Consider the following 115,343-nt stretch of genomic DNA (forward strand, 5'->3'; position numbering starts at 1 on the left):
ATGTTGGAATATAAGGCAAAATGGTACGGTAAACAAGTAATTGTCGTATCGAAAACATTTGCTTCAAGCCAATTATGTTCTTGTTGTGGATATCAAAACAAAGACGTTAAAAATCTGAACCTACGTAAATGGGATTGCCCTTCTTGCCGTACACACCATGATAGGGATATTAACGCAAGTATCAATTTAAAGAATGAAGCGATAAGGCTTCTAACCGCAAGGACTGCGGGGTTAGCCTAATAAATTAGAGTTCGTTAGAACTCTTTACTTAGGAATTCCTCACTTTTAAACGAAGTGAAAGTCGGGGTAGTTCAAACGAGTTGGTTAGTAGTCTACGTCATTATAATGATTTACCTTATCTTCGCTTCAATTCAATTCGTCTAGGCATAAGTAACATAAAATATATTAAAGAAAAAATAAAAAAGCGTAGAGCCATAAAAAAATAACGAAAAGAGAAACCGTTCTTACAGGCGGTTTTATTTTTATACTGAAATGCAATGTACATTATTTAACTTTTGAGGAGGGTTAATTATAGAGTACTCAAAGATCTACACATTAAGAAATAGTCAAGAAAAGTCAAGAAAAGTCAAGAAAAGTCAAGAAAAGTAGAGTCCTGGCGTTCATTTATAGAAGAAGCGAATGTTTTAGGAATTAAGGATTCAGATGTGTTTCAAATTCAATTAGTGGAATATAGGAAAGAGAGAAAGAAAAAGGGTTCCCCTAAAAATACTAGAAGAAACTAGGTTACTCATGCATAAATATCATAATTAGGCACAAGTTATATACAAATATAATGGAGGTGCAATTATGAATATTCAAAGACACGAAAGTAATACAAATGAAATTCTTGTTTCAGCTGCTGCAAGTGCTATTGAGCAAATGAAGTATGAAATTGCTCGTGAATTAGGAGTCACATTAGGACCTGATACATCATCACGTGCAAATGGCTCTGTCGGTGGAGAAATTACAAAACGTTTAGTTCGAATGGCTGAAGAACAATTAACAGGTCAATACAGATTACACTAAGTTAAAGCAGTAAATAAGAAGAATTCATGTGCAAATGGATTCTTCTTCCTTTTATTTGCAAAAACTTCAAAAAATAAATTTTGAAGTTGAAAAACAGACCCTCAGATTACTTTGTAACAACCCTTTGTGGATGCGTTAATATCATAGGTATCAGTATGAAATAAATTCAATATGATTAGTGTAAGGTTGTTTAAAACCGTTTTGTTATTATTCGTAATTTTAATTCCATAATATTTAAGCCAATATAATACAATTTCATTCATAAATAATTTGATTCTTAATTAAAAATAAAGTGAGAAATTAAGAGGGATATCTATATCAATTTATAAAAAGTAGTGCACAAAGTATACTTAATATTTAAATGGATTTAAAGATATGTCACTTAAGAATTTTTTTGAGGTCAATTTACTGTGCACCTTAATTATGGATGTTGTTTTTGTTAATTAACAGCTATTGTTTTAATTATAATGGGTGTATTAAAAGTTAAGGGGGATGAATTTGATAATTTTCACCATGTTATTTCTTATATTAGCTGGTGTATTTCTTATAATTGCAGGTTCAATCTTCTAATAAGTACGGATCTCAAATGGGTCAACCGATGATGGGGTGTGGGATATTACTAATTGCTTTTGTTATATTTATTATACTTATATGGCCTTAATTATAACGTGCTAAAAACCAAGCCCTATATATCAGGGCTATTTTCTTTGCAGGAATTCCTTAACCATCATGGAATACTGTTAATACAGTATGCAAATATGCATATTGTTTTTATTTGGATTTTTTGTATGTTAAAATTAAATATAGGAATTTTTGTATGTAATGAGCAGGAATTTTCAATGAATTTTGCGAGGTGTTATATGTTTACAAATAAGAAATTAATTCGAATGGGCCTAACGTTATTTGTATTTTTAAGTATAATTAGTTTTACAATCGGTTATTTTCAAGCTTATCTTGAATCGGCAGCAGATATTAAATGGGTAATGCCAGAAATTTGGAAAAATATTTTAATAGATGTTCCTCAAGGTATACTTGTTCTTTTAGGTGCAATCGCTTTGTATGATTTCACAAAGGAGACATCCAAAAAAGACGCATCAATCTAATTACATCCTTCTTCAATTAACAATTACATGACAGTCGTCTTGCAAAAAGCCCTGATCGGGGCTTTTTTTATATGCAGGAATTTTCTAAACATCATGGAATACTGTCACTAGGAGGTGTCGTGATGCTATGACGGACGAGATTGTTTATTCTGCTAGTGAAGTATACAAACGACTAGGAATAAGTGATATCTTGTAAAATAATGATAAAATATAAGCCTAATATGTTAATGGGGTGTATAAAATGAGTGATGAACATGAATCAATTATGGTCATAGATGTAAGCAACATTTGTTATGTTAAAACCACTGAAAAAAGTATATTTTAAGTAAAACATTAGGAGGGACGTACTTATGTCTAATGAAATTTTGCCTTTTACTGTAAGAATAGCTACTTCAGAAGATTTTTGGGATATATCAAATATAAACAAGCAAGTTCAACAGTTACATATAGAGGGAAGACCAGATATTTATTCTGATACTTCAGCTTCTTTGGATCACAATGCATACGAAGAATGGCTTATTGATACAACCATAGAGATATTTGTAGTAGAGGACAATAATAAAGAGATTCTTGCTTACATAATCTTAGATATTAAAGAACCATCCGAAAATCCAAAGTTAGTTGAGCGAAAAGTACTCTTTATCCGCAATATTGGTGTAAGCGAAATATGTCAAGGAACTGGAATCGGAAAAATATTAGTACAAAAAGCATTTGAGTATGCTAAAGAAATACAAGCAACAAGCGTAGAATTAAATGTTTTAGAATTTAACAAGAAGGCTATACGATTCTACGAAAAACTTGGGTTTAAAACACAGAGTAAGCAAATGGAATTTGTATTACCTGATGCTTAAAACTACTTCTCCTTATACTACTTGTAGCTTTGATATGGTGGTTTATTTGCAAGGGCAAAGAAAAAATCGATACATAGAATTTTTACCAGCTTTGATTGATATCGCGACCCTAAGCAAATTGTGTTTAAATCATTAGAAATGGAGCATCCTGATGGGTGCTTTTTTCTTTTGGAATAGAAATCCGCGTGTTAACTATATTTTATATATAATTAATAATTACGGTGCATGAAATTTTATAGAGCGGATAGCTATGAGTTTACATGTAATAAAAATAGGGACGAATAGCATGTTAGAGTATTAATTAAAAGTATTTACTATTATACAAAAGGATGAGTGTTATGAACGCATTTTTTAAAGAGTGTAAACGGTCGTTAAACGTGATAGGAGCTGCCAATACATATTGAGATAGCTTATTGCAAACTAAAACGTATCTGCAGCTCCTAATACTAATCTTATTTTGTATCGCTATTATTCTTTTGGCACAAGATTACACGAACCTTCATAATAAGTCCCATTACTTCAATTACAACCTCTTTAATATTGTCTGGAAGCTCATTTGGACTACTCCACCTTTCTATATATAATTATAACCGGATGCAATGTTTAACCATCATCGGTATACCAGTTATCGCTCAAAAGATTTTCTTTCTAGTATTTAAAAATATCCATATGGGATATTTACTTCACTTCAATTACAATTTAATTAGTATACTTTTTAACTACATAGCTTCTATTTAAAATATTTTATAAATAAAAACAAAAGAAAAGGTACCCCTGCTGCAAGGTACCTTTTCCAAGGGGTATAACTCATTACCTAAGCGGTCGTTGGTTAAGTTTACCGCTTAATCTATTACATGAGTTATAATTTTATTATACATTGATCATAACAAAAATATTATCAATGGTGAAATTAACTTTAATTATTTATCATTTTAGGGGTAGCACCACATGCTCATCAAGCTAACATTTTGAAGTGCACCCAAAGTGAAAATTTCATCTTTTCATAGGTGTCCATAAGAATTGAGCCCATTTTTTACATTTTGGGGGTATTTGTATTTCTTAGCTTGATAGCGATGGAGCGTGTCCCCTTTTAGAACAAAAAAATAGGATTCCCCTGGCCAGGAGAATCCTATTATATACCTTAAAATTATAATAAATAATGGCATAAATAAATTATTTTATCAAGTGAAAATCCGTGATCACAGCTTTTTTCGTACCAATATTGACACCTAGCAAGCGTTAAATGGATAAAAAGGCCTTTCTTTAAGTAGCTCAAAAAAGAAGGAATTCTTGCCGTACCCCTTTTTGAATTCCGTTTCTATAACTTGGGAATCCCATGATTATGGAAAAATTCTATAATCCTACTTATTTGAATGCTTTTCCGGTGGGATATTCCGCTGCAACTCATTAATAAATTTATAAGTTAATGGAGCTTTTTCTTCTAACTCAGCCTTCGTGTCTGGGCCAGCATAAAAATAGGCAAAGGCTTCGGCGAAATATTCTTCCTTGTAATCGAAATATGGATTGTCATTAAAATCATCATGCTCCAAAGCGTGAATTTCAGTAAACTTATTTGAATAACTAATATTGTCAAATACATAACAATCAATGGAATGGGCTGTTTCATGCAGCTCAAGGCTTACAGAACTATGCATCTTTTTATAGCTGTAACCGATTCGAGCAACAACCGTCTGCCCACCTGCACCTGGCACATCATCCCACGTATATGGAGTATGTTCCCATCCCCTAGGAACGGTTCCCCTTAAATATTCATACTCCGGCAAATCAGTAAGAGGGAAATTAATCAGTTTAACTTGAACTCCCTGTTTATGCATGGTGATCAATATATTAGTTGGGATGCTCCAGAGACGATCAACCATATTTCGGGTCTCTTTACGATCAAATTCACCCTTTGTTTCAACCGACACAACCCTTTCAAGAACATTGTTCATTTTAATTGATTGGGTAGTTACGGATTCTCCAAATGCAGCAGTAGAAAATGAGAATGTTAAAACTGTGGTCAATAATAACGCGGAAAATGCTTTTTTCAATAAGTTCCTTTTCATAAGCTCCTCCTAAATTTAGTATTTTATAGTTAAATATTTGACAATTAATTCTTTTTCCCTTTATAGGGTACGACACATGCCCATCAACTTAAGAAAACAAATCCACCCCAAAACGAAAAAAGAGCTTTTTTATTACAAGTTAGGACAAAATCTCGTTCTGGGAGAGTTGTATTTTCTTAGCTTGATAGCGATGGGGTAGCACCACATGCCTATCAAGCTAAGGGGGACAAGAGGGTATATGTGAATGTGTTTTTTCAAATTTTTACGACTACACTAAAGGTGTGCATAACAAATAAACCTATTAAATAGGTGTTTTTAAAAATATTATGCAACTTGGAAACCTTGTGACAACGTACAATCATACACAACACCTAAGATATCTAAGACTGTTTTCTTTTCATACCGGTGAGATTTTCGTCCGTTTTTTTCTAACTGGTAAAACAAACGCAATAAAATTTTTATTAATTCATGGATGCCCTTCTTTAGTCCCTCATAAAACAATAGATAATAATTCTTTATCATATAGATGGATTTGTATTTTGCCGTTAAGTGCTTTTGGACAAGGATCGGGTTCGATGGGACTACCTGGGGATTTCACCCCACCATCAAGGTTTGTGCGGGCAGCATTTGGGAAACAAAATATTCAAGGTATAGATAACGAAGAAGAGGGGGTATCGGCCATATTTCATATCTTATCAACTTGCGAGGTTCCAAAAGGTGGAGTGATAACGGACGAAGGTACATTAGACAATACCATCTATACAAGTGCAATGTGTATGGAATCCGGTACATATTATTACCATACCTATGATTGTAGACAAATTATAGCTATTCATTTATTTCATGAAATTTAGATACAGAAGAAATAAAAACATATCCCTTCCACAGGAAGCAGAAGATATTTTATGAAAACTAATTAGATTTAGAAGAGTATTTAAAAAAGCAAACTTAATTAAGTTTGCTTTTTTATAATAGACGATACCCCGTTACCATCAACCTAAGAAAATAAGTCACCCCCAAAACGATTAAAATAAATTTCAGATCTATAAAAATATAAAATTTCCATTTAGAGGGTACTTTAAAATCTTATCTTGATAGCAAAACATCTCCATATATATATAATGTTTTTAACTAAAATAGGTCGCCAGTCATTACAGTCATAAACTCCTTAAAAAACTGTTCATAATTCATCTGTACTGCAATCCTATGTTTTGGACGATTACCGAATGTTTCTGGTTCAAAGGTAGATCTAAAATCTCCTATACTTTGTCCTCTTACAGTATCAAGTACATTAACTGTCACTGCTGATTGATGGTACGTAAAAATATCATCACGATTAATCGCAATTAAAGTAAGTGCATCATGAACCGGGCTACCTTGTATTCCAGGGACTTTTTTTTGATAAAATTGATAATAGTAATAGTCTAAAAGAGGCTTTAAAAATTTAGTTTTCCCTTTAGAGTGGATATAATTGACCATTTCCGGTGTTACAATAGCCGATTGTGTAACATTCAAAGGATAAATTGATAGATTCTTTGCGTATCTCATTACAATATTGGCTGATCCAGGATCGCCATAAAAGTTAGCTTCAGCAATGGGAGTAACATTTCCTGGATATAGAAAAGCTCCTCCCATAATATAATAAGAATGTACATATTCCATCACATCACCATAAAGGAGAAATAAAGTTGCAAGTGAAGTTAGCCGTCCGGTATTCACGATAATAAGTTCATTTTTATGCTGCTTAATAAGTGTGAGAACCTCAAAAAAATTCTCAAATGTCTGAATCTCTAGTCCTGGATAAATGGGCCCTATCCCAAATTTACCGTGAACTTCTGGATAAAAAGTTTCAGCTTCTGAAGACATGGAATGCTCCGCCCCCCCAAAAACTTTTATATATTCTTTTCCTACACTTTTAAGTAAAAAGCGAACATTTCTAACAACTTCAGCTTTAGGTACGTTCCCATAGTCTGCAACAATTCCTATAACATCAATTTTATCTGTCAAATGCGCGTATATGATAGCTATCGTATCGTCAATTCCGAAATCCCCAAAAAACAGTACTTTTTTCCCCATACAATGCTGCTCCTTAATTTTAATAATTTTTAAAACGGATCATAATTATGTATCGTAGGATAAGATTGTTCTCATGTTTTTTTGTAATACGGTATATGAATGAATTCATCAAGTTAACATACACTTTCGTTAATAATGAGCAAATTCCCTTTGTATGAAATGAAATAGTATGGAATTACTAACCTTAACAAGTTTTTTCTGATATCCTATACTCATTATGTGGTCCTCAAAATGAATAAATTACATTATTCTTTCTGTAGAATTATAGGTAGGGAAAACGTATTTTTGCTATATGGGGTAGCACCACATCGCTATCAAGCTAAGAAATAAAAATACCTCCAAAACGAGAAAAATGAGCTGAAGGCCCTTAAATAGCTATTTAGAGATAAGGCGATGTTTTAGGAATCTTTAAAATATTAACTTGAATAGCATATGTACTACTGACAAAACGTTGATATTGTGTATTATCAAGATCTAAAGTATAAATATCCTTACGAAGTATAGAAAAGTACATATTAGACACGAGCGATATGTACTCTCCTTTTATCAAATTAAAGAACTTGATAGATTAATGATAAGAAGCATAATCAATCTACTCTCTAATAATAATTGTATAGTTTATATATATTAAGGTGATTTTTTACTTTTATTAGATAACTTATACTTAATATTTTTAAAAAGGTTACACATCACTTGTATACTAAAGCCATTTATCTTATTCGATATTTGATGTCCACAATTGTACTCTATTTTTAGCTTTGTATATTTAAACTCTGTTTAGACAAGAGAATCTTCTAATCTTCTTGACGAGGAGACAGGAGCAGATTTTGTAATGCTTTTCCAAATAAATTTAAGGGCATATGTTCTTCGCTAATATAATAACATAGGGCCATACCATTTTCTAATGAAAGAATAGTCCATGCCATTTCGTTAGCAGATAGAGCAGATTCATTCTCATTCTCTTTTGACATTAATTTCTCAATCGCTTTGGAAATTTGTTCTACCGATTCTGTTATCATATTCGACCATTTATGGCGCACCGATTCTTCACGCATCGCATAAAGGAGAAACTCCATGTTAAGCATGCTCCATGTTCGATTTTTTTGTCTACTTGAATGGGAATGTTGATCCAAAATTCCGATGAATTGTGATAATGAATGCTGTTGGTCTATTATTTGATGGATGTTATGCACGTGTAAATGCATTTGTTTTTCCAAGATGGCTAGAAAGAGTTCTTCTTTGGAATTAAAATGAGCATAAACAGCTCCCTTACTAAACCCGGCATACTCTGCAATTTTATCAACAGAAGCTCCGTGAAAGCCTAATTGAGCAAAAACCTCAACAGCTGATTCTAGAAGTAATTGCCGTGTTTCCTTTTTTCTTTCCTCTTGAGTTAATCTTCGTCTGATCATTTCTCCTCCTCCGTATCTTGACAATTATACTTTATAGAACTAATATACCATATAGTATATAAAATCTATATGGTATTTAAATTACGGAAGGGATCTATGTATTAATTAATCAGTAATAATGTCATTTTAGATTAGAGTATGAGAATTGTAGATAATCTAGTAAAAGGAGAGACGAGAAATAATGCAAAAAATAGAGACCCCTAAAATACCAAAACAGACTCCGGCAAAAATTTTAGCGCAAACAGTTAAAACCGGGATTATTAAATCAAACCTGATTCCAATGTTTGCTGGATTGACATTGGCATTATATACATATCAGATTAGCTTGCTTGGGAAACTTCCTGAAATTATATTTACTTTGATTGGCTCTATTTTAGTAATGGGTGCAGCAGGAGCTTTTAATAACTTGTATGATCGTGATATTGATTCTATTATGGAGAGAACAAAAAATAGACCCACTGTGACAGGAGAAATAAAACCGAAAACTGTATTATGGCTAGGAACTTTAATGGCCATCTTGGGATTGTTTTCTCTTGCACTAACAACTCTTCTAGCAGCATTCTTAGGATTTTTAGGCTTATTTTTTTATGTAGTCCCATATACAATGTGGAGTAAAAGAAGAACAATTTATAATACAGAGGTTGGAAGTATTTCTGGAGCAATGCCTCCTCTCATTGGATGGGCTGCTATTTATCCAGATATTACACATCCGGCTATTCTTGGTCTTTTTTTGATTACAGTCATTTGGCAAATGCCTCATTTCTATGCAATAGCTATTCGCAGGCACGATGAGTATAAGGCTGCTAAAGTTCCTATGCTTCCAGTAGTCAAGGGGGTTAAAAGAACATATATGCAAACTAATATTTATTTAATCATTTTGATTGCAATGAGTTTCCTTTTTAAATCTTTAAGCCTCGGCCTTATGTTAGTAGCACTTCTTTTAAGTATTTTATGGCTCGTTTTAAGTATCTTCGGCTATAAAAAAATGGATTCAGAGAAATGGGCAAAATCAATGTTTGTTTATTCGCTTCTTCATATGACTATCTTGTTTTCGACCGTAATTATATATTCTCTTATGGGCATTTATTTTGGTTTATAAAAATTATAGTTTTGTAGTCATAACACGAAAAAACACTATTCTTTCGATAGAGTATAGGAGAGGATGGTGTTTTTGAAAAGAAGACATCTATTAAGATGTCTTCTTTTACTTGTACACTTAGTGTTAAGAAAGTATGAAATTGCTTAAAAACCATAAAAAAATATAACAATCATCGAGTAAACTTATTATAGAGGTACCGTCACATTGCCATCAACCTAAGAAAACAGGTTCCCCCAAAAACGATAAATAAGCTTTTTCGTTACAAGAAAGCCTAAAAATTTCGTTTTGGGGGTGTAATAAAACTTTAGCTTGATGGGCATGGGGTAGCACCACATTGCTATCAAGCTAAGCTCATACAACATCAATTATAATAGAGGTTGTTTTCTTTTTTCTAAGCTAAAGAATCATCAGCCAGTATTTTTTATATCGGATTAATTTAAGTTTCTGGAATAATTGTAATAGCGATGGTCCGAACTGGAGCCTCTATTTCGTTGCCCCTACTTTGGGTATGGTAGTATTTAGTCATTAATTCGTTAAGTTCGTTTTGAAATTTTATAAAGTGTTCCTCATCTAGCTTTAATTCCACTACAGAAAAAGTAGCATTATCTTCTTGACTGTTGTGTTCACCTAATTTCTTAAGGTAACTTTGATATTGTGTCATAAGTGATAACTGGTAATAGGAAATATAGTTTAACTTTTCATCATCAGATAATCCTTTCCATTCACTTCCTTCAATTTTTGCATCTTCTTCATTTATTGCGTAATATTTTTCAGAAACAGATTTTACCTTTTTTTCTTTAATTACATGGACGATACCAGAATCAACCATAGTTTGTAGCTGTCTATATAAAGTTGCTTGTGGTACATTTTTAATGATTTTTACCATTTCTAATGGTGTTAGCCCATCTTCCTTATTTCTCATTAACACTTGGCAAATTTTCATTCTTACAGGATGCATTAAAATTTCAACTTTATTACTCATTAACTCACCTTATTTATCATTTATTTTTATTCTCATTATAAATAATGAGAATAATATTTGCAATTCATCCGTTCTTGTTTTATCATTATTATTATCAATAATGATAATGAATTTAGAAAGGATTGATAATAATGCAATTACATTACGGATTAAATGACCTTAAAAACATTGATCTTATGTCTATTCTATCCATCATATTGCCGGTTATTGCGGTGGGGGCACTTTTAGTATTAATTGCATTCATTGATTTATATCGGCATAGAAAAATAAGAAAAAATGTACTTGTATGGACGCTAATTATTCTTTTCATTAATATATTGGGACCTATTCTGTACTTTGTTATAGGGAGAAAGGACAGTGAGAAATTATGAAATTAGAAATTAGAAATGTGACAAAAGTATTTAAAGGAAAAATTGCTGTCAATAATTTCTCGATGGAACTGCAATCGGGGGAATGCGTCGGATTAATTGGACCAAACGGAGCAGGGAAATCCACATTAATAAAAGTAATTTCAGATATTATTAATTCAGATGCTGGTGAAGTCTTATTGAATGGGATAAAAATATCAAAAATGAAAAGAGAAATTGGTTATTTACCACAATACCCTAATTTTTTCCATTGGATGACAGCGAGAGAAACGCTTACGTTTATGGGCCAACTTTCGGGATTGAAAAAAGAAGAATTATCAAAGTCAATTCCAAAAATTTTGGAGAAAGTTGGACTAAGGGGCGAAGAAAACTCAAAGGTTGGTACGTTTTCTGGTGGAATGAAACAACGACTTGGTATTGCACAAGCATTACTGCATAAACCTTCGCTTATTGTCATGGATGAACCGGTATCCGCATTAGATCCAATCGGTCGACGAGAGGTATTGAATCTAATTGAAGAAATAAAAAAAGATACAACCATTTTATTATCAACCCATATATTAAGTGATGCAGAAGAAATCTGTGAACGATTTGTCATTATAAAAGATGGAACAAAAATAGAAGATACAACGATTACTGAGCTTTTACACCGTAATAATGAAAATAAATTAATTATTGAAATAACAGCTAAAGATAAAAAGTGGATTGAAGTTGTGCAAAAATTATCTTATGTGAAAGACGTAGAAGTGATTGGGCTTAAAATCAAAGTGAAGGTTGAAAGTATCGAAATAAACAAGAATTTATTGCTACAAAATGCACTTGAACATAAAGTGGACATCGTTAAGTTTGAAATAAGCAACGATACTTTAGAAGAAATTTTCTTAAAGTTGGTGGTGCAAAAATGAATAACTTACTTGTATTGATAAAAAAAGAATGTGTTCAAATGTTACGTGATTTTAAGATCCTTTGGCTACCAATTGTTTTTATATTTTTAGGCGCAACACAGCCAGTAGTAACTCATTATTTACCATCAATTCTGGAAGCATTAGGTGGAGGACAGGGAATTACCATTGATCCGAGTATGGCAACACAAAAAGGAGGCGCAGTATTAGCGAGTACTTTGGGATCCCAGTTTGATCAGCTTGGACTTATGATTCTAGTGATTTCTATGATGGGTACTATTCAAACAGATAAAGCCAATGGTATGTTGGCCTTTATTTTAACAAGGCCCGTTACTGTTACTTCATATTTAGGTGGGAAAATAGTGTCGAATTATTTAATGGTAGCTTGTAGTGTAACAATTGGATACGTTACTTCTTATCTATATGTAAATTATCTTTTTACTGCTGTTCCATTTTCACATATGATTACTGGATTACTATTTTATCTAATATGGATTCTTTTTATCGTATCTTTCACAACAATGATAAGTGCTATTTTTCACAGTCAAGGTATTATTGCGTTAATTTCAATTGTCTTCCTTTTAGCCTGTAGAATAATCGTCGGTTTGAATCCAATAATGGATCAGCTTAATCCAGCCAGTATGAGTAAGCATGCAATGGAAACGTTAGTTACGGGATTAGTAAATTCAAATGTAATAGATAGTGTGTTACTAACAATTGTATGGATTTTATTGACACTCTTCGTAACGAATTATTGGATTGTTAATAAAAAGTTTAATCATGAATAAACAGGGAACAACTTTGATGAGGATATGGGATTTTTGCTTTGGTTTAGTGGCAAGGATCTTACTTCTGTATTTATTACCTTACTATCAATCTTAATAATTGATAACCATTTACTTACTCCCGAATATACAGAAACTTATAATTTTAAATAAATTAAAACCGATAGTTTTTTAACATGGGAATAATCGGCTTTTTTATGTCGAAATTTACTTAACTTATATTTCGTATGCAAATCTTTCAATCGCCTACACTAGCCCTTTAGAAAAAAGAAACAATATCTCCTAAAATTTACTTTGCGTAAGCTTAGCTTGATAGCAATGGGGTAGCACCACATGCCCATCAAGCTAACAGAACAGGTTGCCCCCAAAATGATAAAAATGAACTTCATTGCTATAAAAGACTCTAATTTTTCATTTTGGGGCAAATATTATATTAAATGATGTTGAAAATAATAGATATGTCTGAATCACTAGTTTCAAAAAAGCCTTCACGCAATGATGATTCCATGAAGACTTTTGATGTTTTCTTATTTTTTTGTCTCATTAACCCATGTAATAATGTCCTGGATGACGTACTCGGGAACATTTGCAGGGATTTCGTACTCACTTGGAAGACTCAATTCCCCGTCACCCTCCGTGAAGAAATGATTCAATTTCGGATATTCTTTGAACTGAACATTCCCGCGGTTTGAAAGTCCTTCCTGCCATTTTGTATAATCTTCTTTTACTGTTACTTGATAATCGCGTGCCCCTTGCAGAATCAGCAAAGGCTCTTTTCGTGATTTTGTCTCCTCAACTGGACGCCACCTAGTAACATCATACATAAAATGAGGAGACGGAAACGGAAAATTGTAGCCAGCTGGCGGATGGTCAGGATGGAAAGTAGGATCCAGGATAAAAGCGAACTGTCTTTTTAGTTCATCGATTACTTCCTTTGGCGCCCCAAGGTATTGACTCACATCAATGGCAGTGTCAGTCAAAGGGCGTGCAGGTGGTGCGAGTAAGATACTTCCTCGAACAAGTGAGGAAGGCGCTTTGCTCAGTATTCGCGGCATTGTGCCAGCTCCTTGGCTATGTCCGAGAATGAAAATATTATTTGGATCAATGCCTTCCTGCTGCGCTGCTGACTTTGCTGCATATATGGCATCATCTGTAGTATCACGGTCCAACGTAACAGGTTCTGCACTCATCTTTAATGCATGTTCTAAGGTACGTTTTTCATAGCGTAACACTGCAATTCCGTTGGATGAAAGGCCCACCGCAAGGTCTCGTAAGATTTTTGTTCCCAAATAGGTAGCATCGCGATCATGGATGCCAGCACCATGAACAAGAACAACAACGGGTACCTTTTCACCAGGCTTATGTTTCGGAACTGTTAATGTGGCTGGTAATGGATAAGTAGAATTTCCAATGACGATTTCACGTTCTTGATAGGAAGCAGGTTGGTCATATCTAGGATGCGGAATGTAAGATTCCTGGGGCGGCCTTTCTCCAACTTCATCTACTTTCCCGCCAGGTGTGAATTTAATGAGTAGCGGTATGGTAGTTCCTTCAATAGCTCCTGGAATTTCCACCGTCTGATGGACCAAGTTTCGTTCTTTTATTACAGGTGTTCCCATGATTTTTATCCCACTTTGTGTCCACCAGTTTTGTAATGTGTTTGCTGTAAACTTGGATTGAAAAGCAGCAGACGTCAACTGAAGTGCCTCTGCATACTTACCTTGCTGGAGATATTCAAAAAATAATGATGTACGCTCCGTTAAAGAGATTTGTTTCTTTTCTGCAGATTGCTCCTCACGTGTATCTGCGTGAATAGCTGTTGTAAGCGGGAAAGATGAAACACCTAAAGAAAAGAGTAGGGTAAAGGTAAGTACTGATTTTTGTATTTTCTTTTTTTTATTCATGTTTTAACCTCCAATATGTGATGGTAAAAAACAGGTATGGTAATTAGGGTTCTGGTGCAAAAACTTCAAAATATTTGCAAGTAATCTCCAAAACTTTGACATACTGATATTATTACTCTAAAAAACCGTAGATTTCTACTTTTTCCACATGCATATAAACTTCAGAAATGATCTTTCTTCCTTCATTTTATATTTTGATTATAGGAAACAAAGCTCTCGTTTTTCTTACTTGATACTTACAAATTCCTTAATTAGAGGATATTTTAAAATCTTAGGTTGATAGATATGTGGTGCTACCCCATTAATAAACCGAAATCTCTTGATTAAATAAAAGTGAATTCGGTTTTATTACTGTATAGTACAAAATTGTTTTAAATTGACAGTAAAACAAAAAAAGATACGTGAAGTTACTGCTAACAGCACCCTTCAAAAGAATTGTTATAACAACACACACATTATTGATACAATATAATTATTCATTGAAATAAAAAAAATATAAATTTAGGGGGAGAAAAACTTTGGAAATAGATCAAATAAAAAATGTCCTAAGAAAAAGAGCAACTATCTTTCATACAGGAGGAAAAAGACCCGATTTATCTATAAATGAAAGTTGGATTGGAAAGATTACCTATTCATTACCGGATGAAACTTACCCAATCGACCGCTATCAAGACAAAATGTATGCAACCATGATGATTAATTTAACTCAAATACCCTTTGTTCCAGAAGCAGTAAAAGATATGAAAGCCATCGCAGTATTTCTTTCTCCAAACTTTGCTAAAGACTTGTCCAACTTATCAGGAAATTTTTGTATTAGAGAATATGATTCTTTAGAGGAACTAGTACCAAATGAGATGTCACTTACGTTTCCAAATCTAAAACCTTTTCCCTTAATACCTAGATTAGTAACTGATGAGTTTCCACAATGGGATACGGAAGATTTTCCAAACAACATGCAAGATAGAATTTTAGAACTTGAAAACACAATTGATATTGACTACTACGAGGATATTTTTGAAGAAAATCATTACATACATAAATTAGGTGGCTATGCTTGTTTTGCCCAATCAGGCATCCAATGGCCCGAGGATTATGAATTTGTTTTTCAAATAACAGACGATCCAAAAGCACATTTAAAGATTATTCATGGCGGCGGAATTTATTTTGCTAAAAATAGTAAAACAAATGATTGGATCGCACATTGTGATTTCTTATAGGGGTCCCGCCACATGCCCAATAACTTAAGAAAACAAATCAACCCCAAAATGAAAAAAGAGCTTTTTATTACATATTAGGACAAAATCTAGTTCTGGGATTAGTTACATTTTCTTAGCTTGATAGGTATGTGGTGGACCCAAAGAAAGAGATTTAGTTGTTGAAGCTCGGATGAATTGATTAGCTAGAAGTTTAAAACTTGGAAAAGCGAAATGTTCATATATTTAGTCTGGATTATGAATGGGAACGAGAGTTATTGAAAGAAAAGCAAAGAGTCGGATTAGATATTGTTAAAAAAGAGGGACAGCTGGGTAGTCCTCGTAAGTGTGGAAAGAAACATAAAGGGATGGAACATGCTATTCATTTATATAAAGAAGGTAAACGTACAATAAATCAAATTTGCAATATTACCAAGTGAGTCGTTCAGCGTTTTATCGTGAAATTAATAAGAGAAATTTGAAAATGAATAAATAATGTTCTATGAATTTATTAGCAAATAAAATTCATAGAACATTGGAAAATGTCATAATTTCAAAAATTACTTTGCTAAATATTGATGCTAATTTTTATAGATATTATTGAAAGTGGGGTAATGTTGTATGAAATCGATAAATGTAAATGGGAATATATATCATATTGAATGTATTCCTTTTGAAGATAAGAGTGAGCAGGACGAAGAGGGATACTACGAATATTTTTACAAAGGAGTCAATTTATCGTTTCACTCCGACAAAGAAACAATAAAAGCTCGAATTTATGATGGGGAAGAAGTAATATATTTCTTAAAAAATCCAATTCTTACTTTGGATAAAGATTTTGAAGCGATAAAGGTATATATAATTAAAGAATATGATGTAAAAAAATTTAAGATTCCGGGTGGGGAAAAGGCCTATATAGAATTATAGCAATAATCGATCTCAGTCTTTACCATGGATATATTAAATACAAAAGGTAGGTAGTTATATGATTCGTGAAGCTCAACCAAAGGACAGCAATGTAATTGAAAATCTATATAAAAAATTAGCACCACATAGCAAAAATATTAAGGTTTTACCAGAAAGAATTGAGCAGATAAGGAATGATTCTAATAATTTTTTATTTGTCTATGAGGAAAGTGGTAACGTCAAAGGAAGTATATTTATGACGTTTTGCCTTGATCCTGGATATCAATTTAGACCGTATACTGTTTTAGAGTATGTGATTGTAAATGAAGATTTTCGAGGTAATGGGATAGGGGAAAAGTTATTGAAACATGTAGAAGAGATATCAATTGCAAGGGGATCCACAAGAATTATCTTATTAAGTAGTGCAACTAGAATAAAAGCACATAAATTCTTCACTAAAAATGGATACAATGGAACCATAAGTAAGGGTTTCAAGAAGTATATACCAATTATTTGAATTTTATTTATAAGTGTTTTTCTTTAGAATGTTCCTTCATGATTCTAGACCAAAAACGAATTTCATTTAATGATCGTTCAACAAACTTTACAGACGTAACACCCGTATCAGGGTGTAATGAGGTTTCATCCCTATTTATTCTTAATCCCCCACTAAATACTAAGCTAGTTCTATTCTTATGAGTAAATATATATATAAATACCATCAATAAAAATTCATGCTGATATTGATAAATCTCATATACATGTAAAATTAACCTACCTTATTATTATCAGTAACCAAAGTAAGTCTACTCCTTATACAAAAATAGGTAAGGAGCGGGCTTACTTTTCTTCTGAAGTTTTATTGGGCTACAGTCAATTTGATCATAAAGTAAGAATTCATTACTTTCCTGTCCGAGGAGATAGGAAAGAGGCCTGGGATACCATTGACTTTGAAGGTTGGTTAGGAGAACGAATGACAATGAAAATTAATTGGTTAGGTATTGATTCGATTTTAGCTGCTCCTCTAATAATTGATCTGTCCCGTTTTATGGATCATGCACTTAGAGAAGGAAAGGTAGGAATAATGGAACATCTTTCACTCTTTTTTAAATCACCAATTGGAACAGGGGAGTATGCCCTTGATCAACAATACCAAACATTATTGGAATATGTGAAGAATTCCAATAATGTTTAGTATCCGCGGTGACCTTAGAGTTGAAAAAATATGAATATAGTATTTGTGATAAATAGCTTTATTATTATCTGAAATAGGTAATTAATTAGGAGAGCTTTATTAGAACGTGATTTAGAGCACTTTATTTCATATAAAATGACCCCCGCTGATAGTTGTGGGGGCCATATAAAATCCTAATGTTTTAATGTTTATACTAAAAATTTTCTTGATTCATGCTATAAATAGTTTAGTATAAAACCATCTATGCTAATAAATAGGATTTTTTAAAAATTATCTAATTTTATTTCTAAATCTTTACAGTAATCTCTTTTGTCATACTCAATGTAAGCTATGTGACCATCGGGGCGAATTAAAATGACATCCATATTTTTTAACTGAGAATCCTGTGTTTCTCCTACAACCACCTTTATGTGCGAATTAATGTTCATTTTATCTATTTCTTCTTTATAAGACGGATGTATTAATAAAATATATTTACCATCTTGCATCAATTCAAAGAGTTTATAAGTTTTCTTATTTTGAGAAGAAATAGTAAGATTTATACATCTTTCCCCTGTAAATGGGTGCCTTTCTTTCGTATGCATAGAGGAATATATAACCCCTAAGCCACTTACTCTTTCAGCTAAATCTTGATTCACCTCTGGGTATGTGAGTAAATGCGAGAATAACTCTCTTAACTCTATACCTGCATTTGAGAAGTTTATCATTAATTGTTCTTGCGCTTGTACTTCCTTGAAAAATTGTCTTCCCACAGCATGTCGTTCAATATGATAACTTTCTAATAGGCTTTCATATTTTTTTTGTTTTATAGCGAGTCCCAATTTCCATCCTAAATTAAAAGCGTCTTGTAAACCTACATTTAAGCCTTGTCCTCCTGCAGGGAAATGAATATGCGCCGCATCACCTGCCAAGAATACACGCTTATATTGATAAGTATTCGCTAGTTTTGTTGCATTTCCAAAACGAGAAAGCCATATTGAGCTCTTAATTCGAATATGTTCACCTGTAATGTTATAAATACTATCTATAAGCTCTTTTTCTGTGACAGCAACATGAACAGGTTTTGTCTGATTCTTAGGATCTACAATTGCAAAACGAAATACATCACGTGCAATAGGTACCATCATTATTATCCCATTTATATTAGATGTAGATAAAAATGGATTATCTGGTACATTTTCTAAAATGACATCACCCAATATAGCAGTTGTTGTTGTATCTGTTCCATTAAACGATATATGTGATAACTCACGAACTACGCTTCTTGCGCCATCAGCGCCTACTACATAAGGAACTTCTATTTTATATATTGTTTCTCTTTGCTCTATTTCTAGTTGTACGAATGTATCATACTGTTTTAAATTTTTTAAAGTATGACCACGTTTAATGTCTACACCTAATTCCAATGCACGCTCTTCTAATATTTCTTCTGTAATAGATTGGGGAATAAAAAGCGTATATGGAAAATCAGTATCTAAATTTTTAAAGTTTAATCTTGTATCTAGGGCAGCAAAATGGCTTGTATCTGATTTCTTCCCTCTAGATAAAAATCGATTTTCAATACCTCTCATAGCCATTAATTCTAAGGAGCGGGGGTGAAGTGTGAGTGCTCTAGAATTTCGTATCCGATTTAACCTTCTCTCTAAAACGACAACTTTTACGCCTTGAATAGCTAATTCACATGCTGTCATAAGTCCAACTGGACCACCACCAATTACCGCTACATCATAATAATTTTCCATTTCATGCCCTCCATTTATTTTCGTAATTAAGAGCTAATGCAAAAATGTGTACAATAATAAATTTGTAAACGATATTTATTGTACATATATAATTATACTCCATTTTAGTTTCCTCGGAAACTAAAATGGAGTGCCCTTGGAATATCCCTTATATCCAGCATCCAATTTAACAGTTAGTTTATTCTTTTTATTTCCATAAAGTTTAGATAAGCATATAAAATGGAAGGATAATGCTGGTGCTTTCTTTTTCCCAGAACTAGGACTTGGAACAATTGTTGTACGTGCAAGCGTTATGATAGATGGAATGTTCGCAGCAGCTACTGAAGCAGTTGCAGGAGGTATTGCTAGAGAGAACTTAAGTGATAACGATATCAAGATTGCAGTAAAAGAAGCAATGTGGAAGCCTTAGTATCGTCAAATAAAAGTGGTAGAAAAGGTTAGCATATAGAAAGCCTGTTTATAATAATTAGGCGTACGGTCCCATTATAATCTAGCCAATTAGGTAGATATCGGTATTATTATCCAATACATTAAATTAATTAGGAGCATGTAGTTGAATCTAAAATACGAATCCGCTTGAAAACAGAAGTGTATGGAGAAGAAATCGGCATAGACGAGGTCATTTTTTGCTTAGTAGTTCGGCTAGTAGGTGTTGTAAAAGTTGGACGGCCGTTTTATTAAACCATTGATTCAGTCCCTCAGGGCAGATGGGTACTTCTGTTGATGCTTCTAAATAGCTAGATAACTGAGTTAAAGAAGTCATAGCTACATTTTGGCTCACTCATACACATAAAGCTGTTAAATCTTTTGCTTGGTACTTACTGGTTCGTCGTATAAACCCAATATCTCTAGCAAGATTCCGTAAGGTATTTGGAGGTGAAAAACTTTGAATCTCTTGAGCAAATAGTTGTAATTCGTCAGACACAGACATAAAAACGCCATCCCTTCTTATGATTCTACAGAAAGATTAGTGGATTTTTTCATTTTAGGGGGCATTTTATTTTGTTAGATTGATAGCAATGGGGTAGCATCACATCACTATCAATCCAAGGTTTTACACTATCCATAAAGCAAAAAAGACGTTAACCTTTCCTATGATTCTACAGAAAGATTAGCATGTTTTTTCATTTTAGAAGGACACTTTGTTTTGTTATGTTGATAGGGATAGGGCTTTAAATTTTGAGTTCGATAGATCTATTATCCTTGGATTAAAGTTAAATCCGAAAATCTATTCTGTGTAACCGGCTGTGTCTATGTACTCAGATAGGACTTTACTTGAAGTGGTAGGTATGATAGGCTCGTTATTTGGAAAAGATTCCGATTGAGAAAAGCAAATTTATAAAGGAGGATTGATATTTATGAGCGATAAAATACTTGTCGTAGAAGATGAACGCGAAATCGCCGATTTGGTTGAGCTATACTTGAAAAACGAGAATTATACGGTTTTCAAATACTATACCGCCAAAGAAGCGTTGGAATGTATAGATAAGACTGAGCTTGACATTGCTATATTGGACATCATGCTCCCCGATGCAAGCGGTCTCACTATCTGTCAAAAAATAAGGGACAAGCACACCTATCCAATTATCATGTTGACGGCGAAAAATACGGAGATAGATAAAATCACAGGGCTAACAATCGGCGCGGACGATTATATTACGAAGCCCTTTCGACCACTAGAGTTAATTGCGCGAGTCAAGGCGCAGTTACGCCGATACAAAAAATACAATGGAGTAACGACACAGAACAAAAATGTTATCGTCCACTCTGGCCTTGTCATTAATATAAGCACGCATGAGTGTTCTCTGAACGAGAAGCCGTTATCCCTCACTCCCACCGAGTTTTCAATCCTACGCATCCTCTGTGAAAACAAGGGGAATGTGGTAAGCTCTGAGCAGCTATTTCATGAGATATGGGGTGACGAATATTTCAGCAAGAGCAATAACACCATCACCGTGCATATCCGACATCTGCGTGAAAAAATGAACGACACCATTGATAATCCAAAGTATATAAAAACGGTATGGGGGATTGGCTATAAAATTGAAACATAAAAATAAGAATATAAAAATCGATTATTCCAAACTAAAACGAAAACTCTATCTGTATATCTTTGGGATTGTTATGGCAGCAGTTGTGTTCGTGTTGTTTTTGCGTCTATTTATCCAGGGGACACTTGGGGAGTGGATCGTAAGTTTTTTGGAAAACAGTTATCACTTAGAGCGCTGGGACGCGATGATAATTTATCAGTATACTATACGGAACAATATAGAAATCTTTATTTATGTGGCAGTTGCCATTAGTATTCTTATTCTATGTCGCGTCATGCTTTTAAAATTTGCAAAATACTTTGACGAGATAAATACCGGTATCGATATACTTATTCAGAACGAAGATAAACAAATTGAGCTTTCTGCGGAAATGGAGTTCATGGAACAGAAGCTCAACACATTAAAGCGGACTCTTGAGAAACGAGAGCATGATGCAAAGATGGCCGAACAAAGAAAAAATGAAGTTGTTATGTACTTGGCGCACGATATTAAAACGCCCCTTACATCCGTTATCGGTTATCTAATCCTGCTTGATGAGGCACCAGACATGCCGAGAGAGCAAAAAGCAAAGTATGTACATATCACGTTAGACAAAGCGTATCGCCTCGAACAATTAATCGACGAGTTTTTTGAGATTACGCGATATAACCTCCAAACGATTACGCTCATGAAAAAACATATAGACCTATACTATATGCTGGTGCAGATGACTGATGAATTTTATCCACTGCTTGCCGCGAATGGAAAACAGGTGGTCATCCATGCTTCCGAGGATTTGACCGTATTCGGTGACCCTGATAAGTTGGCGAGGGTTTTTAACAACATTTTAAAAAACGCCGCTGCATACAGCAAGGACAACAGCGTCATTGAAATTACGGCGGGCCTTTCCAGGGATGTGGTATCCATCGTTTTCAAGAACGCCGGAAACATCCCCAAAGATAAGCTCGCTACCATATTTGAAAAATTTTACAGGTTGGATGATGCCCGTTCTTCTAATACGGGCGGCGCGGGACTTGGATTGGCGATTGCAAAAGAAATCATTGTTCAACATGGCGGACAGATTTACGCGGAAAGTAATGATAATTTCACGATGTTCACGGTAGAGCTTCCGGTCTTCCCAGACTTGGTTGATAAAGGGTGTTCCTAAGAAATAAACCTTGTTTCTTAAGAAAATCTTAAGGTCATCTCTACTTTTTCTTAAGAAATTAACAATTTAATATTAAAAAATGGCTCGTTCTTATGCGGTAGACTTAAAGCGTAAGAACGAGCTTTTTTTGTTTCGTCAAAGAAGGATATGATAAGTTATACGTGGATTAAAATAGCTCACATGTTTAGAAAAAGAGAGATACAAATATTCCTTTTGGCGACTTGTACACCGTGCGGACAAGCATATTCCCTAAAAAGAAGATGGGTCTTACGGTGACAAATGGCAAACTCACTACCGCGTCGGGCTGCGACTTGTGTCAAATGAGCAATCTGCTGTTTTGAATGTTCCTGCACACACACTGAGTGGGGCAGCAACGTTTAGCATCGCCCTTCAGAAAGCAATCGTTAAGAGCTACATACCCGAAATCTCCCGCGCTGACCCAGTGCGGGATTATCATCAAGCAGCTCACTTAAGGAGGAAACTGAAAATGAAGAAGTGGGGTTTCTTATTGTTAGGTTTATTGTGCTTAGGTTTTACCTTCATTAATAAAGAACTATTTTTTTCAGGATAAAATAGAGATTCAAAAATATGATCAAAATCACAAAGATAATATAGGGACCACCTTAAATATCCAAAAGAAAGAGATTGCAAAAGAACAGATCTATCAAGGAAATCTGCTCTTAATCAACAGTACATACCCTATTCGCCAAGAGAGTGTAAAATCAGATATTGTAAATTTATCTAACCATATTGAATTGATAAATGGATACGGGGTGCTTAATACGGATATTTATCTGTCAAAAGGAATAGCACAAAAATTTTCAGAGATGGTCAATGATGCTGTAAAGGAAGGGGTTAGTCAATTTTGTATTAATAGTGGATATCGTGACTTTGATGAGCAAAGTGGATAGAAAAAAATGCTTGGAGATACGGCTTTATCTTACGCGATCCCTCGGATAAAACGGATGTTACAGGAGTTCAATATGAACCTTGGCATATTCGCTATGTCGGTTTGCCTCACAGTGCGATTATGCAAGAAGGAAGAATACCTGGATTATTTAAAAGAAGAAGAGAGCATTTCAGCAAGTATTGATGGGGAAAAATATACGATTTCATAATATCCCTTTTTTCAAAACAAGACAATTGACGTTGAAATACCAGCAAATGAATTTTATGAAATATCTAGAAATAATATAGATGGGGTGATTGTGACCACCCGTTCTTGAATTATATTCTAAAATGACAAATTTATAGATTAAAATGTAAAGTTAGGAGTTTCTATATGCATTCAGGAGTTTTGATTAATTATTTATATACTTATTTTTTTACTATTATTTTTTGTATAGTGTTTCAAATTGGATTTTATTTTAAAACGAAAAAAAATATATCTATTCAGCATTTTCTATGGGTGTATGTTTTTCTATTCTACCTTTCACTAGTGTATAAGGTGACGCAGATAGGGACTATATGGGACATAGGGAGATACGAAACATTAATTCGCGCAAATCAAATTAACTTGATTCCATTTGCTTCTGAAGGTATGGCTACTTATGTCTTAAATATTTTACTGTTTATGCCATTAGGTTTTTTATTGCCGACTATTTGGCCGCAGTTTAGAACAATAAAAAATACTGCCTATGCTGGATTCGGTTTTTCATTGGCTATTGAGTTAGGTCAATTGCTAGATAATAGAATTACAGATATTGATGATTTATCTATGAACACCTTGGGAGCAATTATTGGGTATTTATTATATAGAGCTTTATTTAAAATACTATATATAAAAGATGAAAAAAAGCTTAATAATAACTCTTCTCTATTAATAAAATACGAGGCAATTTTTTATTTAGTTTGCTCATTTGTAGGTATGATGTTAATTTATTATCCAGTTTTATTTAGACGTCCTCTAATCCCCCAATAAGGTGATTAAGATACTGTCAGGTAATATAAATATAGTAAATTAATTTTTAAATAATAGGATATCACATATACCCATTTATATTAAATTCTCACAGAAATCTTTCAACACTATTCTTACTGAAGGTTGAGTAATTATTAAATTGATTTCTATCGCTCCCGTTTTATATCAAATTACCAGCCTTTAATTAACAATTATATCCATTTAAAAAAATAAGATAGGCTGTAATATTTACCAGTATTTAAATGCCGAAAATTATTTAAAGCATTTCAACCAATATTTAAGAGGAGAATACAATGAACAAACTAAAAAGCTTACTAAAACGCAAAACGACTTGGATAATTCTTATCCTTTTCGTATTTGTTTATGTAAATAACAGTTCTTTTTTTGCTAAGAGGGACGATGGAACTCCTCTTCTTCTTGCTCACCGAGGACTTTCGCAAACATTTAGCATGGAAGGGATCGAGGGTGATACATGTACAGCAGAAAGTATACATAAACCTGAACATCCTTATTTAGAAAATACAATTCCATCTATGGAAGCGGCATTTAAAGCTGGAGCAGATCTAGTAGAGTTTGATGTTCAACCAACTAAAGATGAAAATTTTGTTATTTTTCATGACTGGACTCTTGATTGCCGTACTAATGGAAAAGGTGTTACAAGAGATTTTACAACAAAAGAATTACAAGCACTTGATATTGGTTACGGTTATACAGCTGATGGGGGTAAAACGTTCCCATTTCGTGGTAAAGGGATTAATCTTATGCCAACACTTGATGAAGTACTTAACCATTTTCCAGATCGTTCTTTTCTTATTCATATTAAAAGTGATGATGAAAATGAGGGAATCCAATTGGTTTCTTACCTCAAGAAACTTCCAGCGAAACGCCTTGATCAACTAACTGTATATGGCGGCGATAAACCCATTGATGCGATAAAAGATCGTCTCCCTAGTTTACGAACAATGTCAAAAGCAACCATGAAAAAGGATCTTCTGACTTATCTTGCGATAGGATGGACTGGCTACATACCTTCAAGCATGGAGCATGGAGAGTTACATATACCAGATAAAGTAGCTCCTTGGCTTTGGGGATGGCCAAATCGTTTTCTTAATCGAATGGATAAAGCAGATACTCGAGTTATCGTTGTAGGAGGGAATGGGCTTGGGTTTTCAAGTGGATTTGATTCGTCTGAAGATATAAAACGCCTTCCTGACGATTATACAGGTGGAATTTGGACAAACCGCATTGACAAAATAGCACCGTTATTCAAAAAATAAGTGATGATATAACAATCGAAGTTTTATATACTGAAAAACACCTCTGATTTCCTATACATAATGGGAATTAGAGGTGTTTTTGTATGGAGCTTACTTTATTTATATACAAATGTAAGACAAGGACCAAAGAATAAACCGCTAGATGTACAAAATAAGCTGGATCTTCATAACTAATTGTAGATAAGTAAATTTTTCGTTTGGGGGTACTTTAGAATCTTAGCTTGATGGGTATGGGGTACTTTCAAACTCTTAAGTTGATGAGCAATTGGTACTATCCCCGTCGCTATCAACAGCTATTATGGAAATGCTAGAGCTAAAGAAAATTACGTTTTATAAAATAATGAAGGAATATGAGGAAATAAAGTAGCATCTCTACTATGAGAAATCCTACTTTTTCTCTGGTTGTAAGAATCTTGAAGTATTTGCATCAGAATAGTATTATGTATATCGAAAAAAATAAAAGACAACTCCAATTAAGAGTTGTCTATTTGTGTAATAAAATTCCCAAAATATGAAGGTATACAAACGAATATAATACGTTATGGTTGATATTATAACAAAAACGAATAGTATTGTGAATAAAAAGAATATTGCAATGATTTTTTATGGTTTTAGTTAAAAATCTTCGGAAATAAACCTTTTATAAAGGTTTATTTTAAATATGATTATTGTATTTCGAGGGGCTCCTTATAAATCTTAGCTATATATTTTACAAAATCAATGACGGGATAGTGTATGAGTGAACGGTGCTGCGTAAAACGAACCCCTGCTTTTTCCATTTTCGAAATGAGTTGTTCAACTTCCAACTCTTTTTGTTGTATTTTATTATAATTTTGATATACAATATTTTTCCATTGATAGGAAGAGCCGTGAAAATAACTCTCTCCTTTTACCATGTGACTAAATATAATTTCTATTTTTTCTCTACGTTGTTTTTCCTTCATATGCGCTTCCGTTGACTGCATGTTTATCGCCTCTTCCCTTTGTGTTGTTATACCGTTTCACAAAATTTGGTCTAACTCATCCATAGCCAATGTACATTGATCTTGTTAGGAATTGTCGTTTAAGGCTATCTCATCAACTGTATTTGTTTTTCAAGCGCTTAATCTAATATATTGGATCTTACATCTAAATAAGTTGATAGTGTGTATAAAATACTATCAATCATTATTATAAAACGATTCTTTATAGGCATGCACCTTTTTACACTCACCAAGATTTACAACATGACGAGTATCTTCAGCCATGAATGTTATTCTATATTTACTGGGGTTAGTTTTTTATTTAGGCTAACTAAAATATTGTATGCCTTAGTATCTATTTTATAAAAAAGAAAATATATGTAACGGTCCCCCTTTTGATATAAAAAAATCCTATAAAAATATAGCGCTCTTAAAGAATTTTGTTACAAATTTATTATGTTTGACTTTAAAAAAGGAACGTAATATTTATTTGTAGAAAATTTTAAGAGTAAAAATAGAATGACAATTTATATGATAAGAAAAGGGGGAACTTATAGATGCTAACAAATGATTTAGATTTCCGATTAGAACCACGTTTAAAAGAACTGTATGAACAACATAAAATAAGAGCTCAGAAGATAGACTGGGGTTATCATGAGTTTTTACCATGGGATAAGGGAATGGACTTTAAAAGAGTTCCTTGGGATGAAAGTCAAGTTACTCTTCCTTTTGGTGTAATTACAGCCATTGAAACAGCTTTATTAACAGAAGTGAATTTACCATGGTTTACCACATATTTATCTGCAACTTTTAAAGGATCCCTTTCTGTTATTACGGACTTTATTCACACATGGACTTCAGAAGAGGATCAACATTCGAATTTATTAGAGACATATTTATTACTCACTCGAAGTGTGAATCCTAAACGAATACATGAATTAAGAAAGTCAGTCGTTGAGAGTGGATTTGAGCCAGATTTTCATACACCAATCGAAGCCATGACGTATACAACGCTACAAGAACTTGCAACGATGGTATTTTACAATAATGTTGCTAAGGTTGCAAGTAAGCATGATCCAGATCTTGCTACATTATTACGCCGTCTTGCAAAAGATGAAACTCTTCATTATGCGTTTTATCGAGACGTGATTCGAACACATTTAGAATTGGAACCTAATTATTGCTATCATATTGCCAATGTGATTAAGAATTTTAAAATGCCAGGTGCCGTCATGCCCGATTTTGAAAATAGAATGGCTGTGATTGCAAAAGAAGCGAATTATGGACCACTACAATATTTTGATCAAGTACTTGATGTAGTGGTTGATTATTGGGGGTTAAAAGACTTACGACCAATTGCACCTTTAGCCGAAAAAGCAAGAATTGAGATTTTGGAATACCACACAAGATTGAAAAAAATACGGGATCGATTTGGTCGTTTTAAAGGGAAAGCTGATTTACGTTAATGAGTAGAGATTTCAGAATATAAGCGGGGTAATTCCCCTTCTAAGTATTTGAAACGATAGATTGTTTTCTTTTTAAGAGCGGGATTTATCTTATAGTGAAACGGATAATTTAAAGGAGGAATTTAGATGGATGCAAGGAAAGAACTCATAAAATACGAGAAGATGTCAAAAAATTATGATCGTATTTATTTAGTTTCGTTTATCCTATTAATTGCTCTTGTTTGTAGTAGTGTGATTATCATAGGAGCTACATGAGGAAAATATGGATTGTTTTTATTGTTAGCAATTTTACTTAACGCACGTATTACGAAAGAATCTCAAAAAAAGTATGAGCAGTATGCTAACAAAGGGCGTATTTAAAATGACACATATCTTGAAAAGAACAACCTAAATGTACATTCAAAATATCCCTATATCATCACCTATTAACTAACAAAAGTAACCGTATAAAAAAAATAGTAATCTAGGAATAGAAAACGACTTTATTAAAATGTTATTTTTGTTCCTATAATGAATTATCCTTCTAGCATATTTATAAGATTTATATCATATATTAAGAGAAAGAATGTAGGTTAGAAAGGAGTTTTATAGATTGAGTTATTTGGAGGGAAATGACTTGAGTGAACAAAATATGGTAAGTGTACCTAATCCCTACGTATATCAGACATTACAATCGGTAATTGGTAAACATGTGGTTATTGAAACTGTAAGAGGTAATGTAAGAGGAAAGTTAAAGGATGTGAAACCAGATCATTTGCTAATTGAAGATACGGTACCATATATTGTACGAATTCAACAAATTGTATGGATTATGCCAAAACAATGATTAAATTACATCTAATTTGATTTATAACAAATTGGTTTCATAGATGTCCAAATAAAAACACAGGGTTTTATCTCTGTGTTTCTTCAAATTTTCTTTTTTGGATATAGGCTTGAGCATGGATAATTTCTTTCTGAAGTTCTTTTAATTCTTCCGTAGATCCTGATTCAATCCTCATGTACGTAGTAACTAGACTAATCATCATATCCATCTTCTCTACTATATTTTGAATGACCTGTTCAGATTGCTCTTTTTTAGGATGTTGTATTGCTATTAAAGCATTTTCTATATAATTGTTCTTTCTTTGCTGGATATCATAAATAAACTGCTTTGTGTTTGAGTTCATTTGCTATTCCTCCATTTTGGATATACTTCTATTCTATCATATTCGAATGGAAAATATTAGATTATTCTAAATGTAAACCTGTCTCGCACATCTCCTCAAATATACAAACTAGTCCTTTAATGTAAAGGAAGCTAAGAAAAATTTTTATAAAGAAAAAGCCGATTTCCCTATAAATTAAGGGTATCGGCTTTTGTTCATATTAGGAGGAATTTTGTTTTCTTAGCTGGATAGAGATGTGGTGCTACTCCATTAGTAAAACAAAGAATTTAATTAGCTCACTAAAAAGGTGACTTTAAGTAGGAGGTATATATACGGAATACCACCAGCATTTCTCTCATTTTCCACTTTAATTTATGGAATGAAGTATTTGACGTAAATAACTTCTTCTAATAATAAGGTAGTAAATTATTTGTACACTAATAAAGCTCGTGAATATGAGAATAGAATTTCCTGCAATAGGTAAGTCTATGTGCCTGCTCTGCGCTAAAGCCCTTATTGCCAAGAAGGCCATGCTACTGTGAAGAACTGAAATCACGATAGGTATAAAAAATAATATGCTAATTTGTTGGGTTACAATTTTTTTTAACTCTCTTTTAGTTAACCCTAATTTAGAAAGCATTTGAAATTGGCTTTTATCTCGTTCTAAATCTGTGAATAAACGGAAGTATAAGAAACTAATTGCAAAAATAAAAAATACAACTCCTACTAGTACACTAAGAATAGATAGTATCGCATTCACTTGTTTGCCTTCTAACCATTTTAACACCGGGCTATCAAATATAAAAGGCGGACGTCCGCTCCTATAATCATTTGAAATTATCTTCGCAAGTTGTTTAGCCACATCTCCTGTTTCATACATATTTTTAATTAAAAAACGATAGTCTATATGCGAATCGGTCTTTACTTCTGCTAATTGCTGTGTATTTATTATTGTTTCGTACATTGAATCCGAAACGACGACAGAAAAGTGAGAAGATGGGCTGATAATATTATTTATTAATATTTTGTTCCTCGAAAGATTAAAATGTTTATTATCCTGTTCTAGTGTAAGTGATGAAGACATTTTCTTTAATTCCTCTTGAGAAGCCGCTCTCAGATACATTTTTGATGGAAGGATTAGACTGTCTGTTTCCTTTTTTAACGTTTCTACCGGGTATCCTAGTGTTTTGGCAGTTGTGTTGTAATCAGTCAGTTTCATTATTGATATTCCTCCGTCTGTATAAAAACCAGTAGAGGATACTAATTTATATGAGAATCCAGCATTATGTAATTGTTTCTCTATTTGAGAAATATGAGATGCCTCCTCGTTGTTGCCTTTAAATGATTTATATTCGAATGCATAAGAGCTGTTAACTGTCGCTAATGCGCCATTTCCAATAGAAAGACAAGCACCGATAGAGGTAAAGGCAACTGCGGAAAGTATACTTACTAGAAAGAGTGTTCTTGCGTTATCTGTCATTCGATATGTTAACTCTGAAATCATTAACATATTGGTTTTTTTAAAGAACGTGTATTGACGATTTTTCAATATTGTAATGACATAAAAGCTGAGCTGAGTAAATAAAAAGTATGTTCCTAATACGCTTAAGAAAACACATATTAACAGAACGTATATTTCATTTCCTTTTCTTAATGCTGTATCTAAATAAAATGCCGAGATATATCCAATGCTAATACAAAGAATTGAGAAGAAAGCTAGCCATTTAGATGACTTTGGTTCTGCTTTTGGTTTTTCTTCGGATTTCATAAGTTCAATTAGCTGTGATACTTTCATTACCCGTACAGTGAAAAAAGAGACAAGTATAAATAAAATAAAAAACATAAGAGATGTTATTAAAATTGCCTTAGCAGGAAAATAAAATGGAAGCCCACCTTTTAACAGGAAAAGGGAACCACTTATCAGTAAGATTAGTTTTCCAAAAACTAATCCAAGTCCAATCCCAACAATAATTGCAGAACATCCAATTAACATATTTTCCATGAAAATTAGCTTTTTTAATTGTGCGTTAGACATGCCATGGAGTAATAAAATCCCAAATTCCTTTTTCCTTGTTTTTAAAAACATAGTAATAGAATATAGAATGAAAAAGAAGGAGAAAAATATAATTAGATATTGAGCAATTTTAAATCCTTTTGTACTTAAAGAACTCATGGTCTCACTGGTCGATACAAGATTACCAGTGAAATTAGGATGAAATGCAAGCAATTCAAAAGTAAATAGTACCATCACGGCAAATGTACTACTCAAAAAATGTCCAAGGTATAATCGTTTATTGCGAGTGACATTATTATATACAAGCTGACGAAAATTCATGTTAATTACCTCCTAGTGAAGATAGTACATCTGTGATGTTTTTGTGAAATTTCGAACATTTGTCACCGCGATAAATTTCATTATAAAAAGATCCATCTGTAATGAAGATTACTCGATCACAGTAACTCGCTGCTACAGGATCATGTGTCACTAGCATCATAGTTACTTGTTGTTCTTGATTTAATTTCTTTAGGAGTTCCATCACATCATTTGCCGCTTTTGAATCTAAATTTCCTGTTGGTTCATCTGCTAATATTAATTGAGGAGAATGAATGAGGGCACGAGCAATGGCGGTTCGTTGAGCTTGTCCTCCAGAAATTTCATAGGTTCTTTTATCTAAAATCTGTTCAATTCCAAGTTTTTTAGAAATAACTTCTACTTTGTTGTTCATTTCATTCAAACTTACATTATCTAATGTAAGTGGTAAAACAATATTCTCTTTTACAGTTAGAGTATTCATGAGGTTAAAGGATTGAAAGACAAACCCTAGTTCACGGCGTCTAAATAATGCTAAATCATTAGAAGATAAACAATGGGGATTTTTTTCGTTAATAAATACTTCTCCTGATGTTGGTGCATCAATAGTAGAAATCATATTCAGTAAAGTTGATTTGCCACTTCCTGATGCTCCCATAATTCCTACAAATTCTCCTTTTTGTATTGTCAAATCAATATTGGAAAGAGCTGTATAAGCTATATTTCCTGTATTATAAATTTTACTTAAGTTACGGACTGTTAATATACTCATAGTTATTATCTCCTGTTCGTTTGTTGGCTATATATAATTTAATCTAAAGTATTATAGTCCTCATATTGAATTGTCTTACATTTACCTTACAAGCATGTAAGAATTCTATCTTTTAAGAAAATTGTTTTAGAGGAGGTTAGAGATTTAACTCAACATATTTACAGTGTATAACGCCTATTAAATTAAAGGAAGGAACCTATCAAATTTCCTAATAGGTTCCTTTTTTAAAAGCAAAAATTTCAAATATAGAGCCATGCTTCAAATCTTATAAAGTTAAAAATTTCTTGTTTTATTTTAGCTTGTTATTGATAAGATACTAGCATTCAATTTTTTTATGATTCAATCTAGAATAAAATATCTACTACCGTTTGATAGGCAGTGCATAATAGCCAAAAGCTATATCCAGCAAGGCACTTGCCTCTTGACGCAGTAACAGGTCTTTCGGACGGAACATAAAGGAACCATCAGCATTGATGGAAGTATCAGGGTCTAGAATTCCTTGGGAGGCAAGTGCTTGAATCGATTGGACTGCCCAGTCATCTGCGGCATCGAGTAATTTAACTTTAATAGCTTTATCAGGTTGAATCGGTTTCAAGTCTATAATTTGCTTAACGTTTTGAATCATGGTTGCTGCGACCTGTCGGGTAATCGGAGTAGCACGGTTATACTCTGGAATTCCATTCATAATTTTTGCCTTTGCCTCCTTGGATTCGTCTGGAAAACCGTTAAATCCATGAGCAAGTAACAACGTATCCGCAAACTCTCCTTGTGTCATAGTACCCATTGGATCGAATAAATTACCTTCTTTAGCATCCATGATGTTTAAAGCATAAAGATTATCGATATGACTTCTATAGTTACTCATTTGCGGGACATCTGCTAAGGACGGTTTGTTGTTAATTTTTTGTGCATCAGCCATGAAATCTAGGCTTTTAGGAGAGCTGTAGTGAAAATATGTGATTTCTCCAGCTGCATTTTTTTTGAAAGCAACCTTGTAGCCTTCCGAATCTTCAAATAACAACGGATGAATCATTTTGAGAACTTGTTTTCCGGATAATCCCCCTTCCATGACCAAATTCCCATTTTCATAGGTAAAGTGGGTGCGAATTGAAGCAAAACGTGTGTTTTGGTACAAGCCCAAATATTTCTGGGATTCTTTCTCCTCTAACGAAAGATATTTAGTTTTTTCCACCTTCTTAGCAGGGAAATAGTGATCCATGAGAGCTTCATACACGTCTATACTCATCGTTGAATCATTATTGTAAGACATGAAGAATGCTGTTTTTTGTTCAGGCACTAAAATCATCAGTGATTGATGTCCAGGCATACTTCCCCCTTTCATTACGACGTGTTGACCGTTAGCAAATTCATTGAAAGGCGTTTCAAATCCAATTGTCGCAACAGGAATCGTCTTATCATCAAAAACTTGATAGGCATGCATCATATCCATGCTTTTTTTACTTACAATTTCTTTGTCTTTAAACTTTCCTTTCTGTAGTTGCATAATCATGTATTTTGACATGTCTTCTGCAGTAGATAAAATGCCTCCTTCTGGTGCATCCGTTATGTTCCTACTTGTTGGAATCGGATCGCCAGTGGGACCATAATGTGTAGCCATTCTTTCGAGAAGATCAGGCGTTAAGCTCATACTTGTAGATTTCATGTCTAATGGTTTGAAAATATTCTTTTCCATATATTTCGAGAAGGGGGTACTAGTAACATTCTCTACTGCAAACCCTGCGAGCGCAAATGCGACGTTGTCATACGTATAAACTTCACCTGGTGGCCGTACTACAGTTGGCATATGTTTAGAGAAGAATTCTTTCATCGGTATACTATTATTAACGTATTCAGGTCCAGTTATCGTTGTGAGATTGGGAGAATCTACCCCGCTGGTATAAGTGAGCATATCAAACAAGGTAAGGGGTTTTCCTGTTTGATTAGGTATTTGTAATCCGCCAAGATATTTTTGTACGTCTTGATCTAGTTTAAGCTTTCCTTTATCGACTTGCTGCATCACAGCCAAAGCAGTAAAAGTTTTCGAGACTGAAGCTATTTGAAAGACCGTGTCCTTAGTAACGGGGATTTTCTTTTCTTTATCAGCATATCCATATCCTTTATTGACAACGACCTTTCCATCATGAACGACGACAAAACTAGAACCATTCACATTATATTTCTTCATTTTTTCCTCAAATAACGGATCAGCAAAAGATTCTATTTCTTTTTTATTAGTAGGTCCTTTCGGCATTTGGATATTAGTTCCGGATGCCAATGGCTTTGATTTTTCAGCCTCTAATGATTGTTGGGAACACGCAGAAATCATGGTTGAATAAGAAAGAAGAACTGCAACAATCCCCAGTTTGTTAATTGCTTGTTTCATTTTTGTACGCTCCTTTATTTAATTAGGATTTTTTGTTAGCACAACGAGTTAGCGGCTCGTTAGTGTATGAACAGAGTGTAGCAAGAGGCAAGTCATGGTAGGTAGTGAGTTTTTGTAATATTTATAAAGAAGAACAAAAATTGAGTGGGATACAGCGGTATTAATAGTTATGTCATACAAACAATGACATTTTGACACTACCGTATGTGACATAAAAAAACTTAGAATCAAAGAGCAGTTTTTAAAGCATTAACAATAAATGAGGAGGGGAGATTTTCATTGTGTATTACAAAAATATAAAGGGGCGTGTAAGGGGGAAACAAGTATGACTTATTTATGAAAAACAAACCATTAACAAGAGTATTTTAAGGAAAATAAATAATTTATAGGGTTAACATACATGTGGAAAAAGAGCAATTTACCGCTTGTTAGGACACAATAGCATTTGTGTAAATAATGCTGAGTAAGATAATTGCAAATCCATTTTTGTCCATTTGTCTTTGGTTAAGATGAAAGCTGTGTGACTTGTATAAAACAACAAATAACTACCGATAAAATATGAATAGAGGAGAGGAATATCTTTATGAAAAAACATTGTCAGATTACATCTACAGGTTTAGTCCTTTTAATGACTGGAAGTTCTTTGTTATACACAACACCAAGCTCAATTGTAAAAGCAGAGTCTGATCAAAATGTATCTAGTTCGTTACAAACAAATACTCAAAGGGATCGTACTTCCGTCAAGAAAGCAATGCGGGATACACTACAACTTGGATACCCAGGGATACTCGCCAAAATTTCAAAGGATAGAAAAACGTGGAGTTATGCTGCTGGGGTAGCGGATCTGAGAACCAAGAAACCAATGAAAGCAGATTATCGTTTTCGTATTGGCAGTGTTACGAAGACATTCATTGCAACAGTTCTACTTCAATTGGCTGGAGAGAACCGCTTGAATCTAGATGACTCCATCGAAAAATGGTTGCCTGGCGTCATTCAAGGAAACGGATATGATGGTAACCAGATTACAATTCGGCAGTTATTGAATCATACAAGTGGGATTGCTGAATACTTAAAGTCAAAAGACTATGATATTATGGATACAAAAAAATTGTATACGGCTGAAGAATTAGTAAAGATGGGAATTTCTCTTCCACCAGACTTTGCTCCAGGTAAGGGCTGGTCTTATTCAAACACAGGATACGTAATACTAGGTATGCTTATTGAAAAAGTAACTGGAAACAGCTATGCGGAAGAGGTTGAAAATCGGATTGTTGAACCGCTCGAATTGTCGAATACATTCCTACCTGGTAATTCAACTGTTATTCCAGGTACCAATCATGCCCGTGGATATTTCCAACTAGACGAAGCAAGTGAGCCAAAAGACGTTACTTATTCTTACCCAGGTAATTCGGATGGAGATATGATTTCTACTGCTGACGATTTGAACAAATTTTTCTCTTACTTACTTAGTGGCAAATTACTGAAGGAACAGCAACTAAAACAAATGCTTACTACAGTTCCTACAGGAACAGAAATAATCGATGGATATGGTCTTGGAATCTATGAAAAAAAACTTTCAAATGGTGTCTCGATTTGGGGACACGCAGGTGGCTCTCCAGGTTTTTCTACTTTTGCTGGAGGCACAATTGGAGGCAAGCATACATTAGCCGTCAATTTGAACAGCAATAAAGCTAATAGTCCTAATCCTTTTAAAAATATTTTACTTGCTGAATTTAGCAAGTAGGCAAAAGGAAAAATGAATAAACTTTGTCATAGTTTATTTTTGAACAGCTGACTATATCATTTTCAACAAAAACTAGCGATCTAGTATTTCGATATAATGATGAAAATAGGGACAAATATAAACTAAATACAATAAGTGTTCAAGAATCATTCACTGTAAATAAACAAGAAGTTAATCAAGGTTTTTTTATCCCTACAATTAGGTAACCATGATTATTTTATTGAAGTAGGGAGGCGACATCCAAAAGCATAATAATTTTATATGCAGCAAGCATCTAAGAAATGTTACTGGAATAACCAGTGTAGGTATATATTTATTTGAAAATACAAAAAATTAATCTCTTAGAATATAATACTATGTATTATTTAGTAGATAAAATGAGGGACCGAGGAATTTTTACGTATGATGCACGAAATTAAGGAATTGATTATGACATGTCATTTCTTTCAGGAATCCTTATTATAAGGATTCCTTTTTTGTACCAAAAAATTTGTAAAGAAATAAGATAAGATCGGGAACACATTCCTATCTTTAGCATAAAGAGTTAGCGTATGAACAGAGTATAGCAAGGGGTTTATCATATTTATAAAGGATACTAAAAGTTGAGTGGGATAAGGTTGTATTAATAGTTATGTCATACAAATCATGACATTTTGACACTACCGTTTGTGACAGAAAAATTCTTAGAATAAAAAAGTAGCTTTTAACGCATTAGCAATGAATGAGGAGGAGAGATTTTAATAATGAAAGCATCAGCTCAAAAAACTTTGCAAGATTTTTATTTCTTGTTATTTACCTTTGTATCCGGTTTTTTTTACTTTTGTTTCTATCTGATCAGCATTACATTTGCATTAGTAATGACGATTATTTTTTGGGGTATTCCCTTATTAGCGTGGGTACTACAAACAACTCAAACGTTTGTTCAGTATGAACGTATTCAGACGAAAGTTTATACAGATATATCGATAGAGCTATTCGAACCAAGAAAAAAAGAGGAGAGAGATAAATGGATTAAAGTGAGGGATATAATCCTTAATAATAGCAACTGGAGGGCTATTTTTTGGCTCATGCAGAAAATTTTTGTCGGAATAATGAGTCTTATATGTGCTGTTTTACTGTATGTAATGCCAATAGTATGTATCGTTACCCCCTTACTTTTTCAATATTTTAATATATACTTATTGGGCATTGCTGTGAATTCATGGGAGACAGCAATTTTTGTCATGATTGTTGGTTTCATTCTCATCTGGATACATAATCTTATTGGAAACGACTTAGTTCGAATTATTGGAATGTACACGCGTTTCATGTTTAAAGCTATAAAGGAGTGATAATTTGTTTAAGACTTTAAAACTATGGTTTTGGTATGATTGGGCCTTACTTTGTATACGCTTTATTGTTTGGCTATCATTGATATCAACGACTATCCAACAACAAGATCATTTGACAGTACCACTTTGGATCATAATCCTTTGGGAGGTCGTTTCATTTTCAGTACCTTGGATTTGTTTAATGTTCAGTTATCGCTATTATTTATTTACTGAAATAATATTATTTGGCGGAGTTTGTTTCTATTTAACTTTATTATTTCCGTTAGCGTATCTTGCTTTTTTAATGCCAACTTTTATGATTGCGGCAAATAGCGTTCATAAATCTTACCGCTGGTCGGGTCCTATCACAATTATTTTGTTCCCGTTGCTCATTGCGATATTTTCCGAAGTGACAGATTTATGGGTAATCATCCTACAACTCAGTTTAGCTTTTGCTATGGGCTCTTTCTTTCGTTTACTGGCTATTAATTACCGTCAAAGTGAAATTATTCGGAACCAGAAACATGTATTGGAACAATACGTATCCCAAGTTGAGCGGATTACATTACTGGAGGAACGTGATAGGCTCTCAAAAGACTTACACGATACGATGGGGCATTCCTATACTTCAATTATTATGGGGATGGAAACATTGCGTGTGGAATTAAAGTCTAAAGAAGGAGAGCAACAACTAGATTCATTATTACAATTGGCCCGTAACAGTATGGAAGAAGTAAGACTGTATTTACACCAATTAGATTTATCACAAGAGTCGCTTTCCTTAGCTACCACACTACAACAATTGACAGAGGAATTTAAGAAACATGCAAAAGTAAATGTACGTACTCGAATAATAGGGGAAGAGTATACGGTCTCCAAACAATCAAAAATGACACTATATCGGAGCTTGCAGGAATCACTAACAAATGCTGTTCGCCATGGGCATTCCACAGAAATCATTGTGTCACTTCATTTTGAACCACAACAGATAAGATTGGATGTAGAGGATAATGGCTGTGGGGTAGAAGAGTGGAAGGATGGCTTTGGATTAACTGCAATGAAAGAGCGTGTAAGTCAGTCACAAGGAAGAGTCATTGTTTATTCCAAAAAAGGGGAAGGGACATTAATTTCATGTGTTTTACCGAAACAAGTACAACTGGCTAACGAACAAATTCGCCTGTGTATTGTCGATGATCATTCTTTTATCCGAGAAAGTCTTCATACAATTTTGGGTGGACTGGAGGATTTACAAGTAGTGGGAATGGCTGAAGATGGAGAACGGGCCTTGGAATTGTGCGAGAGACTAAAACCAGATGTAGTATTAATGGATTTAGAGATGCCAAATCTGGATGGGATTCATGCAACTAAAATGATTAAGAAAAAATGGCCGGATATTCGTGTACTCATTCTGTCAACCTTCCAGAATACAGAAAGAGCAAAAGAAATCATACGAAATGGTGCGGATGGATATGTATTGAAATCCATAGATTCGCGTGAACTAGCTGAATCAATTCGTCTAATCTATCGAGGAGGCACGATGATTACTCATGACTTGTTCCATAGGATGTGGGAAGAACAAGAAGAAACAGGATTATTTGAATCACGATTAGATGGAATAGAGTATGGATTAACGAAACGAGAATTAGAGATTTTGGAACTATTATCACAAGGAAGCCGTTATAAAACAATAGCTTCGACACTTTACTTGTCAAACGGAACAGTAAGAAATTACGCCTCCAATCTCTATGAGAAGCTAGGAGTTAAAAATCGAGAAGAAGCAGTACAAAAGGCAAAAGATATAGGATTACTTTCATGACTCTCCCACTTGAACTAGTTAACTGAAGTTAATGGGGAACTTACAGATGATGCAGGACATCGTTACCCAATCCCACATTTGAAACTACAATGAAAAATAAAGATTTGGAACGCCTCTGCTTTTTTGTGAACAAAGTTGTTTAAAAAGGTTATTTGGATTCTCATATCGAAAAAGTAAAATACTATAGACGAAGACCATAAAATTTGTAGACTATAACTAAATTTGAAACAAGGTTTAGGATAGATGAATGTTTTATTGAAACCTATCTTTACAGAGGACTGGTAAATAGTTTTCATATTCGTTAGTACATCGGTCCTAAATCTAAAAGTAAAATAGGTATTTGGGTCAATAACATCTTTGATTTAGATGTTATTGACCCAATTTAGAAAATATCTATTAAGTTGCCATGAGTAATTTTAGAACTGAAAGAGGGACTTTCGTAAATTCAGGGATAATAATACTCACTAAATTAAAGATCTCTATAAAGAGAAGAATTTAGAAACTAAAGAAATTAGTGTGATGGTGCTTGATTGTAGTTAAATATAAAATATGTCGTTTTGAGTTGAAGTAAGATGTGTAATTGGAAAAGATAACAGGTTAATATATTTCTAATCATTTAAAGGGAAGGGTATGTGATTGAGGTGAATAATTCATATAATGAAAAGACGCATACATCGATTAAACAATTATTAAAAAATTTTTCATCAAAAGCTCCCGGATTTACATATATTTCTAGTTTTGATAGCGGCGTAACTTATAAAGGTGCAGTTGGCTTAGCTTCTATAGAGAAAAATCTACCCATGACTACCAAAACCGTTTTTAATATAGCCTCAGTTTCTAAACAATTCACAGCATTTTCTATATTACTCTTAGAACAAGAGAGGAAATTGAGTTTAGATGATTCAATTTTAAAATTTGTCCCTTCTATAGGTGCATATGCTGAACCTGTAACATTGAAACATCTAATTCATCACACGGGTGGACTAGTTGATTATATGGAATTGGCTGAAGCAGCAAATATTAAATATACAGACACATTAACTGTAAAAGAATCGCTAGAACAACTTAAAAGTCATCAAATTGCAAGGTTCCCGGTTGGAACAAAATTTGAGTATAGCAATACAGGATATTTTTTATTGTCACTAGTGGTAGAGAAGGTAAGTGGCAAGTCTCTACGTCAGTTTGCAAAGGAACGTATTTTTGATCCTTTGCACATGAAAGACACAACAATTGTGGATTGTTACCCAACTACTATATCAATTGCCAGTGGATATTCGAGGAATGAGCAAGGAACATATAAAATCTATGAAAGCCCTTGGGAACATACAGGGGATGGGGCAATTCATGCAACAGTTGAAGACCTGGTAAAATGGGGAGAGCATTTAACTAAAGGTACCGTTGGTGGAAAAGACCTTGTTAAAAGGATGAGCGAAATAGGTCCAAAAATTTCTCCAACTGGAGAGACAATTATTGACAATGAAGATTATGCTTTTGGGCTAAGGCTTGCGGAAGGTTTTAACTGTAAATACTTAGAACATTCAGGAAGCTGGGCAGGTTATCGTTCACACTTCATGAGGTTTCCAGAAGTATATTTGTCTGTTGTGGTACTAAGTAACTATGATGAATTTGACTCTAAAAAATATGCTAATAAAATAGCAGAAATTGTTTTAGAAAAGTAAAAAATAGAGGGTAGAATACAGTATTGGGATTTAGTTTATTTCACGTTGTTTTATATTGTTTTAACGGTATTTGCCTTACACTTCCTCCAAATCTAATCAAACAAATGGATATAATCTCAGAATCAGAGTTGGATTTTTTATGTTTTTATTTCTCTTTTTACATTTATCTTTTAATGAGATAAATGCTTTTTTAGTTCATAATAAAAAATAACCAGAAAAATTGTCACAAAATCCGTTTTTCTGGTTTCTCTATAATACAGGTATCAAATAGAGAGTAAGATTTAAACTAACATGTTAACCATAGAAAATGAAGAAAGTCATGCGTCTGCTAGGACCTTTGAAGATTTATTTAAGCAGTACTATGCTTTTGCTGTGAAACAAATCATATAGATTGTTATAGATCAATCTATCGCTGAAGAGTTAGCATAAGAAGTATTTTTACAATTATATCGTAGCGATTGGGTAAGTTTCATTACCAAATGAAACTTACCCAATCGACCGCTATCAAGACAAAATGTATGCAACCATGATGATTAATTTAACTCAAATACCTTTTGTTCCAGAAGCAGTAAAAAATATGAAAGCCATCGCAGTATTTCTTTCTCCAAACTTTGCTAAAGACTTGTCCAACTTATCAGGAAATTTTTGTATTAGAGAATATGGTTCTTTAGAGGAACTAGTACCAAATGAGATGTCACTTACGTTTCCAAATCTAAAACCTTTTCCCTTAATACCTAGATTACTTTTTGGGAATATAGAAAAGCAAACAAAACAACACTTCAAAAAGTTCATTTTTTCATTTTGGGTTAATTCTAGATTCTTAAGTTGATGGATATAGATTATTAACTTAAAACAACATAATTTCAATTATCTAGAGACAACGGTCTTTCATTAATATAATAAATGGAAGGTCATTTAATTCCCTATTTTTGGATATGTAAAATTACATAAAAAAACATGTTTAAATAAGACGCGCTTTTATATATAACTAGAGGTAGAGAAGAAAAACTATTGTTTAGGGTTAATTTAAAATTTTTATTTTAATCGATGTGTGTTGGTATTCCATTAAGAGAGAAATTAAGCAATTAGCCTTTGCTAATCGCTCTTTTATTAGAGCTATTTAACTTTCGTTAATAAGATGAATATCCACATAAGAATCTTTATATTTAGAAAGGGATAAAATATGAAAAAAATCGTATCAACACTATGTATAGCTGGAGTGACTTTAACTATTTTAGGAGTATGTCCTCAAAGTAGTTATGCTCATCTCGATCAAATTGATTTAAATGAGAATGATCCTATTACTGCAAGATGGTCTGCAGAAGCTCCGTATCATTCTGATAAAAGTACACATTTATGGATTGCAAAACAAGCTATTGAAATTATGAAAACAGAATCTAATATTGAAGCAAATAAGCAGGCTGTGGACTTTTTAAATTATCCACAATATAAAGATTTATTTTCTAAAGGATTATATGATGCAGATTATAATGCAGAGTTTAACGATGGTGGTACAGGAATAGGTGGCGTTTTTAAAGGCGGATGGAAATCTCATTTTTATGATCCTGATACTAAAGAAAATTATAGAGGAGAAACAAATCCAACCGCTCTTACACAAGGTAAGAAATACTTTTATGAATCTGGAGAACATTTACGAAATAAGGACTATGAAAAAGCTTTCTATTACTTAGGAGTAGCCACGCACTACTTTACAGATGCTACTCAACCTATGCATGCAGCAAATTTTACTGCAATTGATACGAGAGCTATAAAATATCATAGCTACTTTGAAAATTATGTTACAACCATTCAAAAGCAATTTGCAGTCAATACTGGAGGGAACTATAATAATTCTCTATCCACACCTGAAGAATGGATTGATTATGCAGCTCGAGTAGCTAAACCTGAAATCCAAAATATTACTAATGATAAAACATTTAAGTATTATAATAGTGGTAAGGCACAATTGTGGCAAGAAATGGTTACCCCAGCTGTGCAGCGAAGCTTAGGAGAAGCTCAGCGCAATACAGCAGGTTTCTTAAATCTGTGGTTTAAAACTTTTACTGAAAATGTGAAAGCTCCAAGTATAGAGACTGCATTAATCTATGATATAGAAGGAAACGTCATAGAAGCAGGGAAAAACTATTATATTGTACCAAGTGAATCTCCTTATCAAGGTCTAACATTTGAATGGTATATAGCAAATCGTTACGATTATGTCACACTTGCAAATAAAGAAAACAATGGTTTATCTGGTACACCTATGGAATTTGAATTCTACAAAGAAAATGATGCAAAGCTACACCACGGGGAGAGTATATATCTTCGCATGAAGCACTCAAATTACGACCAATTCCAATATTTAAATTGGTCTAATTATTCTAGTTGGATTCACCTTGCTCAAAAATCTGATAGTTTAGCTGATTTTAAAATTAAAATTAACCTGGATAATCCTACAGAATATAATATTTTTACAGATGACTATCCATTAAATTATGAGAATATAAATGCAAAGAAAAATTGGATTGTACTAGGTGAAAAAAAACAAAAACCTAGCTCATGGAAGTTTATCCCTGTTAGATAACCTAAAAAGAAAAACACTCGTCCTTAATCAGAACGGGTGTTTTTCTTTTTAGGAATTATAACCCAGAAATTTAATGTTAAAATTTTATCGTTTTTCGACAGAAGACTCCTTCCTCAAAAATGAGAAGGTGTGAAATACCAATTTTAGGTGAACAAACATTAGATCATATAAATGAATTAGTTTATTTTGTAATTGCTGAAAATAAGCAAGTATACAGTTCATATCAAATGTAAAGCATGTTCCAATCATATAACTTGTTTGTTTGAAAATTTATTTCATGATTTTACATTTGTAACCATCCACGTTTTTTGAGCTCTTTATACAAATTACTCACGTGGCACCCCATTTCCTTTGCAATATCTGGATAATTTACTCCTTGATTATATAAAATTATTGCTTGTTTGCACTTTTCATCCCATTTTTCTTCTATCGTTTTTACTTTTGTCAATCTCTTTCTAAATTCTTTTTTACCCAGCGTAATAAGTTTTTTTCCTATTTCGCATTGTTCAATACAATACTGTTCTACATCCGTTTGATATTTACAATTTTTACAATATTCATCCTGCAAACGTATTATTCTTACTTTTTTCGCGACCGCTCTCATATCGTATTCACTCCGATTTGATTTATATATATCATAATTTTACGAGCGTACTCTTGCTATTTACGTTAATCTTATAATTAATTCCAGTAAAAGCTTTACCGGTGGTCTTATTCTCTGTCCTTTCTTAGCAAAATTTACTGTTGACAAATATCATTCCACTTTAATTTCCTAAAGGGTAATTTTATTTAGAATTGTTAACTTGGAACTGATAAATATCCAAAAATGAATGCATTAATAATTCTGTATTCCTAGAAGAATGATAGTGGCCATCACTATCTCCAAAATAGAAGAAATTACTAGTACTATAACTAAATAAAAGGAAAATAAATCCACAAAACAGGTTTTATTTGCTTTTGTAGACAATCTAACAATAGGAGGTGTTTCGTCTGTTACAGGTTACCCACCAATCTGTAGTAAAGCTTTACTTAAATTTTTTTTCTTGAAAATTGTATTTAAAATGTACTCTATAAGTAAATTGATCCATTTTTTGCATCCGTATTCTTTGTTTCGTGTATCTTTTGCCCTGTCTTTAATGCTTTATATTTTCAATGATTGCTTTTTCTTTTGATTTAATAATTTCTATCTAATATATATTACTATTAACTTCCTAATATTTTTATGCTTATCTATATAATAAAAAGAATTTTATGAATTGAGACCAGCCAATTATATATATATTTTCTCAGCCATTGTGAATCCTTCATCCCTTGCCACGAATTTTTACAATGTTATTTTTTTTACTGTGTTTATTTCATTTTTTAGCGATAATTCTAATGAAAAAACAACAGATTGATTTACGGAATCAGTCTGTCCAAAATCAGAAAGAATTCATCCATTAAAAATAGAACAACATATAGAATATCATATATTATAATTAATAAACTTAATTTTATTGAAAATTGAAATATTAAGCAATATTCCTATTGCTATTAAATTAACCATTAAAGAACTTCCACCAAAACTTACAAATGGAAATGGGGTACCCGTAAGAGGAAGTATTCCCGTAATACCGCCTAAATTAACAACAGATTGCAAACCAATCATACACCCTATACCAATTGCTATAAAACTTCCGAATGGATCTTCACATAGCTGTGCAATTTTTAGTGAGCGAAGAACTATAGCTAATACTCCGGCCATTATTATGAATACACCAATGAATCCTAATTCTTCAGAAACGATTGCCATTATAAAATCAGTATGTGGTTCGGGGAGATAACCAGTTTTTTGAATGCTATTTCCAAATCCACGTCCAATAATTCCTCCTGAGCCAATGGCAATAAAAGAATTTACAAGTTGATATCCATTTCCCTGTGCATCAACAAAGGGATTGATAATTGTAGTAATACGTGTCTTTTGAACATCTGACAAACTAAATTGAATCAAAAAATATAAAATAGGTAACCAAAAAATAGCACCTATTATAGTTCTTTTAATTAATAGATTTATATTTATTCCCGAGCAAAGAAATATGCTAAAAACTATACCTAATATTAAAAGTGCAGATCCTAAGTTTGGCTGTTTATAGATTAGGAAAAAAATTGTAGCTAAAAAAAATAAAAGTTTTCCGCCCCCAATCCAAATTTGTTTAGCTGACCCTTGTCGCAATGCAAAAAAACGGGCTGTTACAAGTATTGTTCCTAATTTAAGAAATTCAGCTGGCTGTATTCCAAAGATCCATGATTGAGCATTATTTACCACCTTTCCTTTCCATAAAACCATAATTAACAAAAAAATCCCTCCAATCATAATACAGATTGAGACTATTCGTTTTTTCCATATTTCATATGGGAGAATAGCACAAACTATTAGCCCAATTGTTCCTAAAAATAGTTTTATTAATTGAGAATCAACAAAATGCCTACTGTTATAACCGTAATGTTGAACAGCAACAATGGAGCTAGCGCTATACATCATGATAATACCTAAAGTACATGTTATGAATAGAGGGAGGAGCAATAGATAATCGAGTTTTATTATTTTTTTCATTTTAAAATCCTCCTGATTTACATTAACACTTAATATTACATTTGCTAATGAATAGAATCTTGTTCTCAACAAGTATTAAATAGTACTTTTGTTTTGAGAGATTCTATCGCTTACACCCTGTTTTCTTACGCAAAAATCCCCCTTAGTTACATACTAGGGAGGATTCAAAATGGCATGACTAAATAAAGCTTTTCTCCCCCTAGTAGAGCTTTGGCACTATACAACGTAAAGTAATGGAAATTCATTACTTAGCTATCTTAAGAAGAGCCTTAATCCGACAATTCCTGTTCTACCCATTGGCGTCTTTCGACATTTTTGGGCAATAGCCTGTGTTTGTATAGGAGCCTCACCTAACAGGTTTAGCAATATAAATTTTATGTGTTTGTTCGTGTAGCCAGCATAAATACTTTTTTTTTGCTTGTCAAGTAAACGTATTGCTAACTTTATATTCTTTATTGCTTTATAAATCTTTGAGAAATGATGTGAGAAATTATATTTAATTGTCTCATATAGATACATATTTGCGACTTGGAATGTATAATTTGATTAAGTAGTTTAACCATATAAATTTGATAAACAGTAAAGAAGATATTAATCATAAAATAAGATTTTTTGAAGAATGTTCTTTTGAAGTACGGTATGACTAATGATGTAACTGCTGCTATAAAGTTACGAATTAATCATAAACAATAAGTTTCTTATACGAAATTTCATATGTTTTATAACGTTTTTTTGAACTAATTGTATTTAAATTTTAAATCTTTTAAGCTGAATTTCAAATTTGTAATAGAATCTAATTACATTTCTCTAAAAAAGAATTTTTTATGAATCAAATCGAAAGTTAGTTGACAAATATTAAATTCTGGTTTAAATTTTGAAGTAATTCAATAATCTTTGTTAGGTGAGGCTCCTGTATAGAGAAACGCTGCTGCCCAAAAATGTCGAGAGACGCCAATGGGTCAACAGGAACGGTCGGATTAAGGCCCTTTTTAATGTAGCTGGTTATAAAAACCTATGCTATACAGTGCTAAAACTCAACGAGGGAGTGGTATACGATTTGATAGAAAGGCACCTCTGGGATTATTGCAGAGCTGTCTTAATAATCATTTATTTGTATTGTAAAAAAACCTTTACTCCTTTTTGAGTAAGGTTTTTTTTGTTTAATGTTATTTATTTTTATCTTGTCTATATTCAAAAAGGAGGTAGTTCTTAATAAATTGATTGCAATGTAACTATTAATGCTCTAATCAAAATTTTAGACAGATAAAATAATACAACACCACTCATGAAACTCTAGAGTCTCCCTTAGCAATATGAGGAGGAGTTAACATGAAGAAATTATTAAATGAATTACTTGTAACCCAAAATGATTTGGATGCAGATAAAGTTTTACGTCATCCGTCGTATGATGTTGCGCAAGAAATAAAACGGTTTTCAATAGAAGATCAAGTCATATTACTAGATAAGATTCCTGTATTAAAAAGCTCAAAAATTCTACAACATTTGAGTACAGAAGAAAAATATAATATCTTAATTCACTTATCTGAAAACAAAGCTAAAAAGTTACTAAATTTACAACCGATTGATGAAACAGTAGATTTACTTCTAGCGGTTCATCCGGAAAAACAAGCTAAATTAATGGCGTATTTAAATAAAATTACAAAACATAATGTGAAAAAATTAATGGCTTTCAAACCTGAAACAGCAGGAAGTCTTGTCACAAGTGATTTTGTTGCAGTTAGAGGGAATTGGTCAGTAAAAATGACATTGAAGTACATTAGGGAACATTCTAAAAATGTAGAATCAATTTCTTATATTTATGTTCTTGATAGTCATGGTTATCTTAAGGGAATCGTTTCCATACATGAGTTATTACTAGCAGCAGATGAAGAGATATTATCCAATATCATGATTCGAGAGGTGATTTCAGTACCTGCTGAGGTTGATCAGCAAGAAGTTGTAAAAAAGCTACTGAATTATAATTTAGCAGCAATACCCGTAACAACAGCAAATAATGAAATGATTGGTATTATAACATTTGATGACGTAATGAATGTTATGGAAGCAGAGGCTACAGAAGATATCCAAAAGTTAGGTGGAAGTGAACCATTAAATCAATCTTACTTTGAATCTAGTATTTGGAGCATTTTCTTTAAACGTCTACCATGGTTATTGCTTCTTTTTGTTGCTGAGGCATATACAGGTACAGTACTAAAGTATTTTGAAGACGAAATTGAAACAGTAGTTGCCCTTGCTTTCTTTGTTCCATTATTAGTGGGTACTGGAGGGAATACAGGAACACAGGTTGTAGCAACAATTACTCGTGCAATCGGTATTGGAGAGGTGAAATTTAAAGACATTTTCCGTGTAATGAAAAAGGAATTTGCAATTGGCATGCTTCTCGGACTTGCACTTGGGGTAGCTGGGCTCATTCGTGCTTATATGTTAGGGGTTGGAACAGAAGTTGCACAAGTTGTAGCAATCACTTTATTATTTATTGTTATTTGGGCTTCGCTTGTCGCAGCTGTTTTACCTTTGATTTTGAGAAAATTTAAATTAGATCCTGCAGTCGTTTCTGGTCCATTTATTACAACATTTGTTGACGGAACAGGATTAGTAATATATTTCTTGGTTGCAAAAACGTTATTAAATTTGTAAATATACACTGAAATAAATAAGAAATGTAGAATAAGTATTTTGCCTTGCTTGCTAAGACATAGTGAGGAACTCGGGAATAAGGGAAACAAACACTTTTGTCTTTAGGTAAATAATATTTTAAAGGATTCATTGAATGTAATTAATGCCGGAGGATATAACTATGAAACATCTAAGAAAAATCTTCAAACGAATTTTGCTTCTTCTTTCTATTTTCATGCTTATTGGCATAGGAATATTATTTGGTACTAACTATGGCCGAGATCTTCGTGTAACAATTGCTGGGAGTATACTAACTTCTCAGCATCCACAATATGCGAAATATACATTCCTATCCCAAAAGGAACTAGATAAATTACAAGATAGAATTAATCATCCCAAATGGTCAAATAGTGATGAGAATATTTATAAAAAAATAGCAGGAAAAAGATTAGAAGAATTAAAAAATCAGCCATTAAAAATTGACGTAGAAACGATTAAAAGTAACAAAGATAGTCGCTTTCTTTTCGAAGGAAAATTAGTCACTATTAGTAACCCTTTCAATGTTAAACTTGTTAGCCATCAAGGAACACAGGGCGATAAAAGAGGAGAAAAAATTAGCGTAATGGCAAAACGTAATCATGCACTTGTTGCTGTGAATGCAAGTGGATTTACTGATGAAACAGGAAGGGGTGGAGGAAATATTGCAACTGGAATAGCAATAGAAAATGGGAAAGCAATTGATACAAATATAGATAAAAATACCCCTACAATTATTACGGGCTTAACAAAGTTTGGACAAATGATAACAGGGAATTATTCTACCCAACAACTTTTGGATAAACAAGTCGTTTCAGCAGCAGGATTTATGCCACAGCTAATTGTAAATGGAGAAAAAATGATTACAGAAGGAGACGGTGGTTGGGGTTCTGCTCCGCGAAGTATTATGGCACAAAAAGAAGATGGCACAATAATGTTTCTAGTGATTGACGGTAGGCAGACACATAGCATAGGAGCTACGTTAAAAGAGTGTCAAGATATTCTATATGAAAAAGGAGCAATAAATGCGATGGCTATGGATGGAGGTTCTTCTGCTACGCTATATTTAGGAGGAAAGGTTATAAATTCACCTTCTACATTATCCCATGAAGATCGTTATTTACCGAATGCTTGGATGGTAACAGCAAACCAAAAACAAGAAATAAGGGTGACAATAGATGGGGAAAAAATAGATACTAAAAAATCAAATGAATTTGATGCAAATATTGCAACTGATTTATGAATGCTTAAATAAATGAAGGTTTAATTAAAGTTTAAAAACTAACATACAAATAGTGTAATAAAATTGAAAGTTTTATCATTTAAAATTCATTAAAGAAAAGCATATAGAGATACTCAATCATATGGAAAATCTCCAAGAGTTTAAAAGAAGGATAAATAATGTATACAGCTTACACTCATATTCAATTATATGCTTTTAATCTTATAGTATTTGCTACAGCTATGTGAAATGGACAACCTGTAAAAATAATTGTTGTGATCAGATGAGTAAAGATTAATGCGCAGAATGAATTAGTAATCATACCTGAAGACATTTCATCAAACATCAAAGCAACACATTAGTCGCTTTGATGTTTGTAATGATAAAAGCATGGCATATTGTGTCACTCTTTTTTACACTTCATAACAAATAAGGATAAAAGAACAAAGTAAGTTATGCTTTAAACCTTTACTGATGAGAAAATGTTTGTATAGACCCACACACTTATTATTAGGTAATGTATGAAAGAAATTAAAATGATAAGACACAGACTTATAACTACACAATTGAATTAAACAATAATATTTTGAAACAAGAGTAAAGTTAAGGTGGGGATAAATATGAATGCTAACCAAAAAACGTCCTTATTGGCAGCGTGGATTAGTGTAATTAGCAATATATTTCTGACTCTCATCAAAATTATAGTCGGTTTACTTTTCAAAAGTCAGGTATTATTAGCCGACGGGATTCATAATGCTGCCGATGTTGTAGCATCCGTAGCCTCATTGGGATCAATGAAAATTTCAAACCAGCCAGCTGATGAAGATCATCCTTATGGACATGGTAAAGCAGAAGTTATATCATCAGGAATTGTAGCTGTGATTTTAATTTTAGCGGCTTTATTTATGGTTTATGAATCAATAAAGTCATTATTTGAACCAGCGACAGAACCCCATATAATTGCTTTTATAGCAGCGATTATTTCATTAATATGGAAGCAAATTTTATATGTATACACAATACGAATTGGTCGAAAAACAAGCAGCAAAGGGCTTATAGCAACTGCTTATGATCATCTTGCTGATGTTTATGCCTCAATTGCAGCTGTAATTGGAATAGGTATTGCTTTGATAAACAATATCTATTCCATTCCATATGCAGCTTATGGGGATCCTTTAGCCGGTATTATTGTTTCTTTTTTCGTATTAAAGTTAGCGATTAGTATGGGGAAAGAAGCAATATATATATTAATGGAAGGTGGTATTCCTACCGAGAAATGTAGTGAATATAAGAGAGTAATTCAGGCCCATCCTTTTGTAAAAAGAATTGATAGAATGCGCGCACGTGATCATGGTCACTATGTATTAATTGATATTAGAATTAGTGTTCCGGCACATTTAAGCATCCAGCAAGGACATGATATTTGTAGGGATATAAAAACTACTATTATAAATCAGAACCCAGAAATATATGAAGTACTAATTCATTTAAACCCATGGTATGAGGAGAAGTAGGTTTATTGAATTATAGATAGATATAAGTAAGTAGTTAAACCGTCCTTTTTAGATATTGGAGAATACATTATTTATAGAAGAAAAAACGTCCTATTAAAATATAGGACGTTTTTATCTATGATTTACTAATTTCCCAACCTTCGCGTGTTTTTCTAATTCAATTACAATTACCTTTTTAGAATCTTTTTGTTACAAAGCATCAACAAAATCTGAAAGATAAATATTATTGAGGGGGGAATGAATTAATATATGAGGGTTCATTTTCATTATTTGGCTCTCAAATGAAGCAACTTTAGTATTCACTCAAAAATCCATTGTCTATGAAACAACTAGATTTTTAAACGGTTTTAATAGACATCTGCCAAAAATACAATAGACAGATATCTATTGTATTTTTGGCGGCAAGATTAAATAGCTTTTTTGTTACTTTACAGTAAAGTATACTTAATATCAGTAATTCATGTAATTAGGAGTGATTTCTATATTTAAGGAAAATGTAAAAAGGATACTACTAAAAGTACATAATTTAAATCGAACCATAAGCTTGCCGGCAAATTTATGGTTCGATTTTTTTTAGTGCAAAGATAGCGTTCTAAACGGGTATCACCACATCGCTATCAACTTAAAAGAGTAAACCCCAATTGTAGGAATCTAAAATTTTCATTTATCTAATTCTAACAAGAGACAGTTTTTATATACCAATTAAAGTAGAATTTTAACTATGTATTTTTTATATAATAAAATTAAATATATAATGAATAATGCATGACATTTAAAACCACTAACTCTAGCAGAGAAAATAATAAAAGTTCAGCAATTTTGCATTGCTGAACTTTTATTATTTATTTTTTCCTATTCTGCCTAAACTATCTTTAATAGTTGTTTCCCCAAGTTGTGTATATAGCAAAGCTGTATCTTGGCTCGTATGCCCGAGTTGCTGCATTACTTGTAACGAGTCTTTTTCTTCCATATATAATTTATTTGCCAATGTGTGTCTTAATTTATGAGGAGACATTTTTTTGCCATAGGCCTTAGTATATTTTTCTACTATATCTTGGATAGCCCTAACGGAAAGTGGCTGTGCAGTATGTTTATACTTTGATAAAAACACATTTTTTAATTCTTTTCCTGGAGCATATTTGTTATCTCTAATTTCCATATACTTTTCAAGGTCATTCAATGCAATTGGGGTAATCCATACAGAATCTTCTTTGTTTCCTTTTCGGATTACATCAATTAGTCTTTCTTTTAAGTTTATATCTTCCATACGAAGATCGGCCAATTCGCTTACTCGAATACCACTACCAAGAAAGAGGGAGAGGATAGCTACATCACGATCTTTATCTCTTAGGAAATAGAACAACTGATGTTTTGTTAACGATTTCTCATGCTCATACTTCACGTAATTCAAAAATTCTTGATCGTCATCATTATGGAATATTTTAGATCTCATACGTTTTGCACGAGCATTTAATGTTTCTTTATCTTTATGTATTTCTATTTTAGCCATTACATTTCTATAAAAATAACATTCTCCATCTTCATTTTCTGATAGGGAGGTAAGGTACTTAAATAAAGACTTTAAGGCTGAAATTTTTCTGTTAACAGAGGAATTCTGCATGTTTTGTTGTAGTTTTAGAAACCTCATAAAGTTCTCAACATCTTTTTTCTTTAAATTTTCCAAATCAGAGAAGGATATGTCTTTAATCGGCTTAAATTCAATAATTTGTTCAGATAATAGCCAATTAAAGAAGACCCTAAAATCATATACATAATTCAGTAGGGTGGAGGGAGAGGCATCATGCAATTCTTTGTACTCCACAAATTCTTCTATGTAAAAGGGCATTTCATTTAAATTCTCGTATAATTTCTTACGATGTACGGATTTTTGACGTTGCTTGCTGTATTCCATAAAAATCACCTCATATACACTATAACAGAAAATAGACACGAACACAAGTTCGCATTAAATTCAATTTTTATACGAACTTATTTACATAATTATATTATGCAATACCAAAATATACTCAAATCTAAATGGTATAGTGTAGTTAATCAATAGAAAATTATAGCTAACCAAGTAATGATTTTCTATTAGACCATAAAAATTCGTGCAAAAACTACATATAAATGTATGTAAAATAAAACAATTTACATATATAAATTCACACAAAAAATTAATATATGAAAACAGTTTAAAATTCGTTATCTAACATGAATTGGTTAATTTAATCATAATTATGAGGAGTTAATCAGATCAACATAAAAAAAATCCTATATAGTAAAAGGTAATTTACTATGAATAGTTCCAATGAATAGTTCAGTATTTAATGATTCCTATATAAAATATGAATTATATAGACACATACCAATATACTGAGATTCATGAAATTGAGCTCGAAATCCCTAAATACTGTATTAGATTTTTATTTATACATTCTATTATTCGTAAAATTGGTATTTCGCGCGAAGTTATAAATGTTTATTTTTCTCTCCTTTTATAAAGGTATCATATACCTTACCTTTCATCAGTATAAATATGATACATTCAGCTATACATATTTATATTGATGAAATTGTTGCTTATAGGACATTGCCAGTGTCTAACATTTTAATACAAAACAGTTAACTTTAACTCCTTAAGACAAAATAGATGGTGTCTTTTACAAAATTTAATTGTTGTGATGTCGAAGTAGAGCATTTCCTTTAATTCTTTTTATTGTACTTGGTTTAGCTGAGCATTCCGCTAAATATTATTTAAATACAGATTTTAAAATATAACTACTAAATTTCTCTTTCTGTCTCAATGATATAAGTATTCTTTTCTTTTTGAGATTTATTCACTTGTTTTTTACAAATACCTATGTGATGTATTATGTAAGTGCGAATCCGTACATCCGCATTCGCACTTACATAATAACATGCCAATTTGACTTAGATAACTGCAATCCAGTATATATCGTTTAATCTTTTGATTATCAACCGGGATTGTAATGGCGTTTGCGCGAGATGCGTAAATATTCTATCTTTTAACACTCTCACTACTAATACTAACTAGATCAATTCTTTATTTTTTTCAGATTCATATATTCTTCTAAAGTTAGCTTTTCTTGATATATATTGTCAGCGATATCTCCTACATAACGAATATGCCAAGGTTCATATGCATATCCTGTTATACTTTCCTTACCTTTTGGATAACGAATGATAAATCCTGCACGATGCGCGTTATCTTTTAGCCATTTGCCTTCCTTCGTATTTGCAAAGGCTAGCTCTAGTCCATTGTTCGCGCTTTTCGATGAAACATCCATTGTTAACCCTGTTTGATGTTCGCTATGCCCTGGCTTTGCAGAGAAGCGATTCGTATGCTCTTGCCCATTCTTTTTAACATTGCTGGCATACAGGCCTTTTTGATACTCATAGGAACGAAATCCTGACACAGCATTCAACTGTATACCATCTTGCTTAGCTAAAAAGAATAGTTTTTCTAACGCTTCCGCTGCCTCTTTACGAAGGTGACTTTTTTCTACCGTTCCACTAAATGAGAAGGATACATTTGGTACAACTAAATCCTCTGGTTTATAGTTTTCGGGTAAACCATATTCCTTATTTATTACAGCCTGTATACTTGAAAAAGAGCTTGCAATCTTACTTGAAGTCCCATTTTGCTTTCTATTTTTTTCATTATTTATGGAGTTTTCACTAGTTTCATGGTTTGTCTTATATGGCTCTTTACCAATAGATATATTGGTGTAAATGATAAAGGTACCTAACATTACTACTATACAAGTTAAGGTTCCTACTAATTTAAGTCTCATCATTCATTTCCTTCCTGCAACTCCTACAGTTACTCGTTTATCATACTTCAACCATATCAAATCCATATTAATTCCCTGTGAACTTTTCTTCATAACGTATTTCTTAATAGATTGATAGTATATCTTCCTGTTCTTTTTACACCCTTAAAATACCAGTTCTATTCATACATGTAGAAAAATAATTTAAAAATTTGTATAATAAGATAAGAAGTGTAGCATTCTATTATAGAAAGGTCTTGGTATAATGCTAGGTATTGATGTAAAAAAAACAAAAGAAGCGTTAATTATTTCATGGCAATTGGCGGAGGTTACGATCCCATTACGTGATGTGCTTGAGGTTACCGAAGATGCTACCTATGCTGGAGTTGAAGAACCAACTGCAATCCGTATTGGAACAGCATATGGGACAACTGACCGTATATTAATTAGAACTGTAAAACAAAATTATGTATTATTTACTACAAACAAAGTGTCGATTTTAAAAGCTATTCTCGCTTAAATATGGTCATATACATAGACTCAAACAAAGATCGAATAAAGCAAAGGAGAGAAGTCATAGAATAGACTTCTCTCCTTTATTTAATTGAAATGAATATAATAATCCATACTCATTTCAGTATAGCTTTTATAATCTAAGAACATCTTTCTTTTTTGATTCTGATATTACTAATCAAATTAAGACCAAATCCACACATCATCATTATTTTGAGTGCTATTGTTTACCTCATGCACTTTTTCGATGTGATCAACTGTGTTGTAATTAATAGAAATGCCGCCCCAGCCTACATACTTCATATCAATTTTCACTTTCTCACCTGTTTTAAATGCTTGTCCCTTTGTTAAGAACACGTCAATAACGTCTTTCTCCCCATTTTGTGTTGGATACTCAACTACGACATATTTAGTAGCACTGTCTTCCATCGTACCTACTTCTGATACTTCACCAATCACATAATCAGGTGAGCCATTTTCTTTCAAATGCATACCTAGTTTATTTGTAGTATTCTCAACTTCTGTTGCAACCATATACTCCGTAAAGTTACGCATCATAGATCCAGTCGCTTTTACTTCGTCTCCTACTTTCACATTTGAAATATTTTCTATATAAACACTAACAGGTTCTTCATATTGTTTAGATTTAACAACAATCACACCATGATCCACTTCTACTACACGTCCTTCTAACGTCGAAAAATTCGTTTCAATAGAAGCTGCACTCGCTTTTGTTGCTTCTAATCCTGGTAGATTTGTTCCTGATAATGCTGCGAACCCTAAAGCACCTGCTAAGATTAATTTTTTCATACCCATTCGATAACATCTCCATTCATGATGATTGTATTTGTTTGATTGGTATTCACCAACCTGTAACAATTATAGTTACAGGTTGTGCAAAATTGCAACCATTTTACACATGCAATCTTGCATATCATTATCCTAAAATATAAAAATGTGAGCTCACGGGCTTTTATTTGTGTAATTTTAATTTATTTTAATAAAAAAATATGGGAGCTTTTCTACATTTGAAATTATTAAGACCTAATTTTAAAAAGGTTAATGAATTAAAGAGCATAATATATAAGTCTTAGATAATATGTTATGCCCTTTTTTATTCAACTAACGCACCCGTTAACATAATAAAATCACTACGTCTATTACTTCAAATCAGAGGATAACATTCCATATACAAGACTATCTGTCCATTCATTTTCACTCCAAAAATCTTGTATAAAATGGGCTTCTTGTCTCATGCCTATTCGTTCACACAATTTTTGTGAAGCTGTATTACGTGCATCAAGATTAGCTTGTATACGATGTACATTAAATTCATCAAATAATTTACATACCAAACTACTTACTGCTTCTGTTGCCAAACCTCTCCCAGCTACTTCATTTGAAAAACTATAACCAATCTCAACAGTGTCTTTCATATCTGTGTACCATACTGATAGATCACCAACTACTTTAGTCCTGTATATGACTGCCAAACTTAATATTGATTCTGTAGTGAGTACATTGTTTGCTAGCTTCTGATCGAATCTTTTCTGCATATCTTCATGAGTCCACTTATTATGTAAAAGGTACTTACATGTGTCATCATTATTATAAATAGCAAATACATCCTGTAAATCAGTACCCTTAAACGGTCTAATTATTAATCTTTCTGTTGTGATTTCCAAGTTAGCTTTCCTCCCTTACATTCATTCTACAAAACATTTTTTATAGTATTGAAACCTCCTTCTCAGATTTCATCTAGATTACATATTTCATCATAGTAAATTAAAATCCTTCTTCCACTAACTGCACCGTTAGCTGGATAAGAAAAAGAGCTACAATCGTAGCTCTTAAATTACTATTGCATCAATGTGCTTATACTCAATAATTAACAATAATGTAACTTAATTTGGACTCCATACCTTCTATCTATTGGTAATAAGAAGGTAGTAATACTGTATTAATCCTCATGTCTTTCATGCATCTCTATTTTTTTATTTAGTAAATCTTTACCCCAAACTTGCATTGCTTCTAATACAGGTATAAACTTCTTACCTTGCTCTGTTAGTGAATATTCTACTTTGGGTGGAACAACATTATAAACTTCTCTGAGTACTAGCTCGTCCTCTTCAAGCTCTCTTAATTGTCTAGTTAAGATTCCTTTTGAGATACCAGGTAACATCCTTAATAATTCATTAAACCTAATAACTCCATTCTTGCTTAAGTACCACAAAGTCACAATTTTCCATCTGCCTACAATTGCATTTTGGGTAACTATTAATGGACAAATCTCTTGCTGTATTTCTTTAGAAATCAATTCATCTTGATAACGAAAGTTTGCTAACTTCACTCGAAACGTATCACCGTCGATATGATCCAGTATCGTAGCTTTGATGATTCTATTAGCATTTTGTTTCTTACTCTCCCCAGGTACTGGGTTCATTGCCTGCTCGATCAATTCTGGTTACTGCAGTTTACCCGTAAACCCCTCTTTTTTACAGGTACGGACGCTGCTGCCTCATAACTATCCTCTTCTTTCTTATTTTGCTTTGTTTCGCTTCCTTTCTGCTGGTCTTTCTCCGCTACATTTCTTGTAACGGAAATTCCAGTATCATCTTTGCTACTACACCCTGTTACCACTCCTAAAATCATGCACAATATAGAAATGAACCATAAAATTTTTTTCATCGTATACCTCCTCTTTTCTTATTTTTCTTCCCTTACATCATAACGAGATTGGAATCCTTGTTGGAAAAACTATTGATTTCTATGATTTAGCAAAGGTTTATGTATAAATCCATTGCTTAACTCCTCTACTCTTTCAAATGGACTTTTTATGATATGTATGCAGGATTCCCCCATACATGTACCGAAACCCCAATAGGAAAACATTCCACTAATTACCATTCTCATTTCATACCATTACATTTTGGAGGTTAAACAGGATGACAAAGAAGAAAAAAAAGAAGTTACAAAAATCAGCACTTTCTTTTACTCTACTCTTTTCTTTAGGTGTTTCTTCTTTTCCGCTTACAACAACGATTCATGCGGATACACAAGTGACACAAACTGCAGAAAAGAAACCAGTCTCTTTAACGGAGCGTACGTCTTTATTTTTTGAATATCTCCAGCAAGGCAAATATGCAGAGGCACTTCAATTGACGTCTGCTGCTTTTCAATCCAATTTTACGGCAAACATATTACAAAACTGGTGGACACAAAGTGGCGGGAGCAGGATTACAAGCATGGGAACACCTGTTATTAAAGAACGAAACTTAGTCCATCAAACGGTTGAAATTCCAGGAGCTATCGAAGGAACTACTATTCCACTACTCCTTAAATTCACGCCTGGCGGCAAAATTGATGAAGTTGGCGTAAGGACGACGCCACAGAAATCTTATACCATCCCGCATCCTAGTTATGACCAACCTGATTCCTACCAAGAACGTGAAATCGTAATTGGAAATACTACATACCCGTTACCAGCCACATTAACGGTTCCAAAACATAAACCTGGCGAAAAAGTACCTGTTGTTGTTCTTGTTCACGGTTCTGGTCCACAAGATCGTGACAGTACATTTATGGGAGCTAAAATCTTTAGAGACCTTGCAGCTGGTCTTTCATCAAGCAGTATCGCAGTGCTACGTTACGAGAAACGTTCCTTAGAACACGGTTTTAAAATGAGTGCAGAACCTGCTACATTAGACCGCGATACTACAGATGATGCCATATATGCAGCAAAATCAGCAGCGCAGCAGGAAGGCATTGACCCAGATAACATTTTCATTCTCGGACATAGCCAAGGAGCAGGTACCATGCCGCGCATACTAAGCAAAGCACCTTCATCACTTGTAAGAGGAAGTATTTTAATGGCACCACCTGCACGTCCATTTACTGACATGCTCCTTGATCAGTATCAGTACCTCGGGGCACCTAAGGAATATATAGATGAACTAAAAAAACAATTCGCTTATATTAAGGATCCTACTTTTGATCCAGATCACCCACCAGCTGGTTATAATTATCCTTCTCCACATTTCATGTATGATGTGACTCGTTGGCGTCCAGTTGAGGAAGCGAAATCACGAAAAGAGCCATTACTGATTCTGCAAGGCGCACGTGATTATCAAGTAACTGTAAAAGACGAGTTTACGAGATGGCAAGAAGGGCTTTCAAGCCGCAGTAATGTTCAGTTCAAAGAATATCCGAAATTGAATCACATCTTCACGGAGGGCGACGGGGAATTCAGTCATCCTAGTGAATACGAAGTCCCTTCCAATGTTCCTGCGTATGTCATCCAGGACATCGTTACATGGGTCAATGAGACAAAGAAATAAGAAAACAACAAAAGCCATCATGCAATCATCATTTCGTGATGGCTTTTGTGATATTAAAACATGTCATATCAGAAATTAATTGCTTCTATGAATTGATATTTTTACAGCGCTTATTTGCTTCATATCTTGCTATTCCTGATCCGTCAGTGCAAGAATACAAAATTTATTTCGATATGTAAGAATGCATATTATTTCTCTTGGATGTTATGATATACTCTCTTTGTGAGCTGATACAATATTTCTTTAGATTGGAAAACTAAAACCTCATTAACCCAAGTTGGGGGCGCCATTTGGCGTCTTTTTTTAGTTTTGCTCCATAGGCATTTAGCTTAGATATTGAAGTAACCCCAAAACAAAAAATAAGCTGCCCATTTGGAAAACTTATGTACATCATTTTCGAATGCGGGAGTTCCATCTTTCAAAACTAACCTATTAAATAGGGTTAGATGTATAAACTATATTAGTATCGGAATACTCTCGACTTGGGGTTACCGTAAATGCTTTCTCCTAATCATCCATATCGATAAATGACTTACTTCTGATCAATTTGCCTTTGTTGTTCTTCGTTTAAAAGGAGCTAGTTTTACATACGATAAAGCACTAAAAAAACTGTGCACAAAAACCTGCATGGTAACAAGTTTTTGGCACAGTTCTATTATTTAATCCCTTTCATAAGTACCTGAATCTTTGGAGCCATGAAATATAAAATAACACTTAAAACAATGGATATTCCGCCAATTACACCGAAATAAATAATCTCTGTTTCAGGATTATATAATCGAACAAGCTGCGCATTGATAGCTTGTGCAGATGCACTCGTTAAGAACCATAAACTCATTGTTTGAGCAGAGAACGCTGCTGGTGCTAGTTTTGTAGTAATAGATAAGCCGACAGGTGATAAACAAAGTTCCCCGATTACGACTAAAAGGAAGCTAATGATTAACCAAATTGGGCTAACAAGGGATTCGGTACCATGGATATATGCAGGAATAATCATCACTAAGAATGATAAACCAGCAAATAATAAACCGATAGCAAATTTATTTGCTGTACTTGGTTGGCGTGAATTCAGCTTTACCCAAAGCCAAGCAAATACTGGTGCTAGTAAAACAATATAAATAGGGTTTAAAGATTGGAACCATGAAGATTGAACCTCAAATCCTGCAAAGTTTAACTGCGTACGTTGATCAGCATAACTAGCTAAGATGATTGCTCCCTGCTCTTGAATCGCCCAAAACATTGTAGCAGCGATAAATAGTGGTATGTAAGCAATTAAGCGAGATTTTTCAACTTTTGTCGTCTTTGGACTACGGTACATAAAGACAAAGTAGCCTGTTGGAATTAGAATACCTAAGATACTTACTAGTAAAGTAAATCGATCAATCGTTAAAATACCTGTTGGAATTGTTAACACACAAACTACTGCAATTGCGATAATACCAATACTAAACTGTATAAGGACCTTTTTTCTTTCCTTGTCTGTTAAAGGATTTGGTACTTGCGTTCCTGCTAATCCTAGATTTTTCTTTTTCGTAAGAACATACATAATTAATCCAAATAGCATACCAATTGCTGCCACACCAAAACCTAAGTGGAAGTTATACTTTTGACCGAGTGTTCCAATCACAAACGGAGATAATAGTGCTCCTAAATTAATACCCATATAGAAAATACTGAAACCTGAATCACGACGAGTATCTGTTTCACTATATAAATCACCAACAATACTAGATACATTCGGTTTTAATAACCCTGTTCCAAGTACTAAAAATACCATTGAGATAAATAATGTACTAACCGTTCCTGGTAGAGCTAAGATAAGATGACCAATCATTATTAAAACGCCACCCCAAAATATTGTTCTACTTGAACCTAATAGGCGGTCAGCAATCCACCCACCAATAATGCCAGACATGTAAACTAACGAACCATAGATAGCCATAATGGATGCAGCTGTGGCGTGATCCATCCCTAAGCCACCTTTAGAAATGGAATAGTACATATAGTAAAGTAATATTGCTCTCATTCCGTAGTAAGAAAATCGCTCCCAAAATTCTGTAAAGAATAAAGTAAATAGTCCTTTGGGATGTCCAAAGAAACCATTTTGCGGAACGGTGCGGATAATATCGCTTTTGTTAAGCTTCTCCATAAAAATACACTCCTAATATACAGATATAATAATACCAATTAAGTATATAACAAAAAATAGAAAATTTAAACAAATATCAACCAGTTAAATGATTAGATTTTTTAGAAAACACTAAATTATATATTGTTTTTAATGTTGATTTCATTTAAATTATATAATATAGATATATTAATTCGAGTGTTAATACTGTATTAATATAAATACAAATGTAGGAGGATTTACATATTGTCAATGAAAGTCGTTGCCATAGAAGATATTTATCAAGAAATATTGGATGGAAAACGGAAACGATTCCCTCCGAATACTTGGAAAGAAGATATGGATAATAAGCTCGCCCGTAGAGTAATCACATATTTATTAAACAGTATCTTAAAATGGGATAAGGAAGACATCAGAAAAAAATGGAATACTCAATTACTTGTAAAGTATAAATTACGAGGATTACTCAAACATAGATACGAAAATAGCCCTTTTAAAGCAATAAATGATTTATACCCAAGTGAGTTTAAAGAATGGGAGTTTGGTATGACTCCTTTAAATTTTTGGACGAAAGAAAAGGCATTAACGATTTTGAGATGGATGATTGAAGAAAAAAAAGGTTTATCGAACGAAAAGCTCTTACGCGTATACGGCAAAAAATGGTTGGAGAAAAACAAACTTAGTGCCCCTCTGGCTATGTACTGGAATAGTAGTCCGTTTGCAATGATTAACGATCTGTACCCTAGTCGTTTTAAAGAATGGGAATTTCTCATGACACCCAATAACTTCTGGACAAAAGAAAAAGCATTAGAAGCATTGAAATGGACCATTGAAGAAAAAGAAAAATTAACGCCCGAACAAATACTGGATGTTTACAATATAAAGTGGCTAAAGACTCATAGATTAGCATCTCCATGTCAATTAATGTGGGGAAATAGTCCATTTAAAATGATAAACGACCTATATCAAGGTCGCTTTAAAGAATGGGAATTTAAAGTTACACCAGTTGGCTTTTGGTCCAAATGTAAAGCAATAGAAGCATTAAGATGGACCATTGAAGAGAAAGAAAAACTGGATGAAAAACAGCTATTAAAAGTATTTAATCAACGATGGCTCATAAAACAAAAATTACGGACACCCTTACAACGCTATTGGAAAGGAAGCCCCTATGGAATGCTTTTTTCTTTATATCCAAATCGATTCTCTAAAAGTGTGTTAAAAGGGTATTGTAATAATTAAAGTGGAAATGCAAATAGTAAAGGACTTATCGCAACTGCTTATAATCCTCTTGCTAATGTTTACGCATCCATTGCGGTTGTAATTGGAATCGGTATTGCATTGTTAAACAATATTTACCCAATCCCCTATGCAGCTTATGGTGACCCACTTGCTGGGATAATTGTATCCTTTTTTGTTTTAAAGCTTGCTATTAGCATGGGGAAAGATGCTACCTATATATTAATGGAAGGTGGTTTACCAACTGAGAAAAGTAGTGAATCCGAGAGAATGATCCAGGAACACCCTCGAACAATCGCGGGTGTTTTTAATGGATAAAGAATACAATCGGTATGAATAGAATTTCTGCTCTTTTCATACCGATTTACATTCGTTTATAAGTTTCATACCATATTCGCGGAAAAATGGCAGCATCTCTTTTATAAATAAGGCTCAAATATTACCATATCTGATAAAGGAAATATTAATGTAACGCTAGTTCCTTTATTCATTTCAGATTCAATCCCAATTTTCAATCCTAATTTTGAACAAAGTTTTTCGCATAGATATAATCCCATTCCTGTACTTTTGCTAAATCTCCTACCATTCTCTCCCGTAAATCCCTTTTCGAAAACTCTATTTACATCTTTAGGTATTATTCCTACTCCATTGTCCTCTATGGTTAGTATTACTGAGTTAGCTTTCTTAATTGAATATATACGTATCATTTGTTCTTTGTTATTTGAGTACTTTATAGAATTTCCGATTATTTGATTAATAATAAATTCAATCCATTTCCCATCACTATATACAATCTCATCAATATCCTGAATATCTAATTTTATTCTTTTATGAATAAAATCCCTATAGTTTCTTTTAATTACATTCCTTACTACATTATCAAGGTTGATTTGCTTTATCATATAGTCTTTATTAACGTTATTGCTTCGAGAATAATACAGAACCTGTTCTACAAACCCCTCGATTCGATCTATTTGAGAGTCAATTTTATTCGTTACTTCATTTTGATTATTTGCAATTATTAGCTTTGTAGAAGCTATCGGTGTCTTAATTTCATGCACCCATGTCTCTATATATTCCCTGTAATCTATTTGCATATCTCTATAATACTTTACATTTTCATGCATATCTCTACTTACTTCTTTTAGTATAGCGTTAAGTTTTTCCCCATGTATAAAGTTTGCTTCCTCTACTACCTCTGGAAGCAAGTATTTTTTCTCCAAGTTTTCTAATATGCCATTAATCTCATTATAATAATTTTTACATCTTAAAAATTCTATAGCCATATATGAAATCAATGGAAAAAACCAAATACAAAAGACAAAGAATATGATAATGAACGGAACATGCACAGTCAGCAATATACCTGCTAATATGATATATACCAGTACATTTGATAGTATTACTACTATTTTATCTTTAATAAATTCACCTATATTCATGGCATTATATACCCTAAGCTTCTTCTTGTTGCAATTGGATTATCTATACCTATCTCTTCAAGCTTTTTTCTTAATCTATTTATATTAACAGTTAAGGTGCTATCATCCACAAAATAATCAGACTTCCATAAAGTTTCAATGAGTGAATCTCTTTTTACAATATTTCCGCGATTATTTATTAAACATGAGAGTATTTTAACTTCATTTTTAGTTAACTCTACAGACTTGTCTTGATAAGTAACTGTTGCATTTGAAAGATTTAAAGTAAAATCTCTATAAATTAAGATATGATTCGTCTTGAAATCTCCAGAAGTTCTTCTTAAAATGTTTGTTACTCTTGCTAATAGTATTTCTGTATTATAAGGCTTTGTTATAAAATCATCTGCTCCTAAATTCATACTTATTAGTTCATCTACATCACTATCTCTGCTTGTAACCATGAAGATTGGAACATCTGAAGTTTTACGTATTTCTCTACATATATAATAGCCATCGAACACAGGAAGATTTATGTCTAGTAATATAAGGTCTGCATTCTCACTTTCTATATATTTGATAATATGATTAAAATCTGTGGGAGCCTTTACTTCATATCCATACTTTATAAAAAAATGTTGTAATTCTTCTCTGATGATTTCGTCATCTTCAATCAGAATGATTTTTTTCATGACTTTTCCCTCCCTATACAGAATATAAGGCTATTACCTCTTGAGAAACAAGGTGTAATAGCCCTAATAAGCATTATAAAATCAAGTATTACTTTTTACAATATTTTTATACCCGACATATGTCGTGTAGAAATATACTACATAAACTACAAGAAATACTAAGCCCGTCATCAATGCTGGTAAAATAATATCTGTTTGTTGAAATGTATTAATATAATAATTGACTACATAAATTCCAACTATAGAATGAATTATGGCAAGAAAAACTGGAAGACTAAAGTATACGAAAGTTTGAATAAAAATCGTTTTGTCGATCATTGTTCCGTTTGAACCAATTCTCTTCAAAGATTTATATCGATCTATGCTATCACTGGCTTCTGATAATTGTTGAAGAGCTAATACAGCCATACTCGTTATTAAAAATACAATACCTATATATATCCCAATAAACAGCACGATAGTTTTCATTCCCTTACTTTCTGCATAAACTTCATCCTTTGATTTGCCTGCTATACGATTAATATTTAATTTCGGGCCATTTTCGTCATAAAAGCCCCGTGCAACGTTATCATATTTTTTATTATACGCTTCTCTATTTCCATCTAAATAATTTACATTAAGTACGGATTCAGTAATTTTGTAGCCTGATAAAAACTCATCATTTATAACGATTGTGAAGTAATTAGTCCGCACATCATAAGTATAAAGATTCTCTTGTATAACTTTAGTATTTTTTACTGAATATTCTTTCTCTTTAATATTCACCTTATTGCTATTTTTTAATCTTTCATTTGTCGAATTAATCAACAAGCTTTCATTTGATAAAAGTAAAATTTCATTGTTATTTAAAGTGATTTCCTTTTCACCTTTAAGATTTAAAATTTTATTATAATCAGATACTTTAATGAAATCTATACTGTTTTTATAATCTTTAAGTTCTGGTACAAAGTCCACCACTTCCATCCCTGTTCGATATACATTATAAGATACATATTTTTCGTTATTACTTATTTTAAAATTAGCTTTATTTAATACGTCTTCTATAGTGTAACTTTCATCCTTATTCTCCAACGTAATACTGGCATCAAATGGTGTTATTTCTTTCGTTGTTACGTCCATCATTCTGTTAAAGCTGATTCCTGTAGATAAAGCCACCATTGTAAGGAATAACATTAAACAGATTACAGACATGGATATAAAATTTGTATTAACCTTACTATTTATTTGTTTGATGATAAATATATTTAACCCTTTAAAATAGACTTTTTTATTCTTCTTTACAACATATAATATAAATCCAGATAAACTAAAGAAAAACAGCAATGTACCTAATATACCAAGAATGATTGACACCATGAGCATAGGATTATTATAATTCAATCCGATTTTTAGTACAGTCACATATGCATATCCAAGTGATGCTACACACATAATAAATGTGATTACATAGATAAGAGGATTTCTAAATTTTACATCTTCGTTTTTTCTACCTGCTGTTAACAAATCAATTATTTTGTATTTAGAAACAACATATACATTAAATAACATAACAAGCAAAAACATGATTCCAAAGTATAATACGCTTTTACCTATAGCACCTGTTGAAATTACAAATTTATATTTATTGATGGGCAAGTCAAATAATTTTAATGCGAATGTAGATAATCCCTGTGATACTCCAATACCTATTATAAGCCCACTCACTAAAGATATAATACCAACTAGAAATGTCTCTGTTACTAATATTCTGGATATGTCTCTTCTTCCCATACCTAAAGTCATGTATATTCCTAATTCTTTTTTACGTTTTTTGATTAAGAAATTATTTGCATACAATATTAAACCACCTAATATTACAGATACAAATACTGACACATTTGAGATAGCGTTCATTATTGTAGGCACATACTTTCTATCTGAAGCGTTAATTTCCATAAGTGTCTTTTGTGATTCTATTGAGTTAAAGCTATAAAATATACAAACAGCCAGTGTTAGTGTTAAGAAATATATTGCATAATCTTTAAAACTTTTCTTTACATTCCCAATAGCAATCTTAGAGTACATTATTATCGTCACCTCCAAGAAGGGTTATAACTTCGATAATTTTAGTAAAGAATTCTTTTCTAGAATCATTCCCTCTTACCAACTCGATAAATATTTTTCCATCTTTAATGAAAAGAATTCTACGAGCATAGCTTGCTGTAAATGCATCATGAGTAACCATAAGAATTGTAGCTTTTAAATCCTTATTAAGACTTTCAAATCTTTCGAGTAATAATCTAGCTGATTTAGAATCTAACGATCCTGTTGGTTCATCTGCAAGTACTAAAGATGGATCTGTTACGATAGCTCTTGCCGAAGCAACCCTTTGTTTTTGTCCGCCTGATATTTGATAAGGGTATTTGCTTAATACTTGTTCAATGTCTAAATATTTTGCAACCACTTGTATTTTTCCATCAATTTTTGAACTTTCCTCACCTTTTATAGTTAACGCTAGGGCAATATTTTCATAAGCAGTTAGGGTATCTAATAAATTAAAGTCCTGAAATACAAACCCTAATTCATTTTGTCTAAACTTATCTAATGAATTTGATTTTAAGCGAGTAATGTCACTATTATTTATCATTATTTTCCCCGTAGTAACATTATCAATCGTTGATATACAGTTAAGCAATGTTGTTTTGCCACTTCCTGAAGGCCCCATTATCCCAACAAATTCTCCCTCATCTACCTTAAAACTAATATTATCTATAGCCTTTGTTACATTATCTTTATTACCATAATATTTTTCAATTTTTTCTACACTTAATATATTTCGCATTAATACTTCTCCTTTTTCATTATAAAAATTCTTTAACTCCCCTTCATTTTATATAATTTCATTAATAGTATCGGTGGAATTACATTTCATTAACATTACATTTTTGTTATATTGAGTGATACCTCTACATGTAACTTATCAGAAGAAGATTTTAAAAACAGTAAAGGATTTGACCTTTAAGGCCAAATCCTTTTTATTATTTCGCAGCAAGTTTTTCTTTCACGGGAAGCTCGTCCTACTGCACATCTTTCTAATTAGATTTATTATTAATAATTACAGTACATGAAATTATCAATAATAATAAATCCCTCCAATAGGAGTACATTACATTATATAACACTTACATTTTCTCATTCTGTGAGATTAATCTAATGATAAAATAACGTACAAATCTCTAATTTAAAGAACTGGAGAACACAAAGTTCTGATGCTGTAGTCGTATAAGATTCCATTGTTTAAACAAATCCTTTTCACGCCACAGCGATTTTGTACCCCTTGGTTTAAATCTAAATCAATTAAGTATTTGCACCAGAACTGGAAAATCTCTGACTACTCGAAACATCAACTATCAGATACTAATATTCAATAACGCATACTGAAAATGATTAAACATTTTTATAAACCAGCGGAACTTTAAAGAAATCAATTTTTCTCTTATCGAAATTTAATTAGCTTACAGTAATACAGTGGTCATATATTTTTAAGAATAACGGAAGAATATATAGAAATTGCTACAGAAATGTGAAGTTTAATTAATTTAGGAGGAACAAACTTGTTTAATCAGCTTGTAAAAGTTATACCGAATTTATTTACGATTGGAAATTTATTGTGCGGCGTTTTCTCAATCACCTTGAATATGAGTGAATATTTAGGAGCAGCCTCCATTTTCATTTTCTTTTCAGCTATTTTAGATTTTCTTGATGGAAGAATTGCGAGAAAATTAAAAGTGAACAGTGAGTTTGGTGTAGAATTGGATTCCTTAGCTGATATTGTTAGTTTCGGCGTCGCTCCTGCTCTTTTATTTCATACGATAGCAACACCTTCTATTTTAACTTCTTTGGCATTTATCCTATTCCCAACAATGGGTGCTTTAAGATTAGCTAAATTTAGTGTTAAACCAACTATTGGATATTTTAAGGGATTACCTATTCCAGCTGCAGGATTATCATTGGCTGGTATGGCATTGTTTTCATATGGTAATGCATGGATTACTTTAATCCTCGCCCTCTTAATGGTAAGTCCCATTAGGTTTAAAAAATTTTAATTGAGGTCACGCCCAACGCCATTAAGGAGCATTTCAAATGGAGTTAAAGCGTTAATAAGTATAAAAAAACGGGACAATAATATTAAATTAGGTGCCATTCGTAAAAATTAAAACCATCTTTTTAAGGCTATTGCGTTAATCCATCGATATGTTGTTGTGAAACGTCAATACACTTTTAACAGGAGCTCCCTTTATCAAGAGAGCTCCTGTTCTTATTTCTTCTTCTTTTCTGTCGGTTGGCTTTGTTTAGCAAAATTAGATGAATCATCAAAGTTCGGTTGCTTTTTACCAGCATTATTACTTCTACCTTTTCCCATATGTAATGCACCTCCCCTCAACCCTTACTATTCCCAATAAAAAAATTCTCTTGCATCCAAGAGAATTTTTGATTGGGTTATTATTGAAAATGCCTAAGTACTTCCAACACTACCATTCCTTGAACTACCCCTACTTTCACTTCGTTTAGAAGTGAGGGATTCCTAAGTAAAGAGTTCTATCGAACTCTAATTGATTAGGCTAACCCCGCAGTCCTTGCGGTTAGAAGCCTTATCGCTTCATTCTTTAGATTGATACTTGCGTTAATATCCCTATCATGGTGTGTACGACAAGAAGGACAGTCCCATTCACGTAGGTTTAGATTTTTAACGTCTTTATTTTGATATCCACAACAAGAACATAATTGGCTGGAAGCAAATGTTTTCGATACGACAATGACTTGTTTGCCATACCATTTTGCTTTATATTCCAACATGGTTCGAAACTGTGACCAAGATACTTCACTAATTGCTTTTGCTAACTTATGATTCTTTAACATATTCGATACTTGCAAATCCTCTATACCGATAACATCGTGGCTTTTAATGATTTCAGTTGAGATTTTGTCTAAGTAATCTTTTCTAGCATTTGATATGTATTCATGAATTCTAGCTACTTTTACTCGTTGTTTATTCCAGCGAGAAGATCCTTTCATTCTTCTAGAAAGAACACGCTGTGCTTTCGCCAACTTATCTTCTAATAATCGGAAAAACTTCGGATTTTCATAGAGTGTTCCATCTGACAAAATGGCGAAATCTTTTAGTCCTACATCTATCCCAATGTAAGAATGTGTTTTCGGAAGTTCTTGTACTTCTGTTTCAACTAATAGTGACACAAAATATCTACCAGAAGGGTTTCGTCTAACAGTCGCATTTACAATACGTCCCTCTACTTTACGACTTTTGGCAAATCGAACAAGGCCTAGTTTGGGCAACTTTATTTTGTTCCCTACAACGGCAATATTTTCATTTGTTTGTTTTGTGGTATAAGATTGTACGTTATTCTTCTTGGATTTGAAACGCGGGGCACTAGTTTGTTTTTTGAAAAATCGTGTATATGCATCCGCAAGGTTGCGAACAGACGACTGAATCGCAATACTATCCACTTCTTTGAGCCAAACAAACTCTTTCTTCATGGCAGGAAGTTTGGCAGAGCATGTACCATATGTTAAACCTTTTCCAGTTTCTTTATATGCGTGATCCCATAGGGATAGGAAATGATTGAATACAAAGCGAGAACAACCTATCGTTTTATTAATTAGAATTGCTTGTGCTTGATTTGGATAGATACGAAACTTAAAGGCTTTATTAATTATCATTTGATTCACCTCCATTTCGGTATATGACTATTATATACCAAACATACATTCGATGGATAGTGAAGTAACACTTTATGTATGTCGAACAATTAAGATGGCTTCCTGCCATCCCTTGTTCGAAGCCAATTCAGCTCCCACCTACTCACTGGGCTGTGACCCTTCACGCTCCTTGAGGAAGGAGTCTTCTTGGCTAAAATGATAAAAGATGGATCAAATGTTAAATTCATTAATGCTAAAACAAATATTACATCTTCATATTTACTGGATAATCAATTAATAATCCTAATGTATTTCCTGAAGCTGCAACAATTATGATTTCCTTGTCTAACACGTCATCTATAACTTCTTTTAATTATTCTTACCTATCATATAATATTTTCCTACACATTGAGGTTGCATGTTGTATAAGGAAGCCCTTCTTTTTTCCATGCAAGAAATCCTCCCTTTAAATTCACTACTTCCTTTATACCAGCTCTTTGTAAAATACTAGCTGCTATAGCAGAACGTAATCCAGTTCGACATTGCAAAACTATTGGACAATCTTTCGGTATATAATCTATCTGTTCAAATAGATTACCTAAAGTGATATGTATTGCATCATGAAGATGTCCTTCCTCCCACTCTTTTTTACTACGCACGTCGATTACCTTAACGCTTCCATCTTTTATATGCGGATATAATTCAATTGGTGTTTTTTCTTTGTAACTTTCAAATCTATCAAGTCTTTGTATAACTTGTAAGGGTGCAAAAGCAATAATATTATCTAGCCCAATAGATTCAAAGTCTCTAATAACCTCTTCCACTCTAACCTTTTCCTCATCTAGAATGATTAAAGTTTCTGTTTTATAATCTAGTAACCATCCACACCAGGTTGTGAAGGAATTGTTATACGGTATGTTAATTGATTTCTCCATGTGACCAGAAGCAAAACTCTCTACATCCCTTATATCAACTATTTGCTGAACGCCCCTCATAACTTCTTGAAGTTCTTCTACTGTTTTAATAGCAAAAACTTCTCTTTTCTTACGAATTGGAGGACCATACTTATTTAAATTCTTCATTAAAGAAAAATACCTTGGGGGCTCTGGCTGCCCCGTCAATAAAGTCGATACAAAATCACTTTCTTCATTACACTGAAATGCCCAATTGAACATCTTTTCATAACCTAATGTAGAAGTTGGAATTGCTCCTAATGCTTTTCCACATGCGCTTCCTGCACCATGTGATGGCCATATTTGCAAATAATCAGGAAGTATTTTTATTTTTTGTATAGAATTAAATAATTGTTTCGCTCCTATTTTTGAAGTATCTTTCATACCTACAGCGGTTTCTAATAAGTCCGGCCTTCCTATATCTCCGACAAAAATAAAATCACCTGTGAATATTCCTATCGGCTTATCATTCGTATAATTATTTTGACTTGTATCAGTTACTAAAAAAGAAATACTTTCAGGAGTATGCCCTGGTGTGTGAATTACATTAAATTTTATATGACCTACTTTAAACTCTGTCCCCTCTCTAACTAAATTATATCGACCTTCGTTAAGATATTGATATTTCCAAGCACAATCACCTTCATCAGATACATATAAATTGGCATGATAAAGAGTAGAAAGTTCTCTAGACCCAGAAAGAAAATCTGCATGAATGTGAGTTTCAGCCGCAGCAATTACTTCCATCCCCTCTTTCTTAGCAAATTCTATATATTGTTCTATATAGCGACCAGGATCAATTACAATTGCTACGCCTTCCTTCTGACAACCGACTAAATAGGAAGCATGTGCTAATTTTTCATCAAAAAAATATTTTAAAAGCATAGCTATTCCCTCCAAATAGTTATTTCAAATTGATTTTCAATTTTTGTAACCACTTTTTATCTTCTCCTATAGAATCCCTTTCAACATTAAATTCCAATACATATATGGCAACATATATCTTTTAAGTAAAAACATACTATACCGTTCTTTCGCTTGATTAAATGGAAACGTTTCTTGGGGCTCATGTTCATAGTTAAATTCAGCGAGTATAAGACTTTTATATCCTGTAACAATCGGACATGATGTATATCCATCATATTTAGCCTGTAAATCTCTTCCACTAAGTACGTCCATAATATTTTGTTTTAAGACAGGTATTTGTTTTCGAATTGCTGCTCCAGTTTTAGAGGTAGGTAAATTGGTACAATCTCCAAGTCCAAAAATATTTTTATATTGCACATGCTGCAAAGTATAAGGGCTTATATCTACCCACCCCTGATGATCACTTATCTCACTCTCTTTAATAAAATTTGGTGGCCCCATTGGTGGAACAACATGTATCATACTATATGGTACTGTTTCTCTTTTTAGTGTTTGCGTATCTTCAAAAATTGCCTCTTTCTTTTCGCCGATAATTTCTACTAAATTTTTATTATAATTCGTTATAATTTGCTTTCTTTCTAGTACTTGTTCTAAAGTATTTGCATAACGTGGAACCTGAAATATGTTAGCGTTCGCAGTATAAAACATTACTTCACTGTTGTTTCTTACACCGCTATTAGAAAAATACTCTTCTGCTAAATACATAATCTTTTGTGGAGCACCACCGCATTTAATAGGAGTATTGGGGTGGGTAAAAACCGCATTTCCTCCTTTAAATTTTTCAATTTCTCTCCAAGTTGAATCAACATATTTATAAGAGTAATTGCTACAAACCCCATTATTCCCAATAGACTCTTTTAAGCCTTTAATACCTTCCCAATTAATTTGTATACCGGCTGCTACAATAAGAATTTCATACTCAAGCAGCAGTCCATCATTTAAAAGTATCTTATTTTCAGTCGGAAATAACTTAACAACACTTTTAGGAATCCACGTTGCTCCTTTTGGAATAAGCGATTCTTGATCACGCATCGTACTTTCCTTTGAAACAATGCCTCCCCCCACTAAACTCCATAGTGGCTGAAAGTAATGTTTTTTTGACGAATCAATAATCGCTATACTTTCTTTCAATAGGGGGACATTTCGTAATAAATGTGCAGTAGAAGATAGTCCTGCAGTTCCAGCACCAATCACAATAATTTTATAACTATCTCTGGTCTTCATTATCCTCCTCCTATCTGAAATTAATTTTTAAATTAACTCATTGTTAGCCTTATTTCATTGTAGTAACAATATTATAAGTTATAAACACTATTATTTTTTCTGATTTAAATGAATATTTTGTTAATATTACCCATTGAGATACTATATGCGTAAATCTCTTATCTTACTTCTTTAATTTGTTTCAAACACTACAATCTTTACATTTTTCAATGTTATCCGTATACTATGTCACTTTATTAACATTAAATTTCTAAAGATAATGAAATGCAAGTGCCTATGGTATGGTTTGTCCATCCTCCTTTTCAGGGGAAGTACAAAAACAAACTTATTCCAATAGCTCTAATTTTTCGAAAGGAAAAGCCCACTACGTTGCGATAGCACCCAATTTAGGGGTGGGATAAGCGTGAGGTCAAATGCGATGTACAGATAAAATATTAGAAATAGTATAATTTTCATAATAGACAAGTAAAAGTCTCTAAAACAAACTTGTTCTCTGAAAACAGAATACATATGAGGTTGGAGTAACAAATTCTTCTACTCCGTAAAATGTATTGAGTCGTCAAGCACAAGACGCTAAAACACATTTGAGAACTCACAATCTGACTCGTTTGGCAATAAAACGAGTGCCGTGTCTGCTATATGCACTGGATACGGAGTCGTGATGGCATACTGCAATCTTGCACGTCAACGATACTAGAAATAGACTTCGCCTTTGGTAGCAAGAATCCCACTGTAGTTAGTCAGCTTGTGGCTTTGGCGGTGGGAGTGTCAAATATATGTGCTTTATTCTTTCATTTTGTTTACACACTTAAACGAAACGAGCATATGATATTATATACTAATCCAAAAACCATATTGTCTACTTTCTAAGAGCACTGATCTGTGTTCTTTTTTTTGTTTTCAAATTACTCTAGATTTCCATCGATACTACTAAAAACTTAAGCCTTGTATCTCACCCTACTCAAATACCATTCAGAATAGCTCCATGTACTTGTTATCTCCTACCTCATAATTCCGATCCATATCAATTGAATCTTGCAATAGCTGATCACTAGATCATACAATATCTCTGTCATATATCTCCTTACCATTTTTTATCTTTTAAACTTTTGTATCTTAGTATTTTATAATTATCATATTGATCATGAAGGGATAAAACCGGAAAGTGACTTCTATTAGTCCAAGCACTTCATATTTCAACCACATACACTATAAAATGTTTGGAGTTTAATACATTATTATAACTTAAAGTTAGGAGGGTTTAATATGGCAGCATGTAAAGGTTTAGCTTGTGTTATATTCTCTATATGGCCAGTGGGAACAATTGCTACAGTTACTACTAGATCAGGCCAAATTATTGGTCCTGCTACTTTTTCTCAATTTATTCCGAATACTTGTGCGGTGATTTTAGTTGAAGAAGATGTGATTACCCCCTCTTCTACCAATACTATATTCATAAGTTGTGAGGATATAGAAAGTGTGACTTTAACCACTCCTTAAAATGATTCATATGGTTCTAGCTTAATCCATATTTAAGCCAATCTAATGAATGTCTTTTTTCATGAAAGATCTAATCTGTATGCCCTAAAGTGCTCCCTTCTAATGTATCTATTATTTCAATACATTGCTTTAATTTAAATTTTTTCTCTTCTAAAGGTTACTTGTCTACACATCGTTCTACAAACTTTCATATGATATAGTATATTGTTTAAAGGAGGGATAAATTTGTTCTTATGCAATTTATTTGGTTGTTCAGGTGGAGTATGTAGTATTTTTAAAGATTTACAACCAGGCGAAGTCGTTACTGTGACTGGTAAATCTGGAAATATTATTGGACCTGCTATTTTTACAAATTTTAATCCTAATACTTGTATCGTCACATTAGAAGAGGAAAATTCAATTACTCCTCCTACCACAAGTATTACTAAGATTAGTTGTAAAGAAATAGAAAGTGTTACATTTTTCTCATAATATATTTTAAACCTAAAGCAGGGATTGAAATATGAAACTCTTATACATTACTTCTGGTTACTCAAAAATCTATCAATATTTAGATCAAAGCATACAGGGAACACTTATCGATCAAAATTTCGAATGGTTAGCAGTAGAGCCGAGTGAATTAATACAGCAATTGGATTTCATTACAACAACGTTTCATCCCGATATTGTTTTCACCTTATTAGGTAATCATCTACCACAAAAAGCAATCCAATATTTTAAAAAAAGGAAAATTAAATTAGCTGTCTGGTTAACTGAGGATCCATTTTATATAGATACCTCTCTTCTTCTATTAAATAACTTCGATTTTATATTTACTATTGACAGTGAAGCACTTAAATATTACACAGCTTTAGGATATACCAATGTATATCACTTACCTTTAGCAACTAATATAGATGTATTTAAACCTAATCTAAAAATCCCAAAATATAAAAGTGAAATATTGTTTATTGGATATCCTTATCCACTCCGGGTAAAATTGATACATTTTCTTTTGGAAAAAACCCCTTATCACTATACTATTATTGGTCAACACTGGAGAAATAAGTTATTAAAAAAATGGAAGAATCACCGAAGAATTAAGATTATAGAAGAATGGGTTCCACCTCAAGAAGTTGCACTCTATTATAATAACGCTAGTCTTATTTTAAATCCTCATCGTAGTCATCTATTTCCACAAAATAAAAATAATAATAAAGTAAAAAATAATACCATTAATAACCGTACCTTTGATATTGCCGCTTGCCAAGGCTTTCAAATTATTGAAGAAAAATCTGACCTTTCATCTTTCTTCAATAAAGATGAAATTATATCTTATAACAGCTTTGAAGACTGTTTAAATAAAATATCTCTTCATCTATATGATACGATTTCAAAAAGATTAATGGTCGAAAAAATTCACACAAAAGTGATTACACAGCACACTTTTCATGAGAGAATCCACTTTATAACAACTATTTTACAATCACAGCTTCAGTAATCTACTAAATTAATAATATCTTTTCTTCTATAATCATTCTGAATAAATTAAAATGCTTTTTCAATTTTATGAAGGGGCATTTTAATTTATCTTTCCCCCAATAATAAAGATAGGCGAAAGCCAGAACTCATTTAACCGTCCCTGTAGTTCTTCTCTTTTCTGTATTAAGCAGCTAGCTTTTACTAGCTGCTCTTTTTTATCCACATATCATAAGACTTCGAATACATAATGTTTGAAAGTGCTCTGTTTTATCAAAATGCGATTCGCTACGATTGCCTTTTTTATTTCTCAACATCCAAAATATGGAATAAACATTCCAGTAATGATAATATAAAGGTACCTTCAATTGTTAACTGTCATGCCCTTTTTAAAGGCCCTGTCTAAAAACAGGGCCTTTAAAATTTATTCTCTACTAAAGTATTTTTGTTATAAGTCTCTCTATAAACGATTTAATTTCCTCAGTATCAAATTAAATCCCACGAAATAGGTGTTCCTTTTTTGATATCCTTACTTGCTTTCTTTCCAATAATTTTGGATAAGTGTTTTGGCAATAAACCATTCCCTGGTCTAATAGCTTTAATATTTTCATTTGTAAAGACTTCCCCCGCCTTTATGTTTTCTACTACATATAATGACCTTCTAAATTTTAAAGAATCTTTTTCTATATCAGTAGGGCCATAATATATATTCCCCAAAGATTCCCATGCTTTTTCAGTTTCGCTTACTAATAATTTAAATTCAGCTGGTTCCATTGAAAATTTAGCGTCAACTCCTCCATCCAATCTCGAGAGCGTTAAATGTTTCTCAATTACTGTGGCACCCAAGGCGACACTCGCTACAGATACACCTACTCCCAGTGTATGATCAGATAAACCTACTTCACATTTAAATAACTCCTTCATATGAGGTATGGTAGCTATGTTTGTAGATTTTGGAGATGCAGGATACGTACTTGTACATTTTAATAGAATTAATTCTTTACACCCCTCTTCTCTCGCAGCTCTTACTGTTTCATCTAGTTCAGCAATCGAAGCCATACCTGTCGAAATGATTATTGGTTTTCCTGTTGCGGCTACTTTACGTATGAGGGGGATATCAGTATTTTCAAAAGATGCAATTTTATAACATGAAACATTTAATGACTCTAGAAATTCTACAGCTGTTTCATCAAACGGCGTACTAAATGGTATCATTCCTAACTCTATACAGCGATCAAAAATTGGTTTATGCCACTCCCATGGTGTATAAGCTTCTTTATATAAATTATAAAGTGATTTACCTTTCCATAAGCTTTTTGTATCGTGAATTAAAAAATCACCATTATTTATATTTAATGTCATTGTATCTGGTGTATATGTTTGAATTTTAAAACCTTGTGCTCCAGCCTCCGCAGCTGCCTCTACAATTTGCAACGCCCTATCTAATGATTGATTATGATTCCCTGACATTTCTGCAATAATAAATGGTGGCAAGCTATTACCAATCTCTCTACCTCCGATATATACATTACTCAATTTTTTCACCTTCAAGTTCTTTTTTTATAGCTTCTTTCTTTTCCGTCCATTGTTCATGAGACAGGGTCATTATAATGACATCAATATAATCATTATTCCTATAAATATAGTTTTCATATCTTCCATCTTCTTGGAACCCAAGTTTCTGATGAAAGTTTAAACTAATACGGTTTGATTCTATTATTTCTGCGCACACTTTGTGTATGTCTTTCGTTTCAAAAATATAGTCTAATGCTAATAAACCTAATACAGTTCCAGCACGTTTTGCGCTTTGTTTTTCACCTATATAAAATCCCCAATAACACGTCTGATTCATTTCATCTATTTTTGTAAAATTAACAAATCCAATTGGTTTTTCTTTATATGTTAATAATCTTGCAACCTTTGTATCATCTATTATTAGTTTTTCATACCATTTTACATGCTCGTCTATTGTAATTTGATGGTCGTCATACATAACTGAACGTATTTCTTTTGTATTCCGCCACTTTAAAATAAGTTCTAAATCTTTCTTTTCTAAACTTTCCAATTGAAAATCCCCAATACCTAACATACTATCCTCCTAAAATAATTTTTTCTATTTCCTTTAAATTACTGGCACACTGTATAGAAAGAGCTTTATTAGACATTTCTTTCACTATTTTAGAATCTGATAAAAATTTGTTTAGACATTTCGTAATTGTTTTATCCGATACACTTTCAGCTGTACCAATATTCCATGTAGCTCCAGCCTTCGCTACAGCCTTGGTTACTTCAATTTGATTATCGGCAGTTGTAATTGTTATAGAAGGTAATCCAAGAAAGCAGCGTTCCCATGTGGTTGTACCCCCAGCTCCTATCCCTAAATCGGCTCGTACGAGAAACTCTTCCATGTTCTCTATTTGACAATAAAATGAAGCGTTAGAAACACTCTTGCAATAAGTTTGAATCTCCTCTTTATGCGGATTTTGGCTTCCTACGACAACGTCTATTTTTAAGTTATCTTTATTTATATTTTGTAAGGCTCTTAACGTTTTTAATGTCTCATTTGTTACATCATGTCCTCCAAAAAAAATAAAAATCCTTTCAATTTCTCCTGTTCTTTTTCGTGAAAACTTATTAGCGGCATGAAATTCTGGCCGTAATATAGCATATTTAGGTCCCAGTTTTACTAATGAATGCTCTGGTATTAAATCTTTATAGCGACCATTAAGGTTATCGTATAAATTTTGGTCTAGTAACAAATCACAGTCGTGCATTCGATTGGCAAGATCATCGATTACCATGATTTTTCTTACATTTTTTCTTAAAGCAGACTCCCACTTATTATCTAATCCATAATGATCAACAATTAACCAATCAAAGTTGGGAAGTTGTGACAAGATATCATTGGTCTGTTTTGCATCAACAAACCAATGATATTTTAGCCAATTTAAATAACTCCCGTTTTTTGCACTTAAGAAATTCGTATTTTCACCATCTCCATCTAATACAAACACATGAAATCCTTTATTTAAAATATATTGATACAAATCACCTTGCAGCTTACGACAAATGAAATATACTTGAGCACCTTTATTTCGCAACTCTTGAGCCAGTGTTAAACAACGCATAATATGACCGGTACCTATTTCAATAGATGCGTCGGCGCGAAAGACAATTTTTTTCTCAAGCAAGATACTCCCTCCTCACTAAAAGCACTATAATTTATTAACTTATAATTTCGTTTCTCTATTCAGCTCATCTACTAATGATTGTTGATTTGCCCATTTCAATTTCACATGATTATTCATTTCAATAAGTTCAGGATTTCGAAGGATGTAATCTTTTATTTGATGAAAAAATAAAGGTTTAGATTTTACATTCAGACCTTTATAAAGTTCATTGAACATATCTAAATCCGGTTGTTCATCTAAAGTTAACCTCCAAGTAGGGTAACAAAAGGGTGGAGGAAGTTTCACTATATTGATACGAAATAAATGTGGATTATTAATAAAATAAAACGGAAGGTATTCTGCATAGGTTAAAGGTTTTGGGGTTTGTAGTAGTCGTTCAATTGCCTCTAATGTAAAAATATCGCCTGCTGTTCCGACAGGTAACGTACTTAACTCTGCCTGTGTATAATCTGCACCACTTTTCAAATGTTCATCTAGTAAAAAAGTATTAATTTCTGGTGACACAGCTGGGCAATCTCCTGTAATCCGTATGACAATGTTTGCATTTTCTTGTTTTGCAGCTTGGAACATGCGATCAGCGGTATTTTCTGGATCACCTCTAAAAATCTTAACCTTTCCATCTAAATTAAATTTTTCCAAAGGGTCATCTTGTGCAATCTCTGAAGTAGCAAGTATGACCTGATGTTTTCCTGGAATAGCTAATGTATTTATAAGACATCGTTCAATGGAAGACACTCCGTGTATTGGCAATATTGCTTTTAAAGGTAACCTAGTAGATTTTAAGCGGCAAAGTACAATTATTACTACCTTAGGAGGTTCAATAACCTCTTTTGTTAATGGGGTACCTGCAGACAAATTATATACAGCTACCTGAGGTAATAATTCCTCTGCTTCAAGCTCGTTCAGCGCATTTTCTACAACATTTAATTCCATTGTTACTTTATTAGCTGTAATAATCTCTCCCTTTTTAATATCAACTTTTGTAACTGCTCTTAACAATTTCTGATTTTGCAATTTTATTAACACCCCTTTCATTTAATTTTTAGCAACACTATAAAACGAAAGAACTTTTCTCACAGCTTGTATTACATCCCACACATCAGCTTCTGTCATTTTAGGAAATAGAGGCAGCGTAATAATTTCCTCATATACGTTTTCTGCTTGCGGACAAACACCTTTTTCAAAACCTAATTTTTGATAAAACGGTTGTAAATGTACGGGTATATAGTGCACATTCACACCGATATTTTCTCTTTGTAACGCTTCGTAAACTTCTTTTCGATTACATTTTAATAATTTAGTATTTAAACGAATGATATAAAGGTGCCAGCTCGAACTGGTTTGAGGCAATTGCTTTGGTATGATGATTTCAGATAAAGAACTAAATTCTTTATTATAGATGTCTACATATTTCTTTCGAATCTTAATAAAAGAGTCTAACTTACTTAACTGTGATATACCAAGAGCAGCTTGTATATCCGTAATTCTATAGTTGTAACCTAAGAATTGCATTTCATAATACCAAGGCCCATGATTTTCAAGAAGTTTATGGGGATTCCTTTCAATTCCATGTGTACGGAATTGAACAAGTTTTTCATAAAAAAGAGGATTATTTGTGGTAATTACTCCGCCCTCTCCGGTAGTAATATGTTTTACTGGATGAAAGCTAAACATTGTCATGTCACCAATTGAACCAATCTTTTTATTTTTATATGTGGCTCCTAATGCGTGGGCTGCATCTTCAATGATAATCAAATTATTTTCTTTTGCTATTTTTTGTATTGCTTCTAACTCTACAGGCTGACCAGTAAAGTGTACGGGAATAATGGCTTTTGTTTTGTTCGTAATCATTTCCTCTATAGATTTAGGACTAATGTTATATGTTTCATTGTCAATATCGGCAAATACCGGCTGTCCTCCCTGATATAAAATACAATTTGCACTTGCTACAAATGTCATTGGAGTTGTAATTACCTCATCTCCCTCAGTTATACCAGCTGCATAGCAGGCCGCATGCAATGCAGCTGTACCATTTGAAAAGGAAACAGCGTATTTTGCTCCCACATATTTCGCTATAGCCTCCTCAAACTGTTGAACCATAGGTCCTGTTGTTAAAAAATCCCCTTTTAATACGTCTACAACAGCCTGAATGTCATATTCATCAATTTGTTGCTGACCATATGGTAAATAAGTTTCTCTAACAGGCTTTCCTCCATGAATACCGAGAATTCCCCTTACCATTACTCTTTCTCCTTAGGGTTAATTTTTAAAGATTTAATCCACTCTTCTGTTTTAATAACTCCATCTTCTAAAGAAACTTTCGGTTCCCAGTTTAATATTGTTTTTGCTTTTTCATAGTTACATAATAATTTTTGGATTTCACTTTGCGGATGGATATGAGTTACATGTTGAATACTTACTTTATTTCCTGAAATCAATTCTGCTAATTTATTAATGGATATATCTTGTCCTGTTCCAGCGTTGATAATATGACCATTTGCTTTTTCAGAGTATCCTGCTGCCACAACAAAATCTGCACAATCTTCAACGTATAAAAGGTCTCTCGTTTGTTTTCCATCCCCATATATATTCAGTGGTACATTATCTAATTTATTATTTATAAAAATGGCAACAACCCCACCTTCCCCACCTGTTTTCTGGAATGGACCATACGTATTAAATGGGCGAATAACCACTACAGGTAGCTTATAAGCATAATAGTAAGATAAAACCATGTTTTCAGCAGCAATTTTTGATCCAGCATATGGAGAAGCTGGTTTAATTGGGTCTAATTCTGATATCCCTTGTATATTAGTAGCTTTATCATATACCATACAAGTACTCATAAAGACCATTTTGACATCATACTTAAGACATTGTTCTAACAAATTAAAAGTACCTATTGTATCATTTTCAAAAGTTGATCTAGCATCATCTATACTATCTTGAACATTAATACTCGCTGCTAAATGATAACAAAGGTCAAATGAATTATTTTTAAATAATTCATCAACTAATTTTTTATCTTTAATATCCCCTTGAATGCATTGTTTTAAATTCAAATCGTGTGCAAATTCGGTAATATTTGCAGTAGTTGAATTTGCTAAGTTGTCTAATATCCATACTTCATGCTTATCCTGCAATAATCTCTTTACAACCCACCTACCAATAAAACCTGCACCACCAGTTACTAATATTTTCATAGTTTCTCCCCTCCTGTTAATAGTTGCTGGTTTAATATTAAATTTCTAAGCTCTTCTTTTGAAATCGCATTTTGATTATCAGAACGGTAAAACCCTGCTTTCGCCCTTTTTGCATTTTCATATTGTGTACCCTTTTTTAATGGACTAGGAATGATAAACATATCTGGTAATTCAAAAGCCTGTAAAGACTCATCATGTGTCATAAGTTCTTCATACATTTTTTCACCAGGTTTTAATCCAATTTCTTCAATTTTTATATTCTCCTTAGGCAACCCATATAACTTTGTAACTTCTTCCATCATCACTTCACTTAAATCTTTTAATGAAATAACCGGCATTTTTAATATAAAAGTTTCACCACCCTTTGCTATTTTCATTGCTTCAATTGTTAACATAGTTGCTTGATTCAGTGTCATCATAAATCTACTCATACTAAGATCCGTTACAGTTATTTTTTGGTTTTCTTTAATTTGATTTTCAAATAAAGGAATGACAGAGCCTCTTGACCCCATCACATTTCCGAAACGAACACTTGCAAATATCGTTTCACTTGAACCTTTTGAATATTCCGCTGATGTAATCAATCTTTCAGCAGTTAATTTTGTTGCACCGTAATTATTTGTTGGTGAAATTGCTTTATCAGAGCTTGTAAAAACTACCTTTTTTACTTTCTGAGCAATTGCTGCTTTTATTACATTTTGTGTTCCAAAAATATTGGTCAAAACTGCTTCAAACGGATTATATTCACAAAAAGAAACATGCTTCATTGCGGCCACATGAAACACATAATCAATATTTTCCATCGCACTAAACACTCGATCATAATTGCGAACATCTCCAATTAAATAACGAATATTTTGGCTCTTATCCCTGAATTCTTCTTGTAATAAAAATTGATTATATTCACTTCTACTAAAAATCCTTACCACTTTTGGCTTTTCCTGTAGAACATTAGAAAGAATACTTTTTCCAATTGTTCCTGTTCCACCAATAATTAAAACGTTTTTATCTTTAAAAAACATGAACATATATACCTCCTCATATTGAAATTACTTTTAGCTAAGAAAAACCTCTCTTCAAATTGTGTGTAGTCCCATAGGCAAGCCATTTGTCGAGAGATAAACTAGCTTGAAGGATATTGAAACATACGTTTCTATTGCAAATTTATGATACATATTAATCATAGAAAACTTAGGAAATGATGTTGCTTTAGTAATCCTTTACTTCAAACATTAGTAAGTGGTGATTAGTTTAATCTTTTTCACTTTGAATTAATTTTATCAATCTTTTCGTGCATGCTTCTTGCGGATAGTTTTCAGTAATAAATTTTCTTCTTAATTCTTTCGCTAGATTTGATTGTAAAGAATCATTTAGAACTTTTTTAATCGTGCTAATCATATCTTCCATAGAATGATTTACAAGCCAATCTAATGTATCGTAATATTTATAATCCTTTTCCTCTAATAAAGATTTATAAACAACTACAGGTATATCTAATAACATTGCCTCTAACCCTACTGTTGAATTCGAGATAACCACAAGATTTGCATGTAAAATAACATCATACATGTTCACTTCATTTGTTATATATTTAACATTAGGATATACGTTACTTAACCTAATATATTCTCCTACTAAGTTACGCCCTTTTTCCCAAGGGTGAGGCTTTATAATAACCGTAATATTTTTGTCTTTCACTAACTTTTCTGTCAGTTCAATATAAAATGAAGTTTTAAATGGCTGGGTTGCAATAAAAACCACTTTTGTAGAGGGGTCTATTTTTAATTTATTAAAAATAGTTTTTTTATCCACATATGCTCTATTGAAGATCTCATCATATCTGGGGTGCCCTATTATCTCAATTTGAGATTCACAGCCCCCTTTTTGAAGGTACCAATCTTGCTCATATTTTCCATATACGACCTGCTTTGTTGCAAAAACCGGAAAGTATGCTTCCTCTCCCATTATTGCACCATGCTGAAGACAATAACTTGGTATCCCCTCACTTCTAGAAAGAAAAGTAAGAGCTCTACTTGTTATATCTTCCGTAGTACCAACAATCACACCAGAAATATCTTGTTCTTTAAAAATAAAATGGGTCATATTAAGTTTCTCAATCATGATAGGGAGGTCGCTGAGTAATTTTTTTTGAAAAAACATGTTTGATAATAGTGGGTGTTTATTAAACTTTAAAAAGAGTTCTTTAGCTTTTTCTATGAAAACATGTGCGGTATTAGAGGCTTTATTTATATAATCTGGTGCACAAATTGTAGGAAGACCGTAAAGTTCTGTCTTTTTTGATCTTGTTAGTATCTTTGTTTGATTTGGATTAAAGTGGGTAAAGTTACTTACTGAAAAACGGAGATAATCTGAATTTAGGAGGATTGCTCCATTTTGATTTTTTCTTTTTATTTTTGATTGAAATACAGAAATTATTTTTTCAAACTCTAACTGTAACTGTGTTTCCTCTATGGGCTCAATTGACAGCTGCTTGTAAAAATTATGATCTTTCATTTTATTTTTTATATCTTCATCTAAATATTGATAAAAATTACTTAGTAATGGTAAAGGAATGTTATAATGCTTTAACTCTGAAAAAATATTTATATATTCTAGATTTAATAACCAGTAATTTTTCAAATAAATGTCACTCAATATTTCACCCTCTTTTTCTTCTTAAGTCTTCTCTTAATTCTTTACATGTTCTTTGTGGTGGTAATAGTTGTACAAATTCATTTTTTTCTTCGGCAAATAACTGCGCATGTATTGAATGAGGAGTAATATAATTAATATCTAAAACTTCATCTAAGGGATAAAAATCCCAATAGTGATTTAACCTCCAAAAGAAGCGTGCATCTCCTATCCGATAAAACTGTGGATCTTCATCCCAGTAAGAATTCCACCTTTTTTCAAGAATTGGTAAAACAGAGGCTCTATGCATAATAGAACAATGATCAATGGTACATGGAGCATTATTCGTAATTTTTTTTGCAGGTCTTTCAACCGTTTTAGTGGGCATATCTGATTCATCTATATGAATCGTTTTTGATGCAGAGTAAATAATTTGAACATCTTCATTCTTATCAAGATAACTAGACATCTTTTTAAGGCGTTCTTCTTCATATTGATTATCATCTGTAATATAAGTTATATATTCCCCTTTCGCATGCTTAAGTGCCTCATTAATTAAAGCGGCATATCTTACTTTTTTTGTCCTTTCAGAAATATGAGCTACATTACTTTTATAAAAATGTACATTTTCCTTATTTATGAATGGTTGAATCACCTTCTGGGTCATTTCATCTGAATCATCATCCATTATAAAAAGCTCGAAATCTTGAAATGTTTGGTTTAATACACTTAATATTGATTTTTCAACAAACATAGGTTTATTGTAACTTGTCATTATAACTGAAATTTTAGGCAAATATCCCTCTCCTCCTTATCAATAAATACAAAAACAGTTACGTTATTATATAAATAGAAAGGACAAACCGTTCCGATAATTTTAAAATAAGTTTATTTATCTATAAAAAATTAATAGCAGTATTTATATTCACCCATGTCCCTTTTTTTCTCCACAATAGTCCATACCATATCTATGAAAAGGTAATAAACTATTCAAGTATAAAAAAGAAAGTGTCGATAAAGCTTTAATTATTAGATTTCACTAGAAAAACACATTCAACATTCTAAATAGAGGTGAAAAATTTGCAACCCAAAATATCAATTATCCTTACTAGTTATAATAAGCCATCATTAATTAATCAAGTTATTGAAAGTGTTCTAATGCAAACTTATAAAGAATGGGAACTTTTTATTATGGATGATAACTCTTGTCCAGAAACTATAAATGTCATAAAAAATTATCTAGAGGATCCTCGAATTACTTATAAGAATAGTTTTATACAAGATGAAGAACGATATAAAACTACAAGATATGCAACACTGATCAATGAGGCAATTCCATTAACATGTGGGGATTATATTTGCTATCTAACGGATGATACTATTTACCTTCCAAACAGATTAGCTGAAATGTTATCTTTCTTAGAAAAACATCCTGAAATTGATGTAGTGTACTCTTCCCAATACGTAAAACATGTTGATTATAACTTACAACCTACAAATGAATTTGTGAGAGAAGCTTCGAAAATTTTATATACAGCTGCTAATGTTGTAGATCACTGTTCAGTTATGCATACTAAAAGAATATTAGTAAAAGTCTATGAAAAGTACCGTGGATATTGGGATACAAACCCTTTATATTGGTTTGCTGGAGATGCAATGTTTTGGAAACGCCTAAATACATTCCAACCTTTTTATCCCATTAACAAAGTGCTTGATATTACTTTTAAAACACCATTCTCTTTCCAAAACTTGTACGCTAACCTCCCTTCAAAAGATTTAAATGGTATTTTGTTCAGTAATTCACAGGGTGAAGTATTTTTAATTGATAATTTTAAACGCAGACTCATTTCAAAAGAAATGCTTTCCTATTTCAAATATAATCAAAATGAAATTGTCTTAATTCCCGATCCATTTATCTACAAATATACAGAAGGACCACCCATAAGCCTTACAACATCAATACCAAATCTACGGGTTGTGCAAAATGAAAAAGGAGTATTATTTTATATAGAAAATAATCAAAAACGTCCATTTATTAACACCATAGCATTCCGCAAATTTAAATTTTCAATTCAAGATATTATTAAAGTTTCACAACATAGTTTAGATCAATTTTTAGATGGACCACCTATTTATCCAAATTTATCTAATTACACGATCTTACCGGAAGGAAAGGTATTTATCTACCATCACAATTATTTCATCATGACAGATTATATGCTTCATCCCATAGATAAAGATATATTGCAAAAACTATATTTATTAAAGAACTGTATACCGATTTCAAAGGCCAATTTATCCTACTTTAGGATGGGCCCTCCTATTTCAACATACCCCTCTTATCTAGCCGAAAAATACTTAGAATAGTACCAAGAAGGAGTATTATCAATAAAACAATAGAAAAAGGTCCTCAACTAAGTACCATGCTTGCCTACAGTATTATTAAAGAATTAAACGGATTGATAGAAAATGAACTAAATAAAAGTCCACATTTTTCTATTATTATCTCCTAATAGAGTGATAGAATTTATTTAGGTGATCAAAGATTCTTCTGAACTTGTAAAATAAATTATTATAAAAAGAGGATGCAAATAAAAATGCTTCCTCTTTTTATATCAAATCAAACTAATACATTAAAATACTTTTCATTAATCCGGATAAGTAATGTTTTTAAGCAAAATATTATCTAATATCTTAGCTGTTACAATAAGTATATTCGTATAATTCACACCTATAACAAGTATTACATATTGCTTATGTTTCGTTACCTTTTTTTTGTATATAACAATAAAAAATTGTGAAATTTTATCGCATTAAGTAAGACACTTGATATCAAATATATTACTTTTACTATGAACTAAATGTGTTTATAGGACTTTTCCTAGATAAACAAGGTGCTAAATTAACTCTCAAGAAGTCATTACCATTACATTTATCTAAAAATTGAAAAAATATGTGTAGATGGATATCATCTTAAATACATATATAATTACCTTTAATTTTCTGACATGATTTCACATAATTCTTAAACTGATTTTTTGCGTACATTATGAAAAAAATTGCACTGTGTCAGTCTTTAAAAGATTATATATCATAACTTTAAGAGAGGAAGGAAAACTATGAAGATGAAAAGAAAAATCATTATGACAACAGCACTTGCAGCTACATTAGCTACAGGTGTGCTACCTACTACCTCGGTGTTTGCTGCAGAAAAAGAGGCTTCTATTCAACCAAAAGAGGCACAAATGAGTATTCAACCTTTTGCACAAAATAATTTGGAAACAGCCGTTCAAGCTGCCTTAAATGGTCCAGAAGTCAAAAAAATTAAAGTATTTGAACATGAATTTAATGTAAAAGAAATAGAAGTAGTAAATCTAGGTGCAGGAAAAAAATATGTTAAGGGGCAAATTTCTCATCATTTAAGTTTTCGTCCAGATGATCAATTTTATTATGAGTTTACAGTACAAGATGGAAAGGTACTAGATAAACCTGTATTTAATATTGATAGAGGTGGTTGGACACCATTTGCTGCTCCACTTTTATCAATTCTTGCTGCTTATAATGGAATTCCAGTTAATCCAAATGATTTAAATGCACTTGGTCAGCAGATTGGTAAAGTTATAGATGGAAGCTGGGAACATGCAGCCCAATCAATCGCAACTGTAGTTAGTCTAAGTTTTAATGAGTAGAATTTTTCAATTTTTATTAGCATTGTAGGGATTCACTTTTTGTAATCAGCCTTGTTATAAGAGATTCTAAAACAGCTATTAATAAATTTTTACCACTCATTCACATTATCTTGATTAGTTTACCACCTTATCATTCATTATATGTCACAAAATAGAAGTCTTTTTTAGGACTTCTGTTTTGTTTGTATACAATACGATAAACAGTTATTTTTTGGAGGTTATACTTCGATTTTTCAAGAATACGTTTAGCTATTAGGTACAATTCATTAAAACAAATTATTAAAGTCTCAAATAACTTACTCCCCCTATTTTTAATTATTTTTAAATACAAAAATTTATTATCTTAAGAATGAAAAACAATAAATATAGGAAAAAATCATCTAGCTATTGTTTAAAGGTCAGGAGAGATAAAATGAAGAAAATAAAAATGAGAAATTTCATTAAAATTAGCATCCTCACTTGTATTACACTAGCAAGTTTAAGTACATCATCTACTATTTTAGCTGATAGTCATTCAGGTTATTCCTATGAATCCAATATAGGATATCAAAATCCAGCGTGGATGTCGAAAATAGAAGATTCTACAAAATTAAGTGAAATATCTATTCCAGGGACTCACGGTACAATGGCTTTACATGGAGCAAGCTTTCTTGATGAAAATTTGACAAGAAATCAAACTATGAGTCTATCCCAACAATTAAATTCTGGAATCCGATATGTAGATATGCGTGTTAAACGTGTAAAAGATTCTTTTGCAATGTATCATGGCATTGTAAATCAAAAAGCTGTGTTTGAAGATGTATTAAAAGAGACAATTCAATTTTTAAAAGATCATCCAACAGAAACAATATTAATGCGCCTAAAAGAAGAAACTACTCCTGAGAGTGGATCTTTATCATTTGAGGAGATATTTTTAAAATATAAAAACGTTAATGCTTCATATTTTTGGAACCCTAACTCCGTACCAACTTCAGATAGAAATAATCCTACTTTAGGAGATACCCGCGGAAAAATTGTAATCTTACAAAACTTTACATCCACTCAATTGTACGGTATTGATTACGAAGGTTTGAATATACAAGATAAATTTGAAATTGGTGGCGGACCAGACGAAATATATGCAAAATGGATTGCGATAAAAACCCATCTACAAAATGCAAATACTAACTTTAATAATGGAAAAATTTATCTCAACCATTTTAGTGGTACGGGGGGCGCAGCGGCATTTTTAAATAATGTATATCCTTGGTTTATTGCAAGCGGAAAAGAGAGCAGAAATACTGATAGTAGTCCTAAATTGATTCAAACGAATTCCACAAATGCATGGAGTGATTTCCCTCGCGATAGAAACGGACAAGTATACTATGGGGGAATGAATACACTTGGGACCGAAATCTTACAACAAGGCGTAATTAAACATTCTGGTATCATCGCAGCTGATTTTCCTGGTCCAGGTTTAATTGATAGTATCATTAAATTAAATGGTATACATTCTAATGAAAAAGAAATATTAATTTCGCAAATATCATCTGAATCTAGTCCTTTATCCGGGCAACAAAATCGATCCAGTCAAAACTTTAAAATTGATAGTTTACCTGTAGGTACCAAAGAATTAAAATGGGCTATTGAGCCTTCAGAAAAAGATTATTCTTCTACTATCGCTTTCAATGTAATGATTGATGTCTCCCTAGGAATAGATTCTACTCGTTGGAAAAACATTTCACATGGATCTAGGACTGAAGCTTACACAAATACTAAATACTATATTGCAAGTCCAATGGGTGCCACTAACAAATTCACAGTGAAAATATACGCTATTACAAATTAGAAAAAAAGAATCCCAATGAAATTCCATTGGGATTCTTTTTTAATTTCATTTCGTAAACATTAGGATGGGGTTTAAATCTTATTGATTTATCATTTAAATCATAAAATAATTCATATTTGGAACAGCCCTTAATTTTCAAAAGAAAACCCAAAAATGTTAACTACCTTTTCCCACCTGTCACTTATTCAAAACTGGCTTCCAAAGCGATAAGGCAAAAATCCAATTTGAGTCGCCATTTCCTTGATGATTTTGAACTGCTTCATACACTTTTCCCTCATGTACTACTCTATCGCCTTTAGTATATGCTTTTCTTGCATCCCATTTTTCATATGTGGAATCCTCTGACTTTGTTGTTACATTCAAAACATCACTTCTACTAGATTCATTTCCAGCTAAATCAACCGCCGTCACTACATATTTATACGATGTATTAGCCTTCAAATCTTTATCCATAAAGGATGTATTTGCCGCTGTCCCAATTTTATTCATAACCCCAGCGCTTTCTCTATATACAATATAATGGTCAACACCTACATTATCTTCAGACGGACTCCACATCAAATCAACAGTTGTCGCTGTTGTACCCATACTATGTAATCCTTTTGGTTGAGTTGGAGCCTCTATATCTGGGATTGCATGTGTTGTCTTAACCTTTAGTTTTTCACTTTCTTTTGATATGTTTCCAGCAGAGTCTAATGCCTTTATTGTATAGGTATATTCCGTATCTGCTTTTAGTTTTTTATCAATAAAAGTTGTACCTGGTACCGTATCAATTACTTCGCCATTACGTAACACTTGATATTCTTTTACACCTATATTATCAGTAGAGGCCTTCCATGTTATTTCAACACTATTGGCAGAAACTTTAGAGGCATTTAATTCAGTTGGTTGACTTGGAGCTACTGTATCAGGAGACTCATTATTTACTAAATTTACATCAATTACATTATAAAACGCATTTGACGTATCTGATACATCCCATACAGCTAAAATAACATGATAACCATTACGATCAGTTGGTACATTAATTGTATGTGTTAAATTATTTGATGCGGCCGAACCGTCATGTTTAACAGTTCCAATTGGTTCTAATTCAGCACGTGTTAATGGTTTATTAGGATCCCATCCCTTTTTTGTAATGTAATAATGCCATTTACTTGTAGGATGTGCTGCTGTATATTTCCATGTAAATGTATTTGCTCCACCCTTAATTGTATTTTTGAACCAACGATTTGTTGTTTGTTGGTCAAGAGTTCCTCCAAATAGTCCTCCTGCCGAAGCGATTTTACCATCAATCGGTCCACCATCTGGAAACCCTTTAGGTGCTTCTAGACTTTGAGGTTCATACATTACATTTCCACAATTTAAATTTAATGCCCCATAATCCTGACTACATAAAGCAGCACGGCTACTTGGCTTTTCAACAAATCCATGTGCATAAGCACTTTGAGGAATCATAGTAATAGCCGTTACCCCTGCAGCTAAAACACAAGCACCAATTCCTTTTTTACTTTTTCTTAATCTTTCCAATTTAGATGTTAATTTCAAATTCATTCTTGTCCCCCCAATATATTATTGTTATCGCTAATATAATAGCAATATAGGGATAAACAAACAAATCACCAATTAATATATTAATATCTCTCCTAAATTGGTACATTTATTATTATTTTTAATCTCCTATAAAAATAAAGTAAATACAATTACGCTATTTTGTAACATTATGTATTTAAAGAAGAATAAAAACCTCATTTTATTTCACAAAAAATTCAAATATTAAAACGGATAGTTAAATCATGTAGGAAAAATAAATTTTTTATATTACAAAAAAGCAAAAGAAGTCTGGAAGAAACCGATTATATCCGTTTCTTCCAGACTTTCACTTCTTTTATACCTCTCACAAATCCTTTAACCTTAAACATATACACTTGAAGTTAAAACCCACATAACTAATATAACCTATATGTTGACTAGCTTCTAAATGTTAAAATTCATAAATTAATAGTAACAGACCAATTAAAACAAGCCATTTAGCAAACACATATAATATTCTTACTAATTCAATCTAACGCTTAATTACTTATAAAATAACTTAAGGTATCTAGCTTAACTGTATTTTCTTTATTAATACCATTGTCTACCCTGCATTTCCTTACTTTAAACAGATCATCAAGAGATTGTTAATGTTTAAGGAAAAGCCATTTTTCATTATCATATTCTAAAAATTTATTATGTTATTTTTATCTAATAAGGCACAGAAACAAAGGGTAAACTTCAGTGTGCTTGAGAAACGTTCTTAGGATAAAACGTTTAAAGGGTACTTTAGTACTGAGTTTTTATTAAATGTTCCTGTACCTAATATTTAAATTAACGTATGTCAAAATATTTTACAATACGAGTGTGAAACGTTACATATTTCTATATAAAATGATACATTTCATCAGCACGCCTCTTCTAATATTGATGCTAAATATAGAAAATTCAGCTCGTTAGGATTTAATTTTAGAATTCTCATAAAAGCATATGATAGATTAGGCACGTAATTGTCACAAATTAATAGTCTATATACTTTTTAATTACCTATGAAAACTCTATTACCACTTTATTATTTACTCCTAAACTAAGGCACATCTATACCTACAATTTCTTAAAACTCTTTTAGATAATATTTCAAAAGAGTCGATAGTTTTATTTTTTTATTTTTTTTATTTTTTTATTGTACATTTGTGCATTTGATGTTAGGATTATGCCTATTAAAATTGAATCCTAACGATTCTTCTTTATAATTTCTATATTTTAATTGTTAAATAAAAATATAGATTCTGATATATATATTCAAAATCAGACCTAAAATGTTTTTATTTCACAATAATGTCGTGGCATACCTTTAGAATGGAAAGATATATGCAACAACGTGTTAAGGGGTTACAGGAGGAACAAAAATGAGAGACTTTTTTGATGATAAGTACAAAAATATTGAATTAAAAAGGAGGTTAATAAATTTAATAAGTGAAATTAGCGAATTCAAAGGAAAATTAGCTGCTTATCAGGAACAAAACCCTGACATATTTAATAGTTTAGAAAAAACTATACCACTACATTACATAAAAAATTTCACAACTATTTATGAGGATATAAAAGTTCCTAATAAAAGATTAAAAGAACTTATTTTAGATGATATAGTACCTCAAAATATTTCTGAAGATGCTATTTTTTGCTATTATCAAACACTTTCTTTTATACATAAAAACTCCTGTACTTTATTAATTAATCCAGCAACTATACAGGAATTACATTTTCAACTAATACATTACATTACCTCTGACAGTGCCAAATGGCGTGAAAAACCTTTTATTATTCCAGGAGTTCCAGAACATGGAATGCACTTGAATAGTTACCGCATTCTTCCGCATGAACTTATCCCACAGTTTATGGAGCAATTATGTGATCAATACAACTCATTAAATACTAGTAAGGGGCTACATTCACTTTTATTAATAGCTCGTTTTATATTAAATTTTTATTGCATAGTCCCTTTCAATCAAGGTAATAACAGGCTGGCATTTATGTTAATGCAATTGCTGTTAATTAAGAGTGGACATACATTTGTAAAATATGTATGTTTGGATAAATATATTAAGAAAAACGAATCTGATTATTACAATTCGATTTATAAATCTTCCGTGAATTGGTACTGCGAGGAACATAATAATAGTTTTTGGTTAAAAACGTTTTTAACAATTATATTAGAGGCTTACAAAGATCTTCATAACACAGTTCTAGATTCTATATGTAAACATACTAAAGTTGAGAGAATTCAGGATTTTATACTTAAACAAAAACAACCTTTTACTAAGGAAAGTATTCGTAACACTTATCCAGACATTGCAGAAAGTACAATCAGTAAGGCTTTAAATTCCTTGCAAGTGTTTGGCCATATTAAGCTAGTTACAAAAGGAAGAAACGCAACGTGGATTAAGATTTGACCATACTTTCAATACACATGAGGTTTAAAAATTCAATTATATCCTTATCATTGAATTTCATGACTTTGAGCTCATATTCATTGAATTTCATTTTAATTTTAAGCTAATATTACTTTTTTAGTCATTTCTAATTCCAACAAAACATTTTATAGGAAAAGGTCCGCTTTCCCCCGCCTTTTCCTATAATCAAATGAAATATAAACATAAAATAATTGTCGAAAAAAGTCTAATTTTAATATTTTTTCTTTATTTTCTGGTTGTAAACGCTTCTATTTCGTGTTACCATCTTAATCAAACAATAGATGGTCATAAAAATGAAAGTATTTCTTTCCCTTAGAAACATATAAACGTACGGTAATCTCAAGAAAATAAGGCCAAAGCAATATTTGATACCTACGAAAATAATTAATAGGAATTTTGCGCATATATTTTTCTGTTAATTCAGAAAATGCATTTTGTCCCTAAACAAAATTTATTAGTGCGCAAAATTCAAATACACTAGAACACCCAAATAAATGAAATATCCTTTTTCATTGAGTGTTAAGGTATGAAAAAAAGAATTCTTCCTACAAAATTCAGCTGATTAACTTAAAGGCATCTACATTAATACCTTAATCGCCATCTATTGTTGATAACATATTTACCAACTATGAAAAAGAGCCTATCAAGGGTTCTTTTTTATTATAATCATTCAAATTTCAATTCTTATCTTGATACTTAGATTTCCACACAAATTACCTCTATTTTTTGCTCTCAATTATTGAATTAATAATATAGCACATCAAATTTTATGAAGTCTTAGCTCCAATTTTTTTTAAATTAGTGAATAAAATTCAATCATATAAAAATAATAACTACAACTAATCGTTATATATTAAAGAGGTGTCAATTTTGTCCTTAAATGAAGAGACCTTAGAAACTAAGACAGATAAATCCATTGAAAAGATCCAAACAAGTAACTTAAAACAACTTAAACATACACTAGATGATATCTTTGATATTAGTGCAGATTTGATTGAACATCCTTTGCAATTAAAAACAAAAACGAATATTTTATTATATTATTTTGAAGGCCTTACAGATGGTGTCGCATTAAAAAGCAATGTTGTTACACCATTATTACAAAACGTAAATGAAGACAGTCAAATATTTAATTCTAATATTATTGCTACTCATACCAAAATAGTATATACATGGAATGAAATTAAAGAAGGATTACTTGAGGGTCAATGTGTACTGTTTATGGAGGGAGAAAAGCGGTCACTTCTAATAAATACAAAAGGCTGGGCAGAGAGATCCATTCAAGAACCGATTTCAGAAGTTACTATTAAAGGCTCACATGATGGTTTCATTGAGAATGCCACAAAAAATATAGGCCTAATTCGTCGATATATTCCTTCTACAGAGTTAAAAATCAAAAAGCTGACGATTGGAGAACGAGCCACTTCTTCAGTCTATTTAATTTACTTAGGTGATGTAGCAAACGCAGATGTAGTCCAAGAAATAGAAACTAGAATCTGTAATATTAAAACGGATGCGGTATTGGGCATTGGAGAACTATCTAATTATACAAAAGATCAAAATTGGACTCCTTTTCCACAGGCTTATTTAAGCGAACGTCCGGACGCCATTTCAAATCATATACTTGATGGAAAAATAGCAGTATTAGTTGATAGATCTCCTGGCGCGATGATTGTCCCAATGAATTTAATTGGATTTTTTCAGACTCCAGATGACTATAATATACATTGGCTCATTGCATCATTTTTTCGTTTATTACGATTTGCAGGATTTATTATAGCGATTTTTTTACCCGCAATTTATATTGCTATCGTCTCTTTTCACTTTGAAATCATTCCTTTAGATTTATACACTTCTATTGCAACGTCAAGAGTCAAAGTCCCTTTCTCTCCCTTACTGGAAGCTTTTATAATGGAAATCACACTAGAAATGCTACGTGAAGCTGGTATTCGCTTACCACAGCCAATAGGACAAACAATTGGAATTGTTGGAGGGATTGTAATTGGGCAGGCGGCTGTTCAGGCTGGTCTTGTGAGTAACGTTATGGTTATTATCGTATCTATTACTGCCATTGCATCATTTATTGTTTCTAATTACGATTTATCAAGTTCTATACGCCTTATTCGTTTTCCAATGATGTTATTGGCATATTTTTATGGCATTGTAGGTATTGTTAGTGGATTAATGCTCTTATTTGCTCATTTTGTTTCGCTAACTTCCTATGGTTCACCATACGGATTGCCAATCGCACCATTTCGTCTCCAAGAGCTAAAAGATTCATTTGTAAGATTTCCTATTTCTATGATTACCACCCGCTCGAGTACAGGGCAGCCGAAACAAAAAAAGAAAAAAGAAGGTAGTTCGCATGGGGAATCTTAAATTCCAAAACATAACCTTATTTGAATTTATTGTTTTCATTCATTCACTGCAACTAGCCTCAGGTATGTTAATTATGCCAAGCCCACTTGCTAATACTGCTGGCACAGATGGCTGGATTTCAATCATTCTTGGATGGATTGTTACTTCTATAATCGGCGTACTTATTATATTAATGTTACAAAAAAATCCTGACAAAAATTTCTCACAAATCTTAAAAACATACTTTGGTAAATGGATAGGGACAATTCTTTTTCTTTTATACGCCTTTTATCTATTTTTTGCTGGGTTTAATACTTTATTAAAGGCAACTGATATTGTAAAAGTGTGGATATTCCCTTCCACTCCAGCTTATCAAATCGCCATATTATTACTATTGCCTTTTATTATTTTAGCCCTGAGTGGGTTAAGGGCCCTTACTAGTTATTCTATGCTTGTTTTCTTCTTCACTACTTGGATGCCACTATTTCTTCTTTTTTCATTAAAGAGTATGTATGCTCCTTTACACCTACTACCTATTTTTAAAGATGGCTTATACCCTATTGTAAAGGCAACGAAAGAAACCATTACCCCTTATGCCGGCTTAGAAATTGCATATTATATATATCCGTTCTTACAAAAAAAACAAAAAGCTATAAAGGGACTACTAATTGCGAATACTGGAACCATGTTTTTCTATCTATATGTGACTATTCTTTCTTATATATACTTTAGTCCAGAGGGGATAAAAGACGTAATTTGGCCAGTATTTCATCTGTTAAAAGGAGTTCGTTTTTCTTTCATAGAACGATTAGAAATTATATATATCGCTTACTATTTAATTGTATTTTCCACTACAATATATCCATATTTATTTTTCAGTTTTGAGTCTGTGACCATTTCACTTCAAAAAAACGCTCGCAATTGGGCGCTGGTTGGTTTTATGGTATTAATAGTCGGCTTATTTATTTTTCTAAATCCCAATGTGGATCAATATTTATTTATATATTCTCTTATGGATATCTTAAATATCATTTTCTTTATTCTATTACCAATCTTATTTTTCGCTTACAGCATTCTTTTTGCTTGGGTTACTAGGAGGAAACAACTTTGATTCGAAAATGGATATGGATTGTAATTTGTTGTATATGTTTAATTGGTTGTAGTCAGAGAATTCCTCTTGAGAAGGTTTCATTAATCCTATTAATTGGCTTGGATAGAGCCCCTAATGGAGACATAAAAGTTGGCACAAGCATCCCACTCTTTCATCATAAACAGCAACAAAGTACTATAGAGCAATGGACCCAGGCATCAACTGTATATAATGGCTTCAGTAAGATAGATACAAAGTTAACGGGCTATATGACAGCCTCCAAAGCTGAAATCATTTTAATTGGGAAAAAATTGGCGCGAGAATCAAATTGGTTGCAGGAACTTGATTCTTCTTACCGTGATCCTTACGCTACCATTAATGCTAAAGTAGTACTTGTAGATGGACCTGTAGAAGAAATTTTTACAATTAATAAGCCAGATAAACCATCACTACCATCTTATATAAGTAGTGTAATTGAATCCTCCATCCAAAATAATCAATCCGTTTCTTCTACGATTCAACAATTAACGAGAGAACAAAATGAAGAAGGAATGACACAAATTGTTCCAGTTATCAAAAAAACAAAGAATGAAATTGACACGATAGGAATTGCACTTTTAGATCGACAAGGAAAATATTTAACTCGTATCCCTAAAAAAGATGTTAAGTTCTTCAATCTTATAAATAAGTCAAAAAATACAGGCCGGATGATACTACACCTTGCGCTTCCTCCTAAAAAGTCCAACAAAAAAACAAACACTTCTATCTTCGTACAGAATGCGAAAAGGAAGATAGATGTTAATTTTAAAAACGGAAAGTTTGTATTTAATCTCCAAATAAATGCTAATGTAGCTTTAATAGAAAAAACCAATGCGAATTTAATTAAGGAGCATTATGATAATAAAAAAAATATAAATAATTTAGAAAACGCTATCGAAAAAGAAATTAATAAGGAATTACAAAATATGTTGGATGAAATACAGCAGAATAAAATTGATCCAATCGGATTATCCCTATATGCTAGAGCTTTTCAATATAAAGAGTGGAAAAAAGTAAAAGGAGATTGGTCGCAAGCGTTAGCAGAGGCTAAAATAAATGTAAAGACATATGTCAAAATAAAAGATACTGGGACCATTAGAAATTAAAATAGACTAGTCTATTTTTCTGCTTAAAAGTATTTCTAAGTGGAATTTCCCTCTTCAATATTTATCATGTAAAAGGTACTAACTCGAAAAAACTCTTTCCGTTCTTTTAAAAGGCAATAATTTAATTACGTTGCTGCTCTATATTCAATAAAACAATTAAAAACTAAAAATGTAATATTAAATATTTTTTCAGTTAAGATTATGTTAAGATTTACTTCGTAGTCGAATTATGGTTTCGTATCTAATTCAGCAATATGTGAACTGTTTACCTAAAGAAAAGACACCCAAAAGATGTCTTTTCTTCTTTTAATCTAAAAAATATTTTCCTCTTCAGTAAGATCCAATTATCCCTCTAATCTAAACATCATATTTAGAAGCAATTTAATCAAGGTATTCAAGAGTTTTCACCTATTTCAATATGGCTATAGTTTAATTTAAAATCACATTTCCAGCACTATATTTGCTTTCTTACAGATTTTCTATCTTGTTCTTAATTCTGTCAAAATCCTCATGTAGCTATACAAAGAATTTATGCTATTATGATACTAAGAAACTATGCGTTCACTTAACCCTGTATTTTTACAGGGTCTTTGTTTATTTTATTTACTTTTATTGGCTTATAAGATTTAATACGCAACCAATTTCAATTAAAACCATTTAAATGTTAGTTAGAATTTGAAATAATATATCTATTGGCTTTTTTAACAAATAAAATCTAATATTAAATTTCTAAATGTATACTGTACTAAATGCCAGTTAACACTATATACATAGTGTTAACTATATTAATTGAATATTATTAATAGTAAGTATAAATATTATCAATTTACTATATATTACATTTATGTAAAAATAGATGTATGTTAAGCTTATTCAAAATCTTTCCCCTAATAAAGATTTGAAGTAGCATTTCATGATTCTCCTTACTGTTAATATGCCTTGAAAAAGAACCCTATAGGGTTCTTTTTCTTTTCATTATAACCTCAATAAGTCCTTATTTAACATGCAAAAAGGACTGCTAATTACTTGCAGCCCTTTTACACGTTAATATACACTTGTATTAATTACTTAACACTTTCTTGTATTAGGCATTTATACAAACTAAACATGCCATTATTATTTAGATATATAACACTTCAAAGTTTAGAAGTATACAATAACAAATCTTTCCCAGCTCCCAGCTACATAACTAGTAGCTGTTAATTCTCTACCACCATTTGCTGATAAATATCTACCATTACTTAGTGCTTGTAATACATATATCCTATTATCCCCACCATTATATAAGATAAATTTTTCCCATGCCCCAATTGATGTACGATCTGCTACTACTCTACCATTTGGCTCAAACGAAACATACTTCCCATTACTTTTAGCTTTTAAAGCGTACGTATATAATTCCCCAGTCGGAATTAATTCAAATTTCTCCCATTCATTAACTGCATTACGATTTGCTATTACATTTCCCAAAGGCTCAGCAGAAACATATTGTAAATTTGCTGCCTGTATAGCAACTGTCCAACTTCCATTAAATAAATTCACGCCTTTTAGTGAACCTGCTTTTGATAGATTGGCTGCCGATACATCATTCGATGGTGTAATCATCAATATCATTAAAACCATCGGCAACATCATTAAAACTAACTTTTTTGAGATTGTATTACCACTTGCACATGTTATGAACCCCTTCATTCTCATTCCTCCCTTAATATACATAGAACTCATATACATCATACCAAATATGTAAAATATTGTAATGGAAGGGAGGGTTTATCAATAAATACCTTACTATTCTGTTTCTTTTTTCTCAAATCTATAGCACTTAAACATTTATCAATTCTCAAGCACATTTTTTAAATTTCCCCCCCTGATAAACAAATGTAGCAGTTGATGGCAAGGAGAGTATATACAAAAGAGAGAGTATTTTCATTTCACTTTTCTTTAAATAATAGCCAAATAGCCGTTCATAATGAACGACTATTTGCATCTAACTAATAATGAGAAGGTTCTTCATGTTAATCTATTTTGTTTAATCCCGTTGAAGTAACTTGATAGATTCTTTTTTTGCCTATATATTCTTGTTTATTATTCTCAAGGTTAATAAGTGTAGCGCGTGTCTTTTCCTTTACTGCTTCCCCTTCTATATGGGTAAACTCAATGTAATCTCCCACTTTTACGGGCACCGTTTGGATTTCAGCAGTTTGTTGTCTATTTCCCACTATTTCCTTATTATACACAACACTACCGGTTGAATTCTTTACTGTAATACTTGCATACGTATTATTAAAGTAAGAATGTGGTACGCCTGCTTCTAAATTCACCTGCATTTTCTCTGTTGTCCTATTATAATCAACTTTTGCGATTTCTCTATCACTATATCCTTTTAAAGACCACCCAAAATGATTTCCATCTAAAACCGTTGTTTCTGGCATTTTTTCTACTTTCTTCAAGCCTTCTTTTGTAACTTCGTACATGACTTTTTTTCCAAAGCTTTCTTGTTTACTGCTGTCTACATTTATTAAAGTAGCTCTATGCACACCTTCTAGGTGTGTCAACTCAATATAATCCCCTACTTTAACTGGAACTTTTTGCGATTCAGCATTTTGTTGTTTGTTTCCATAAATGTCTTTCTTGTATACTACTTTCCCTGTTGCATTTTGTACTTTAATACTCGCATACGTTTCATTAAAATAATGATGCGGTACGCCTGCTTTTAAGTCGATTTGCATTTCTTCTGTCGACTTATTAAAATTAACTTTTGCAAACTCGAAATCACTAATTCCTTTTAGTGACCATGCAAATTGATTTCCATCTAAAATTGTTGCTTCGGGCATTTTTTCTGCTTTCTTCAGACCTTCCTTTGTAACTTGGTATATTGCTTTTTTTCCAAAGCTTTCTTGTTTACTATTACCTACATTTGTAAGAGTAGCTCTATGTACACCTTCTAGATGTGTTAATTCAATATAGTCTCCTACTTTGACTGGAACTCTTTGCGATTCAGCATTTTGTTGTTTGTTTCCATAAATGTCTTTATTGTATACTACTTTTCCTGATGCATTTTGTACTTTAATACTCGCATACGTTTCATTAAAATAATGATGCGGTACGCCTGCTTTTAAGTCGATTTGCATTTCTTCTGTTGACTTATTGAAATTAATTTTTGCAAACTCGAAATCACTAATTCCTTTTAGTGACCATGCAAACTGGTTTCCTTCTAAAATACTAGAAGAGTTCGGGATATCTGAATTAAAACCTAAGTTATCTAATATAGATTTTAGATCAGGTAAAACACCTATTCTATCATTCCACGGATCTTGAGATTTTGTTCCTGTATTCGGATTACTTAAGATAGTTCTTAATTCGGCTGGTGTATAAGGAGAACCTCGATGCTCTTTAGCAATACCTTGAATCGAAGTTGCTGCTCCAGCAATAATTGGTGAAGCACTTGATGTTCCACTAAATGTTGATGTATATAAATTTGTAGTATTTTGACTTGGATTTGCTGATGTTGTATCAACATTTTCTCCCCATCCATATACATCTAATCGACTTCCATAATTTGAAAACCATAAACGTTTATGTGGAACAGTTGATGATCCCGCCCCAACCATAATAGCACCTGAATCCTTGAAGTCTGGACTATTTCGATTTAAGATTTTTTTTCCATTACGATCTTTAAAATTATCTAAGTCGTTTGAACCATTTGCGCCAGCTTCTATAATAATAATCCCTTTATCTGCACCAACACGAATTGCATCAAAAATATCTGGATGTACTTCTACAGGTAAATATTTATCCCCATACCCATCATACGAAGCTTGTGCCTCTAATAAAAGAATATCTCCCGCTTGTAAATTATGTACAGCACTTAAAATAGCATCCGCTGTATTATAAATTCCATTATCCCTAATCTGGGATATTACTTTTACATTTGCTTTTGGTGCAATTCCAATATTTCCAATTTGATTATCTTCAGATGAAACAATTCCTAATACAGAAGTACCATGAGCTCTATGCTGGCTTATATTTTGTCCCGACATAAGCTTAATATTTTTATTAACTAAATCCTCATGGTTCAATAACCATCCATATTCCATATCCACAAAAGTTGTATCCTTCCCGTCACCACCTTTAATGCTCCAAGCATGCGAGGCATTAATTCCCTTTGGTGCCGCTTCAAGATATCCTTGATTTTTAAATCTAGGATCATCGTACGGATTAACAGATAAATTTGGTAACTGTATTTCAGGGGGTGTCAAAATTTGTTTTTCTTGTATATAAGCCTCCTCTACAAGAGGAGATGTTTCAAATTTTTTTAGTAATAATTCTATTTCTATGTTATTAGGAGCTTGTACAATATAATAATTTAATAAATTATTAGCTGATTCATTAGCAACTGATTTAGATTGTACTGATAATTTTTCAATCTCTATCGGATTTACAGATGAGAACAGACGATTCAAAGTAAGTTCTGTATTTTCGGAAAATAACCTCTTTAAATTGTTATCATAATCCCCATTTTTTATTCGTTTCTCAATACCATCTTCATAAGGTAAGTCAATTTGATTTTTAAACTTTACAATTAATCTTTCTTCCTGTGAATCTCTTTCTTTGTATGTGACATTATAAGATTCAGCGTAAACTTTATTATGAATACTATCATTTTGTAGGATTAGATCTGTTCCTACACATGTGGTCATTGCAATTGATGAAATTAGAAACCCTTTGAATATGTTCATACTATACCCGCCAATCTATATTCTCTTGAGAATTTTTTAATGCGTATAATGGTTAAGATTTTTATATAATATATAAATCTATAATTTAACTTTTGTAGTGAAATCTATGACTTTATTAATAATCCCATAGAGGTAACCTGATATATTCTTTTCTTTCCCATATACTCCTGTTTACTATTCTCAAGATTAGTAAGTGTGGCGCGTGTCTTTTCCTTTTGTGCTTCTCCCTCTATATGAGTAAACTCAATACAATCTCCTACTTTGACTGAAACGGTTTGGCTCTCAGCATCTTGTTGTCTATTTCCTATAATTTCTTTATTGTACAAAATATTACCGGATAAATTCTGGACTTTAATGCTTGCATACGTATTAGTAAAATAAGAATGGGGTATACCCGCTTCTAATTTAAGCTGCATTTTTTCTGTTGCTTTGTTATATTCTATTTTCGCGATTTCTCGATCATTATATCCCTTTAGTGACCAAGCGAATTGATTTCCATCTAAAACCGTTGTTTCTGGCATTTTCTCTACTTTCTTCAAGCCTTCTTTTGTAACTTGATATCTTGCTGTTTTTCCAATGGTTTCATTTTTGTTATTTTCAAGGTTAATTAAAGTTGCTCGCATTTTTTCCTTTGTTGATTCTCCTTCTATATGGGTAAATTCAATGTAATCCCCTACCTTGACGGGCACAGTTTGGCTTTCAGCATTTTGTTGTTTATTTCCCACGATTTCCTTATTGTACAGAACGTTACCAGAAGAATTCTGGACCTTAATACTCGCATACGTACTAGCAAAATAGGAATGTGGTACACCTGCTTCTAGTTTTACCTTCATCTTTTCTACCGTTTTATCATAATCTACTTTTGCAATTTCTCTATCACTATATCCTTTTAATGACCAGGCAAACTTGTTTCCTTCTAAAATTGTTGCTTCTGGCATTTTTTCTACTTTCTTCAGGCCTTCCTTTGTAACTTCGTATATGGCTTTTTTTCCAAAGCTCTCTTGTTTACTATTATCTACATTTGTAAGAGTAGCTCTATGTACACCTTCTAGATGTGTTAACTCTATATAATCGCCTACTTTGACTGGAACTTTTTGCGATTCAGCATTTTGCTGTTTGTTTCCATAAATCTCTTTGTTATAGACCACTTTACCTGATGTGTTTTGCACTTTAATACTTGCATATGTACTATCAAAGTAGTCATGTGGTACACCTGCTTTTAGATCAATTTGCATTTCTTCTGTTGATTTATTTAAATTTACTTTCGCAAATTCAAAATCTCCAATCCCTTTCAGCGACCATGCAAATTCATTACCTTCAAAAATGTATGGAGATTCATTTTTGATTTGTACCTTTTTCTCAACAGTTTGATCAAATATATCCGTTAATACAATTTTTGCATAAGCATTTGTTGGTAATGATATAGATTGACTGATTCCATTTTGATAAGATTTAATATCATTAATTACGTTAATAGGTTGGCCCGTCATATTTTCATTGTTATAAATTTCAATTTTCCCCTTAAATTGCGGTGTACTATTTTCTTTTAGTTTCCAAGATACATTTAATTTTTCATTTTCATAATATATAGATTGGATATCAAAATCTAGTTTTCCTATTTCAGGTTGAGTAGGTTGATTTAGCGTGAATATTTTTCCTGACCCAATAGTAGACTGCGTATTACCTCCTGCTTTGACCCATACATATTCTGAAGTAGATCCTCCATCATATTGATAAGTATTATCATGCGTTCCGGAAATACTTTGATTATTCCAAGAACTCCATTGTTTATCAACTAATTTTCGGCTGTAACCATTTTTCAGGCGCGCTTCTCGAACATTCTGTCCACTATCAGCCCAGTCTTCTTGAAACATTCCTAATCCATGATTAAATGCAACATTAGCAACCGGAAAGTCCATAATTGCAATTTGATGCCATTTATTCTTTGTTACATCTTTCATCCATTGTCCAAATTTAGTATGACCATTTTCTTGCCATGAACGCATTGTCATTGTGTACCAATTGTAGTCTTTCCAACCATAAGTTGTTTGAACCTTCATTCCTGTTCCTTCTCCTCCAAAGGGTCCAGCTTGCGAATTCGGAGATAAGTATTCGGCCTTTATTGCTTCTTTAGAGGAAATTGGATCCCATAAGGCAAAATGTAAAGTACGTTTTCCATTTTCATCAAACCCACTTTGTTGTTGAAAACCAGCATATCCTCCAGCTTCACCACCTGCATTCCAGTTGTGTACAGCCCAGTACGTATAAGGTGGTGTCTGAACTGGTGACCAGTCTATACTAATAATATCTGAGGCAGGTATATTTTTGGGACTCACATAAACTGCTGGAGCAGCTGAATGTGTTGCAGCTTTAGTGTGCAAAATAGACGTTCCAAACATAGAAAACATGCTACATGCTGCGGTCATTATAATAACTTTATTAAATCTTTTCTTCGTTTTCTGACTAATCACTAATCTACATCCTTTTCTAATTTTTATCGTTTTCCGACAGAAGACTCCTTCCTCAAAAATGTGAAGATGTGAAACACCAATTTTAGGTGGGAGATTAATGTCGGTTGGCATAAGCCAACATGTTTGTTATCATTTACTTGTACAGATTGCTCTTCGAAAACTGAAGATATGAGGTTGGTTGCAGAAAAACGTTGCAACCGTAAAATCTTCAACGTTCTATCGCCCCATGCTTGCCGAAGTTGCGAGAACCAAGCTAAAGTAGGGAGTGTGGTGCGTTAACGTACAAGATACTTATGTTCTCACCGTAGAGACTACGGGTAGAGCCTGCTAAGATAACCGGTGGATACACCGGTGTTCGCAGGAATCTCCCACTTCAAAAAATCCGTAAGGGCGTTAAGTGGTGAGTAGTTCAAGTTGTTCTATCTTCACATGTGATTCTTACATGTTATTTTATTGTAAGTTGTTTCCATAAAGATAACGCAAATATCCAATTCGGGTCACCATTTCCTTGATGATTTTGAACCGCTTCATACACTGTCCCTTGATGTTCTACTTTATCGCCCTTTGTATATGCTTTCTTTGGATCCCATTTTTCATAAGGTACATTTTGATCTTTGGTTTTTACCGGAAGGATTTCACTTTGAATAGATGTATTTCCAGCTGCATCTACAGCCTTCACTGCATATTTATATTCCTTATTAGCTGTTAAGTTTTGATCAATAAATGTCGTTCCTTGTACGGTTTGAATCAATTGTCCATCACGTAATACCTGATATTCTTTTACACCTATATTATCTGTAGAAGGATTCCATTTTAGCTCTACACTGTTAGAAGTAAGGTTGCTTGCATATAATCCTTGTGGCTGTGTGGGAGCTTCTGTATCTGGTTTCGGATTAACAATTTGATTTACTTTTTTCAGGCCATCCTTTGTAACTTCATACATTACTTTTTTATCAAGGCTTTCACGTTTATTATTATCTAAATTTATTAATGTTGCCCTCTCTCCGCCTTCTAAATGTGTAAGCTCAATAAAATCGCCGGTCTTTACTGAAACTTTTTGTGTTTCAGCATTTTGCTGTTTATTCCCATAAAACTCCTTGTTATATACTACTTTACCTGATGTGTTTTGCACTTTAATACTTGCATATATACTATCAAAGTAGTTATGTGGTACACCTGCTTTTAGATCAATTTGCATTTCTTCTGTTGATTTATTTAAATTTACTTTTGCGAATTCAAAATCTCCAATCCCTTTCAGCGACCATGCAAACTGGTTTCCTTCTAAAATATTATTTACATTAGGCATATCGGGTTTAATTGGATTAGAATCCGTCCCCTTCCAAATCTCTGCTGTTAAAATTGGATATCCTAATGCAGCTACTTTTTGAATGGTATCGTTATTTGGACGTAATCCCCACTTCTCAAAGAAAGGAATCAAATTTTGTTTGGCTACTTTTGATGCTGAAATCATAAATAATTGTTTTTTATTTTCATCAGTTTGTGGAAGTTCACTTGAAGGCATGTCTCTATACAATTGATGCAATTTAGGATAGAAATCCTCTCCATACGCTAACTGTAGTTGCCAAAGCATAACAAGTTTTACAAAAACATCGCTAATTTCATCATAATTTTTATTCACTTGTTCTAGATATTGAAATGCTTTTGGATAAATTCCACTTTTCTCTAAGTTGGATGGTTGATTAAATGCTTTTTCTACAGTAAGGCTGTATATATTATTTTGTACTTCTGTCATATTATAAAACTTCCAGGGCGATTGTTGTCTCAAATGTCCTGACTCATGCCAAGGGCCCCAGCCATCTGTTATAAATTTATTAATATCTAACACGTATTGGATTGCATCTCCTACATATGCTGTTCGATAAGAAGTTGCATACATATAATAATCAGGAGAATGATTTTCTTCTACGTAATGAACATAATGTTTATCTACTTGTTCTTCAGATAATCCAGCTACTTTGTCTTGAATTCGAGTAGCTTCATCCATCTTTTTTAAGAGTTGTACAGGATCTGTATTAGAACCCAACAAATATTTCTTAACACGTGCAGGGCTGGCCGTAATTAATACACGTTCTCCTTTTAACTCCACTGCATGTGCATTAGGATATTGGTCCAGCATGTTTATTAAATCTTGTTTCGTATGCTTTCCTAGTTCAAAGAAAGGCGTAGTCGTTCCACCTGTTGTGATTGTTGTTCGAATGGTACCACCTTGTTGTTTATTATAAAAATAAATCATCCCTCCATTTGGAGATTGGATTGTGTTTATACCAGGTTTTAATGTAAATGATTTTATCTTAGAATCTTCTCTCCAAGAAGCATCATACGAATACGTTCCAATATATACCTGAATATCTTGATTACCTTCTACATTAATCGTTATTTGTTCATTTGGCTTTGCATATAAACCAGTTGGTTCATATGGACTAAATGCCATACTTTTTCTTTCCTGTTGTTTCAGTACCTCAACATCCCCTTTTCCTGGGACTGTAAATGTTCTATTTTCTGATTTAACTGACTTTTCATTTTGCAGTGATGTCGATAAATTTTTTTGCTGCTCCTTTTGCTCCGCAAAGACATCCGATGAAGAAATCATTCCAGTCGCAAGCATAGTTACTGTAGCAGTAGCCGCAAGTATTTTTCTAGTTTTATGTTTTGAATTATTCCCCATATTATCTCCCTCATTTTTCCTTAGTACTCTTAAGTTTTTTTGTTTTCTTCTTCATGTTTTTACAATCTAAACTATTCATACTATTTAAGTTGTGTCTATTACTCTATATTTTTTCATAAATATCTCCTTTTCTTTATGTATTATTGTATATAAATGTTATTTGATGACACATTAAATAACAACTTTACGATAAACTCATCGATAACAGCCTATTATGTTTTGATTCTGTATTCTAAACTTCCATCCAATTAGAGAAATATATCCAATTGGAGAAATAAGTAAATAAATTACAACATTTAAAGGTTGGGATCTCACGAAAAATTCATAAAACTTTTTTACTTTAAAGGTTTAAACAATTGTGACCACATTTGTTTGAACCTCCACAATTTTTTTCTAAGCTATTCTCTAAAAATCTTATTTTTCGTTGTAAATAAACCTGATTGGTACTCTTTATGCAAAAGAAAAGATGGAATCTTTAATTCAACTCCACCTCTTTTCGAAATAAAAAGCATCTAATTCTATTTGAATTAGATGCTTACATTTAGTCCTTAGACCTAATATTCTAAACTATTTACTCGTTTGTAAATCTTTTTTTATTACATCCCAGAGTGAATTATCTTGACGCATCGGTTTACCCTCTTCATCCCATTTTATTTTTCCTGTTCCCAATTCATAATTCATCCCTGTCCATGTGTCTTCACGGAATGCATAGAATGATTTATGCCATCCTTTTTGGTTAAAGATAGAAATAAGATCTTGCATGTATTGGGTAGCACCTGGAACAGTACGGTTAATTCCAAACTCCTCTGCAATAATTCGATTAGATGGTACATGGTTTTTCTTAGACCATTGTTGGATTGGCTTCAAAAATTTCTCTAATCCTTGTTTATTCCACATTACAGGTTTCTCTAAATCTCCTACTTTTACTAATCCTGGATATTGATATTCCTTGTTTTGTTTTTCACCTTGGCTCGTTAATTCATATGGTTCATACATATGAAATGCGTATAGTGTTTTTTTATCATTTACTGGTTTTAAATATTTAAAGGCCCATGGAGTAGCATATAAACCCGAATCTAAAATAACCGGTGTTTCTCGGTCTACTTCACGTATGGAATTAATCACCTTTTGATAGAATCTGTTTAAATCTGCTGTCGTTCCCTCTACTTTTGCATACCATTTCTCGTAATCTTCTGTCCAAAAATCATTATATCTATTATTTTTATCTGTTTCTGGATGTGGTTCATTTATAATATTATAACCAACCACCGCGGGGTGATCTTTTAGTTCCAGAGCGAGGTCCTTCCAAAATTGACTTGCTTGTTCTTGATACTTTTCTTCTTCCCATATTCTGTCGTCATTCTTATTATTATTAAATTGGCGCCATCGATTACCAGGTAAGGATAACATTGTAAGAACAACTTTCATTCCTTGTGATTGTGCGGCATCTAAATCCGCCTTTAATTTTTCTAGATCTTCCTTTACTAATCCCTGATAGTTATCTGCATTACCTATCAGAAAATCCTTTCCAGAAGTATCTGGTTTATCTTCAAATAGAAAATCTTTATCTTTCGCCCATTTATCAGGTGCTAAACGAACATATTCAATATTAGCTTCTTTTGCACTTTTATAGTTTTCAGGTAATGAAGTACTATTCATGAAATTAGTACCCTTTCTTTTCGAATCCCAAAAACTAATTTTTGAATCGCTCTTATGAAAGGTATCAGCTCTTACATTCATTTCCTGTACTCCAAAACTCATCATGCCTAATAACGCAACAATCGGCAAAATTTTTTTCACGACTTTTCCTTCTTTCTCTTTATATTTAACACACTTAACATAACTTCATTTTGTTACAGGAATATGGCAATTTCCCAAAAACACTTTTTATGTTTATAAAACCAAAGTTCATTTACTCATACAATAAAAGAAAGAGATAATTAGAACGTTGCTTCATTTAAAAAAAACAAAAAGGAACCCTTTACGGATTCCTCTTTGCCTTGCACTCTTTTTCAAATAGTGCATTTTTGCACCTACTTTTAATATAACTCATAATTCCAATAAAATAAATAAGATTAAATGGAATTTGCTACTATTTTTTTATAAAAAGATTCGATTCAGAAAACTAATACTAGTAAGTTCACTTGCGAAAAATTTATGCTCTTTCACAAATAATAAAATGTCATACTTTCTTAGAATTCTACAGATAGTATATAACATATTAAAGATTCTGATTTTTGGGCAGTCCAATAGCATTATACCTCTTGAAGTACACTACGAAAGAACATCGAATTAACACAATAAAAACCGTAGAAACAATTTATTTCTACGGTTTTTTTACTTACCCACGCGCTTTTTTATTATTGTACCACAATATAGTACTAATCTTTCATTTTGTCCAATATCAATAGTTTAAATGTACCTCAGCCTCATCTTACTACACTGGCCGCGACCTCCGGTACTTTTTGTTCTTTCAACATCAGTACGCTAGGATTGAAAGTCCAATTTCCCATAGGTGGCGCATAAGAATTGAAAGAGCTTATGCACTTCTTCCACTCTGGTGTATTTTTTATTGCTTCTTTTTCTGCATCTGTAATCCTAACCCATTCACCAGTCGCTCTAATTTTTTTCGCTTCTGGTTCAATATGCTTATTTAGTTTATCATCTTGTACCAACACATAGTTTCCTTCTGCATCCATATAATGGCTTAAATGCGTCGGCAATCGATTTGAAAAACTAGACCCATCAAGGGGCATTCTACTAGAATAGTGAGTCGCTTTTAAATGTTTAAAATCTAGTTTTACATAATAAGATTGTCGGTATCGTTCATTTGATGCACCCAAATTATCACTCATTCGGAATAGAATCTCATCATCAAATCTTTGTATATTTCTTCCCGCTATAAAGTCATCGAAGTATTTTGTGAGAAACATACTTTGTCCTCTAAAATCATTGACGGGCGCATCTGAATTTGTGAATTTTATAGAATGTTCAAAGTCAGTCCCATTCCATTTCGATCCGTATAAATAAAAGGGCGTAACTTGATTCGTTTTTAAGTTAACAATATATATAGTTGGAGCGTGAGAATAATAAGCCCTTGCATACGTAAACACATATTCATACTCCTCATTGCTTAACCACTTTAAGGGGTGAAATTCCATGTTTTTTAATCCTGGTGCAGCATAGGAACCCTTCATATTTTTAAATGAATCTAGTAGAATATCTTCTCCTGTTTTCTTATTTTTCATCATAACGTTGAAATCTGTATCGTTTAATTTATCTACCCTAAATTCATGATTTTCTGCTATATTTGTATCTGTTTTAGGCGATACTTCCTGGGTTATTTTTTGATTTACACTATCCTTCTTTTCTAATGTCTCTGCAAAAATATCTCTAGGTGTAAACAATGCCCCAACAATTAATACAGATCCAAAGAAAAAACTTAAAATAAATTTATTCTTCATAATTTCCCTGTAAAGTTGCTTTTGGAATCATTGATACTAAATTTCATGTGGAATTCAAGTAAAAAAGGAGTAAATTAATTTGTTCCTTTTATAATTTTTGGGACATTTATTTTTCTTCAGTTGATGGGCATGTAGCGGTATCCCTCACTATTAAATTTCAAATGCATGAAAATGAGAAAAAGTTTAAAATAATTTATATACAAATGAAATAATCCAGCGAGAGTTTCAAACTGTATACAATTTGCCTTTTCACACTAAAAAATGATACTAAGGTCATTGAAAGGCACCTCAGGGTGTCTTTTTCTTAATTCTAATCCGCGGTAACAAATTCATATTTTTATATAAAAAATGGAAAAATGTTTTATAATTCCATTTAGATTGATATTACGTTTTTAATATAAAACTTATAGAAAAATGGCGGTGATTGATTTTATGTTTAATATTTCAAAGAGTGCAATGATAAATACAATAAACAATATGATTTACAACATTGCACTTTATGTCTTTGTATTTATTATTTGCATGTGGATTTTAGTATGTATTGTTCGATTATTTGTAAGGGGATTATCTAGGGTAATACCTATAACGTATACACCTTCGTTGCAATCTAAAGGAAATGGAAAAAGAAAACAAAATAAAAAAAGGAATACGTTTTATAGAGTTCAATCAGTTGGAAAGAAAGCAAATACAAATAAAGTTGTAAATTCTGATTTGGATGGTGAAGATGATTTTAACGACTATTATGACGACTACAGTTCCCCTAGCTATTATAGCTCTT

85 protein-coding genes, 12 pseudogenes and 2 riboswitches (1 of these 99 running past the window's edge) are annotated in these 115,343 nt (G+C 32.5%); of the genes and pseudogenes, 51 read left to right on the plus strand and 46 right to left on the minus strand.

Annotation, left to right across the window (positions count from 1 at the left end; all coding sequences use genetic code 11):
- The 5 genes and pseudogenes from JDS98_RS06320 to JDS98_RS30690 all read left to right on the plus strand — a co-directional run.
- The coding region (locus JDS98_RS06320; protein ID WP_199633647.1) for a zinc ribbon domain-containing protein at positions 1–240 on the plus strand (240 nt) is incomplete at its 5' end.
- 567 nt (positions 241–807) lie between these two features.
- A complete protein-coding gene (locus tag JDS98_RS06325; protein ID WP_074651217.1) occupies positions 808–1,026 on the plus strand; it encodes an alpha/beta-type small acid-soluble spore protein in 219 nt (72 codons plus the stop codon).
- An 839-nt stretch (positions 1,027–1,865) separates the two neighbouring features.
- Positions 1,866–2,129: a DUF3937 family protein gene (locus tag JDS98_RS06330; RefSeq protein WP_097957903.1), complete on the plus strand. Its 264-nt coding sequence runs from the start codon at positions 1,866–1,868 to the stop codon at positions 2,127–2,129.
- A 350-nt stretch (positions 2,130–2,479) separates the two neighbouring features.
- Positions 2,480–2,980 carry a GNAT family N-acetyltransferase gene (locus JDS98_RS06335; RefSeq protein ID WP_097955273.1) on the plus strand — a complete coding sequence of 167 codons (501 nt, stop codon included), beginning with the start codon at positions 2,480–2,482 and terminating at the stop codon, positions 2,978–2,980.
- A gap of 456 nt (positions 2,981–3,436) precedes the next feature.
- Positions 3,437–3,718, plus strand: a pseudogene (locus JDS98_RS30690) (hypothetical protein); the annotation flags it as partial.
- A gap of 623 nt (positions 3,719–4,341) precedes the next feature.
- Here the strand turns inward: JDS98_RS30690 and JDS98_RS06340 are convergent.
- Entirely contained in the window at positions 4,342–5,046 is a 705-nt protein-coding gene (locus JDS98_RS06340; RefSeq protein WP_199633648.1) for an anthrax toxin lethal factor-related metalloendopeptidase, read from the minus strand.
- A 324-nt stretch (positions 5,047–5,370) separates the two neighbouring features.
- Positions 5,371–5,586: pseudogene (locus JDS98_RS30110) on the minus strand (IS4 family transposase); the annotation flags it as partial.
- Between JDS98_RS30110 and JDS98_RS06345 the strand changes: the two are divergent.
- Positions 5,586–5,962: pseudogene (locus JDS98_RS06345) on the plus strand (linear amide C-N hydrolase); the annotation flags it as partial. The pseudogenes JDS98_RS30110 and JDS98_RS06345 sit on opposite strands and share 1 nt — an antisense overlap.
- A 215-nt stretch (positions 5,963–6,177) precedes the next feature.
- On the opposite strand, the gene JDS98_RS06350 reads toward JDS98_RS06345, so the two are convergent.
- Entirely contained in the window at positions 6,178–7,122 is a 945-nt protein-coding gene (locus JDS98_RS06350) for a nucleoside hydrolase (protein WP_199633649.1), read from the minus strand.
- A 794-nt stretch (positions 7,123–7,916) separates the two neighbouring features.
- On the minus strand, positions 7,917–8,534 hold the full coding sequence (locus JDS98_RS06355; protein ID WP_097957856.1) for a TetR/AcrR family transcriptional regulator: 618 nt from the start codon (positions 8,532–8,534) through the stop codon (positions 7,917–7,919).
- Between the two features lie 181 nt (positions 8,535–8,715).
- Between JDS98_RS06355 and cyoE the strand changes: the two genes are divergently transcribed.
- Positions 8,716–9,633: a heme o synthase gene (gene cyoE, locus JDS98_RS06360; protein ID WP_199633650.1), complete on the plus strand. Its 918-nt coding sequence runs from the start codon at positions 8,716–8,718 to the stop codon at positions 9,631–9,633.
- Positions 9,634–10,069: 436 nt separating this feature from the next.
- On the opposite strand, the gene JDS98_RS06365 is transcribed toward cyoE, so the two are convergent.
- Positions 10,070–10,615 carry a transcriptional regulator gene (locus JDS98_RS06365; RefSeq protein ID WP_097957859.1) on the minus strand — a complete coding sequence of 182 codons (546 nt, stop codon included), beginning with the start codon at positions 10,613–10,615 and terminating at the stop codon, positions 10,070–10,072.
- A gap of 131 nt (positions 10,616–10,746) precedes the next feature.
- Here JDS98_RS06365 and JDS98_RS06370 point away from each other — a divergent pair, with 131 nt between their 5' ends.
- Genes JDS98_RS06370 through JDS98_RS06380 form a run of 3 tightly spaced genes read left to right on the plus strand, consistent with a single transcriptional unit; the run spans position 10,747 to position 12,673 of the window.
- Complete coding sequence (locus JDS98_RS06370; RefSeq protein ID WP_199633651.1) at positions 10,747–10,986, plus strand: PLD nuclease N-terminal domain-containing protein; 240 nt, start codon at positions 10,747–10,749, stop codon at positions 10,984–10,986.
- Positions 10,983–11,888 (plus strand): ABC transporter ATP-binding protein, encoded by a 906-nt coding sequence (locus JDS98_RS06375; RefSeq protein WP_199632826.1) that lies wholly within the window; start codon positions 10,983–10,985, stop codon positions 11,886–11,888. The genes JDS98_RS06370 and JDS98_RS06375 overlap by 4 nt, the downstream gene beginning before the upstream one ends.
- Positions 11,885–12,673: an ABC transporter permease gene (locus JDS98_RS06380; protein ID WP_098711775.1), complete on the plus strand. Its 789-nt coding sequence runs from the start codon at positions 11,885–11,887 to the stop codon at positions 12,671–12,673. Before JDS98_RS06375 ends, JDS98_RS06380 begins: the two co-directional genes overlap by 4 nt.
- Before the next feature lie 524 nt (positions 12,674–13,197).
- Here JDS98_RS06380 and JDS98_RS06385 read toward each other — a convergent pair.
- Complete coding sequence (locus tag JDS98_RS06385) at positions 13,198–14,574, minus strand: alpha/beta hydrolase (RefSeq protein ID WP_199633652.1); 1,377 nt, start codon at positions 14,572–14,574, stop codon at positions 13,198–13,200.
- 518 nt (positions 14,575–15,092) lie between these two features.
- Between JDS98_RS06385 and JDS98_RS06390 the strand changes: the two genes are divergently transcribed.
- The 4 genes from JDS98_RS06390 (at position 15,093) to JDS98_RS06405 (ending at position 17,190) form a co-directional block, all read left to right on the plus strand.
- The gene (locus JDS98_RS06390) at positions 15,093–15,791 is read left to right on the plus strand and encodes a YwqG family protein (protein WP_097957864.1); all 699 of its coding nucleotides are present in this window, start codon (positions 15,093–15,095) and stop codon (positions 15,789–15,791) included.
- Positions 15,792–15,988: 197 nt separating this feature from the next.
- Complete coding sequence (locus tag JDS98_RS06395; protein WP_242480962.1) at positions 15,989–16,207, plus strand: resolvase; 219 nt, start codon at positions 15,989–15,991, stop codon at positions 16,205–16,207.
- Positions 16,208–16,388: 181 nt separating this feature from the next.
- Positions 16,389–16,694, plus strand: a complete 306-nt coding sequence (locus JDS98_RS06400; RefSeq protein WP_000836234.1) for a hypothetical protein — start codon at positions 16,389–16,391, stop codon at positions 16,692–16,694.
- 58 nt (positions 16,695–16,752) lie between these two features.
- Positions 16,753–17,190, plus strand: a complete 438-nt coding sequence (locus tag JDS98_RS06405) for a GNAT family N-acetyltransferase (protein WP_098711778.1) — start codon at positions 16,753–16,755, stop codon at positions 17,188–17,190.
- A 25-nt stretch (positions 17,191–17,215) separates the two neighbouring features.
- Here JDS98_RS06405 and JDS98_RS30005 read toward each other — a convergent pair.
- Positions 17,216–17,395, minus strand: a pseudogene (locus JDS98_RS30005) (DUF2935 domain-containing protein); the annotation flags it as partial.
- 140 nt (positions 17,396–17,535) lie between these two features.
- Between JDS98_RS30005 and JDS98_RS30450 the strand changes: the two are divergent.
- Positions 17,536–17,868: an inositol-3-phosphate synthase gene (locus tag JDS98_RS30450; RefSeq protein WP_274605738.1), complete on the plus strand. Its 333-nt coding sequence runs from the start codon at positions 17,536–17,538 to the stop codon at positions 17,866–17,868.
- Positions 17,869–18,131: 263 nt separating this feature from the next.
- On the opposite strand, the gene JDS98_RS06415 is transcribed toward JDS98_RS30450, so the two are convergent.
- Positions 18,132–19,610: an FAD-dependent oxidoreductase gene (locus tag JDS98_RS06415; protein WP_199633653.1), complete on the minus strand. Its 1,479-nt coding sequence runs from the start codon at positions 19,608–19,610 to the stop codon at positions 18,132–18,134.
- 238 nt (positions 19,611–19,848) lie between these two features.
- Here JDS98_RS06415 and JDS98_RS06420 point away from each other — a divergent pair.
- A pseudogene (locus tag JDS98_RS06420) lies at positions 19,849–20,019 on the plus strand (malic enzyme-like NAD(P)-binding protein); the annotation flags it as partial.
- Positions 20,020–20,161: 142 nt separating this feature from the next.
- Here the strand turns inward: JDS98_RS06420 and JDS98_RS06425 are convergent.
- Positions 20,162–20,541 (minus strand): annotated as a pseudogene (locus JDS98_RS06425) (IS4 family transposase); the annotation flags it as partial.
- Positions 20,542–20,968: 427 nt separating this feature from the next.
- Here JDS98_RS06425 and vanR-A point away from each other — a divergent pair.
- The 5 genes and pseudogenes from vanR-A to JDS98_RS06450 all read left to right on the plus strand — a co-directional run bounded on the left by vanR-A (position 20,969) and on the right by JDS98_RS06450 (position 26,006).
- Positions 20,969–21,664, plus strand: a complete 696-nt coding sequence (gene vanR-A, locus JDS98_RS06430; RefSeq protein WP_097957873.1) for a vancomycin resistance response regulator transcription factor VanR-A — start codon at positions 20,969–20,971, stop codon at positions 21,662–21,664.
- On the plus strand, positions 21,642–22,808 hold the full coding sequence (gene vanS, locus JDS98_RS06435; protein WP_098711780.1) for a vancomycin resistance histidine kinase VanS: 1,167 nt from the start codon (positions 21,642–21,644) through the stop codon (positions 22,806–22,808). Before vanR-A ends, vanS begins: the two co-directional genes overlap by 23 nt.
- A gap of 487 nt (positions 22,809–23,295) precedes the next feature.
- Positions 23,296–24,034 (plus strand): annotated as a pseudogene (locus JDS98_RS06440) (M15 family metallopeptidase).
- Between the two features lie 56 nt (positions 24,035–24,090).
- The gene (locus JDS98_RS06445) at positions 24,091–24,729 is read left to right on the plus strand and encodes a VanZ family protein (RefSeq protein WP_097957877.1); all 639 of its coding nucleotides are present in this window, start codon (positions 24,091–24,093) and stop codon (positions 24,727–24,729) included.
- Between the two features lie 293 nt (positions 24,730–25,022).
- On the plus strand, positions 25,023–26,006 hold the full coding sequence (locus tag JDS98_RS06450; protein WP_199633654.1) for a glycerophosphodiester phosphodiesterase family protein: 984 nt from the start codon (positions 25,023–25,025) through the stop codon (positions 26,004–26,006).
- A gap of 665 nt (positions 26,007–26,671) precedes the next feature.
- Here the strand turns inward: JDS98_RS06450 and JDS98_RS06455 are convergent.
- Positions 26,672–26,971 (minus strand): hypothetical protein, encoded by a 300-nt coding sequence (locus JDS98_RS06455; protein WP_097957881.1) that lies wholly within the window; start codon positions 26,969–26,971, stop codon positions 26,672–26,674.
- Between the two features lie 554 nt (positions 26,972–27,525).
- On the opposite strand from JDS98_RS06455, the gene JDS98_RS06460 reads away from it, so the two are divergent.
- From JDS98_RS06460 to JDS98_RS06470, 3 genes and pseudogenes are all read left to right on the plus strand, one after another.
- Positions 27,526–28,434, plus strand: a complete 909-nt coding sequence (locus JDS98_RS06460; protein WP_098001696.1) for an acyl-ACP desaturase — start codon at positions 27,526–27,528, stop codon at positions 28,432–28,434.
- 126 nt (positions 28,435–28,560) lie between these two features.
- A pseudogene (locus tag JDS98_RS06465) lies at positions 28,561–28,794 on the plus strand (hypothetical protein).
- Positions 28,795–29,026: 232 nt separating this feature from the next.
- Positions 29,027–29,260, plus strand: a complete 234-nt coding sequence (locus tag JDS98_RS06470) for a YuzF family protein (protein ID WP_000120820.1) — start codon at positions 29,027–29,029, stop codon at positions 29,258–29,260.
- A 67-nt stretch (positions 29,261–29,327) separates the two neighbouring features.
- Here JDS98_RS06470 and JDS98_RS06475 read toward each other — a convergent pair whose 3' ends face one another.
- The 4 genes from JDS98_RS06475 to JDS98_RS06490 all read right to left on the minus strand — a co-directional run bounded on the left by JDS98_RS06475 (position 29,328) and on the right by JDS98_RS06490 (position 35,048).
- The gene (locus tag JDS98_RS06475; protein ID WP_001087712.1) at positions 29,328–29,603 is read right to left on the minus strand and encodes a hypothetical protein; all 276 of its coding nucleotides are present in this window, start codon (positions 29,601–29,603) and stop codon (positions 29,328–29,330) included.
- 346 nt (positions 29,604–29,949) lie between these two features.
- Complete coding sequence (locus JDS98_RS06480; RefSeq protein ID WP_098711804.1) at positions 29,950–31,917, minus strand: ABC transporter permease; 1,968 nt, start codon at positions 31,915–31,917, stop codon at positions 29,950–29,952.
- Position 31,918: 1 nt separating this feature from the next.
- Positions 31,919–32,665: an ABC transporter ATP-binding protein gene (locus tag JDS98_RS06485; protein ID WP_097957887.1), complete on the minus strand. Its 747-nt coding sequence runs from the start codon at positions 32,663–32,665 to the stop codon at positions 31,919–31,921.
- A gap of 361 nt (positions 32,666–33,026) precedes the next feature.
- On the minus strand, positions 33,027–35,048 hold the full coding sequence (locus tag JDS98_RS06490; protein ID WP_199633655.1) for a serine hydrolase domain-containing protein: 2,022 nt from the start codon (positions 35,046–35,048) through the stop codon (positions 33,027–33,029).
- 583 nt (positions 35,049–35,631) lie between these two features.
- Here JDS98_RS06490 and JDS98_RS06495 point away from each other — a divergent pair.
- From JDS98_RS06495 to JDS98_RS06525, 7 genes and pseudogenes are all read left to right on the plus strand, one after another.
- Positions 35,632–36,792 carry a serine hydrolase domain-containing protein gene (locus JDS98_RS06495; protein ID WP_199633656.1) on the plus strand — a complete coding sequence of 387 codons (1,161 nt, stop codon included), beginning with the start codon at positions 35,632–35,634 and terminating at the stop codon, positions 36,790–36,792.
- Positions 36,793–37,532: 740 nt separating this feature from the next.
- Positions 37,533–38,123 carry a sensor domain-containing protein gene (locus JDS98_RS06500; protein WP_199632396.1) on the plus strand — a complete coding sequence of 197 codons (591 nt, stop codon included), beginning with the start codon at positions 37,533–37,535 and terminating at the stop codon, positions 38,121–38,123.
- Between the two features lie 4 nt (positions 38,124–38,127).
- The gene (locus tag JDS98_RS06505; protein WP_199633657.1) at positions 38,128–39,918 is read left to right on the plus strand and encodes a helix-turn-helix transcriptional regulator; all 1,791 of its coding nucleotides are present in this window, start codon (positions 38,128–38,130) and stop codon (positions 39,916–39,918) included.
- A gap of 641 nt (positions 39,919–40,559) precedes the next feature.
- Positions 40,560–41,597, plus strand: a complete 1,038-nt coding sequence (locus tag JDS98_RS06510) for a serine hydrolase domain-containing protein (protein ID WP_199633753.1) — start codon at positions 40,560–40,562, stop codon at positions 41,595–41,597.
- Positions 41,598–41,888: 291 nt separating this feature from the next.
- Positions 41,889–42,023 (plus strand): annotated as a pseudogene (locus tag JDS98_RS06515) (RNA polymerase sigma factor SigX); the annotation flags it as partial.
- 67 nt (positions 42,024–42,090) lie between these two features.
- Positions 42,091–42,342: pseudogene (locus JDS98_RS06520) on the plus strand (DUF1963 domain-containing protein); the annotation flags it as partial.
- A 438-nt stretch (positions 42,343–42,780) separates the two neighbouring features.
- Complete coding sequence (locus tag JDS98_RS06525) at positions 42,781–44,181, plus strand: zinc dependent phospholipase C family protein (RefSeq protein ID WP_098149797.1); 1,401 nt, start codon at positions 42,781–42,783, stop codon at positions 44,179–44,181.
- A gap of 283 nt (positions 44,182–44,464) precedes the next feature.
- Here the strand turns inward: JDS98_RS06525 and JDS98_RS06530 are convergent, their stop codons facing one another.
- Both JDS98_RS06530 and JDS98_RS06535 read right to left on the minus strand, forming a co-directional pair.
- Positions 44,465–44,785 (minus strand): helix-turn-helix domain-containing protein, encoded by a 321-nt coding sequence (locus tag JDS98_RS06530; protein WP_088093278.1) that lies wholly within the window; start codon positions 44,783–44,785, stop codon positions 44,465–44,467.
- A gap of 861 nt (positions 44,786–45,646) precedes the next feature.
- Positions 45,647–46,774, minus strand: coding sequence for an FtsW/RodA/SpoVE family cell cycle protein (locus JDS98_RS06535; protein ID WP_097959394.1), 1,128 nt, complete (start codon positions 46,772–46,774; stop codon positions 45,647–45,649).
- Between the two features lie 188 nt (positions 46,775–46,962).
- Positions 46,963–47,139, minus strand: a riboswitch (M-box (ykoK) riboswitch).
- 521 nt (positions 47,140–47,660) lie between these two features.
- Positions 47,661–47,828: riboswitch (M-box (ykoK) riboswitch) on the plus strand.
- Between the two features lie 275 nt (positions 47,829–48,103).
- On the opposite strand from JDS98_RS06535, the gene mgtE reads away from it, so the two are divergent.
- From mgtE to JDS98_RS06550, 3 genes are all read left to right on the plus strand, one after another.
- On the plus strand, positions 48,104–49,432 hold the full coding sequence (gene mgtE / locus JDS98_RS06540; protein WP_098149795.1) for a magnesium transporter: 1,329 nt from the start codon (positions 48,104–48,106) through the stop codon (positions 49,430–49,432).
- 160 nt (positions 49,433–49,592) lie between these two features.
- Positions 49,593–50,690 carry a phosphodiester glycosidase family protein gene (locus JDS98_RS06545; protein WP_199633658.1) on the plus strand — a complete coding sequence of 366 codons (1,098 nt, stop codon included), beginning with the start codon at positions 49,593–49,595 and terminating at the stop codon, positions 50,688–50,690.
- 599 nt (positions 50,691–51,289) lie between these two features.
- On the plus strand, positions 51,290–52,183 hold the full coding sequence (locus JDS98_RS06550) for a cation diffusion facilitator family transporter (RefSeq protein WP_097879424.1): 894 nt from the start codon (positions 51,290–51,292) through the stop codon (positions 52,181–52,183).
- A gap of 838 nt (positions 52,184–53,021) precedes the next feature.
- On the opposite strand, the gene xerS is transcribed toward JDS98_RS06550, so the two are convergent.
- Together xerS and JDS98_RS06560 are read right to left on the minus strand one after the other, a co-directional pair.
- Complete coding sequence (gene xerS, locus JDS98_RS06555) at positions 53,022–54,095, minus strand: tyrosine recombinase XerS (RefSeq protein WP_098573500.1); 1,074 nt, start codon at positions 54,093–54,095, stop codon at positions 53,022–53,024.
- A gap of 1,147 nt (positions 54,096–55,242) precedes the next feature.
- Positions 55,243–56,001, minus strand: a complete 759-nt coding sequence (locus JDS98_RS06560) for a M15 family metallopeptidase (protein WP_199633754.1) — start codon at positions 55,999–56,001, stop codon at positions 55,243–55,245.
- 244 nt (positions 56,002–56,245) lie between these two features.
- Between JDS98_RS06560 and JDS98_RS06565 the strand changes: the two genes are divergently transcribed.
- Positions 56,246–56,500 carry a SunI/YnzG family protein gene (locus JDS98_RS06565; protein WP_097954855.1) on the plus strand — a complete coding sequence of 85 codons (255 nt, stop codon included), beginning with the start codon at positions 56,246–56,248 and terminating at the stop codon, positions 56,498–56,500.
- 176 nt (positions 56,501–56,676) lie between these two features.
- Here the strand turns inward: JDS98_RS06565 and JDS98_RS06570 are convergent, their stop codons facing one another.
- The 4 genes from JDS98_RS06570 to JDS98_RS06585 all read right to left on the minus strand — a co-directional run bounded on the left by JDS98_RS06570 (position 56,677) and on the right by JDS98_RS06585 (position 59,181).
- Positions 56,677–57,309 carry an ATP F0F1 synthase subunit alpha gene (locus tag JDS98_RS06570; protein WP_097959386.1) on the minus strand — a complete coding sequence of 211 codons (633 nt, stop codon included), beginning with the start codon at positions 57,307–57,309 and terminating at the stop codon, positions 56,677–56,679.
- 344 nt (positions 57,310–57,653) lie between these two features.
- Positions 57,654–58,178, minus strand: a complete 525-nt coding sequence (locus JDS98_RS06575) for a GNAT family N-acetyltransferase (RefSeq protein ID WP_199633659.1) — start codon at positions 58,176–58,178, stop codon at positions 57,654–57,656.
- A 275-nt stretch (positions 58,179–58,453) separates the two neighbouring features.
- Positions 58,454–58,843, minus strand: coding sequence for a winged helix-turn-helix transcriptional regulator (locus JDS98_RS06580; RefSeq protein ID WP_307838284.1), 390 nt, complete (start codon positions 58,841–58,843; stop codon positions 58,454–58,456).
- Positions 58,844–58,947: 104 nt separating this feature from the next.
- Positions 58,948–59,181 carry an outer membrane protein assembly factor BamD gene (locus JDS98_RS06585; protein ID WP_098163917.1) on the minus strand — a complete coding sequence of 78 codons (234 nt, stop codon included), beginning with the start codon at positions 59,179–59,181 and terminating at the stop codon, positions 58,948–58,950.
- Positions 59,182–59,438: 257 nt separating this feature from the next.
- On the opposite strand from JDS98_RS06585, the gene JDS98_RS06590 reads away from it, so the two are divergent.
- Positions 59,439–60,830 (plus strand): alpha/beta hydrolase family protein, encoded by a 1,392-nt coding sequence (locus JDS98_RS06590; protein WP_199633660.1) that lies wholly within the window; start codon positions 59,439–59,441, stop codon positions 60,828–60,830.
- A gap of 655 nt (positions 60,831–61,485) precedes the next feature.
- Here JDS98_RS06590 and JDS98_RS06595 read toward each other — a convergent pair.
- Positions 61,486–62,979: a peptide MFS transporter gene (locus JDS98_RS06595; protein WP_199633661.1), complete on the minus strand. Its 1,494-nt coding sequence runs from the start codon at positions 62,977–62,979 to the stop codon at positions 61,486–61,488.
- Between the two features lie 225 nt (positions 62,980–63,204).
- On the opposite strand from JDS98_RS06595, the gene JDS98_RS06600 reads away from it, so the two are divergent.
- A complete protein-coding gene (locus JDS98_RS06600; RefSeq protein ID WP_199633662.1) occupies positions 63,205–64,197 on the plus strand; it encodes a DUF4046 domain-containing protein in 993 nt (330 codons plus the stop codon).
- Positions 64,198–64,212: 15 nt separating this feature from the next.
- A pseudogene (locus JDS98_RS06605) lies at positions 64,213–64,482 on the plus strand (cation efflux transmembrane domain-containing protein); the annotation flags it as partial.
- A 131-nt stretch (positions 64,483–64,613) separates the two neighbouring features.
- Here the strand turns inward: JDS98_RS06605 and JDS98_RS06610 are convergent.
- From JDS98_RS06610 to JDS98_RS06625, 4 genes are all read right to left on the minus strand, one after another.
- On the minus strand, positions 64,614–65,636 hold the full coding sequence (locus JDS98_RS06610) for a sensor histidine kinase (protein WP_199633663.1): 1,023 nt from the start codon (positions 65,634–65,636) through the stop codon (positions 64,614–64,616).
- A complete protein-coding gene (locus JDS98_RS06615) occupies positions 65,633–66,304 on the minus strand; it encodes a response regulator transcription factor (RefSeq protein ID WP_199633664.1) in 672 nt (223 codons plus the stop codon). Before JDS98_RS06615 ends, JDS98_RS06610 begins: the two co-directional genes overlap by 4 nt.
- An 81-nt stretch (positions 66,305–66,385) precedes the next feature.
- Positions 66,386–68,368 (minus strand): FtsX-like permease family protein, encoded by a 1,983-nt coding sequence (locus tag JDS98_RS06620; protein ID WP_199633665.1) that lies wholly within the window; start codon positions 68,366–68,368, stop codon positions 66,386–66,388.
- Positions 68,358–69,125 carry an ABC transporter ATP-binding protein gene (locus JDS98_RS06625; protein WP_098163923.1) on the minus strand — a complete coding sequence of 256 codons (768 nt, stop codon included), beginning with the start codon at positions 69,123–69,125 and terminating at the stop codon, positions 68,358–68,360. Before JDS98_RS06625 ends, JDS98_RS06620 begins: the two co-directional genes overlap by 11 nt.
- A 772-nt stretch (positions 69,126–69,897) precedes the next feature.
- Here JDS98_RS06625 and pssA point away from each other — a divergent pair.
- Complete coding sequence (gene pssA / locus JDS98_RS06630) at positions 69,898–70,389, plus strand: CDP-diacylglycerol--serine O-phosphatidyltransferase (protein WP_199633666.1); 492 nt, start codon at positions 69,898–69,900, stop codon at positions 70,387–70,389.
- A gap of 511 nt (positions 70,390–70,900) precedes the next feature.
- Here pssA and tnpB read toward each other — a convergent pair.
- From tnpB to JDS98_RS06645, 3 genes are all read right to left on the minus strand, one after another.
- The gene (gene tnpB, locus JDS98_RS06635; protein WP_199633667.1) at positions 70,901–72,022 is read right to left on the minus strand and encodes an IS200/IS605 family element RNA-guided endonuclease TnpB; all 1,122 of its coding nucleotides are present in this window, start codon (positions 72,020–72,022) and stop codon (positions 70,901–70,903) included.
- A 380-nt stretch (positions 72,023–72,402) separates the two neighbouring features.
- Entirely contained in the window at positions 72,403–73,839 is a 1,437-nt protein-coding gene (locus tag JDS98_RS06640; RefSeq protein WP_016130640.1) for an MBL fold metallo-hydrolase, read from the minus strand.
- Between the two features lie 66 nt (positions 73,840–73,905).
- Positions 73,906–75,105, minus strand: a complete 1,200-nt coding sequence (locus JDS98_RS06645; protein ID WP_199633668.1) for an NAD(P)/FAD-dependent oxidoreductase — start codon at positions 75,103–75,105, stop codon at positions 73,906–73,908.
- A gap of 1,266 nt (positions 75,106–76,371) precedes the next feature.
- Here JDS98_RS06645 and JDS98_RS06650 point away from each other — a divergent pair.
- From JDS98_RS06650 to JDS98_RS06660, 3 genes are all read left to right on the plus strand, one after another.
- On the plus strand, positions 76,372–76,605 hold the full coding sequence (locus JDS98_RS06650; RefSeq protein ID WP_199633669.1) for a CGEA protein: 234 nt from the start codon (positions 76,372–76,374) through the stop codon (positions 76,603–76,605).
- A 225-nt stretch (positions 76,606–76,830) separates the two neighbouring features.
- Positions 76,831–77,076, plus strand: a complete 246-nt coding sequence (locus JDS98_RS06655; protein ID WP_097957441.1) for a CGEA protein — start codon at positions 76,831–76,833, stop codon at positions 77,074–77,076.
- Between the two features lie 31 nt (positions 77,077–77,107).
- Positions 77,108–78,085: a CgeB family protein gene (locus JDS98_RS06660; RefSeq protein ID WP_097957440.1), complete on the plus strand. Its 978-nt coding sequence runs from the start codon at positions 77,108–77,110 to the stop codon at positions 78,083–78,085.
- Between the two features lie 464 nt (positions 78,086–78,549).
- Here JDS98_RS06660 and pseI read toward each other — a convergent pair whose 3' ends face one another.
- The 9 genes from pseI to JDS98_RS06705 all read right to left on the minus strand — a co-directional run bounded on the left by pseI (position 78,550) and on the right by JDS98_RS06705 (position 87,884).
- Positions 78,550–79,599: a pseudaminic acid synthase gene (gene pseI / locus JDS98_RS06665; RefSeq protein ID WP_097957438.1), complete on the minus strand. Its 1,050-nt coding sequence runs from the start codon at positions 79,597–79,599 to the stop codon at positions 78,550–78,552.
- Positions 79,592–80,152, minus strand: coding sequence for a UDP-4-amino-4,6-dideoxy-N-acetyl-beta-L-altrosamine N-acetyltransferase (gene pseH, locus JDS98_RS06670; protein ID WP_000900606.1), 561 nt, complete (start codon positions 80,150–80,152; stop codon positions 79,592–79,594). The genes pseI and pseH overlap by 8 nt, the downstream gene beginning before the upstream one ends.
- A 1-nt stretch (position 80,153) precedes the next feature.
- On the minus strand, positions 80,154–81,254 hold the full coding sequence (gene pseG / locus JDS98_RS06675) for a UDP-2,4-diacetamido-2,4,6-trideoxy-beta-L-altropyranose hydrolase (protein WP_199633670.1): 1,101 nt from the start codon (positions 81,252–81,254) through the stop codon (positions 80,154–80,156).
- A 39-nt stretch (positions 81,255–81,293) separates the two neighbouring features.
- A complete protein-coding gene (locus JDS98_RS06680; RefSeq protein WP_097957435.1) occupies positions 81,294–82,289 on the minus strand; it encodes a cytidylyltransferase domain-containing protein in 996 nt (331 codons plus the stop codon).
- Positions 82,290–83,495 carry a UDP-4-amino-4,6-dideoxy-N-acetyl-beta-L-altrosamine transaminase gene (gene pseC, locus JDS98_RS06685; RefSeq protein ID WP_098911951.1) on the minus strand — a complete coding sequence of 402 codons (1,206 nt, stop codon included), beginning with the start codon at positions 83,493–83,495 and terminating at the stop codon, positions 82,290–82,292. It abuts the gene before it with no gap.
- Entirely contained in the window at positions 83,495–84,457 is a 963-nt protein-coding gene (locus tag JDS98_RS06690; RefSeq protein ID WP_199632155.1) for a dTDP-glucose 4,6-dehydratase, read from the minus strand. Before JDS98_RS06690 ends, pseC begins: the two co-directional genes overlap by 1 nt.
- A complete protein-coding gene (locus JDS98_RS06695; RefSeq protein ID WP_097957447.1) occupies positions 84,454–85,479 on the minus strand; it encodes an SDR family NAD(P)-dependent oxidoreductase in 1,026 nt (341 codons plus the stop codon). Before JDS98_RS06695 ends, JDS98_RS06690 begins: the two co-directional genes overlap by 4 nt.
- A gap of 229 nt (positions 85,480–85,708) precedes the next feature.
- Positions 85,709–87,112 carry a CDP-glycerol glycerophosphotransferase family protein gene (locus JDS98_RS06700; protein ID WP_199633671.1) on the minus strand — a complete coding sequence of 468 codons (1,404 nt, stop codon included), beginning with the start codon at positions 87,110–87,112 and terminating at the stop codon, positions 85,709–85,711.
- Positions 87,113–87,116: 4 nt separating this feature from the next.
- Positions 87,117–87,884: a glycosyltransferase family 2 protein gene (locus tag JDS98_RS06705; RefSeq protein WP_016130653.1), complete on the minus strand. Its 768-nt coding sequence runs from the start codon at positions 87,882–87,884 to the stop codon at positions 87,117–87,119.
- 284 nt (positions 87,885–88,168) lie between these two features.
- On the opposite strand from JDS98_RS06705, the gene JDS98_RS06710 reads away from it, so the two are divergent.
- The 4 genes and pseudogenes from JDS98_RS06710 (at position 88,169) to JDS98_RS06720 (ending at position 92,605) form a co-directional block, all read left to right on the plus strand.
- Complete coding sequence (locus JDS98_RS06710; protein WP_016130654.1) at positions 88,169–89,455, plus strand: glycosyltransferase family 2 protein; 1,287 nt, start codon at positions 88,169–88,171, stop codon at positions 89,453–89,455.
- Positions 89,428–89,601 (plus strand): annotated as a pseudogene (locus JDS98_RS30130) (sensor histidine kinase); the annotation flags it as partial. The gene JDS98_RS06710 and the pseudogene JDS98_RS30130, both read left to right, overlap by 28 nt.
- Positions 89,602–90,207: 606 nt before the next feature.
- Positions 90,208–90,777 (plus strand): methyltransferase, encoded by a 570-nt coding sequence (locus tag JDS98_RS06715; protein WP_098164338.1) that lies wholly within the window; start codon positions 90,208–90,210, stop codon positions 90,775–90,777.
- A 412-nt stretch (positions 90,778–91,189) separates the two neighbouring features.
- The gene (locus JDS98_RS06720; protein ID WP_199633672.1) at positions 91,190–92,605 is read left to right on the plus strand and encodes a phosphatidylinositol-specific phospholipase C; all 1,416 of its coding nucleotides are present in this window, start codon (positions 91,190–91,192) and stop codon (positions 92,603–92,605) included.
- A gap of 177 nt (positions 92,606–92,782) precedes the next feature.
- Here JDS98_RS06720 and JDS98_RS06725 read toward each other — a convergent pair whose 3' ends face one another.
- Complete coding sequence (locus JDS98_RS06725; protein ID WP_097957428.1) at positions 92,783–94,159, minus strand: lytic polysaccharide monooxygenase; 1,377 nt, start codon at positions 94,157–94,159, stop codon at positions 92,783–92,785.
- 1,388 nt (positions 94,160–95,547) lie between these two features.
- On the opposite strand from JDS98_RS06725, the gene JDS98_RS06730 reads away from it, so the two are divergent.
- The 4 genes from JDS98_RS06730 to JDS98_RS06745 all read left to right on the plus strand — a co-directional run bounded on the left by JDS98_RS06730 (position 95,548) and on the right by JDS98_RS06745 (position 101,205).
- Positions 95,548–96,591, plus strand: a complete 1,044-nt coding sequence (locus JDS98_RS06730) for a Fic family protein (RefSeq protein ID WP_016130658.1) — start codon at positions 95,548–95,550, stop codon at positions 96,589–96,591.
- 891 nt (positions 96,592–97,482) lie between these two features.
- Positions 97,483–98,991: a spore germination protein gene (locus JDS98_RS06735; RefSeq protein WP_199633673.1), complete on the plus strand. Its 1,509-nt coding sequence runs from the start codon at positions 97,483–97,485 to the stop codon at positions 98,989–98,991.
- Positions 98,978–100,081: a GerAB/ArcD/ProY family transporter gene (locus tag JDS98_RS06740; protein ID WP_199633674.1), complete on the plus strand. Its 1,104-nt coding sequence runs from the start codon at positions 98,978–98,980 to the stop codon at positions 100,079–100,081. The genes JDS98_RS06735 and JDS98_RS06740 overlap by 14 nt, the downstream gene beginning before the upstream one ends.
- Positions 100,078–101,205, plus strand: coding sequence for a Ger(x)C family spore germination protein (locus JDS98_RS06745; RefSeq protein WP_199633675.1), 1,128 nt, complete (start codon positions 100,078–100,080; stop codon positions 101,203–101,205). The genes JDS98_RS06740 and JDS98_RS06745 overlap by 4 nt, the downstream gene beginning before the upstream one ends.
- Positions 101,206–102,348: 1,143 nt before the next feature.
- Here the strand turns inward: JDS98_RS06745 and JDS98_RS06750 are convergent.
- The 6 genes from JDS98_RS06750 to JDS98_RS06775 all read right to left on the minus strand — a co-directional run bounded on the left by JDS98_RS06750 (position 102,349) and on the right by JDS98_RS06775 (position 114,565).
- The gene (locus JDS98_RS06750; protein ID WP_098911254.1) at positions 102,349–102,897 is read right to left on the minus strand and encodes a fascin domain-containing protein; all 549 of its coding nucleotides are present in this window, start codon (positions 102,895–102,897) and stop codon (positions 102,349–102,351) included.
- A 323-nt stretch (positions 102,898–103,220) separates the two neighbouring features.
- Positions 103,221–105,944, minus strand: coding sequence for a putative mucin/carbohydrate-binding domain-containing protein (locus JDS98_RS06755; RefSeq protein WP_199633676.1), 2,724 nt, complete (start codon positions 105,942–105,944; stop codon positions 103,221–103,223).
- A gap of 104 nt (positions 105,945–106,048) precedes the next feature.
- The gene (locus tag JDS98_RS06760; RefSeq protein WP_199633677.1) at positions 106,049–108,415 is read right to left on the minus strand and encodes a putative mucin/carbohydrate-binding domain-containing protein; all 2,367 of its coding nucleotides are present in this window, start codon (positions 108,413–108,415) and stop codon (positions 106,049–106,051) included.
- Positions 108,416–108,860: 445 nt separating this feature from the next.
- Positions 108,861–111,101: a M60 family metallopeptidase gene (locus JDS98_RS06765; RefSeq protein WP_199633678.1), complete on the minus strand. Its 2,241-nt coding sequence runs from the start codon at positions 111,099–111,101 to the stop codon at positions 108,861–108,863.
- A 567-nt stretch (positions 111,102–111,668) separates the two neighbouring features.
- Positions 111,669–112,901: a glycoside hydrolase family 5 protein gene (locus JDS98_RS06770; RefSeq protein ID WP_199633679.1), complete on the minus strand. Its 1,233-nt coding sequence runs from the start codon at positions 112,899–112,901 to the stop codon at positions 111,669–111,671.
- A 629-nt stretch (positions 112,902–113,530) separates the two neighbouring features.
- Complete coding sequence (locus JDS98_RS06775) at positions 113,531–114,565, minus strand: hypothetical protein (protein ID WP_199633680.1); 1,035 nt, start codon at positions 114,563–114,565, stop codon at positions 113,531–113,533.
- Positions 114,566–114,997: 432 nt separating this feature from the next.
- On the opposite strand from JDS98_RS06775, the gene JDS98_RS06780 reads away from it, so the two are divergent.
- On the plus strand, positions 114,998–115,343 hold the 5' portion of the coding sequence (locus JDS98_RS06780; RefSeq protein WP_199633681.1) for a hypothetical protein. The gene runs 146 nt beyond the window's last position; the window shows 346 of its 492 coding nt (coding positions 1–346); its start codon is at positions 114,998–115,000; the stop codon falls past the right edge of the window.

Source organism: Bacillus cereus group sp. N11, assembly GCF_016483605.1.
GTDB lineage: Bacteria > Bacillota > Bacilli > Bacillales > Bacillaceae_G > Bacillus_A > Bacillus_A toyonensis.

Excerpts from the sequence above, each read along its gene's own strand:
- JDS98_RS06325 (WP_074651217.1), top strand. The coding sequence starts at position 808 with ATGAATATTCAAAGACACGAAAGTAATACAAATGAAATTCTTGTTTCA.
- JDS98_RS06330 (WP_097957903.1), top strand. The coding sequence starts at position 1,866 with ATGAATTTTGCGAGGTGTTATATGTTTACAAATAAGAAATTAATTCGA.
- JDS98_RS06335 (WP_097955273.1), top strand. The coding sequence starts at position 2,480 with ATGTCTAATGAAATTTTGCCTTTTACTGTAAGAATAGCTACTTCAGAA.
- JDS98_RS06340 (WP_199633648.1), bottom strand. The coding sequence starts at position 5,046 with ATGAAAAGGAACTTATTGAAAAAAGCATTTTCCGCGTTATTATTGACC.
- JDS98_RS06350 (WP_199633649.1), bottom strand. The coding sequence starts at position 7,122 with ATGGGGAAAAAAGTACTGTTTTTTGGGGATTTCGGAATTGACGATACG.
- JDS98_RS06355 (WP_097957856.1), bottom strand. The coding sequence starts at position 8,534 with ATGATCAGACGAAGATTAACTCAAGAGGAAAGAAAAAAGGAAACACGG.
- cyoE (WP_199633650.1), top strand. The coding sequence starts at position 8,716 with ATGCAAAAAATAGAGACCCCTAAAATACCAAAACAGACTCCGGCAAAA.
- JDS98_RS06365 (WP_097957859.1), bottom strand. The coding sequence starts at position 10,615 with ATGAGTAATAAAGTTGAAATTTTAATGCATCCTGTAAGAATGAAAATT.
- JDS98_RS06370 (WP_199633651.1), top strand. The coding sequence starts at position 10,747 with ATGCAATTACATTACGGATTAAATGACCTTAAAAACATTGATCTTATG.
- JDS98_RS06375 (WP_199632826.1), top strand. The coding sequence starts at position 10,983 with ATGAAATTAGAAATTAGAAATGTGACAAAAGTATTTAAAGGAAAAATT.
- JDS98_RS06380 (WP_098711775.1), top strand. The coding sequence starts at position 11,885 with ATGAATAACTTACTTGTATTGATAAAAAAAGAATGTGTTCAAATGTTA.
- JDS98_RS06385 (WP_199633652.1), bottom strand. The coding sequence starts at position 14,574 with ATGAATAAAAAAAAGAAAATACAAAAATCAGTACTTACCTTTACCCTA.
- JDS98_RS06400 (WP_000836234.1), top strand. The coding sequence starts at position 16,389 with ATGAAATCGATAAATGTAAATGGGAATATATATCATATTGAATGTATT.
- JDS98_RS06405 (WP_098711778.1), top strand. The coding sequence starts at position 16,753 with ATGATTCGTGAAGCTCAACCAAAGGACAGCAATGTAATTGAAAATCTA.
- JDS98_RS06415 (WP_199633653.1), bottom strand. The coding sequence starts at position 19,610 with ATGGAAAATTATTATGATGTAGCGGTAATTGGTGGTGGTCCAGTTGGA.
- vanR-A (WP_097957873.1), top strand. The coding sequence starts at position 20,969 with ATGAGCGATAAAATACTTGTCGTAGAAGATGAACGCGAAATCGCCGAT.
- JDS98_RS06445 (WP_097957877.1), top strand. The coding sequence starts at position 24,091 with ATGCATTCAGGAGTTTTGATTAATTATTTATATACTTATTTTTTTACT.
- JDS98_RS06450 (WP_199633654.1), top strand. The coding sequence starts at position 25,023 with ATGAACAAACTAAAAAGCTTACTAAAACGCAAAACGACTTGGATAATT.
- JDS98_RS06455 (WP_097957881.1), bottom strand. The coding sequence starts at position 26,971 with ATGCAGTCAACGGAAGCGCATATGAAGGAAAAACAACGTAGAGAAAAA.
- JDS98_RS06460 (WP_098001696.1), top strand. The coding sequence starts at position 27,526 with ATGCTAACAAATGATTTAGATTTCCGATTAGAACCACGTTTAAAAGAA.
- JDS98_RS06475 (WP_001087712.1), bottom strand. The coding sequence starts at position 29,603 with ATGAACTCAAACACAAAGCAGTTTATTTATGATATCCAGCAAAGAAAG.
- JDS98_RS06480 (WP_098711804.1), bottom strand. The coding sequence starts at position 31,917 with ATGAATTTTCGTCAGCTTGTATATAATAATGTCACTCGCAATAAACGA.
- JDS98_RS06485 (WP_097957887.1), bottom strand. The coding sequence starts at position 32,665 with ATGAGTATATTAACAGTCCGTAACTTAAGTAAAATTTATAATACAGGA.
- JDS98_RS06490 (WP_199633655.1), bottom strand. The coding sequence starts at position 35,048 with ATGAAACAAGCAATTAACAAACTGGGGATTGTTGCAGTTCTTCTTTCT.
- JDS98_RS06495 (WP_199633656.1), top strand. The coding sequence starts at position 35,632 with ATGAAAAAACATTGTCAGATTACATCTACAGGTTTAGTCCTTTTAATG.
- JDS98_RS06525 (WP_098149797.1), top strand. The coding sequence starts at position 42,781 with ATGAAAAAAATCGTATCAACACTATGTATAGCTGGAGTGACTTTAACT.
- JDS98_RS06530 (WP_088093278.1), bottom strand. The coding sequence starts at position 44,785 with ATGAGAGCGGTCGCGAAAAAAGTAAGAATAATACGTTTGCAGGATGAA.
- JDS98_RS06535 (WP_097959394.1), bottom strand. The coding sequence starts at position 46,774 with ATGAAAAAAATAATAAAACTCGATTATCTATTGCTCCTCCCTCTATTC.
- mgtE (WP_098149795.1), top strand. The coding sequence starts at position 48,104 with ATGAAGAAATTATTAAATGAATTACTTGTAACCCAAAATGATTTGGAT.
- JDS98_RS06545 (WP_199633658.1), top strand. The coding sequence starts at position 49,593 with ATGAAACATCTAAGAAAAATCTTCAAACGAATTTTGCTTCTTCTTTCT.
- JDS98_RS06550 (WP_097879424.1), top strand. The coding sequence starts at position 51,290 with ATGAATGCTAACCAAAAAACGTCCTTATTGGCAGCGTGGATTAGTGTA.
- xerS (WP_098573500.1), bottom strand. The coding sequence starts at position 54,095 with ATGGAATACAGCAAGCAACGTCAAAAATCCGTACATCGTAAGAAATTA.
- JDS98_RS06560 (WP_199633754.1), bottom strand. The coding sequence starts at position 56,001 with ATGAGACTTAAATTAGTAGGAACCTTAACTTGTATAGTAGTAATGTTA.
- JDS98_RS06565 (WP_097954855.1), top strand. The coding sequence starts at position 56,246 with ATGCTAGGTATTGATGTAAAAAAAACAAAAGAAGCGTTAATTATTTCA.
- JDS98_RS06570 (WP_097959386.1), bottom strand. The coding sequence starts at position 57,309 with ATGGGTATGAAAAAATTAATCTTAGCAGGTGCTTTAGGGTTCGCAGCA.
- JDS98_RS06585 (WP_098163917.1), bottom strand. The coding sequence starts at position 59,181 with ATGAAAAAAATTTTATGGTTCATTTCTATATTGTGCATGATTTTAGGA.
- JDS98_RS06590 (WP_199633660.1), top strand. The coding sequence starts at position 59,439 with ATGACAAAGAAGAAAAAAAAGAAGTTACAAAAATCAGCACTTTCTTTT.
- JDS98_RS06595 (WP_199633661.1), bottom strand. The coding sequence starts at position 62,979 with ATGGAGAAGCTTAACAAAAGCGATATTATCCGCACCGTTCCGCAAAAT.
- JDS98_RS06610 (WP_199633663.1), bottom strand. The coding sequence starts at position 65,636 with ATGAATATAGGTGAATTTATTAAAGATAAAATAGTAGTAATACTATCA.
- JDS98_RS06615 (WP_199633664.1), bottom strand. The coding sequence starts at position 66,304 with ATGAAAAAAATCATTCTGATTGAAGATGACGAAATCATCAGAGAAGAA.
- JDS98_RS06620 (WP_199633665.1), bottom strand. The coding sequence starts at position 68,368 with ATGTACTCTAAGATTGCTATTGGGAATGTAAAGAAAAGTTTTAAAGAT.
- JDS98_RS06625 (WP_098163923.1), bottom strand. The coding sequence starts at position 69,125 with ATGCGAAATATATTAAGTGTAGAAAAAATTGAAAAATATTATGGTAAT.
- tnpB (WP_199633667.1), bottom strand. The coding sequence starts at position 72,022 with ATGATAATTAATAAAGCCTTTAAGTTTCGTATCTATCCAAATCAAGCA.
- JDS98_RS06640 (WP_016130640.1), bottom strand. The coding sequence starts at position 73,839 with ATGCTTTTAAAATATTTTTTTGATGAAAAATTAGCACATGCTTCCTAT.
- JDS98_RS06645 (WP_199633668.1), bottom strand. The coding sequence starts at position 75,105 with ATGAAGACCAGAGATAGTTATAAAATTATTGTGATTGGTGCTGGAACT.
- JDS98_RS06650 (WP_199633669.1), top strand. The coding sequence starts at position 76,372 with ATGGCAGCATGTAAAGGTTTAGCTTGTGTTATATTCTCTATATGGCCA.
- JDS98_RS06660 (WP_097957440.1), top strand. The coding sequence starts at position 77,108 with ATGAAACTCTTATACATTACTTCTGGTTACTCAAAAATCTATCAATAT.
- pseH (WP_000900606.1), bottom strand. The coding sequence starts at position 80,152 with ATGTTAGGTATTGGGGATTTTCAATTGGAAAGTTTAGAAAAGAAAGAT.
- JDS98_RS06680 (WP_097957435.1), bottom strand. The coding sequence starts at position 82,289 with ATGAAAGGGGTGTTAATAAAATTGCAAAATCAGAAATTGTTAAGAGCA.
- pseC (WP_098911951.1), bottom strand. The coding sequence starts at position 83,495 with ATGGTAAGGGGAATTCTCGGTATTCATGGAGGAAAGCCTGTTAGAGAA.
- JDS98_RS06690 (WP_199632155.1), bottom strand. The coding sequence starts at position 84,457 with ATGAAAATATTAGTAACTGGTGGTGCAGGTTTTATTGGTAGGTGGGTT.
- JDS98_RS06695 (WP_097957447.1), bottom strand. The coding sequence starts at position 85,479 with ATGTTTTTTAAAGATAAAAACGTTTTAATTATTGGTGGAACAGGAACA.
- JDS98_RS06715 (WP_098164338.1), top strand. The coding sequence starts at position 90,208 with ATGAAGATGAAAAGAAAAATCATTATGACAACAGCACTTGCAGCTACA.
- JDS98_RS06720 (WP_199633672.1), top strand. The coding sequence starts at position 91,190 with ATGAAGAAAATAAAAATGAGAAATTTCATTAAAATTAGCATCCTCACT.
- JDS98_RS06725 (WP_097957428.1), bottom strand. The coding sequence starts at position 94,159 with ATGAATTTGAAATTAACATCTAAATTGGAAAGATTAAGAAAAAGTAAA.
- JDS98_RS06730 (WP_016130658.1), top strand. The coding sequence starts at position 95,548 with ATGAGAGACTTTTTTGATGATAAGTACAAAAATATTGAATTAAAAAGG.
- JDS98_RS06740 (WP_199633674.1), top strand. The coding sequence starts at position 98,978 with ATGGGGAATCTTAAATTCCAAAACATAACCTTATTTGAATTTATTGTT.
- JDS98_RS06750 (WP_098911254.1), bottom strand. The coding sequence starts at position 102,897 with ATGAAGGGGTTCATAACATGTGCAAGTGGTAATACAATCTCAAAAAAG.
- JDS98_RS06755 (WP_199633676.1), bottom strand. The coding sequence starts at position 105,944 with ATGAACATATTCAAAGGGTTTCTAATTTCATCAATTGCAATGACCACA.
- JDS98_RS06765 (WP_199633678.1), bottom strand. The coding sequence starts at position 111,101 with ATGGGGAATAATTCAAAACATAAAACTAGAAAAATACTTGCGGCTACT.
- JDS98_RS06775 (WP_199633680.1), bottom strand. The coding sequence starts at position 114,565 with ATGAAGAATAAATTTATTTTAAGTTTTTTCTTTGGATCTGTATTAATT.